Origin of the sequence: Micromonospora citrea, assembly GCF_900090315.1 — a bacterium.
Taxonomy (GTDB): Bacteria; Actinomycetota; Actinomycetes; order Mycobacteriales; family Micromonosporaceae; genus Micromonospora; species Micromonospora citrea.
On record NZ_FMHZ01000002.1, the window covers coordinates 3,025,580 to 3,140,922 of the forward strand.

Annotated in this window: 99 protein-coding genes (1 of these 99 cut by a window edge); 38 read left to right on the plus strand and 61 right to left on the minus strand. The window is 72.1% G+C overall.

Features of this window, described 5'->3' with window-relative positions; all coding sequences use genetic code 11:
• Window positions 1-382: the 5' portion of a TetR/AcrR family transcriptional regulator gene (locus GA0070606_RS13840; RefSeq protein ID WP_091099088.1), read on the minus strand. 194 nt of this gene lie to the left of the window's left edge; 382 of the gene's 576 nt are visible here — the first part of the coding sequence; it begins with the start codon at window positions 380-382; its stop codon lies off the left edge, out of view.
• Between the two features lie 225 nt (window positions 383-607).
• Here GA0070606_RS13840 and GA0070606_RS13845 point away from each other — a divergent pair, with 225 nt between their 5' ends.
• Window positions 608-1,924, plus strand: a complete 1,317-nt coding sequence (locus GA0070606_RS13845; protein ID WP_091099092.1) for a D-arabinono-1,4-lactone oxidase — start codon at window positions 608-610, stop codon at window positions 1,922-1,924.
• Between the two features lie 114 nt (window positions 1,925-2,038).
• Here GA0070606_RS13845 and topA read toward each other — a convergent pair whose 3' ends face one another.
• The 6 genes from topA to GA0070606_RS13875 all read right to left on the minus strand — a co-directional run bounded on the left by topA (window position 2,039) and on the right by GA0070606_RS13875 (window position 10,243).
• Complete coding sequence (topA, locus tag GA0070606_RS13850; protein WP_091099095.1) at window positions 2,039-4,867, minus strand: type I DNA topoisomerase; 2,829 nt, start codon at window positions 4,865-4,867, stop codon at window positions 2,039-2,041.
• 464 nt (window positions 4,868-5,331) lie between these two features.
• The gene (locus GA0070606_RS13855; protein ID WP_176737319.1) at window positions 5,332-6,063 is read right to left on the minus strand and encodes a hypothetical protein; all 732 of its coding nucleotides are present in this window, start codon (window positions 6,061-6,063) and stop codon (window positions 5,332-5,334) included.
• Window positions 6,054-6,596: a hypothetical protein gene (locus tag GA0070606_RS13860; RefSeq protein ID WP_091099098.1), complete on the minus strand. Its 543-nt coding sequence runs from the start codon at window positions 6,594-6,596 to the stop codon at window positions 6,054-6,056. The genes GA0070606_RS13855 and GA0070606_RS13860 overlap by 10 nt, the downstream gene beginning before the upstream one ends.
• Before the next feature lie 112 nt (window positions 6,597-6,708).
• On the minus strand, window positions 6,709-9,063 hold the full coding sequence (locus tag GA0070606_RS13865) for a sodium-translocating pyrophosphatase (RefSeq protein WP_091099102.1): 2,355 nt from the start codon (window positions 9,061-9,063) through the stop codon (window positions 6,709-6,711).
• Window positions 9,064-9,452: 389 nt separating this feature from the next.
• The gene (locus tag GA0070606_RS13870; RefSeq protein ID WP_091099106.1) at window positions 9,453-9,887 is read right to left on the minus strand and encodes an ATP-binding protein; all 435 of its coding nucleotides are present in this window, start codon (window positions 9,885-9,887) and stop codon (window positions 9,453-9,455) included.
• The gene (locus tag GA0070606_RS13875) at window positions 9,887-10,243 is read right to left on the minus strand and encodes an STAS domain-containing protein (RefSeq protein WP_091099109.1); all 357 of its coding nucleotides are present in this window, start codon (window positions 10,241-10,243) and stop codon (window positions 9,887-9,889) included. The genes GA0070606_RS13870 and GA0070606_RS13875 overlap by 1 nt, the downstream gene beginning before the upstream one ends.
• Before the next feature lie 133 nt (window positions 10,244-10,376).
• Between GA0070606_RS13875 and GA0070606_RS13880 the strand changes: the two genes are divergently transcribed.
• The 3 genes from GA0070606_RS13880 (at window position 10,377) to GA0070606_RS13890 (ending at window position 14,133) form a co-directional block, all read left to right on the plus strand.
• Entirely contained in the window at window positions 10,377-12,869 is a 2,493-nt protein-coding gene (locus GA0070606_RS13880) for a DEAD/DEAH box helicase (protein ID WP_425413045.1), read from the plus strand.
• A gap of 88 nt (window positions 12,870-12,957) precedes the next feature.
• Window positions 12,958-13,164 (plus strand): hypothetical protein, encoded by a 207-nt coding sequence (locus GA0070606_RS13885; protein WP_091099113.1) that lies wholly within the window; start codon window positions 12,958-12,960, stop codon window positions 13,162-13,164.
• A gap of 390 nt (window positions 13,165-13,554) precedes the next feature.
• The gene (locus GA0070606_RS13890; protein WP_091099116.1) at window positions 13,555-14,133 is read left to right on the plus strand and encodes an LURP-one-related family protein; all 579 of its coding nucleotides are present in this window, start codon (window positions 13,555-13,557) and stop codon (window positions 14,131-14,133) included.
• 288 nt (window positions 14,134-14,421) lie between these two features.
• Here GA0070606_RS13890 and GA0070606_RS13895 read toward each other — a convergent pair whose 3' ends face one another.
• The 7 genes from GA0070606_RS13895 to ssd form a co-directional block, all read right to left on the minus strand.
• Window positions 14,422-14,826: an Rv3654c family TadE-like protein gene (locus GA0070606_RS13895; protein WP_091099119.1), complete on the minus strand. Its 405-nt coding sequence runs from the start codon at window positions 14,824-14,826 to the stop codon at window positions 14,422-14,424.
• Window positions 14,823-15,191: a TadE family type IV pilus minor pilin gene (locus tag GA0070606_RS13900; protein WP_091099124.1), complete on the minus strand. Its 369-nt coding sequence runs from the start codon at window positions 15,189-15,191 to the stop codon at window positions 14,823-14,825. The genes GA0070606_RS13895 and GA0070606_RS13900 overlap by 4 nt, the downstream gene beginning before the upstream one ends.
• Window positions 15,188-15,316 (minus strand): DUF4244 domain-containing protein, encoded by a 129-nt coding sequence (locus tag GA0070606_RS13905; protein WP_208418639.1) that lies wholly within the window; start codon window positions 15,314-15,316, stop codon window positions 15,188-15,190. The genes GA0070606_RS13900 and GA0070606_RS13905 overlap by 4 nt, the downstream gene beginning before the upstream one ends.
• A gap of 63 nt (window positions 15,317-15,379) precedes the next feature.
• Window positions 15,380-16,174 (minus strand): type II secretion system F family protein, encoded by a 795-nt coding sequence (locus GA0070606_RS13910; protein ID WP_425413046.1) that lies wholly within the window; start codon window positions 16,172-16,174, stop codon window positions 15,380-15,382.
• Window positions 16,174-17,148, minus strand: coding sequence for a hypothetical protein (locus GA0070606_RS13915; protein ID WP_425413047.1), 975 nt, complete (start codon window positions 17,146-17,148; stop codon window positions 16,174-16,176). Before GA0070606_RS13915 ends, GA0070606_RS13910 begins: the two co-directional genes overlap by 1 nt.
• A gap of 479 nt (window positions 17,149-17,627) precedes the next feature.
• Window positions 17,628-18,839: a TadA family conjugal transfer-associated ATPase gene (locus GA0070606_RS13920; RefSeq protein WP_091099133.1), complete on the minus strand. Its 1,212-nt coding sequence runs from the start codon at window positions 18,837-18,839 to the stop codon at window positions 17,628-17,630.
• On the minus strand, window positions 18,836-19,939 hold the full coding sequence (gene ssd / locus GA0070606_RS13925; RefSeq protein WP_091099137.1) for a septum site-determining protein Ssd: 1,104 nt from the start codon (window positions 19,937-19,939) through the stop codon (window positions 18,836-18,838). Before ssd ends, GA0070606_RS13920 begins: the two co-directional genes overlap by 4 nt.
• A 178-nt stretch (window positions 19,940-20,117) precedes the next feature.
• Here ssd and GA0070606_RS13930 point away from each other — a divergent pair, with 178 nt between their 5' ends.
• From GA0070606_RS13930 to GA0070606_RS13950, 5 genes are all read left to right on the plus strand, one after another.
• Window positions 20,118-20,498 (plus strand): VOC family protein, encoded by a 381-nt coding sequence (locus tag GA0070606_RS13930; RefSeq protein WP_091099141.1) that lies wholly within the window; start codon window positions 20,118-20,120, stop codon window positions 20,496-20,498.
• Window positions 20,499-20,586: 88 nt separating this feature from the next.
• Entirely contained in the window at window positions 20,587-21,159 is a 573-nt protein-coding gene (locus tag GA0070606_RS13935) for a TetR/AcrR family transcriptional regulator (RefSeq protein ID WP_091107710.1), read from the plus strand.
• A gap of 74 nt (window positions 21,160-21,233) precedes the next feature.
• A complete protein-coding gene (locus GA0070606_RS13940) occupies window positions 21,234-22,397 on the plus strand; it encodes a Cmx/CmrA family chloramphenicol efflux MFS transporter (RefSeq protein WP_091099145.1) in 1,164 nt (387 codons plus the stop codon).
• A 176-nt stretch (window positions 22,398-22,573) separates the two neighbouring features.
• Window positions 22,574-23,410, plus strand: a complete 837-nt coding sequence (locus GA0070606_RS13945) for an alpha/beta fold hydrolase (RefSeq protein ID WP_218106015.1) — start codon at window positions 22,574-22,576, stop codon at window positions 23,408-23,410.
• A 293-nt stretch (window positions 23,411-23,703) separates the two neighbouring features.
• Complete coding sequence (locus GA0070606_RS13950) at window positions 23,704-23,976, plus strand: hypothetical protein (protein WP_245724681.1); 273 nt, start codon at window positions 23,704-23,706, stop codon at window positions 23,974-23,976.
• Window positions 23,977-24,235: 259 nt separating this feature from the next.
• Here the strand turns inward: GA0070606_RS13950 and GA0070606_RS13955 are convergent, their stop codons facing one another.
• Window positions 24,236-24,742: a hypothetical protein gene (locus tag GA0070606_RS13955; protein ID WP_091099158.1), complete on the minus strand. Its 507-nt coding sequence runs from the start codon at window positions 24,740-24,742 to the stop codon at window positions 24,236-24,238.
• Between the two features lie 1,094 nt (window positions 24,743-25,836).
• On the opposite strand from GA0070606_RS13955, the gene GA0070606_RS13960 reads away from it, so the two are divergent.
• The gene (locus GA0070606_RS13960; RefSeq protein ID WP_245724944.1) at window positions 25,837-26,946 is read left to right on the plus strand and encodes a DNA sulfur modification protein DndB; all 1,110 of its coding nucleotides are present in this window, start codon (window positions 25,837-25,839) and stop codon (window positions 26,944-26,946) included.
• 901 nt (window positions 26,947-27,847) lie between these two features.
• Here the strand turns inward: GA0070606_RS13960 and GA0070606_RS31950 are convergent.
• From GA0070606_RS31950 to GA0070606_RS13990, 7 genes are all read right to left on the minus strand, one after another.
• A complete protein-coding gene (locus GA0070606_RS31950) occupies window positions 27,848-29,134 on the minus strand; it encodes a site-specific DNA-methyltransferase (protein ID WP_141721677.1) in 1,287 nt (428 codons plus the stop codon).
• A 76-nt stretch (window positions 29,135-29,210) separates the two neighbouring features.
• Complete coding sequence (locus tag GA0070606_RS31955) at window positions 29,211-30,308, minus strand: hypothetical protein (RefSeq protein WP_141721679.1); 1,098 nt, start codon at window positions 30,306-30,308, stop codon at window positions 29,211-29,213.
• On the minus strand, window positions 30,301-30,864 hold the full coding sequence (locus GA0070606_RS31960) for a hypothetical protein (protein ID WP_141721681.1): 564 nt from the start codon (window positions 30,862-30,864) through the stop codon (window positions 30,301-30,303). The genes GA0070606_RS31955 and GA0070606_RS31960 overlap by 8 nt, the downstream gene beginning before the upstream one ends.
• Window positions 30,865-30,956: 92 nt before the next feature.
• Window positions 30,957-32,531: a coiled-coil domain-containing protein gene (locus GA0070606_RS31965; protein WP_425413048.1), complete on the minus strand. Its 1,575-nt coding sequence runs from the start codon at window positions 32,529-32,531 to the stop codon at window positions 30,957-30,959.
• A 1,129-nt stretch (window positions 32,532-33,660) separates the two neighbouring features.
• On the minus strand, window positions 33,661-34,905 hold the full coding sequence (locus tag GA0070606_RS13980) for an IS256 family transposase (protein ID WP_091099176.1): 1,245 nt from the start codon (window positions 34,903-34,905) through the stop codon (window positions 33,661-33,663).
• Window positions 34,906-35,229: 324 nt separating this feature from the next.
• A complete protein-coding gene (locus GA0070606_RS13985) occupies window positions 35,230-35,775 on the minus strand; it encodes a GNAT family N-acetyltransferase (RefSeq protein ID WP_091099179.1) in 546 nt (181 codons plus the stop codon).
• A gap of 14 nt (window positions 35,776-35,789) precedes the next feature.
• Window positions 35,790-37,070, minus strand: a complete 1,281-nt coding sequence (locus GA0070606_RS13990) for an NsdA family TPR-like regulatory protein (RefSeq protein WP_245724682.1) — start codon at window positions 37,068-37,070, stop codon at window positions 35,790-35,792.
• Between the two features lie 640 nt (window positions 37,071-37,710).
• Here GA0070606_RS13990 and GA0070606_RS13995 point away from each other — a divergent pair.
• From GA0070606_RS13995 to GA0070606_RS14045, 11 genes are all read left to right on the plus strand, one after another.
• On the plus strand, window positions 37,711-38,019 hold the full coding sequence (locus GA0070606_RS13995; protein ID WP_091099183.1) for a hypothetical protein: 309 nt from the start codon (window positions 37,711-37,713) through the stop codon (window positions 38,017-38,019).
• 19 nt (window positions 38,020-38,038) lie between these two features.
• On the plus strand, window positions 38,039-38,347 hold the full coding sequence (locus GA0070606_RS14000) for a DivIVA domain-containing protein (RefSeq protein WP_245724683.1): 309 nt from the start codon (window positions 38,039-38,041) through the stop codon (window positions 38,345-38,347).
• 37 nt (window positions 38,348-38,384) lie between these two features.
• Window positions 38,385-39,116: a GntR family transcriptional regulator gene (locus GA0070606_RS14005; RefSeq protein ID WP_091099186.1), complete on the plus strand. Its 732-nt coding sequence runs from the start codon at window positions 38,385-38,387 to the stop codon at window positions 39,114-39,116.
• Window positions 39,117-39,220: 104 nt separating this feature from the next.
• Window positions 39,221-39,658 (plus strand): hypothetical protein, encoded by a 438-nt coding sequence (locus GA0070606_RS14010; protein WP_091099190.1) that lies wholly within the window; start codon window positions 39,221-39,223, stop codon window positions 39,656-39,658.
• Between the two features lie 161 nt (window positions 39,659-39,819).
• Window positions 39,820-40,047 carry a hypothetical protein gene (locus tag GA0070606_RS14015; RefSeq protein WP_245724684.1) on the plus strand — a complete coding sequence of 76 codons (228 nt, stop codon included), beginning with the start codon at window positions 39,820-39,822 and terminating at the stop codon, window positions 40,045-40,047.
• Window positions 40,038-41,465, plus strand: a complete 1,428-nt coding sequence (locus GA0070606_RS14020; protein WP_091099193.1) for an FtsK/SpoIIIE domain-containing protein — start codon at window positions 40,038-40,040, stop codon at window positions 41,463-41,465. The genes GA0070606_RS14015 and GA0070606_RS14020 overlap by 10 nt, the downstream gene beginning before the upstream one ends.
• Window positions 41,462-42,169 carry a DUF2637 domain-containing protein gene (locus tag GA0070606_RS14025; protein WP_091099198.1) on the plus strand — a complete coding sequence of 236 codons (708 nt, stop codon included), beginning with the start codon at window positions 41,462-41,464 and terminating at the stop codon, window positions 42,167-42,169. Before GA0070606_RS14020 ends, GA0070606_RS14025 begins: the two co-directional genes overlap by 4 nt.
• Before the next feature lie 65 nt (window positions 42,170-42,234).
• Window positions 42,235-43,947 (plus strand): replication initiator, encoded by a 1,713-nt coding sequence (locus GA0070606_RS14030; RefSeq protein WP_245724685.1) that lies wholly within the window; start codon window positions 42,235-42,237, stop codon window positions 43,945-43,947.
• An 18-nt stretch (window positions 43,948-43,965) separates the two neighbouring features.
• The gene (locus tag GA0070606_RS14035) at window positions 43,966-44,259 is read left to right on the plus strand and encodes a helix-turn-helix domain-containing protein (protein ID WP_245724686.1); all 294 of its coding nucleotides are present in this window, start codon (window positions 43,966-43,968) and stop codon (window positions 44,257-44,259) included.
• Window positions 44,260-44,261: 2 nt separating this feature from the next.
• On the plus strand, window positions 44,262-45,674 hold the full coding sequence (locus tag GA0070606_RS33295; RefSeq protein ID WP_245724687.1) for a tyrosine-type recombinase/integrase: 1,413 nt from the start codon (window positions 44,262-44,264) through the stop codon (window positions 45,672-45,674).
• Window positions 45,675-45,860: 186 nt separating this feature from the next.
• Window positions 45,861-46,667, plus strand: coding sequence for an HAD family hydrolase (locus GA0070606_RS14045; RefSeq protein ID WP_091099210.1), 807 nt, complete (start codon window positions 45,861-45,863; stop codon window positions 46,665-46,667).
• A 219-nt stretch (window positions 46,668-46,886) separates the two neighbouring features.
• Here GA0070606_RS14045 and GA0070606_RS14050 read toward each other — a convergent pair whose 3' ends face one another.
• Window positions 46,887-47,633, minus strand: a complete 747-nt coding sequence (locus GA0070606_RS14050) for a Fic family protein (RefSeq protein ID WP_091099213.1) — start codon at window positions 47,631-47,633, stop codon at window positions 46,887-46,889.
• A 332-nt stretch (window positions 47,634-47,965) separates the two neighbouring features.
• Here GA0070606_RS14050 and acs point away from each other — a divergent pair, with 332 nt between their 5' ends.
• The 5 genes from acs (at window position 47,966) to GA0070606_RS14080 (ending at window position 59,501) form a co-directional block, all read left to right on the plus strand.
• On the plus strand, window positions 47,966-49,930 hold the full coding sequence (gene acs / locus GA0070606_RS14060) for an acetate--CoA ligase (RefSeq protein WP_091099221.1): 1,965 nt from the start codon (window positions 47,966-47,968) through the stop codon (window positions 49,928-49,930).
• Window positions 49,931-50,200: 270 nt separating this feature from the next.
• Complete coding sequence (locus GA0070606_RS14065) at window positions 50,201-52,993, plus strand: immune inhibitor A domain-containing protein (protein ID WP_091099224.1); 2,793 nt, start codon at window positions 50,201-50,203, stop codon at window positions 52,991-52,993.
• Between the two features lie 380 nt (window positions 52,994-53,373).
• Entirely contained in the window at window positions 53,374-55,680 is a 2,307-nt protein-coding gene (locus tag GA0070606_RS14070; RefSeq protein WP_091099227.1) for an immune inhibitor A domain-containing protein, read from the plus strand.
• Window positions 55,681-56,002: 322 nt separating this feature from the next.
• Complete coding sequence (locus GA0070606_RS14075) at window positions 56,003-58,399, plus strand: immune inhibitor A domain-containing protein (RefSeq protein WP_091099231.1); 2,397 nt, start codon at window positions 56,003-56,005, stop codon at window positions 58,397-58,399.
• Window positions 58,400-58,568: 169 nt separating this feature from the next.
• Entirely contained in the window at window positions 58,569-59,501 is a 933-nt protein-coding gene (locus GA0070606_RS14080) for an alpha/beta fold hydrolase (protein WP_091099234.1), read from the plus strand.
• A 1-nt stretch (window position 59,502) separates the two neighbouring features.
• Here the strand turns inward: GA0070606_RS14080 and GA0070606_RS14085 are convergent, their stop codons facing one another.
• Together GA0070606_RS14085 and GA0070606_RS14090 are read right to left on the minus strand one after the other, a co-directional pair.
• A complete protein-coding gene (locus GA0070606_RS14085) occupies window positions 59,503-59,868 on the minus strand; it encodes a hypothetical protein (RefSeq protein WP_091099239.1) in 366 nt (121 codons plus the stop codon).
• Window positions 59,865-62,816 (minus strand): SseB family protein, encoded by a 2,952-nt coding sequence (locus GA0070606_RS14090; RefSeq protein WP_091107716.1) that lies wholly within the window; start codon window positions 62,814-62,816, stop codon window positions 59,865-59,867. The genes GA0070606_RS14085 and GA0070606_RS14090 overlap by 4 nt, the downstream gene beginning before the upstream one ends.
• Before the next feature lie 152 nt (window positions 62,817-62,968).
• Between GA0070606_RS14090 and mycP the strand changes: the two genes are divergently transcribed.
• Window positions 62,969-64,372, plus strand: a complete 1,404-nt coding sequence (gene mycP, locus GA0070606_RS14095; RefSeq protein ID WP_245724688.1) for a type VII secretion-associated serine protease mycosin — start codon at window positions 62,969-62,971, stop codon at window positions 64,370-64,372.
• 124 nt (window positions 64,373-64,496) lie between these two features.
• On the opposite strand, the gene GA0070606_RS14100 is transcribed toward mycP, so the two are convergent.
• Together GA0070606_RS14100 and GA0070606_RS14105 are read right to left on the minus strand one after the other, a co-directional pair.
• A complete protein-coding gene (locus GA0070606_RS14100; RefSeq protein WP_091099242.1) occupies window positions 64,497-64,790 on the minus strand; it encodes a WXG100 family type VII secretion target in 294 nt (97 codons plus the stop codon).
• A gap of 27 nt (window positions 64,791-64,817) precedes the next feature.
• Complete coding sequence (locus GA0070606_RS14105) at window positions 64,818-65,138, minus strand: WXG100 family type VII secretion target (protein WP_091107719.1); 321 nt, start codon at window positions 65,136-65,138, stop codon at window positions 64,818-64,820.
• Window positions 65,139-65,362: 224 nt separating this feature from the next.
• Here GA0070606_RS14105 and eccE point away from each other — a divergent pair, with 224 nt between their 5' ends.
• The 4 genes from eccE to rarD all read left to right on the plus strand — a co-directional run bounded on the left by eccE (window position 65,363) and on the right by rarD (window position 69,321).
• Window positions 65,363-67,282 carry a type VII secretion protein EccE gene (gene eccE, locus GA0070606_RS14110; RefSeq protein ID WP_091099246.1) on the plus strand — a complete coding sequence of 640 codons (1,920 nt, stop codon included), beginning with the start codon at window positions 65,363-65,365 and terminating at the stop codon, window positions 67,280-67,282.
• 160 nt (window positions 67,283-67,442) lie between these two features.
• Window positions 67,443-67,829, plus strand: a complete 387-nt coding sequence (locus GA0070606_RS14115) for a phage holin family protein (protein ID WP_091099249.1) — start codon at window positions 67,443-67,445, stop codon at window positions 67,827-67,829.
• 74 nt (window positions 67,830-67,903) lie between these two features.
• Entirely contained in the window at window positions 67,904-68,404 is a 501-nt protein-coding gene (locus GA0070606_RS14120) for a GNAT family N-acetyltransferase (protein ID WP_091099253.1), read from the plus strand.
• Complete coding sequence (gene rarD, locus GA0070606_RS14125) at window positions 68,401-69,321, plus strand: EamA family transporter RarD (protein WP_091099256.1); 921 nt, start codon at window positions 68,401-68,403, stop codon at window positions 69,319-69,321. Before GA0070606_RS14120 ends, rarD begins: the two co-directional genes overlap by 4 nt.
• A gap of 21 nt (window positions 69,322-69,342) precedes the next feature.
• Here the strand turns inward: rarD and GA0070606_RS14130 are convergent, their stop codons facing one another.
• Complete coding sequence (locus GA0070606_RS14130) at window positions 69,343-70,032, minus strand: anti-sigma factor family protein (RefSeq protein ID WP_091099259.1); 690 nt, start codon at window positions 70,030-70,032, stop codon at window positions 69,343-69,345.
• Window positions 70,029-70,523, minus strand: coding sequence for a sigma-70 family RNA polymerase sigma factor (locus GA0070606_RS14135; protein WP_245724946.1), 495 nt, complete (start codon window positions 70,521-70,523; stop codon window positions 70,029-70,031). Before GA0070606_RS14135 ends, GA0070606_RS14130 begins: the two co-directional genes overlap by 4 nt.
• Window positions 70,524-70,772: 249 nt before the next feature.
• On the opposite strand from GA0070606_RS14135, the gene GA0070606_RS14140 reads away from it, so the two are divergent.
• Window positions 70,773-72,896 carry a PhoX family protein gene (locus GA0070606_RS14140; RefSeq protein WP_091099263.1) on the plus strand — a complete coding sequence of 708 codons (2,124 nt, stop codon included), beginning with the start codon at window positions 70,773-70,775 and terminating at the stop codon, window positions 72,894-72,896.
• A gap of 315 nt (window positions 72,897-73,211) precedes the next feature.
• On the opposite strand, the gene GA0070606_RS14145 is transcribed toward GA0070606_RS14140, so the two are convergent.
• Window positions 73,212-73,994, minus strand: coding sequence for an IclR family transcriptional regulator (locus GA0070606_RS14145; RefSeq protein ID WP_091099267.1), 783 nt, complete (start codon window positions 73,992-73,994; stop codon window positions 73,212-73,214).
• A gap of 153 nt (window positions 73,995-74,147) precedes the next feature.
• Between GA0070606_RS14145 and GA0070606_RS14150 the strand changes: the two genes are divergently transcribed.
• A complete protein-coding gene (locus tag GA0070606_RS14150; protein WP_091099271.1) occupies window positions 74,148-75,329 on the plus strand; it encodes an MFS transporter in 1,182 nt (393 codons plus the stop codon).
• Between the two features lie 7 nt (window positions 75,330-75,336).
• On the opposite strand, the gene GA0070606_RS14155 is transcribed toward GA0070606_RS14150, so the two are convergent.
• The 28 genes from GA0070606_RS14155 to paaA form a co-directional block, all read right to left on the minus strand.
• A complete protein-coding gene (locus tag GA0070606_RS14155; protein WP_091099275.1) occupies window positions 75,337-76,422 on the minus strand; it encodes a polyprenyl synthetase family protein in 1,086 nt (361 codons plus the stop codon).
• A gap of 90 nt (window positions 76,423-76,512) precedes the next feature.
• A complete protein-coding gene (gene nuoN, locus GA0070606_RS14160; RefSeq protein ID WP_091099278.1) occupies window positions 76,513-78,066 on the minus strand; it encodes an NADH-quinone oxidoreductase subunit NuoN in 1,554 nt (517 codons plus the stop codon).
• Between the two features lie 52 nt (window positions 78,067-78,118).
• A complete protein-coding gene (locus tag GA0070606_RS14165; protein WP_091099281.1) occupies window positions 78,119-79,654 on the minus strand; it encodes an NADH-quinone oxidoreductase subunit M in 1,536 nt (511 codons plus the stop codon).
• 64 nt (window positions 79,655-79,718) lie between these two features.
• Entirely contained in the window at window positions 79,719-81,677 is a 1,959-nt protein-coding gene (gene nuoL, locus GA0070606_RS14170) for an NADH-quinone oxidoreductase subunit L (RefSeq protein ID WP_091099284.1), read from the minus strand.
• An 11-nt stretch (window positions 81,678-81,688) separates the two neighbouring features.
• Window positions 81,689-81,988 carry an NADH-quinone oxidoreductase subunit NuoK gene (nuoK, locus tag GA0070606_RS14175; RefSeq protein WP_091099288.1) on the minus strand — a complete coding sequence of 100 codons (300 nt, stop codon included), beginning with the start codon at window positions 81,986-81,988 and terminating at the stop codon, window positions 81,689-81,691.
• A gap of 169 nt (window positions 81,989-82,157) precedes the next feature.
• A complete protein-coding gene (locus GA0070606_RS14180; protein WP_091099293.1) occupies window positions 82,158-82,928 on the minus strand; it encodes an NADH-quinone oxidoreductase subunit J in 771 nt (256 codons plus the stop codon).
• A complete protein-coding gene (gene nuoI / locus GA0070606_RS14185; protein WP_091099297.1) occupies window positions 82,925-83,566 on the minus strand; it encodes an NADH-quinone oxidoreductase subunit NuoI in 642 nt (213 codons plus the stop codon). Before nuoI ends, GA0070606_RS14180 begins: the two co-directional genes overlap by 4 nt.
• A gap of 1 nt (window position 83,567) precedes the next feature.
• Complete coding sequence (gene nuoH / locus GA0070606_RS14190) at window positions 83,568-84,923, minus strand: NADH-quinone oxidoreductase subunit NuoH (RefSeq protein WP_091099300.1); 1,356 nt, start codon at window positions 84,921-84,923, stop codon at window positions 83,568-83,570.
• Window positions 84,920-87,403, minus strand: coding sequence for an NADH-quinone oxidoreductase subunit G (locus GA0070606_RS14195; RefSeq protein ID WP_091099304.1), 2,484 nt, complete (start codon window positions 87,401-87,403; stop codon window positions 84,920-84,922). The genes nuoH and GA0070606_RS14195 overlap by 4 nt, the downstream gene beginning before the upstream one ends.
• Window positions 87,403-88,719, minus strand: a complete 1,317-nt coding sequence (gene nuoF, locus GA0070606_RS14200) for an NADH-quinone oxidoreductase subunit NuoF (protein ID WP_091099308.1) — start codon at window positions 88,717-88,719, stop codon at window positions 87,403-87,405. The genes GA0070606_RS14195 and nuoF overlap by 1 nt, the downstream gene beginning before the upstream one ends.
• A complete protein-coding gene (gene nuoE, locus GA0070606_RS14205) occupies window positions 88,716-89,873 on the minus strand; it encodes an NADH-quinone oxidoreductase subunit NuoE (protein ID WP_091107723.1) in 1,158 nt (385 codons plus the stop codon). The genes nuoF and nuoE overlap by 4 nt, the downstream gene beginning before the upstream one ends.
• A gap of 109 nt (window positions 89,874-89,982) precedes the next feature.
• Window positions 89,983-91,308, minus strand: a complete 1,326-nt coding sequence (locus GA0070606_RS14210; protein WP_091099313.1) for an NADH-quinone oxidoreductase subunit D — start codon at window positions 91,306-91,308, stop codon at window positions 89,983-89,985.
• The gene (locus GA0070606_RS14215) at window positions 91,305-92,042 is read right to left on the minus strand and encodes an NADH-quinone oxidoreductase subunit C (RefSeq protein ID WP_091099316.1); all 738 of its coding nucleotides are present in this window, start codon (window positions 92,040-92,042) and stop codon (window positions 91,305-91,307) included. The genes GA0070606_RS14210 and GA0070606_RS14215 overlap by 4 nt, the downstream gene beginning before the upstream one ends.
• The gene (locus tag GA0070606_RS14220) at window positions 92,039-92,710 is read right to left on the minus strand and encodes a NuoB/complex I 20 kDa subunit family protein (protein WP_091099319.1); all 672 of its coding nucleotides are present in this window, start codon (window positions 92,708-92,710) and stop codon (window positions 92,039-92,041) included. The genes GA0070606_RS14215 and GA0070606_RS14220 overlap by 4 nt, the downstream gene beginning before the upstream one ends.
• Before the next feature lie 14 nt (window positions 92,711-92,724).
• Complete coding sequence (locus tag GA0070606_RS14225) at window positions 92,725-93,090, minus strand: NADH-quinone oxidoreductase subunit A (protein ID WP_091099323.1); 366 nt, start codon at window positions 93,088-93,090, stop codon at window positions 92,725-92,727.
• Between the two features lie 134 nt (window positions 93,091-93,224).
• Window positions 93,225-94,502, minus strand: coding sequence for a geranylgeranyl reductase family protein (locus GA0070606_RS14230; RefSeq protein ID WP_091099328.1), 1,278 nt, complete (start codon window positions 94,500-94,502; stop codon window positions 93,225-93,227).
• Between the two features lie 203 nt (window positions 94,503-94,705).
• Window positions 94,706-94,936 (minus strand): hypothetical protein, encoded by a 231-nt coding sequence (locus GA0070606_RS14235; RefSeq protein WP_091099331.1) that lies wholly within the window; start codon window positions 94,934-94,936, stop codon window positions 94,706-94,708.
• Between the two features lie 97 nt (window positions 94,937-95,033).
• Complete coding sequence (locus GA0070606_RS14240) at window positions 95,034-95,744, minus strand: demethylmenaquinone methyltransferase (RefSeq protein WP_091099334.1); 711 nt, start codon at window positions 95,742-95,744, stop codon at window positions 95,034-95,036.
• 267 nt (window positions 95,745-96,011) lie between these two features.
• Window positions 96,012-97,256 (minus strand): cell wall anchor protein, encoded by a 1,245-nt coding sequence (locus GA0070606_RS14245; protein ID WP_091099338.1) that lies wholly within the window; start codon window positions 97,254-97,256, stop codon window positions 96,012-96,014.
• 193 nt (window positions 97,257-97,449) lie between these two features.
• Window positions 97,450-98,682: an LPXTG cell wall anchor domain-containing protein gene (locus GA0070606_RS14250; RefSeq protein ID WP_091099341.1), complete on the minus strand. Its 1,233-nt coding sequence runs from the start codon at window positions 98,680-98,682 to the stop codon at window positions 97,450-97,452.
• Window positions 98,683-98,929: 247 nt separating this feature from the next.
• Window positions 98,930-100,102 (minus strand): LPXTG cell wall anchor domain-containing protein, encoded by a 1,173-nt coding sequence (locus GA0070606_RS14255; protein ID WP_091099345.1) that lies wholly within the window; start codon window positions 100,100-100,102, stop codon window positions 98,930-98,932.
• 359 nt (window positions 100,103-100,461) lie between these two features.
• A complete protein-coding gene (gene mqnC, locus GA0070606_RS14260; RefSeq protein WP_091099349.1) occupies window positions 100,462-101,652 on the minus strand; it encodes a cyclic dehypoxanthinyl futalosine synthase in 1,191 nt (396 codons plus the stop codon).
• A 78-nt stretch (window positions 101,653-101,730) separates the two neighbouring features.
• Window positions 101,731-102,006 carry a type II toxin-antitoxin system Phd/YefM family antitoxin gene (locus GA0070606_RS14265; RefSeq protein WP_091099352.1) on the minus strand — a complete coding sequence of 92 codons (276 nt, stop codon included), beginning with the start codon at window positions 102,004-102,006 and terminating at the stop codon, window positions 101,731-101,733.
• Between the two features lie 31 nt (window positions 102,007-102,037).
• Window positions 102,038-103,147 (minus strand): 1,2-phenylacetyl-CoA epoxidase subunit PaaE, encoded by a 1,110-nt coding sequence (gene paaE / locus GA0070606_RS14270; protein WP_091099356.1) that lies wholly within the window; start codon window positions 103,145-103,147, stop codon window positions 102,038-102,040.
• Entirely contained in the window at window positions 103,144-103,620 is a 477-nt protein-coding gene (gene paaD, locus GA0070606_RS14275; protein WP_091099359.1) for a 1,2-phenylacetyl-CoA epoxidase subunit PaaD, read from the minus strand. Before paaD ends, paaE begins: the two co-directional genes overlap by 4 nt.
• 10 nt (window positions 103,621-103,630) lie before the next feature.
• Window positions 103,631-104,356, minus strand: coding sequence for a 1,2-phenylacetyl-CoA epoxidase subunit PaaC (gene paaC, locus GA0070606_RS14280; protein ID WP_091099361.1), 726 nt, complete (start codon window positions 104,354-104,356; stop codon window positions 103,631-103,633).
• Between the two features lie 76 nt (window positions 104,357-104,432).
• The gene (gene paaB / locus GA0070606_RS14285) at window positions 104,433-104,753 is read right to left on the minus strand and encodes a 1,2-phenylacetyl-CoA epoxidase subunit PaaB (protein WP_091099364.1); all 321 of its coding nucleotides are present in this window, start codon (window positions 104,751-104,753) and stop codon (window positions 104,433-104,435) included.
• Window positions 104,750-105,817: a 1,2-phenylacetyl-CoA epoxidase subunit PaaA gene (gene paaA, locus GA0070606_RS14290; protein WP_091099367.1), complete on the minus strand. Its 1,068-nt coding sequence runs from the start codon at window positions 105,815-105,817 to the stop codon at window positions 104,750-104,752. Before paaA ends, paaB begins: the two co-directional genes overlap by 4 nt.
• Window positions 105,818-106,179: 362 nt before the next feature.
• Between paaA and GA0070606_RS14295 the strand changes: the two genes are divergently transcribed.
• Both GA0070606_RS14295 and GA0070606_RS14300 read left to right on the plus strand, forming a co-directional pair.
• Window positions 106,180-107,136: a hypothetical protein gene (locus tag GA0070606_RS14295; RefSeq protein WP_091099373.1), complete on the plus strand. Its 957-nt coding sequence runs from the start codon at window positions 106,180-106,182 to the stop codon at window positions 107,134-107,136.
• Between the two features lie 50 nt (window positions 107,137-107,186).
• The gene (locus GA0070606_RS14300) at window positions 107,187-108,083 is read left to right on the plus strand and encodes a hypothetical protein (RefSeq protein WP_425413096.1); all 897 of its coding nucleotides are present in this window, start codon (window positions 107,187-107,189) and stop codon (window positions 108,081-108,083) included.
• A gap of 79 nt (window positions 108,084-108,162) precedes the next feature.
• Here the strand turns inward: GA0070606_RS14300 and GA0070606_RS14305 are convergent, their stop codons facing one another.
• Genes GA0070606_RS14305 through GA0070606_RS14315 form a run of 3 tightly spaced genes read right to left on the minus strand, consistent with a single transcriptional unit; the run spans window position 108,163 to window position 111,027 of the window.
• A complete protein-coding gene (locus GA0070606_RS14305; RefSeq protein ID WP_091099381.1) occupies window positions 108,163-109,014 on the minus strand; it encodes a menaquinone biosynthetic enzyme MqnA/MqnD family protein in 852 nt (283 codons plus the stop codon).
• Between the two features lie 33 nt (window positions 109,015-109,047).
• Window positions 109,048-110,403 (minus strand): MFS transporter, encoded by a 1,356-nt coding sequence (locus GA0070606_RS14310; protein WP_091099384.1) that lies wholly within the window; start codon window positions 110,401-110,403, stop codon window positions 109,048-109,050.
• Between the two features lie 42 nt (window positions 110,404-110,445).
• Window positions 110,446-111,027: an ArsR/SmtB family transcription factor gene (locus GA0070606_RS14315; protein ID WP_091099388.1), complete on the minus strand. Its 582-nt coding sequence runs from the start codon at window positions 111,025-111,027 to the stop codon at window positions 110,446-110,448.
• Window positions 111,028-111,282: 255 nt separating this feature from the next.
• Between GA0070606_RS14315 and GA0070606_RS14320 the strand changes: the two genes are divergently transcribed.
• From GA0070606_RS14320 to GA0070606_RS14330, 3 genes are all read left to right on the plus strand, one after another.
• Window positions 111,283-113,406 carry a HelD family protein gene (locus GA0070606_RS14320; protein WP_091099392.1) on the plus strand — a complete coding sequence of 708 codons (2,124 nt, stop codon included), beginning with the start codon at window positions 111,283-111,285 and terminating at the stop codon, window positions 113,404-113,406.
• Between the two features lie 210 nt (window positions 113,407-113,616).
• Window positions 113,617-114,546 carry an ABC transporter ATP-binding protein gene (locus GA0070606_RS14325; protein ID WP_091099395.1) on the plus strand — a complete coding sequence of 310 codons (930 nt, stop codon included), beginning with the start codon at window positions 113,617-113,619 and terminating at the stop codon, window positions 114,544-114,546.
• Between the two features lie 16 nt (window positions 114,547-114,562).
• Entirely contained in the window at window positions 114,563-115,300 is a 738-nt protein-coding gene (locus tag GA0070606_RS14330) for an ABC transporter permease (RefSeq protein ID WP_091099399.1), read from the plus strand.
• Window positions 115,301-115,343 lie beyond the last annotated feature (43 nt).

A 115,343-nucleotide genomic window follows, 5' to 3' on the forward strand; every position in this document is an offset into this window, starting at 1 on the left:
AGCGCTCGGTGAGCACCCGGGCCAACTGGTCCGCGATCACCCCGTTGTTGTCCCGCTGCTCATCGAGCAGGTGCAGGTCGACCACGTCGCCGAAGTGCAGGGTACGGAAGCCCGGAACGGTGCGGTGCATCGTGATGTACTCGTCGATCCCCGCGTCGACCCCGTCCCACCAGTGGGTCAGGTCGTCGGAGGCGAAACGCTCGTCGAGCCGCTGGAGGTAGGACTCCATCGTGCGCAGGGTGAGCGCCTGCACGATCGCCCGCTTGTCCGGGAAGAACTGGTACACCGACCCGATCGCCACCTCGGCCCGCTCGGCGAGCAGGGTCGTGGTCAGCCCCTCGTACCCCACCTCGTCGACGAGTTCGGCGCAGGCGTCCAGCATCCGCTGGACCCGCGCGACACTTCGACCCTGCACCGGTACGCGGCGCAGCGGCCCGGCTGTGGCGGCTGGTGTGGACACTCGGCGCCACCCCCCTTCGACGGATGAACATATCTGCACGTCACGTGTTCGTGACTACCGGTACAACGAGCAAACCTCGATTGCGGTATTTACCTGCTACAACGTTCCTGATATGAAGTCAGTTCACATTCATGTCGAGGAGTGCGCATGGCCGGCACCGCACCGCCCACCCTGGCAGGCTGGTCCAACTGGGCCGGCAACCAACGCGCCACCGCCACCGCCACCGTGCGCCCCACCTCCCTCGCCGACGTCACCGAGGCCGTACGCGCCGCCGCGGCGGCCGGCGACCGGATCCGGGCGGTGGGCAGCGGCCACTCCTTCACCGGGGTCGCCGTCACCGACGGACGGCGGATGGAACTGACCGCGCTGGACACCGGCGTACGCGTCGACGTCGATCGCCGACTGGTCACCGTACCGGCCGGGATCACCCTGCGCGCACTCAACGACCTGCTCGCCGCGCACGGGCTGGCCCTGCCCAACCTGGGCGACATCGACGCGCAGACCATCGCAGGGGCGATCTCCACCGGCACCCACGGCACCGGCGCCGCGTACGGCTGCCTGTCGACGTTCGTCGAGGCGCTCACCCTCGTCACCGGAACCGGCGAGGTGCTGCGCTGCTCCGCCGACGAGCACCCGGACGTGTTCGCCGCCGCCCGGGTCTCGCTGGGCGCGGTCGGCGTGCTGGCCGAGGTGACCCTGCGCTGCGTGGACGCCTTCGTGCTGCACGCCCACGAGCGGCCCGCGCCGCTGGACGACGTGCTGGCCGACCTGCCGGCGCTGGTCGAGGGGCACGACCACGCCGAGTTCTACTGGTTCCCCTACACCGACCGGGTGCAGGTCAAGACCAACGACCGGGTGCCCGCCGACGACCGGCCGCTGCCCCGCTGGCGCGGCTGGCTGGACGACGAGTTCCTGTCCAACACCCTCTTCGAGGGCGCCTGCCGACTCGGCCGCGCCGTGCCGGCGCTCGCCCCCGGCATCAGCGCCGTCTCCGCCCGGGCCCTCACCGAGCGCCGCTACACCGGCCGCTCGGACCGGGTGTTCTGCACCCCGCGCCGGGTCCGCTTCGTCGAGATGGAGTACGGGCTGCCGCGCGAGGCCCTCGGCGAGGCGCTCGGCGCGCTCCGGAGAATCGTCGACGGCCTGCCGTTCAAGGTGCTCTTCCCGGTCGAGGTGCGGTTCACCGCCGCCGACGACATCTGGCTCTCGCACGGCTACGGGCGCGAGTCGGCGTACGTGGCGATCCACCAGTACGTCGGCATGCCGTACGAGCCGTACCTGCGGGCGTTCGAGCAGGTCGCCGAGGGCCTCGGCGGGCGCCCGCACTGGGGCAAGCTGCACTGGCGCGACGCGGGGTCGCTCGCCGCCGCCTACCCCCGCTGGGCGGACTTCCAGGCCGTCCGCGACCGCCTCGACCCCGACCGCCTCTTCACCAACCCGCACCTGACGCGAATCCTCGGCTGACCCACCCCGAGCCCGACCAAGGTGCCCGGTCGAGACGGATCTTGGTACGAAACGACCCCTCCGCGGGCTCGCTCGCACCAAGATCGCTTGCGGCAGCAGCAGCGGGCGGCGGCGTCAGTCGGCGGGGCTGGTGGCCTTTCGGGGGGCCGCCTTCTTGGCTGGGGCCTTCTTCGCCGTGGTGGCCTTGGCCGTCGCGGTCTTCTTGGCGGCCGTCGACTTGGCCGCCGCTGCCGTCTTCTTCGTCGCCGTCGCCTTCTTGGCGGGCGCCTTCTTCGCTGCGGCCTTCTTCTTCGGCGCCGGCCCCTTCGCCCGCTTCTCGGCGAGCATCTCGGAGGCCTCCTCGATGGTCAGCGCCTCCGGGGTCTGGGCCCGGCGCAGCGAGGCGTTGGTCTCCCCGTCGGTGACGTACGGGCCGAACCGGCCGTCCTTGATGACCAGCGGCTTCTCGGTCAGCGGGTCGACGCCCATCTCCCGCAGCGGCGGCGCGGCGGCCCGGCGCTGGCGCGTCTTCGGGGCAGCCAGCAGGGCCAGCGCCTCGTCCAGCGTGACGGTGAACATCTTCTCTTCGGAGTCGAGCGAGCGGAACTCGTCGCCGCGCTTGACGTACGGGCCGTAGCGGCCGTTGTTCGCGAAGACCTCGACGCCGTCCGGGGCCACACCGACCAGCCGGGGCAGGCTGAGCAGCTTCAGCGCCTCGTCGAAGGTGAGCGAGTCGGGCGACTGCGAGCGCAGCAGGGACGACTTGCGCTCGCCGCTGGCCACGTAGGGGCCGAAGCGGCCCGACTTGAGCAGGATCGGCTCGCCGGTGGCCGGATCGTCGCCGAGCTTGCGCTCGCCCCCGCCGCCGAGGAACAGCTCGTGCACCTTCTCCGGGGTCAACTCGTCCGGCGCCAGGCCCTCGGGGATCGGCGCCCGGTCGCCCTGACCGCCGCCCTCCTCGCCCTCCGCGGCGGGCGCGGGCTGCTCGCCCGGCACCGCCCGCTGCAGGTACGGGCCGTAGCGTCCCACCCGCACGACGACCTCGCGGCCCTCGTCGTCGGTGAACAGCGGGATCGAGTTGACGCTGCGCGCGTCGATGTCGCTGAGGTTCTCGGTGACCAGCTTCTTCAGCCCGCCGGAGCGGGCGATGTCCCGGTCGCCGGCGCCGTTGGCGCTGCCGAAGTAGAACGCGGTGAGGAAGTCGACCGCCGCGTGGTCACCGCCGGCGATCTCGTCCAGCTCGTTCTCCATGCTGGCGGTGAAGTCGTAGTCGATCAGGCGCGGGTAGTGCCGCTCCATCAGCCCGATCACGGCGAACGCCAGGAAGGTCGGGATCATCGCCTGGCCGCGCTTGTTGACGTAGCCGCGGTCCTGGATGGTCTGCATGATCGACGCGTACGTCGAGGGGCGGCCGATGCCCAGCTCCTCGAGGGCCTTGACCAGCGACGCCTCCGTGTAGCGCGACGGCGGCTGGGTGTGGTGGCCCTGCGCGGCCAGCTCGTCGGCGGTGAGCGGCTGGTCCTTGACCAGGTTGGGCAGGCGGCGCTCGGCGTCCTCGGCCTCGGCGTTCTCGTCGTCGCTCGACTCGACGTACGCCCGCAGGAAGCCCGGGTCGGTGATGGTCTTGCCGGTGGCGCCGAAGTCGGCCTCCTCCTGCGCGGAGGAGACGGCGCGGATGCGCACCGAGACGCTGGAGCCGACGGCGTCGGTCATCTGCGAGGCGATGGTGCGCCGCCAGATCAGCTCGTAGAGCTTGAACTCCTCGGCCGACAGCTCCTTGGCCACGTCGCCCGGGGTGCGGAAGTTGTCCCCCGCCGGGCGGATCGCCTCGTGCGCCTCCTGCGCGTTCTTCACCTTGCCGGTGTAGCGGCGCGGCTCCGGCGGCACGCTGCGCTCGCCGTACAGCTCGACGATCTGCCGGCGGGCCGCCGCGATGGCGGTCTCCGACAGGTTCACCGAGTCGGTACGCATGTAGGTGATGTAGCCGTTCTCGTAGAGGCGCTGCGCGGTGCGCATCGTCTGCTGCGACGAGAACCGCAGCTTGCGGGCCGCCTCCTGCTGGAGGGTGGAGGTGATGAACGGCGCGTACGGGCGGCGGCGGTAGGGCTTCTCCTCGACCCGGGTGACGGTGAACGGCCGGCCCTCCAGGCGGGCCGCGAGGCCCCGGGCCCCGCCGGAGTCGAGGTGGACCACCCCGGCGCCGGCCTTGACCCGGCCGGTGGTCGGCTCGAAGTCCTTGCCGGTGGCGATCCGGTCGCCGTTCAGCGCGACCAGGGTGGCGTTGAAGGTGCGCGGCCCCTCGCCGGCGTTCGCCACGGCCAGCGTGGCCAGGATGTCCCAGTATTCCGCCGTGCGGAACGCCATCCGCTGCCGCTCGCGCTCCACCACGATCCGGGTCGCCACGGACTGCACCCGGCCCGCCGAGAGCCTCGGCATGACCTTCTTCCACAGCACCGGGGAGACCTCGTAGCCGTAGAGGCGGTCGAGGATGCGCCGGGCCTCCTGGGCGTCGACCAGGTCGCGGTCGATCTCGCGCGGGTTGGCCACCGCGGCCTGGATCGCCGGCTTGGTGATCTCGTGGAAGACCATCCGCTTGACCGGCACCTTGGGCTTGAGCGTCTCCACCAGGTGCCAGGCGATCGCCTCGCCCTCGCGGTCCTCGTCCGTCGCCAGGAGGATCTCGTCGACCTCCTTGGCCAGCTTCACCAGCTTGCTGATCTGCTGCCTGCGGTCGGCGGAGACCACGTAGAGGGCGTGGAAGCCGTTGTCGACGTCCACCCCGAGCCGGGCCCACGGCTCGCCCTTGTACTTCGCCGGCACGTCGGCGGCGTTGCGCGGCAGGTCCCGGACGTGGCCGAAGCTGGCCTCCACGACGTACCCCGGGCCGAGGTAGCCCGAGATCGTCTTGGCCTTCGCCGGTGACTCGACGATGACCAGACGGGTGGTTCCAGCGTTGCTCGGCACGTCTCTCCCCGACCTCACTCCTGCTCGTGGCCGCGATGCCCGGTTGGGGCCCGCTTTCGACCCGCCGGCCCCCGGCGGTCCGGATGTCCAACGTAACGCGCCGCCCACGTTTCGGGTTTCGCGGGCGGCAAACCGCCCTCGGCGGGGCGGCACCAGCTCTCCGGCGACGCGTGGCGGTGCCGGACGGCGCCACCGTACACCGTGCGTGTGCCGGTAGGCGGAACACTGTGACGATGGCGCACCGTCGGTGGAGGCGCCACCCGGCCGTTTTCCTGCGGATTCCCGCATCCGGCTGTCCCTGATCGGACACCCGCGGCGGCCGGCCGGGGCAGCCGGCTCGGCGGACCACCATCGGATCCGCCCAACTCAGACACCCAAGGCGCGGCCGGCCGCCCTCGACTCCGCCCGGCTCGGGCGCGCCGCCCTCGACTACGCCCGGCTCGGGCGCGCCGCCTTCACCGTGGTCAGGCGGGGCCGGGCCAGGCCTCCGCCGGAGCGGCGGGCGGCGGGTCGCCGACCAGCTCGGCCAGGCGGGCGAGGCGGCGGCGGCCGGCGATCCGGTACGCCGGGCCGCCGTCGCCCGGCCCGAGGAGCGCGCCGGAGAGGCCGACCGCGGCGAGCGCGCCGCCGACCGGTTCCCAGCACTCCTCGTCGGCGGCGCCGAGCCGGAGCAGGAAGCCGGGCGGCTCGGCCACCCCCGCCGCCGCGAGCCAGAGGCGCAGCCGCCGGCCGTTGAGGTGGAACCCGGCGGGCGGGCGCTTGGCGGCGCCGCGCAGCCAGGCCACCGCGAGCGGCTTGAGCGTGCGGGCGTACGAGGTGCGCACCGCGTGCCGCCCGTCGGCGGTCGCCTCCCAGGTGGCCGCCACCCCGCGCGACGCCAGCTCGGCGACCAGCACGTGCACCCGCCACGCGGCGTCCACGACCACCGACAGGCGGGCGGTGCCGCCCATCCTGACGACCTCGCCGGGACCGGCGAGCAGCCCGGCGAGATCGGCGAGGGACGGGTCGGCCGCGTCGGCGGCGAAGAAGGGCAGTTGCCGGGCGGAGTCGTCGGGGTCGGCCGGCGGGGGCGGGGCGGCACGGCGGGGCGCGGGGGCCACCCGGTCCGGCCCGGGGGCCGGGAAGAGCGCGGGGGCCGGGAAGAGCGCGGGCGGCGTCAGCCCGTCGGTCGGCTCACCGGTCCCGCTCAGCGACACTCCGGCACCTCGTCGAAGGCCCGTTTCAACTCCTCGGAGTTGAGTCGGCTGGTGTCCAGCGCGCTGGCGTCGTACTCCTTGTTGAGGGTCTCCACCGCGGCGCGGACGCCGTCGTAGAAGGCGGCGGGCTGGCCGGTGCTCAGCCCGTCGATGGTGTCCCGGGCCCTGCCGTACGCGTCGCGCATCTTGGCCAGGGACGCGCGGAAGCCCTCGGAGACCTCCGCGCCGTGCTCGGCCTCCGGGATGCCGGCCTGCTCGACCTTGCGCCGGGCGGTCTCGCTGGCCTGCTCCGCGCCGCCGAAGAGCCGCACCAGGTTCTCCTTCGCCTGCGCCGGGGTGGTCTGGGCGGTCATCTGCTGGTCGGTGCTGCTGGTCAGCTTGCTGATCTCGGCCCGCCACGGGGTGAGCGCCGAGCAGACCGAGGCGGCCCACGCCTGCGGGCTGGGCCCGCCGCCGCAGCCGGCGGCCACGAGGACGAGCGTGGCCAGGACCACCGTGAGCTTTCCGGCGGCTGTCGCCCGGCACGTGCGCATGCGATGCAGCGTACGGCCTCTGTCGAGCCGGGGCACCGGTCAGGTTTGCCGGGCCCACGGTTCGGTCCCCGGCCGGCCACGCGGGCCGACCGGGGACCGGACGCCGTACGGATCAGGCGTTGACCGTCTCCGGCCGCTGGTCCGGGCTGCCCGCGCCGGTGCCGGCGCCCGAGTCGGACATCGCCACGCCCTTGCGCTTGCTGAACACCACCGCCGCCACGATGATCAGCGTCGCCACCACGGCGATGCCGACCCGCAGGCCGGTGTTCCGCTCGTCGCCGACGCTCCAGGCCACCACGGCCGGCGCGATCAGCAGCGAGACCAGGTTCATCACCTTGATCAGCGGGTTGATCGCCGGGCCGGCGGTGTCCTTGAACGGGTCGCCGACGGTGTCGCCGATGACCGTGGCGGCGTGCGACTCGGAGCCCTTGCCGCCGTACGCGCCGTCCTCGACGAGCTTCTTGGCGTTGTCCCAGGCGCCGCCGGAGTTGGCCAGGAAGACCGCCATCAGCGTGCCGGCCCCGATCGCGCCGGCCAGGTACGCCGCCAGCGCGCCGGGCCCGAGGCCGAAGCCGACCGCGATCGGCGCGAGGATGGCGAGCAGACCGGGGGTCATCAGCTCGCGCTGGGCGTCCCGGGTGCAGATGTCGACGACCTTGCCGTACTCGGGCCGCTGGGTGCGGTCCATGATCCCGGGCAGCTCGCGGAACTGCCGGCGGACCTCCATCACGACCGCGCCGGCCGAGCGGGAGACCGCGTTGATGGCCAGCCCGGAGAAGAGGAAGACCACCGCCGCGCCGATGATCAGGCCGACCAGGTTGCGCGGGTTCGCCACGTTCAGCGAGTTGAGGATCTCGGCGCCGACGTCGCCCACCCCCGCGTCGGAGTACGCGGTGCGCAGCGTGTCGGTGTACGAGCCGAAGAGCGCGGTGGCGGCGAGCACCGCCGTGGCGATCGCGATGCCCTTGGTGATCGCCTTGGTGGTGTTGCCGACCGCGTCCAGCTCGGTCAGCGTCCGGGCGCCGTGCTCGTCGATGTCGCCGGACATCTCCGCCACACCCTGGGCGTTGTCGGAGATCGGGCCGAACGTGTCCATCGCGACGATCACGCCGACGGTGGTGAGCAGGCCGGTGCCGGCCAGCGCCACGGCGAACAGCGAGAGCGTGATGGAGCTGCCGCCGAGCAGGAACGCGCCGAACACGCCGGCCCCGATCAGCAGCGCCGAGTAGACCGCCGACTCCAGACCGACGCTGATGCCGGCGAGGATGACGGTGGCGGGGCCGGTCTGCGAGCTCTTGCCGATGTCCTGCACCGGGCGCCGGTTGGTCTCGGTGAAGTAGCCGGTCAGCGCCTGGATCGCGGCGGCCAGCACGATGCCGATGACGACCGCGCCGATCGCGACCACCCGCGGGTTCTCGTCGACGTCGGTGAGCCCGCCCTCCAGCCCGGCGAACGTGGCCGGCAGGTACGCGTACGTGGCGATCGCGACCAGCACCGCCGAGAGCAGGGCCGAGATGTAGAAGGCCCGGTTGATGGCGGTCAGACCGTTGCGGTCGGAGGCCCGCAGCCGGGTGATGAAGACGCCGATGATCGCGACGAGCACCCCGATGGTGGAGATGATCAGCGGGAAGACCAGGCCCTGCTCGCCGAAGGCGGCGCGGCCGAGGATCAGCGCGGCGACCAGGGTCACGGCGTACGACTCGAACAGGTCGGCGGCCATGCCGGCGCAGTCGCCGACGTTGTCGCCCACGTTGTCGGCGATGGTGGCGGCGTTGCGCGGGTCGTCCTCGGGGATGCCCTGCTCGACCTTGCCGACCAGGTCGGCGCCGACGTCGGCGGCCTTGGTGAAGATGCCGCCGCCGACCCGCATGAACATGGCGAGCAGCGCGGCGCCGAAGCCGAAGCCCTCCAGCACGGTCGGCGCGTCGGCCCGGAAGAACAGCACGACCAGCGCCGCGCCGAAGAGGCCGAGGCCGACGGTGAGGAAGCCGACCACGCCGCCGGTGCGGAACGCGATCCTCATGGCGGCCTCGCGGCCCCCTTCGCGTTCCCGGGCGGCGGCGGCGACCCGCAGGTTGGCCCGGGTGGCCAGCCACATGCCGGCGCCGCCGATGAACGCGCTGAACAGCGCGCCGATGACGAAGAAGGCGGACCGGCCGATCTTCACCGCCGTCTCGCTGCCGTCGGTGTCGTGCACCGGCAGCAGGAAGAGCAGTACCACGGCGACGACGACGAAGATCGCCAGGGTACGGAACTGTCGGAGCAGGTAGGCCGAGGCGCCCTCCTGGACCGCGCCGGAGATCTCCTGCATGTTGGTGGTGCCCTTGCCGGCTGCCAGCACGGCCTTCGTCAGCGCGGCGGCGAAGGCGAGCGCCACCAGCGCGATCACCGCGGCGATGACGACGTACGTGACGTTGTTTCCGGTGAGGGAGATCCCGCCGCCCTCGGCGGCCAAGGTGTCGGACATCTGTGTCCTCCTGTACCGAACGCTCGCGTCGGCCGGTGGAGACGCACCGGCCCGACGCCTGGATGCGGAGCCGCAAGCGCGCGCCACCCCACCCCGGCGGACCAGCGATGAGCACCGTTCCCGATGGTTGCGGGATGCGATCACTTGCTGACAACCCGCGTACTGTAGCCCTCCACAGTGTCGGAGGTCACACCGAGGGGGCACCGTGTCTCGATGATCTTCGTCGCTGTGCTATGAGAAAAAATCTGATATAGGGGTCCGTCCATGACAAGGAGGCCGCGCCCCTGGCGGGACGCGGCCTGACTGCGTACGACGCCCTCACCGGAGGGCGGGGTCGTGCCCCCTCAGCCGGAGAGGGGGCGGTTCGGCCCCGCTCGCGGGGCGGTCGCTCAGCGGCCGACGGGCCAGACCATCCGCACCTCGGTGCCGATGCCCTCGTCGACCGGGCGGACCTGGAGATCCTCGACGAAGCCGGCGAGCAGCGCGAAGCCGACGCCGGTGGTGAGATCGTCCTCGTTGAGCGACTCGTTGGCGAGCTGGTCGGCGTCCAGCGCGGCGAGGCCGAGGCCGGCCTCGATCGGCGCGCGGTCGACGACCCGCACCGCGTACGCCCCGCCGTCGGACATCTCGACGAGCACCGGGTCGGAGACGCCGTACTGCCGGTGCAGGGCGACGGCGCGCGTGCACGCCTCGCCGATGGCCAGCCGCACCTCGTCGAGCAGGTCCTCGCGGACCCCGGCCCGCCGGGCGACCGCCACGCCGACCAGGCGCGCGGTGCGCACGTGCACCGGAGCCGGCGAGAAGGAGAGCCGGACCGTCGCCATCACGCGCCAGCGCCGGCCGGGCCCGCCCCGATCGCCGCGTCGACCGTGGGGTGCAGCGGGAAGACCTGGTCGAGCGCGGTGATCCGGAAGATCTTGAGCAGCGGCTCCTTGTCGCAGACCAGCGCGAACGAACCGCCGGCCGAGCGCAGCCGCTTGAGCGCGCCGACCAGCACGCCCAGGCCGGTGGAGTCGAGGAAGTCCACCCGGCCCAGGTCGACCACGACGTGACGGGCCCCGCCGTCGATCAGTTCGAGGAGCCGTTCGCGCAGTCGGGGGGCGGTGTAGACGTCCACCTCACCGCCGACCTCGAGCACCGTGTGCTCGCCCACGGTGCGGGTCGCCAGCGACAGCTCCATCGGTCCTCCCTCGCAAGAGCCGTAAACTCTCCTGGGCATCTAACCATCCCCGCCGGACACCGGCTCTGCTCACCGGCGGAGGCCCTTTCTTACCCCGGGCCCCGGCTTTCCATCTCCGAACACCAGTGCGAGAGTGCAGGACGTGACCTTCGACGACCTCGGCTCGGCGCACCCGACGCCGCGCCACGACGTCGGGTCGTCGTCCCTTGCCACCGTATCCGCGGGCGCCGGCCCCGGGCGATCCCCGGCCGACCTGCTCGCCCGGCTGCGTGCCCGGGGCGGCGCCGACCCGGTCACCCACGTCGAACGGGTGCCGGCCCGCGCCGGCGAGCCCGCGCCGTGGCCGGACTGGACGCCGGCGGAGCTGCACGCGGCGTTCGCCCGGCGCGGTGTGGTCGCGCCCTGGCGGCACCAGGCCGAGGCCGCCGCGCTGGCGTACGCCGGCCGGCACGTCGTGGTGGCGACCGGCACCGCGTCCGGCAAGTCCCTGGCCTACCAGCTCCCCGCGCTGGCCACCCTGCTCGCCGACCCCCGCGCCACCGTGCTCTACCTGGCCCCGACGAAGGCGCTCGCCGCCGACCAGTTGCGCGCCGTCGCCGCGCTGGAGCTGGAGGGGGTACGCCCCGCCTGCTACGACGGCGACACCCCGCGCGCCGAACGGGAGTGGATCCGGCGGCACTCCCGGTTCGTGCTCACCAACCCGGACATGCTGCACCACGGCATCCTGCCGGGGCACGCCCAGTGGTCCGGGTTCCTGCGCCGGCTCGCGTACGTGGTGATCGACGAGTGCCACACCTACCGCGGGGTCTTCGGCTCGCACGTCGCGCACGTGCTGCGCCGCCTGCGGCGGCAGTGCGCCCGGTTCGGGCGTACCCCCGTCTTCGTGCTGGCCTCGGCGACCTCCGGCGACCCGGCGACGGCGGCCGGGCGGCTCACCGGGCTGCCCGTGGCCGCCGTCACGGAGGACACCTCGCCCCGCGGCGGGGTGACCTTCGCGCTCTGGGAGCCGCCGCTGCTGCCGCCGGACTCGGCCGCCGACCCGGCGGCGGACCTCACCCAGGTCCGCCGGTCGGCCCTGCGGGAGACCGCCGACCTGCTCGCCGACACGGTCGCCGAGGGCGTACGCACGCTGGCGTTCGTGCGGTCCCGGCGCGGCGCCGAGGTGGTCGCGGCCAACGCCCGCCGCGCCCTCGACGAGGCGGTGCCCGGCCTCGGCGACCGGGTGGCCGCCTACCGGGCCGGCTACCTGCGCGAGGAGCGACGCGAGCTGGAAGGCGCCCTGCTGCACGGCGACCTGCTCGGGCTGGCCTCGACCAACGCGCTGGAGCTGGGCGTCGACCTGATCGGGCTCGACGCGGTGCTGATCTGCGGTTATCCGGGCACCCGGGCGTCGCTGTGGCAGCAGGCCGGGCGGGCGGGGCGCTCCGGGCAGGAGGCGCTCGCCGTGCTGGTCGCCCGGGACGACCCACTTGACACCTACCTCGTGCACCACCCGGAGGCGCTGTTCGGGCGGCCCGTCGAGGCCACCGTGCTCGACCCGGCCAACCCGTACGTGCTGGCGCCGCAGCTCGCCTGCGCGGCGGTCGAGGCCCCGCTGACCCCGGCCGACCTGGAACTCTTCGGCGACGGGGCCAAGGAGGCGGTGGACCAGCTCGTGGCGGCGGGGGCGCTGCGACAGCGGCCGACCGGCTGGTACTGGCGGCACCGCGAGCGGCCCGAGGTGGACCTGCGCGGCGAGGGCGGCGCGCCGGTCTGCGTGGTGGAGGCCGCGACCGGGCGGCTGCTCGGCACCGTCGACGGTGGCTCGTCCCACTTCCTGCTCCACCCGGGCGCGGTCTACCTGCACCAGGGCGTCTCGTACGTGGTCGACTCGCTCGACCTGGCCGACGGGTGCGCGCTGGTGCACCCCGAGGAGCCCGACTGGTCCACCCACGCGCGCGACGTCACCGCGCTGTCGGTGGTGTCGGTCCGCTCGTACGTGGACGCGGGGCCGGTCGGCCTCTTCCTCGGCGAGGTCGACGTCACCAGCCAGGTGGTGTCGTACCAGCGGCGGCGCATCGCCACCGGCGAGGTCATCGACACGCGCCCGCTGGACCTGCCGGCCCGCGAGCTGCGCACGGTGGCGGTCTGGTTCACCCTGTCGCCGCAGTCCCTGACCGCCGCCGGCGTCGAGCCGGCCGACGTGCCGGGCGCGCTGCACGCCGCCGAGCACGCCGCCATCGGGCTGCTGCCGCTGACCGCCACCTGCGACCGCTGGGACATCGGCGGGCTCTCCACGGCGCTGCACCCGGACACCGAGGCGCCGACCGTCTTCGTCTACGACGGGCACCCGGGCGGGGCGGGCTTCGCGGAGCGCGCGTACGGGACGGCGGCCGCCTGGCTGCGGGCCACCCGGGCCGCGATCGCCGAGTGCGGCTGCGAGGCGGGCTGCCCGTCCTGCGTGCAGTCGCCCAAGTGCGGCAACGGCAACAACCCGCTGTCGAAGCCGGACGCCGTGAAGGTGCTGGACGTGGTGCTGGCCAACCTGCCCGACGGCGTACCGGCGCCCCGCCGCGCCGACGACAACGTCGCTCGCACGCCCGCCGGGGACGCGCCTGCCGCGGACGGCACGGGAACGCAGGCATAGAACCTCCGCTCGCGGGGCAAGGGTTCATGGGAGCGCTTCCATCGGCGCTCGAGGATCCCTAGCCGTCCTTCCCGCCGAAGGAGGAGTCGTGGCCGACACCATCGCGGAGACCGTCGACCTGCTCTACACGATCGACCAGGAAAACCTCACGCCCGACCAGTTGATCGCCCTCGGCTCCGCGCTCGCCTCCCTGGCTCAGGCGGAGCGGCTGGAGCAGATCAACGAACGGCTGCGCAGCATCCACCAGGTGCTGAACGCCTGGGCGCTGAAGGCAACCGTCGACGGCGGCCGATGACACGCCGGCCGTCGAGGCATCGGGGGTCGGAACGTCGGAACGTCGGAACGTCGGAACGTCGGAGCGTCGGAGCGTCGGAGCGTCGGAGCGTCGGAGCGTCGATCGATCATGCGGTGGCCGCTGAGGCGGCGGGTGGTCACACGGTGGCCGCTGAGGCGGCGGGTGGTCACACGGTGGCCGACCAGGCGGCGGGTGGTCAGTGGTCACGCGGTGGCTCATGAGCGGTAGTCGGTGAGGTGAGGCACTCGCTGCCGCTCTCGACGGATGCCGCCGGGCGGCGTGCCAGCGGCGATGGGCATGGTGTGTCGGTGCCGGGCTGCACGCGACCTGTGGGCGGGCGGATCGGTTGAGCCTGTGCGACACTCCGGCGCACCCCTCGAAGGAGATCTGATGCAGCCCGACAGTTTGCAGGCCCAGCAGCAGTTCCACATCCGGCAACGGCTTCGGATGATGGTCAACCAGTACGAGGTCCACTCCGTGGCACCGGACGGCTCCGAAGGCGGGATGCTGGCGTTCGCCCAGCAGAAGCGGCTCGCCTTCAAGGAGCAGGTGACGATCTACACCGACGACTCGAAGCAGCAGCCGCTCCTCGGCTTCAAGGCGCGCCAGCGCCTCGACATCGGCGCCACGTACGACGTGACCGACCATGCCGGCGACCCGATCGGCCAGTTCCGCAAGGACTTCGCCCAGTCGCTGCTCAGGTCCACCTGGCACGTCGAGCAGGCCGGGCTGCCGCAGATCACCGGCCAGGAACGCAGCCTGCCGGTGGCGCTGCTGCGGCGGTTCGTCGACTCGCTGTCCTGGCTGCCGTACCACTTCGACTTCGTCGCCGACGGTCAGCCCGTCTTCTCGGTGATCAAGCAGTGGGGCCTGCGCGACCGGTACGTCGTCCAGGTACAGCACCCGCAGGTCGACCGCCGGCTGGTGATCGCGATGGCCATCGCCCTCGACGCCCTCCAGGCACGCTGACCCGCCCGGCGCCGGGATACGCCCCTCCGTCGCCCCGCCCCGGTCCCCCGCCCGACCCGGTCCCCCGCCCGACCCGGCCCCCCGCCCGACCCGGCCCCCCGCCCGACCCGGCCCCCCGCCCGACCCGGCCCCCCGCCCGACCCGGCCCCCCGCCCGACCCGGCCCCCCGCCCGACCCGGCCCCCCGCCCGACCCGGCCCCCCGCCCGACCCGGTCAGGATCTGCTTCGCCTCTGGTCCAACCCGGGTCGGGTCTACCCCGACCCGGTCAGGAGCTGTTCCGTCCCTGGTCAGCCCCGCACCGGGCCGGCCCGGGCCGTCGCCGTCGCCACCCGGGCAAGGCCCGGCAGCGGCGTCACCGCCACCTCCGCGGTCACCAGGACGTCGAGGCCGTCGAGCCGGCAGGCGAGCAGCGACCCGCCGTTGGCGGCGGCGATCTCGGCGGCCCGGCGACAGGCCGTCGGCTCGCCCTGGAGTGCCTGGCCGGCACCCGCGAGCGCGCCCAGGTCCGCCACGACCCGGGCCTGCTGGCGAGCGGTCTGCGCGGCGCCGACGGCCGCCCCGAACAGGCCGACCAGGACGAACACCAGCCCGACGGCGAGCAGACAGATCGTCGCCCCACCGCGTTCCCCGGCGGTTGCACCGCGGCTCGTCGCCGGGTTGCGGGGCTGGTCCGCCGACGCCGGGCTGGTCACGGTCCGGCCGCCGGGACGCCGGGCTCCACGGCGGCGACCGCGGTGGCGGCCACGGTGATCCGGGGCAGTCGCGCGCCGAGCGCGCGTACGGGCGCCTGCACGGTCGCCGTGACCCGCTGGCCGTCGACCGTGACCGTGATCTCGGCACCCGCCGGGGCCGCCTTGCCGGCGGCGGTCGCGCCGTCCTCGCCCCGGGAGGCGGCCAGCGCCGCCTCCCGGGCAGCGTGCAGGCAGCCCGCCCTCGTGCCGACGGCGTTCACCGCGGTCAGCCCGGCGAGCAGGAGCAGCAGGAGCGCCGGCAGGCCGGCCGCCAGTTCGGCGGTGAAGGATCCCCGGTCGCGGCCGGCCGGCCGGCGCCGGTTCACTTGAGCGCCCGGTCGATGACGGCCGTCAACGCGGACTGCACGTTGCCGGAGGTCAGCACCTTCAGCAGGATCCCCGCGAAGGCGACCGCGGCGAGGGTGCCGACCGCGTACTCCGCCGTGTTCATCCCGGCGTCCCCGCGCAGGCGGGAGAGGAGTTTGCGCACGTGGCTGTCCTTTCTCGATGGTGATCAGAGCACGTCGCCGAGGACGGCGACGACCACCGGCACCAGGCCGGCGAGAATGAAGGCCGGCAGGAAGCAGAGCCCCAGCGGCAGCACGATGAGCACGCCGGCCCTTCGGGCCGCCGCCTCGGCGGCCGTGGACCGGTCGGCGCGCAGGTCGTCGGCGAGCCGGGTCAGCGCGCCGGCCAGCGCGGCGCCGCTGTTCGAGGAGCGGAGGACGGCCGCCGTGAGCCGCTCCGCCCCCGGCACCGACGCCAGCGGTTCCCACGCCTCGTCGGGGCCGCCGCCGAGTCGCAGCAACCGGCCGACCCGGGCGAGCCGGTCGGCGAGCGGCCCGTCGAGCGCCTCCGCCACGGCCAGGACCGACCTGTCCACCGGCGCTCCCGCCCGCATCGCCGCCGCCAGCAGGTCGGCGGCGAGCGGCAGGTCGGCGGCCTCGCGCAGTCGTCGCCTGCGTACGGCCGGCGGCTCGATCCGGCGCAGCAACCGATCGAGCAGCAGGGCCGCCGGCCCGGCTGCCAGGAGCCCGGGCCAACCGTCGAGGACGACGACCACGGCCAGGCCACCCAGCCCGGCTGCCAGCCGGATCGCGTCCGGACGTCGCCAGGACCGCGCGGCCTCCGGCGTGTCGTCACCGGCCCCGGAACCGGCCTGCCGGTGGGTCGCGCCGGCCGGGCGTACGCCGGGCGGCGCCGCGCCCAGCGCGCGCAGCCGGCGCAGGGGCCGCCGTCCCGCGAGGAACGCCACGACGAGCAGAGCCACCATCGCCAGGCAGGCCGGCACCAGCACCGTGCGAGACATCAGGTCGCCCGCCCCGGGGTCACGCCCAGCCGTTCGGCCCAGAACAGTCCGGCGATCTGGAGGACGATGGCGGCGACTGCGCACGCACCGCCGACCGGGGTGTGCAACAGCACCGCCACCGGATCGACGCCGATGCCGTAGCCGAGCCCGATGCCGCCGAGCGGCAGGGCGGCGAGCAGCAGCGCGGTGGCTCGCGCCCCGGCCGCCTGGGCGTCCGCCGCAGCGAGCCCCCGGTCGGTGGAGCGGGCGTCCGCCTCGATGCGCTCCAGCAGCTCGGCCAGCGGTGCGCCCGTCCGGTCCGCGAGACGTACGGCCGCCCGGGCCAGCCGCTCCAGTCGGTCCGAGCCGTCCCGCCCGTCGCCGGCAGCCGCATCGTCCCGGCCGCTCCCGGTGAGGGGGCCGGGCTGCCCGAGGGTGATTCGCTCGGCGGCGACCGGCACCGGCAGGCCGGCGCGGAGGTCGGCGGCCAGCCCGCAGAGCTGGTCCAACCGGTGCCGCCGCGCCCGGTCCGCACGCCGGCCCGACTGTCGCCGCAGCAGCGCACGGACGGCAAGCGTGCCGTAGCCGCCGAGGGCCACCGCCGCGACCGGCCCGGCCAGCGACAGACCGGCCACGGCACCGACCAGCCCCGCCAGCAGCAGCGTGCGCCTCGGCGACCCGCTCAGCACGCCCGGCCAGCTCCGGCCTCCCCCGTCGGCCGGGACGGCGTCCCGCTTGTGGGGCCGGCGGGCCGCCGTCGGGGCGGGTGTACCGGCGGGGCGTCGCGCGTCCCGGCGGGCCGGGGGTCGGGCCGGTCCCGCCGGCCGGGACGGGCCCGGGTGCCCGCCGGCGGGCCAGGACCAGGCCGGCCGGTCCGCCACGTTGCGCAGCCGCCACTGCGCCACGCCACCCGGATCGCGCCCTGCGGACGTGTCGTGCGTGGCGGCAACCCGAACGACGGCGGGCGGGGCCGCCGGCGCGGCCGCCTCGAACACGACGTCATGTTCCGCCTGCCGCCCGGTCGGCGCCCCGGCAGCGTCGGCGGCAGGTGCCGCGGCGACACCGTCCGCAGGGGCGCCCCGGCCCGGCGGGCTGACCCGGCCCGGCGGAATGGTGCCACCCGGAGGGGTGACCCGGCCCGGAGGGATGGCGCTGCCCGGAGGGGTAGCGCGGTCCGCAGGAATGGCGCGGTCCGCAGGAATGGCGCGGCCCGACGCAGTGGTCGGCGGGGTGACACCGCCCGCAGGATTGACACGGCCCGCAGGAGTGGCGCTGTCCGCACTGGTGGGACGGCGGTCCGGGCCGGACGCCTGCCGCAGTTCGGTGATCCAGTCGACGAGCGGGTCGTCCGCCCCCGCCTTCCGGTACGCCCCGCCGGAGAGCACGCGCCGACGGCCCCGCAGGCCACCCAGCAGATTGACCACGACCACCGCCGAGACGATCGACAGCAGCGCCACCAGTGCGTACGGGGCGCTCACTGTGGCCCCGCCGACCCGGGCCAGGGCTCGCGCAGGACCGGTGGCACCGGCACGCCACGCTCCCCCAGCAGCGTCGCCAGTTCACGGGCGGCCGGACCGAGGCCGCGCCCGCGTGTCCATGCGGGAACGGCGGCGACGAGGCGGTCCGTCCCTTCGGGCAGGAGCAGGCACAGCGACTCCAGCACCCGACCCCGCTCGCCCCGCCGCACCTGAAGCACCACCTGGAGGGCGGCTGCCACTTGGGCGTGGAGCGCGGGGCGGGGCAGCCCGCCGAGCATGCCGAGCGCCTCCAGCCGGGCCGGCACGTCCGACGGGGCGTTGGCGTGCAGGGTGCCGGCGCCGCCGTCGTGGCCGGTGTTGAGGGCGGCGAGCAGGTCGACGACCTCCCCGCCCCGGCACTCGCCGACCACCAGCCGGTCGGGCCGCATGCGCAACGCCTGCCGGACCAGATCGGTAAGCCCCACCGCGCCGGAGCCCTCGACGTTGGCCGTCCTGGCCTGCAGTCCGACGACGTGCGGGTGCCGGGGGTGCAGCTCTGCCGCGTCCTCCACCAGCACGATCCGCTCGGTGGCCGGCACCAGCCCGAGCAGCGTGTTAAGCAGTGTGGTCTTGCCCGAACCGGTACCGCCGGCCACCAGGTACGCCAGCCGGGCCGCCACCACGGCGGAGAGCACCGGTGCCACCGGCCGCGGCACCGTCCCCTGGCGCACCAGCTCGTCGAGGGTGAACGGCCGCTGCCGGAACGTCCGCAGGGACAGATAGGGCCCGTCGGTAGCCACCGGCGGCAGCACGGCGTGCAGCCGCGTGCCGTCGGGCAGCCGCGCGTCCGCGTACGGGGAGCCGTCGTCGAGCCGCCGGCCCGCGCTGGCGGTCAGCCGCTGGGCGAGCCGGCGCACGTCGTCCACCGTGCCGACCGGCACCGCGACCTGGTGCAGGCCCTGCCCGCGATCCACCCAGACCCGGACGCCGTTGACCAGCACGTCGGTGACCTCCGGGTCGGCCAGGAGCGGGGCGAGCGGACCGGCTCCCACGAGGTCGTCGCGCACCCGGTCGGCCATCCGCAGCAGGGCGGTGTCGCCGAGCACGGCGGCGGTGGGCTCCGCGCGTACGGCGGAGACGATCGCGGCGGGGGTGACCGGAGCGGCCGCCGCCGCGATCCGCTGTCGCACCCGCGCGGCGAGGGTGTCGCCCTCGGCGGGCCCGGTCATGCCGCACCCGCCGCGGGCGCGGCCGTCAGATCGGCGACGATGCGCTGGCAGAGGGACGCGAGGGGACCCCGACCGTGGGCAGCCGGCGCCTCGCCCCGCTCCAGCCCCCGGGCCAGCGCCGGTTCCGGGCGCAGTGTGCCGGCGAGCGGAAGCCCCAGGGCGCGGGCCACCTCGGCGGCCCCGAGCCGGCCCGGCGCGGGCCCGCGCACGATCACCGACATCGCGGCGCAGTGCGGCGCGGCGGCCGCCACCACCCGGGCGGCTGCGGCGGTGGCCCGCAGTTCGGCCGGTACGACGACGAACACCTGGTCGGCCGCCTGGAGGGCGGTGACTGCGGCGTCGTCCAACTGCCGGGGCAGGTCCACCACCACGAAGTCCCGGCCGCGCCGGGCGGCGTCGATCGTGGCCGCCATCGCCTGGGCGGGCAGGGCCAGCAGGTCGCCCCGGTCCCAGGAGAGCACCACCAGGTCGCCCCGGCTCGGCAGGGCCCGCACCAGCGCCGGCGCGTCCACCCGGCCGTCGGCGTCCGTCAGCGCCGGCCACCGCAGCCCCTCCAACTGCTCCCAGCCGAGCACGAGATCGAGCCCGCCGCCGAGCGGGTCGGCGTCGACGAGCAGGGTGCGCAGCCGGGCGCGCGCGGCGGTCACCGCGAGCCCACCGGCCAGGATGCTCGCGCCCGCGCCGCCGCGTCCGCCCAGTACGGCGGTGATCCGGGCCCCGCCCCGATCGACGCCGTCCGGGCCGCACTCGGCGAACCGGTCGACCAGCCAAGGCTCGGCCGCCGGCAGGACGGCCACGTGTTCGGCGCCGATCAGCTCGGCGACCTCGAAGCCGGGATCGGGCTGACCGGACCGGCCGACCAGCACCATCCGTGGCCGCTGCGGCAGCCGCGCCCGCAGGCACTGCTGGGCCTGGTCGGCGCCGACCAGCACCAGCGGCGCGGGCAGCCAGCGGGTCCGGGCCGCCGCCGGATCGGCGGCGAGCTCCACCTCGACGCCGCCCGCCGCGGCGAGCCGGAGCAGGTCGTCGAGCAGGTCGCCGTCCGAGGTGACGAGCAGCGGCAGGCGCCGGTGCGGCGGGACGGAGGTACGGGGTGGCATCGCGGCCTCCAGCGGTCGGGCTCCTGGGTTGCTGTCCCGTGACCCTGCCCCTGACCGGTCGCCGACCGCCGTCCCTCGCCGGCCACCTGTGGACAACTTCGGCGCCTGTGGACAACGCCCGCAGAGCGAGTCGATCTGCTATGGCCGCCGGCCGTACGGAATCGATAGCCTGCGTTGCATGCACCGCAGCCGCGTGTACGCCATCCTGATCGACACGCCGCGGGCGGAGGCCGCTCAGGCGGCGGCGTTCTGGTCGGCCGCCCTCGGCGTCCCGGCCGAGCCCGACGCCGAGTATCCGCAGTTCATCGGCCTGCACGAGGCCCTGCCCGGGCTGGTCGCCGCCGTGCAGGTGGTTGACGACGCGCCCCGCTTCCACCTGGACTTCGAAACCGACGACGTCGAGGCGGAGACCGCCCGGCTGCTCGCCCTCGGCGCCACCCGGGTCGCGCGGTGGCAGGAGTGCCGCGTGCTGCGCGTGCCCGGCGGGCACCTGGTCTGTGTCCTGCCGGTGGAGAGCCCGCCGGAGGTCTTCGACGCCCAGGCCAGGACCTGGCCGTGACGGCCAGCAGGCGAGCGGCGCCGGCCGATGGAACACTTGAACCGGGGCGGTTCTGTACCTCATGTTCCAGAACTGCTACGGTACCGGCATGGCGCGACCGAAGGCGTTCGACGAGGACCGGGTGCTCGATGCGGCCATGCGGGCGTTCTGGGCCGCCGGCTACGAGTCGACCTCGACAGACGACCTGTGCGAGGCGACCGGGCTGGGCCGGAGCAGCATCTACAACACCTTCAAGAGCAAGCACGAGCTGTTCGAGAAGACGCTGCTGCGTTACATGACCAGCCGCACCGCCTCGATCGTCGAGTTGCTGGAGAGCGACCTGCCGGCTCGGGAGAAGATTCGGACCCTCCTCTGGCGGGCCGCCGAGACCGAGCCCGGAGATCCGGTCGGCTGCCTGGTGGTCAACTCCACGATCGAGCTGGCGCCGCACGACGCGGGGATCGCCACCCGGCTCGAACGCGACCAGGATCGGCGACTGACGGCCCTCCGCCAGGCGATCGAGGCGGGCCAGCGCCGGCGGGAGATCGACGCGGACAAGGACGCGGCAACCCTCGCCCGCTTCGTCGTCGCCACGATCAGCGGGATGCGCGTCCTCGCCCGCGGCGGCGCCGATCCGGCCAGCCTGCGGGCGATCGCCGACACCGCGCTCGACGCGATCTGACAGTGGCGGCGCCTGCCGCCACCTTTCCGCGCCTTAATTTTGGACCGATCAGTTCATTACGAGGAGGCACCTCGATGCCGCTAGCCGTCTACGTCCTCGGCCTGGCGATATTCGCCCAGGGCACGTCGGAGCTCATGCTCGCCGGCCTGCTTCCCGAGATGGCCGCCGACCTGGGCGTGTCGATCCCGCACACCGGGCTGCTGATCTCCGCGTTCGCCGGCGGCATGCTGGTGGGCGCCCCGGTTCTCGCGGTGGTGACTTTGCGCTGGCCGCGTCGCACCGCCCTGCTGACGTTCCTGGCGATCTTCGCCGCCGCACACGTCGCGGGCGCGCTGACACCGAACTACGCGGTGCTGCTCGCCACCCGGATCGTGGGGGCCTTCGTGTACGCCGGCTTCTGGGCGGTCGCCGTGGTCACCGCCGTCGGCCTCGCCGGACCGACCGCCCGGGGCCGGGCGATCGGAATCGTGGCCGGCGGCCTCACCGTCGCCACGGTCGTCGGCCTCCCCGCCGGCACGGTCGTGGGGCAGCACCTCGGCTGGCGGGCGGCCTTCTGGGCGGTGGCGGTGCTCTCCGCCCTCGCGGCCGTCGGAGTGATCACCACCATCCCCGGTGGACGTCCGCACCCGCAGCGCACTCCCCGGCTCGGCGCCGAGTTTCGCGCCCTGGCCAACCCTCAGGTCTGGCTGCTGTACGCCACGACCGCCCTCGCCACGACCGCGCTGATCGTCTCGTTCAGCTACCTGGCCCCCATGTTGACCGAGACGACCGGCCTGACGCCGGGTTGGGTCCCCGCGGTGCTCGCCCTCTACGGGATCGGCGCGTTCACCGGCATCACCATCGGCAGCCGAACCGCCGACGCGCATCCCGTCCGCACCCTCCAGGCGGGGGTCGGAGGGCTCGTCGCCGTCTCGACGCTGCTCGCCCTGGCCACCGACGTGCCCGCGCTGGCCGTGCCCGCGATCCTCCTGCTCGGCGCGTTCGGCTTCGCCACCAACCCCACCCTGAACAGTCGCGCGTTCGCGCTCGCACCCGAGGCGCCCACGCTCGCCGCCGCGATGAACGTCTCCGCCTTCAACGTCGGCATCACGGCGGGGCCGTGGCTCGGCGGCCTGGCGATCGACGCCGGCTTCGACTATCCCGCGATCGCCTGGATCGGCGCTGCGCTCGGAGTCGCCACGCTCGGCCTGGTGGCCCTCTCCGCCGCCGCCGACATTCGCGTCCGGGCAACTGCCTGACATGATCAGTTGCCGTACCGCGTGGTCAGACGCGCCGGTCGTGCCGGTCGGGCACGATCGAGAGTCGCCACGAGGTACGGCGACCACTGACGATCCACTGTCACCGCCTCGCTGAACCCCCCGATCGGGCATGCGGGGTCAGCGCGGGAGCCGCCCGCCTCAGTACGCTCAGGGCCGTGCTGCCGATACACGTGACGGTCTGGGACGAGCACGAGGCGTGCGGCGACCAGGTGATCCTGGTGCACGGCACCATGACGTGGGGCCTGGCGGCATTCGCGCATCAGCGGCCGCTCGCGGAACACCACCGGATCCTCGTCGTGGACCGGAGGGGCTTCGGCGCCAGCCCCGACGTCGAACAGAGCGACTACGACGTGGACGCCGACGACATCGTCGCGCTGATGGACCGACCGAGCCACCTCGTCGGGCATTCGTACGGCGGAGTGGTCGCCATGCTGGCCGCGATCCGCCGTCCGGAGCGGGTCGGTTCGCTGGCGCTCATCGAGCCGGCCGCGCTCGCCGTCGCGGCCGACCATCCCGTCGTCTCCGCAGCGCTCGAAGCCAACCGGCGGTACGTGGCCGGGTCACGATCCATGTCGGCGGAGGACTACCTCCGCGCGGCATACGACGGGAGCGACGAGCCGATTCCCGAGCCGTTCGAGTTCGCCTTGCGGGCAGCGCAGACAGCCCAGCGGGAGCGGCCCTGCTGGGAAGCCGACGTGCCGGTTGACGCCCTCCGCCCGGCGAAGTACCCGAAGCTGGTGCTCGCCGGCACGTGGGAGACCGCACCGGCGGACTACCGTTCGGCGACCGGGGAGTCACTGCTGGCCACGGCGCGAGTCGTCGCGGAGCGGATCGGCGCCCGCTTCCACCAGGTCGCCGGTGCGGATCACTCACCGCACCGACAACGGCCCGAGGAGGTGAACCCGCTGCTGTCGCACCTGTGGCAGGAGGCGGCGCTGCGGGCACCCGAGGACGGCCGGAGGCCGCCCGCAGGGCGGTCCGCCAGCGTGTGAGCGCCTACCCTGCCTCACAAAGATCACAACACTTGTTGGCCGTTGTCGCTGGTCGCCGCTGACCTGCACCGCTTGTCGGCCGCTGCCGCCCACATTCAGCGCTCGTCGGTCGGCTGGCCGCACGACTGTCAGTCGTCGCGACCGGCCCCGCGAGGTTGTCTGCTGTCGCCGCTCATCCTCCATGGTTGACGGTCGGCTTGTTGGCACGGATGGCTGTACGGTCGCGAGGAGTCGTCGGAGACGACGGGGAGGCGGGGGTGACCCAACCAACTCGCGCAGTCGCATTGACGGCGTTGGCCGACCTGTGGGATCAGGGGTGCCCCATCCCCTCACCCGACGACCGTGAGCGGCTCGTCGATGTCGGACTACGCCGTTGGCACAGTTTCCATCGGCGGCATGCTCGTAACCGTCACCCGTCGCACGAGGACAGGGTTCGCGACCTGGTGCGTGGGCTGGTCCAGGCATTCGAGGCCGATCCGCGCCTGGTCGGCCGGCTGGTCAAGGACTACGAATGCGTCGCGGAGGCGCTCGCCACAGCCGCCACTTCCTCGACGCGGGAGCGTTGATCGATCCTTCCGAACCGCCCAGTTTGCAGGACTTCTCGGCTGGCCTGAACCGTTCGGAACGCCTGCTCACCCGGCGCTGCCGTGCTAACCGATCATGACCGCCGGGACCTCGGCTACTGGCGCATGGCTGGCATGGTGCCGATGAGTGCGTGGTTCTCCGACGGGCACGGCTCACCGTCCCCGGCCATCGGGTCGAGGGCAGATTGCGTGTCGCCGGTGAGCATCGGCGTCGAAGGCGGATGCCGCCATGGTGGCGTGGCTACCACGGCCAGTGCCTAGCCAGGTGGGTCGGATCGTCGCCCGGCGACACTACGAACACCTTCTCGCCGCTGTCATCGAACACCAGCAGCGGCCCCGCCTGCGACGCCAGCGCCACCGCCGTGGCCAACACGGCGCTGCCCGAGGGTTTGCGGAACCCGATGTCGGTCACGGCCTGGTCCAACTCCACCGGCTCGTCACCGTCGGCGCCATCAACGACGCCCAGACTGACCTCGCCCAGGTCCAGGCCGCCGTTCGATACGCACGTGGCTGGATCCGGGCAGCCCGGAAGATCCCAGGTCAGATCATGCCCCGCGATCTGGAACCACGGCACGCCGTGACAGCCGGCCTCCCGGAACGCGGACAGGACCTGCGCCACCGTCGGCAGCTCACAGGCCGCCGGCGGCTCCTCGGGCAGACCAAAGGACGACTCAGCGCCAGCCGCCCACTCAAGCCCGCCGTCCTCGGCCGCCCTACGCAGCGGCATCACCAGCAAGTGCCAACTCACAGCACGCATCGTGTCATTCGACGGCTGTGAACCCTGGAACGCGAACTGTCCCCTCCGGGCCGGCGTCGCCTCCCATCGGCCCAGGCACCAGAATCTATCGATCTTGATCCAGCGTCAACCATCCTGCGACGCGGTTTCGTCACCCATGATGCGAGACCAGGCACACGGCAGCCGGCCGGTCAGCTTGCGTGGACCGCCGTGGCGTCGTCGCTGCCCTTGTTCGCCGCCCGGATTCTGGCGGCCCCTGACAGCTCTGCTGCCTCTTGCTGCCTCCGGCCGAGAATTCGCCCGCGGAGAGCGGCCTACACGGGGATGGAGACGACCTGTGACCTGCGTCGGAGCGCTTCCGCCGGAAAGGGACGACCCCCGTCGGGGGGAAAGTGACCTGACGTAGCGGCGAGTGTGATCAAGTGCCGTACCGCGTGGTCAGACGCATCGGTCGTGCCGCCGAGCATGATCGAGTCGGACCACGCGGTACGGCGTTCGCTGACGATCCGCTGACTCTCGTATGACGGGCGGCACCCGCCGGAAACGGCCGGAGGCGCTCGCAGAACAGTCCGCGGCGCGTTCTTGATCACGGTACTGACACGCGGTTTAGGAATGGAGTAGGGCTGAAACCATCTTCAAACGGCTGACCTGCTGCTACGGACGTCGCCCGAGGCGGCTGAGCCAAGATCCGTCGTTTAATGGTCCGCACTCACGCCGGTCGTCACCGCCAGTTCGAAGATCGTCGACTGCCAAGGTGCCAGGTCAGCGCGCGGTGGTGCCCGTTCGTGACCGCCCCTCCGGATAGTGGTTGTCCCGTCGACTCCCGCAGCCTATCCCAGCATCGATCGGAGCTGGGATACAAAGATCATCAGGGATCCTCGTAGAGCTCCCGCGGCTCCGAGTTGCTGGAACCGCGGGGAGCGAATCCGCTCGGCCAGCCACCCCGCAGTTCGGATTAGCCCGGCTGCGGGGTTGCGGGGGCGATTGCCGTGCGAGTACAGTCGCGGCAGCAGACCACGCAGGAAGGCCGAAACGTGACTTTTGCCGTCTCAGAGGGTGTCCCCATCCGGCTGATGCCGTTCCGCTCGTATGCAGCCGTCGGAGTGATGAGTTGGGGAACACTCCTGACGCTCGTGCCAGACCCCGTCAGAGAAGAGAACGCAACTGCCCTCCGCAGCGATCGGAAGCTACGCGAACATGCGGAGTTGCGGTCCGAGGTGCAGCGCCTGCTAAAGGGAACCGCTAAGGGCAGGAACGTCAAGCCTTACGCCGCATACATCGCAGCCGGGCTCCGAGGCGAACTTGATAAGGCATGGTCATCACCCCCTATCTGCCTCTGGTCCTCTCGATCGCTGGAACCCGTGGACGGTGTCGCTTCGCTACCTCTGGGAGTTCCCATTGTTGCCATCGATGGGGAGACCCAGGTTGCAGCAATGCACGCCATCATGAATGATCCGGCAGCGTTCGACCTGGACGAGGCGGTGATCGGTAGAACGCCGGTTGCTTTCGAGATCTATTGGGACATCACAACCAGCGACGCCCGGCAGATCTTCCATGACCGGAACTTGTTCGGCGTGTCCGTTGCCAAGACTCTTGCGCTCTCGATGGACCAACGCGACTTCGGTACAACCATCGCTCAGCGGGTACTGTCGATCACGGAGGTCTCCGTCGACGGCAAGACGGAGAGTTTCAGCCACTTTGTCAACGCGCGCAAACGCCAACTAGGGCAGAATGATTCAGAGTGGATGACCCTCTCTGCACTCCGCTCTCTCTGTGTCACCGTCCTCCTTGGCAAGCCAGGCATCGAGGCAACTTCGGGCACGATCGAGAAGTCGGACCTTTCCGGGCTTGACCCGCAGGCAGCCTTGAACGAGGTCTCCACCACCGTATCCAACCTGGTGCGGGCATTCTCCAATGACCTCGCAACGCGGTCCGCCTTGACGGCTCCCGCGGTGCTTGCTGGTGTGGGTGCCGCTGCTCATCGGACGACCAGTTGGACAAGAGAAGAGCCGCGACTGACCAGCGAACAACTCCACTCGCTCCTTCGGCAAGTTCGCTGGGAGCGCGAGGAGAAATACTGGGAGGGGGTGGCGGCTAAGCGCACCGCGAGTGGGGGACTCTCGTTCGCCGGCGGCGCCAAGGACTCTGGCCACCGTGTCTGTGATGCCATCATCAATCCAGACTCAGACCTCGGTAAGCGTATCCGCGGCCGGTAATGCCGCGAACGCTCGGGCCTGCGTGCCCGGCGTCGTACGGCTCGCCGCCCCCGGCCACCGGTCGGGGGCGGCCTTGTTTCGTGCTGGCATCCCGCGGCCTGGCTCCCGTCCTTCGGTGGCAAGCCGCGAAGCGGCGCGGCAGCGATCGCCCCGACATCGACGGCGGCTGTCCACTCCGGCGATCGACACGGCCAGGATGCCCACCCAATCCTGAGAGCCCAAATGAGGGTGCTGGTGGCAACGAAGAAACTGAGTCCCTTGGCATAGATCAGCCAAGCTAGGCCCGACGCGCCGGCCGATGCCGGCCGGAGGCCGCCAGCAGGCCGAGCGTGTCGGGCCGCGCCGTGCTTGCGCGGCGCCTTGATCCAAGAGAGAACGTTTCGGCAATGCTGAGACGATTTCCAGGCCTGCCGTCTAGCGCTCACCGAAATCTAAAGCCGTAGGAGCAGCAGGGCTGGTCCCGGGCGGGACTTTGCCGGACGATGTGAGCGCGGCCGAAGGAGACGACAAATGGGACGGCTGGGAACCTAACATGCTTTCGATGTCTGCGACCCGCTGTTCAACGCCGCTCGTGTACGGCCTTCCGCAGGATCGGAACTGTCAAGGTGATACCGGCGAACCTGCCTGTACGCAGCCGTATGAGACCACGACTGAGACCGCCACTAGCTCAACCGCTCAACCCAGCACTTCCGACCTGCCAGCAGTTCCCAGCGCTGCATGTCGCGCAAGCACTGCAGGCTCCACCCACGGCTGACGTCCAATGCCGACAGCTGTCAGACGCACCAACCCGCCCCTTGGGCAGGCGAGGCGCATTGGCTCCCCCGGACCTGGCCCGTCCGCTGCCGCCCTACTGCGGCTGATGGGCACGATCCCTCACCCTTTGGGTCGAAAGCAGGTGGCGTCACGCGGGACGGAGGCAAACCACGCTTTCCCTCGCGTGTCCCAAGTCATCTGTTCGCCGTCGAAGCTCTCTCGCTACACGAATCTCCTCCACCTGCCAGCCAACGAGTTCAGCCAACGCTGCGAGGAGAATATCTGCAGCAATTACCAAACGGCTGTCGCCGGTGCCGTGTACCGAGTTGCCGACAACAAACACAAGGCGTGACTCAGCGTGCACAAGCTTCCGGAGTGACTGAAACACGCGCAGCATGTCGTCAGCGTATCCTGCAATAAGCTGGCGTCGTCCTCGTTCGTAGCGGTCTGACGGCACGGCATTCAGCAGTGGGTCAATGAGCTTCTGAACTTCGTTCGCAACATCAAGTGACCGAAAGGTATATTCGTCCGGAAAGTAGAGACTTGTGTGGCTGCGAACAGTGGCAAGCCGCTGCGATTTCATTGCCTCAACGCTATCGAAACAACCGAGTGCCCAAGCCTCCGTCTTATAGACCTCTGTGTAATCGATGTTATTTGGGTACGGAGGTGAGAATACGATCCAGTCGTAGGCAGGCCCAGCAGCGCACCGATCCGATTCTCGAGCGTCGCCTTCCAACACGGTCACAGAAGACGAAGTCTCGGTCTCGCCGACGGACTTCAGGTCTTCGAGGCATCGGTCGAGTGCCGCCGAAAATGCCTCGATTGGCGAGGCCGGACGACGTTCGGGGGTGTATCTGAGCGCACGACCGTCTCGGCGCAGCCGACCGGACGGCTCCACGGCGGATGCAACACACGTCTGAAGCACTAGTCGGGCATCTCGGTCTTCCACCGAGCGCACCGCTTGGCTGAGCGCCAGCAAAGACCGCCTATGGGATGGCGGATAGTACGACCTGTTGTTCAGCGTTACCGAGGCCGTTGAGATCCTTCGCCTTCCGCCCATCATTGCGGCGTGTTTTTCAAGCACCGAAGGCAATATATTCTCAATAGCCCTAGCGACCTTTGCGCCACCAAGAAGGCCCGCCGCCTTCCCTTCCGCAACGATACGGAGAACGGGATTTCGCTCGATCAACGTGACGTGCGAGTCAAGCTTGCGCTCAATTGCAAGGTTTGTGGCACTAATGGCCGTAGTGCCACTACCGGAGAAGGGGTCGAGTACCCTCAAAGGACCGGACGACTGATCTCCGGAATCCTTAATGAGCCTCTCAAATAAGCCAAAGGAGTAGGCTTCCTTCATTTTAAACCAGCGGTGGAAAGGTTCATCGTTATTCCCCGCCGGCACGACCAGTCGCCCGTAGTCCGAACTACGGTCGAACACGTCCCATTTCCGCTCTAGCGAGCGGTAATGCTCCGCGACTACTTCGGCTGGGTTAGACAAGTTATTCCTCGCGGACTCATGAACCGGCGTTGGACAGAGTAATCATTGCTTTATATCTACGGTAACTCTCGGACGAGGAGAAGAGGTGCCAGCACTTGACTCGCACCTCGAGTCGTTCCGCCAACTCTCGTACATGGTTGAAGCAGTCCTGGCCTGACGGAGCAGATCGCATATCAAAGCAGCAAAGGGCCGCCAAACGCGCACCATTGCCTCTTCGATATTCAGAAGCCTGTAGCACGCCTTTCTCAACCCAATCTTTATTAAATGCGTCAGAAACCGATGTGCCTGATGAGTTTTTCCCCCGGAGGACCTTCAACTCAAGGACGGCGTGCAAGGTTTGCTGGGCCCTATCGTTAAGGGAGGGTTCCTTGATGAGAATGTCGAGCCTGCCCTCAGGTTGAACCTGCTCCGCTTCGATGAAGCATCCGATGAAGTGCCCGCTAAGGCCGCTGCGGATTACGACCGAAACCTTGTCCTCTGCGTTCTTTACCGCCCATCCCCGAGTACTGTCGCCTTCCCAGAGCTTGCCAGCGTTACCCTGGACATCCGGGGTGCATAGCTGCTGTTCGTAAACCCGATCGATGACCTCGAACACGTCGTCAACCGAGACGTGCGTGACGTCAATCCGCACAAGTCTACATTCACCCGGGCTGCCGAGCCCTTTAGGGTAGTACCGAGCTTCGGGTTCTGGCGTACGGGTATCCAGAATCACAGCTGGAGCCTCTCCTACGCCGAGTTCTTCCACCACCATGCTGAAGAGATCAGCGTCATTCTCCGACTGCACCTCGATGGCCGTGCCGCAGTTGGCAACTTTATTCAAGAACCAGAGTCGCCCAGATACAGGGTCTAGGCCATTGTCCAGCATCGGAAAAAACTGGCCCTTGTCGGCGCTCGACACGTCTAGCGGCTCAGGATGCAAAAAGAAGACAGCCGGGCGCCTCGGCGCGTGGTTCAGCTCTCCTCGCACCAGTCGTTTCCTGATAAGGGTGGCTACGCCGCCCAGGAAGCGAATCTCATCGGAGAGGTCAGAGTTCAGCCCGACCCCAAGGAACTGCTGTACCGTGTCCAGCAACGCCTCGGGACTCCATGCGTCGCCTCCCCAACTGTCAATCACTTCTCCCCCTGAGCAACGAGTAGAGATGGCGGACGTACAGGTGAGTGAGCTCGGCTTCCGTGAGTCGGTGATTCTGACCTACAAGTTCCGCGAACTTCTTCGTCACCTGACTCGTCCTTGTGATCTCCTCGCTGTTGTCGAGGTCGACAATCCCCCCAAAATCGATATTCGGATCACTGTAGGTTGCATCTGCTTGCGCAGCAACGGAGAGACCGGGAACGCCCAATCCCGCAAGCGCCAGCACAACTTCCTGTACAAAAGCTAGCTCGCGCCGATATTCGAGATCTCGATCCATTGCATCGACAATACGTCGGCCGAGTACAGCGTTCAGTGAGTAGTCGGCATCTAACGACCAAGAACCGTCGACGGGTACGTGGCGGACATTTCCTGCCAAAAAAACAGCTCGCCCGACCAACTCATCGATCGCCGCCTGCAACTCCGGGCTAATTGGAACGCGCTTCTTCTTTAGCACCTGCCCTTCAACCAAGGGAATGTCCCATATTGGCGCTAAAGCATCGGTGAAGTAGGCGATGGTATGTACAGCCGATACTGGCACCGGCGTTATGCCAGCATTGCGGCACGCGTACAGGATGGCGACAAGCCGAAGATGAGACCGGAGACGTTGAACTTCGGATCCCTTTAGCTGAATCATTGGTCCCGACCCTGGAAGACCCGAACTAGTGCGTTGTTGTATTCATCCCTGAGCTCACGAACGGCGGCGGTAGGATGGGCAATCTCGAAGAGATCAACAACTCTAGAGTCATCCTGTTCGTTGACACCTGCAAGCCGAAGCAGAGTCGGGATCAGCTCACCGTCGACGAGATTGGACGTGATGACTAGGCGGTTACCAGCGTCCGGATCGCCGAACCTCATCAAGACTCGAGCTGCTCTAGGGGCGAACACGGCGTCCAGCGACGATTCTGGAGCATCCACCACTAAAGATCCACGGCCCTCGACACCCGCAACTTTCATCAGGGCCATACGGAACGCGAGATCGATGAACTCCCGCTGACTCTCTGAAACCTCTCCCGCACCTGTTCGCCGCACCAGTAGTCCGGAGTCACTTGCGGACATATCGACGGCAAAGGTGCCGAAGTCGATTGTGTCGCCAGACTGGCCGACTTTCGTCTTGCGGCTCTGCCAAATCAGGTCACAGGTCCCCAGCAGGAAGTCCTTCGCGTAGGCCCTGAAGGTGCTCTTTACATCCTCTCGGAACGAAAAGATTGTCTGCTTCTTCTGTTCGACAAAAGCTCGGAATGTGCGCTGCGCTATCGCCAACTCCTCGCGGCGCACCTCAAGGGCCGCCGATAAGGCGTTGTACTCCTTTCTCCGTTCGTGCACCTGCTGGCTGCCGGCGGGTAGCTGCTTGACGAGGTGGTTAAGCTCAGCACTTCGGTTCGCTATTGCAGATTCCAGCTGGGCCAGCTGGGCGACTGCCGATCGGTAAGCCGCCTCCGCTTCGCTTCGACGTTTGGTTGCCTCTGCGAGCCTGTCCTCCCGTGCACGAAGAGCATGGCCCAGCTCCTCCAGATTCACGTCGGGTGCCGACGAGTTGGCGCGCTCGATCACGGATTCACATACCACGCACTTGTGGTCGTCTATTCTTCGCCAAAGGAGCTCCGCTGCTTCAGATGCATCGTTTCCGCATGCCAGGCAAGTCTGTGAGGCTAGGAGATATCCGAGTATGTAACTAGCACTCTCGCTTTTCGATGGGAAAGCAGCCTGTAGTTCGACAAGTCGGCGGTGCTCAATCTCTCGGTAGACCGCTTCCCGGTCTTCGGCGGCACGCAGAGCCTCAAGCCTCGCGCCCTGGCGCTCCGCCTCGATGTCGAGCAGCATCTCTTGAACGCGCTCGAACTCGGCTTGGTCTCTGTCCTGTTGCTGTCCCAGATCGTTGATCCGGGCCTCCACCTCAGGGCGGCTTAGTGTCGTTTGCTCGGCACGGGATATGGAGGCTTCCTCGCGATGAAGCAAGGCCGATATGTTCCGGACATGGCTGTCAAGGCGAAGCGCCTCCGCCTCCAGATCCGTCCATTTGGACGATTCATCAGGCGGAAGGAATAGCAATCGGAGGAGTTGACGCTGCGCGGTGGCGTCCCAGACCAGTGATCGCCGATCCTCAAAGTAGAACGTCAGGTACCGAAGAACCAGGATCCAGTCGGGGAAACTGGTTAGTCCGGTAGCGTCCAAAAGCGCATCGTGATAGGCGTCCTCGTTCAGCATTCGCGGTTGGCCGTCGACTTGTAGCTCCGTAAGGGCCAGTGTCCTCAGGCTCCGTCCCACGACAAGCGTCGTCTCTCCCACACGGAAGCGGAGGCGGGCTGTAGCACGCGCCGCTGAATCGTTCACACGTGACGCGAAGGCCCGGCGGTCTGAGGCGCTGATTGAGCCCATCTTGAACTGGCGATTACCCAACGCGCCCGGCGTCAGCCCCTGGATGTCATTAGGACCAGTGCACATCCTGTACAAGAGCAGCACAAGAGTGCTTTTCCCGAGTCCGTTCGCACCTAGCACCAGGGTCAACCCTGACTCGAAGTCGACTTCGAGGCCAGGAGTATCTTGGGTACCGGGGTATAGACCGTAGCCTTCGACCTTCAGATGCTCGAAGAGCGGAAAGCGAATCACCGCGGCCTCGGCAGGGCCTTGCGCGTCCGGGCGGATACCTCGATGTCCACTGTGCCCTCCACTGGGGTTGCCATCCGGTTTGAGCACCTTACTGGACGTGTGGCCCGATTGGCTTCGGTCGTTACGGTGGTGTTGTACGGCGGTTTGGCGATCTCAGCTCCTTACGCCGCCTCGCGATCCAACGCCGACCGCTGGTGCGGGCGCTCTGTCCTACCGTCTGCCGTCGACCCGCCCTCATGGGGAGACACCTGTCGTTCTGCGGCGGCCCTTCGGGCTTCCCGCTCTCCGCGCCAGCCGCCGGGCATCCGACGTGACGCCGCCGAGCGGCAGCGGCCGGCGCACGCCCAGGCGGCGGCGTGCGGCCCGCTCAGGCCGCCTTGAGGAGGTACAGAGACTCTGCACGGTCGGCGCTATCTGCACATGTCGGGTCTCAGGACGGACGCTATCCGCACGCCTGATGAAGTCGCTCGACCGCGACGAAGATTTGTTGCTCGGGACCAGGTCGGCTCGGCCGCCACTCAGCGAGAACGGGTCGGACGGCGTCAACGAGCCCGGCGAGGTCTTCCGCAGTGGTTGGCTCGGGCAGTGCGTCGAGCGCGGCGGCCGCCTCCACGGTTGCCTGATGCCGGTGAGCGTTCGTCGGTGTGTCTTGCCAACCGGGCGTGTTCCGCCGGTCACGTCCGCGCTGGTGGTGTAAGAGACGGCCATCGCGGGATCCGGGTTGATGTTATGCGGCGATCGGGGTGGGCTCGTCCTGGTCGGTGTCGTGTCGGTCGGGCTGGGCAGGGATGAGGCGGGCTTTGGCGAGGAGTTCCAAGCCCATGTAGCGGCGGCCTTCGGTCCACTCGTCGGTCTGCTCGGCCAGGACGGCGCCGACGAGGCGGATGATCGCCGGCCGGTTGGGGAAAATCCCGACGACGTCGGTGCGGCGGCGGATCTCCTTGTTCAGCCGTTCCTGCGGGTTGTTCGACCAGATCTGGCGCCAGATCTCGCGGGGGAAGCCGGTGAACGCGAGGAGGTCGTCGCGGGCGGTGTCGAGGTGCTCGGCCGCGGCCGGGAACTTTGCCTCGATGGTGGTCACGACCCGTGTGAACTGGGCGCGGACGGCGTCGGTGTCGGGTTGGTCGAAGATCGTGCGGACGAGTGTGGCGATCCACGGTTGCGCCGACTTCGGGACTTTGGTCAGCAGGTTGCGCAGGTAGTGGGTGCGGCAGCGTTGCCATGACGCGCCGGGCAGGGCGGCTCCGATCGCGGCCACGAGGCCGGCGTGGGCGTCGGAGATGACCAGGCGGACACCGGTGAGGCCGCGGGCGGTCAACGACCGTAGGAAGGCCAGCCAGCCGGCGCCGTCCTCGTCCGAGGCGACGTCGAGGCCGAGGACTTCGCGCCCTCCGTCGGCGTTGACGCCGACGGCGATCAGGGCATGAACGTTGACGGTCCGGCCTGCCTCGCGGACTTTCATCGTCAGCGCGTCGGTCCACACGAACGTGTAATGGCCTGAGTCGAGGGGCCGGTTGCGGAACGCCTCGACCTGCGCGTCCAGGTGGGCGGCCATCTCCGATACCTGCGACTTGGACAGCTGCCGGATCCCGAGCTGCTCGACCAGCTTCTCCACCCGCCGGGTCGACACCCCGAGCAGGTAGGAGGTGGCCACGACCGAGACCAGGGCCTGCTCGGCCCGCCGGCGATGCGTCAGCAACCAGTCGGGGAAGTAGGAGCCCTGGCGCAGCTTCGGGATCGCCAGGTCGATCGTCCCGGCGCGGGTGTCCCACTCCCGAGGCCGGTAGCCATTGCGGGAGTTCACCCGCTCATCGCTGCGCTGCCCGTAACCGGCGCCGCAGATCGCGTCCGCCTCAGCAGACATCAACGCCTGCGCGAACGTTCTGATCATCGCCTGCAACACGTCCGGCGACGCGCCCTCGATCTGCTCGCGCAGCAGGTCAACAGGGTTCACACTCTCTGAAGCGGCCATCGCGTTCTCTCTTCCTTCTCTGACTTGGTCGTCTTGAAGGATCGACGCGATGGCCGTCTCTCATCTACGCAACACGCCCATCACGGGCAAGTCGTACACCACTTCACTGGACGCAACCTGTTCCGCCACTCGTGCACGCGCTCGTACACCTCGGCTGCGGCGGCTCGGATGAGGGCCGCTTGCTGGCGAGGCGTAAGCCTGGTGCGGGTGTAGGGAGGGTCGGCGGGTTCCTGCGGCGGCGTGTCGGCGTCGCGCATGGCGGCGATCGTACCGGCGCCATGATCGGAACTGCTCGCGTGCGTGCTGCGAGACGAAGGCGAGCGGTCAGCCGGCGGTGGTGCTCCACTCCGGGGAGAGGATGGAGTAGAGCAGGGAGTCGCGCCAGGCGCCGTTGGTGTAGACGTGGTCGCGGAGCCGGCCTTCGTATTGCATGCCGAGCCGCTTGGCGACGGCGATCGAGACGGCGTTGTCGGGGCCGATGGCGGCGGTGATGCGGTGGAGTTTGAGTTCTCGGAAGCCGTAGTCAGCGATGGTGCGGGCGGCGTCGGTGGCGTAGCCGTGGCCCCAGTGGTCGGCGCCGATGGCATAGCCGAGCTTGGCGGCCTGGTGGCCGGTGAGTCCTAGCCGCGCGAAGCCGATCATCCGGTCGGAGGTGTCGGCGACGGCTAGGTAGTACTCGTTGCGCGGGGTGAGCTGCGCCCGCGCAACGGCTCCTTCAACCATGGCGACGGTGGCGGCCTGGTCCCGACTGTCGAAGGAGAGCCACTGGGTCACTCGGTCGTCACCGACGATCGCCAAAGCGTCGGCCGCGTCATCGGGTCGCAGTTCGCGGAGGGTGATGACGCGGCCGGGGATGGTGATCGGGTACATGTACTGATGGTGCCTTATCGAGGGAGGGCGTTGGCCGGGGTGTGGGTGAAGTGCTCGATGCCGTCGATGAGGTCGCGGGCGTCGTTGGCACGGCCGGCGCGGGTGATGGCCTGGTGGACGCGGCGAACCGAGTGCATGACGCCGTTGATGCGCTGTTCGGCGGGGAGGTCGAGCACCGGGGCCAGGGCGTCGACCGCGGCGTCGAGTTCGCCGTTGGTAATGCGGGCTATGGCGAGGTTGGTGTGGGAGCCCGCCTGGTCGCCGAAGGCCCATGCGGGGTCGTAGCGGTCGGAGTACGCCTGAACAGCGCGCAGGGCGTAGCGCTCGGTGGTGGCGGCCTCGTCGGGGAGCCAGGCGAGGGCGTCGCTGGCGTAGTAGAGGGTGCGGGGTTGGTTGAAGGTGCAGATGCCGCCCATCTCGTCCATCTCGTCGGGGCGTACGCGCGACCAGGTGTCTTCGGCTTCGGTGATGGCGGCCTTAGCTTGCTCGGCGTTGCCGAGGGCGGCGTAGGCGCGGGCGGCGCTGACGGGTAGCCAGACGGCGGAGGTGCCGCCGGCCTGAGTGGCGTACTCGCGGCCGGCTTCGGCGTAGCGGACTGCCTCAGCGTACCTGCCGGCCCAGTAGGCGACCAGCGATTGGAGTCCGCGCAGCCATGCTTGCAGGCCGGGGTGCCCGGCCTGGTCGGCGCAGAGGACGGCGGTGCGGGCTTGCAGCATGGCGGAGTGCGGGTCGGCCATGTCGTGGGAGACCTTGGCGAGTAGGCCGCTGGTGATGCCGGCGAGGAAGTGCAGGTCGCGCGACTGTGTGGGTTGCTGGCGGCGTTCGAGCAGGGTGAACAGGGTGTCTTGCGTCTCGACCAGGTCCGGGAGGATCTGGCTGACGGGACGCTGTGGGTAGGCCAGGGCGAGGCGCTGCACGTCCTCGGCGAGCTGGTCGATGGCTGCCGGCGAGGTGGCTTCGGCGGCGAGCATGGCGTACTGGCGGGCGCGTTGTGCGGCCATGGCGAGGAGGTTCCTTTCCGGGCCGGCGCCGGTGAGTTCGACAGCGAACTCTGGTCCTGGCGCAGGGGTCAACTGGTGGGGAGCCCAACGGCGCTGCAGCTCGTCGATTGGTCTGCCGAACATGGCCTGCAACGCGCGGCGGGTGGCGGGGGTCGATGAGGTTAGGTCCCGTTCGCCGCGCGCCAGCCGTCCGAGGTGCCGTGCGCTGATCGCCGCGCGCGGGTCCATGCGGGAGAACTCGTCGGCCAGCTCCTCGTACGTGCGGTCGCTCTGCTGGATGAGGTGCTCCAGCACGGTGCGAGGTTCGCGGCGTTCTCGGGCCATCGTCGATGCCTTTCTGATGGGCTGTTCTCCACGCTCGCCGGTGTGAGGTCCTGAACTCAATGCATGTCCTCGTGGTGTCCGCTCGATGTCCGCCAGAGGTGCTGATTCGGTCCTCGATCGGTCTTCGGACTCGGGTGTTGTATCTCCATCATGGACACGTCACCCACCGCGATTGTGCACCTACAAGCCGCTGACGTGTGCGGACCGAACCCGCGTATGTCGGTACGTCAGCACGGCGCCCCGGGTGTGAGAGCGGTCGCCGGTGGCGGCGTCCGGATCCTGCGCTGCATCGACGGCGCCCGCCCACCGTCGGGACCACGTCTGGTGTTCCCGGTGTCGATCGCCTGTCCTGCCTGCGAGGGGCGGGGCTGGAAGATGGCTAGCCCTCGGCGCTCCTTGCGGGTGCCGAGTGATCCGACCCGGTTGCAGCGGCGGGACTGCCCGGACTGCGTCGGCACCGGGAGGCAGCCGCGGCCTGTGGTGGCGGCTGCCGTGGGGATCGCGTCCTGAGCAGGGCACCGGGGCGGGTGCCGGCAGGCCATCGCGGTGTCGGCCCGTGGCCAAAGTCCGCCCGCCTCGGTGCCCATCCACATTCCGAAGGCGGCTGCTGATGGATCCGAAGCCCGGCGATGTGGTCCATGTCGGCGCCAGAGCGTCGGTGCAGTTCGGCGGGGATCGAGCTTTGGTCTTCCGCGTGATCAAGGTCTGCGACAAGCCGACCTACCACGGATGGGTCTGGTTGACCGGCTACGTCCTCGACCGGACCGGCAAGGCGGTGGATCGCCGGGAGATCTACGTGCAGCACGAGGGCCTACGACTGATCGGCCCCACCGCGGCGGCGGACGCGCGACGCATACCGACACCTGCGAACCAACCGGCGCGACAGCGGCCGGCCAGGACGGCGAGAACGACGGTCTGAACGTTGACAGGAGGCTACGGTGACCACCTTCGCCATGGGAGTGTCCCGTGCAGCGTCACGACTGGCACGGCTGCACGCGGATCAGGTGAGGCGCTTCCGATTCCGACGTACCCGGATCGGGCGGCGTGGACTCGACGAAGATCAGGTGTACGCGTTCGTTCGGGCGGTGGTCGACGATCTGACCGCCCGGGAGGCGGCGGAAGCGACCCTCCGCGAAGAGAACGCGCGCCTTAAGCGCGCGCTACGTGACTGGCAGAGCAGCGTTGCGCGCAGTGCTGCCCGGAGCGTCAATGCGGGCCGATGGACAGAACCTGAGCAGCGCAGATAGCCTGTTGACAAGCTGAGTTGTCGTCTGGGGTGAAACGGTGCCGATCGAAGTTGCGCCGCCGAAGTACGTGGTGATCGTCAACGCGGTGCAACAACGCATCCAGGACGGCACCTATCCCCCGGGCTCGATGCTGCCCAGCGAGACGGAACTGATCCGCGAGTTCGGCGCATCACGACCCGTCGTCGTCAGAGCGCTTGATCTGCTGCGGCAGGACGGCTGGATCGACAGCCGGCAGGGCAAGGGCCGCTTCGTCCTCGGTCAGCCCGGTGGCGCCAATCGTCGAGAGCGTGAACGCCGATACGGCGCGCTGGAAGACGACGAGCGGGCCGGCTCCACCCTGCTCCACGCGGGGGAGGTACCTGCTCCGCCTCGGGCCGCAGCAGCCCTGGGCCTGGAGCCGGGCACGCCGGTGGTCGCTCGGCGCCGTCTGATCGCCGTCGACGGCATCGGCCCGGTCGAACTCGGCACCGCCTTCCTGCCCGCCGATCTCGCTACCGGCACGGGCGTTGCCGGCGCGGAAGCTCTCCCGGAAGGGCTGCTTCGGCACGTGGCGGCTCGCAAGCGCGTCCGGTTCGATCACGTCACCGAGCGCATCTCGGCTCGCCTCCCAGAGGACGAGGAAGCGCAGCTCCTGCAGATCGCTGCCGACGATGCCGTGCTCACGGTGCTCCTGGCTGTTTGCGACCGAACCGGAAAGCCGCTGCTAGCTGTTGATCTCCTGCTGCCTGCCCGTCGGCACGATCTCGAAGACGTCTATCCACTCGACTGATCCAGGTAGATACACCACTTGACAAGTCAAGTTGCCGGCACCTACCTTCGATCCCACTTAACAAGTCAACTGGTTGAGTTGGCTAGACGGTTGGAGGTCGTCTGATGGTTCCGATGACGTTGAAGGTTCCGGTCCCGTCCGAGTACGTGTTCCCCGCCGGGGCGCTCTGCCTTGGCGTCTCGCCGCAGATCGACTTTGAGCGGCGGGGTGAGGCGGACAACCAGGCGCGGGACAAGGAGACCGGGGAGCGGGTCTGGGTGGTGCGGGTGATGGACCTGGACCCGGAGGCCGGGAAGTTCGGTCGGTCGACCGAGGTGAAGGTCAAGGTCGTGGCGCCGCAGCAGCCGGTGCCGCCGCCGTCGACGGTGCCGGGCTATCCGCCGGCGGTGGAGTTCGAGGGCCTGACTCTGACCCCGTATGTGGATTCGCAGCGGTGCAAGCCGGGCCGGTCCTCGGGTGACTGCCGTTCCCGAATGGCGTACTCGCTGCGCGCTACCGCGATCCGGCCGGCGTCGACGGTGCCCGGTTCGGCGGCGGCCTGACTGCTGCTGTTGCGCGCGGGGCGGGTCGTTTCCCCGCCAAGAGTCCCGGCCCGTCCCGCGCTCTCCCATCCCTCACGTGTGAAGGAGGGCGTGATGCCCACCGTAGTTCCCCCTGCCCTGAACTGCTCTGAGGGCCGCTGCTCGTCGGGGTGGTGGTCCTGATGTCTCGTACCCGTCTGGTCGGTGTGCGGCACGCCTACCGGGAGGTGGAGGCGGCCGTCCGGTCCGTGTTGCGGTTGCCGCCGGCTTCGGCGCGGGTGTGCGCGATCCGCTGCCCCCGCTGCGAGGAGTGGGTGAAGCCGCGTCGGTTCGACCTGCGGCGCATGTCGTGCCGCTCGTGCATCGCCACCCTGGCCCGCCCGGATCGGGGTGGTGACCTGTGCCTCTGATCAACATCATTCCCGGCGACAAGATCCCGGTGGCGCCGATGAACGTGCGCCTTCCAGCCTGGCGGGTCCCGGGCTGGCTGCTGGCGTTCTGGTGGCTGGCCCGGGGCTTGTTCCGGGTCACGGTCCTGGCGGTCCGGTACTGGTGGCTCGTCGTCCCGACCGTGGCTGTCCTGTGGGGGTGGGGGGAGTACGGCGGTCAGGTCCTGGCCGGCGTCGTCCTTGCGGTCGTCGCCGGTTGCGGGACCTGGTGGCGGTGGCACCCGTCGTCGTGGCTGCGGTTCGGCTGGTACCCGCTCGTCAGCCGCTTTCGGGCTCTGACGGTGTATCGGCGGCGGTGGGCGTCGGTCATGGCGACGTGTGGGCTGGCGACGGCGTTCGCCGGTGACCGGTACGTGCCGCAACTGCTGCGGGTGCGCTGTGACCGGTACGGCGATGAGGTGACCGTCCGGATGCTGCCCGGTCAGATTCCCGACGACTGGGCGCAGTCCGCGGAACGCCTCGCCTACGCCTTCCGCCTCCGCCAAGGGCAGGCACGGTCGACGGACCGACCGGATCAGGTCATGCTGCGGTTCCTCCGCCGTGACCCCCTCGCCGGCACGGTGGCGCCGCTGCCGGTGCCGGCCGTGCCGGACCTGGCCGGGCTGCCGCTCGGGATACGAGAGGACGGGCAGCCCTACGCGCTGCGCCTGGCCGGCTCGCATGTGCTGATCGCCGGGGCGACCGGGTCGGGCAAGGGTCCGGTGCTGTGGTCGCTCATCCGCTCCCTGGCCGGCGGTTCCCGCTCGGGGCTGGTGGAGCTGTGGGCGTTCGACCCCAAGGGCGGTATGGAGTTGGCGGCCGGGGTGCCGCTGTTCGCCCGGTTCTCCTACGACGACCCCGACGGCATGGCCGGCGTGCTGGAAGAGGCCGTCAAGCGGATGCGGCTTCGGGCGGCCCGGCTGCGCGGGGTCGCCCGCCAGCACACGCCGACGCCGGATGAGCCGTTGATCGTCCTGGTGGTCGACGAATTGGCGGCGTTGACGGCGTACATCACCGATCGGAAGGTCCGCGACCGGATCAAGGAAGCCCTCGGCCTGCTCTTGTCCCAGGGGCGGGCGGTCGGGGTGCACGTGGTCGCCGCGCTCCAGGATCCGCGCAAGGACGTGCTGCCGTTCCGGGACCTGTTCCCGACTCGCATCGGCCTGCGACTGACCGAGCCGGAACAGGTGGACATGGTCCTCGGCGACGGTGCCCGCGACCGAGGAGCCCTCTGCGACCGCATCCCTGAGTCCGCCCCCGGGATCGGGTTCGTCGTCCTCGACGGCGTTCGCGAACCGGTCCGGGTCCGGTTCTCCTACCTCACCGACGACGACATCCGCCAACTCGGCCGCACCTACCGGCGACTGGACGAAACCGACGAGCAGGAGGTGACCAAGTGAAGGCCAACGCGAACGCAGACCGGGTGGAGGGCGTGGTCCTGGTCCTCATCGTCCTGACCGTCGGCGGGCTGGCCGGGGCGGCATCGTTCACCCACGTACACGACTGGACCATGGCCAACTCTCCAGCCGGTACGGGGGACTGGTTCGGCTGGGCCAACGCCGCCATCTCCGAACTGCTGCCCCTCGCCGCGCTGCTCACCATCCGGCGACGTCGCCGGACCGGCGGCCCGATCGGGTATCCGATGTTCCTGCTCGTCTGCGCGGTCGCGCTGTCCCTGTCCGCGCAGCTCGCCGTGGCCAAGCCGGGCGTGTCCGGATGGCTGCTGTCAGCCGTGCCCGCGCTGGCGTTCCTCGGCCTGTCCAAGCTCGTCTTCTCCACCGCCCCCGCCGCCCCGGCGGCGGTGGCCGTCGACAAGCCGGCAGACGCCGACGGCTGGGGCGACGTCCCGCCCGGCTACAACCCGGTTGGCGACCGGCCGCCCTTCGATGTCGCCGACGAGGACCGGGCGGTGACCGTCGACGTCGTCGACGAGGGCCAGGCGGTGAACGTCGCCCTAGAGGCCGCCGACGAGCAGCCTCGCCCGGCGGGTCTCCGCCCGGTTCCCGTGGTGCCGGTGGAGCGGCGGCCGGCACTGGTGCCCGTGCCGGCGGCGGCTTTCGCGCCCCGCAACGGCAGCGTCTTCGGCGGGGAGCGTGACCGGTGAGCCAACTCGAACTCGTCCCCACGACTCCCGTTGAGCAGCCCCGGCCGGGGTCGCGGGCGGATCGGATGCGCAAGCCCCTGGCGAAGGACGCGCTCAAGCAGCTCGCCGAAGAGAACGGCGTGTGCGTCCGGCCCCTGGCGCTGCGCCGTACCGACACTGCCACCGGCCTGACCGAGGTAGTGGAGGTGCCCTGCGGGGCGACCCTCGCCGTCAAGTGCAAGCCCTGCGCGGAACGGGGCCGGCGGCTGCGCATCCAACAGATCCGCGAGGGCTGGCACCTCGCCGACGAACCCGCCGTCCGCCCCGACAAGCCCGGTGAAGACGTGCTCGCCCTGGTCCGGGTCCGGGCACACCTGGAGTTCGAACGGGAAGCGCTGCACTACCAGCCGATGACCCCCGACGAGCGGGCCGCGCAGATCGCCGACGTAGACGCCGCGATCGCGGAGCTGGATGAAGCGCTCGCCGAAACCAGCCTGCGCGGGCACCTGACCCCCAAGGAACGCGACGAGCGGCCACGACGCAAGCGGTCGACCCGGCGGCGGCAGGACTCCCCAGACCTGCCACGCCTGCCGGTCGACCCGCGCACGGTCGGCCGCGCCTACTCCGGGAAGGCAGGCAAGACGCACCGGCCGTCGATGCTCGTCACGCTGACGCTCGGCTCGCACGGGCCGGTGCACTCGCACCTTCGGCGCGGCGCCTACGTCGCCCCCTGCGAGTGCGGCCAGCGACACGGCCCGTATGACGACGTGCTTGGCACCCCCGTCGACCCGACCAGCTACGACTACCGGCGCGCAGCCCTGGACTCGATCCACTTCGCGCGGGTCCTCGACCGGTGGTGGCAGAACGTCCGCCGCGCCGCCGGCTGGAACGTCCAGTACGCCGGAGCAGTCGAACTGCAACGACGCCTCGCCCCACACGCGCACTTCGCCATCCGCGGCACCCTGCCCCGCCGGCTGCTCAAACAGATCGCGGCAGCCACCTACCACCAGGTGTGGTGGCCACGGTTCGACGAACTGGTCTACCCGGTCGACAAGCCTCCGGTCTGGGACGTCGACCAGCAGGCGTACGTCGACCCCAAGACGCGCGAGCCGCTGACCACCTGGGGCGAAGCCCTCGACGCCCTAGAGGAACCCGACAGCCGCCCCGCCTACGTCGCCCGGCTCGGCCGGATCGACGCACGCGGCATCGAGCAGGGCAGCAAGGACGCTGAACGGTCGATCCGGTACGTGACCAAGTACGTCACCAAGGATCTGACCGACCAGGCCCGGCCCCGCTCGGACGCGCAGAAGGCGCACTTCGACCGCCTCCACGCGGAGCTGTCCGTCCTGCCGTGCTCGCCGACGTGCGCGAACTGGCTGCTGTACGGAGTCCAGCCGGACGGCGTCAAGGCCGGCTTGACCCCCGGCCGCTGCACCGGGAAGGTCCACCAACGCTCCACCCTCGGCTTCACCGGCCGCCGCGTCCTCGTCTCCCGGCAGTGGTCCGGCAAGACCCTCGCCGACCACCGCGCCGACAACCGGTCCTGGGTCCGCGCCATCCTCGCCGGCGGCATGGCCGACACCCCCGAACACGACCAGACCGCCGACGAGACGGACGGACCGAAGCGCTACCGGTTCGAACTCGCCCGACCCGAAGACCCGGACGTGCCGCCCCTGGAACACCGCCTCCTGCGGGCGATCTCCGCCCGCATCCGCTGGCGTGCAGACCTCGACACCGCCCGGCTACGAACAGCCGCCGCCGTTTCGGCAACCGATCAACCCGCCGCGCTCGCGGCCTGAACCTCTGGGGAGGAAATCTTGTCCATCGTCGTGCCGTTCGCGCCTCGGCAGGCCGGGCCTCGTGCTGGCGACGTCGCCCCCGGCGACTACCCGCCCCGGCCGGTCCGGGCCGTCTACACGGTCAAGGAAGTGGCCGCGCTGCTGTCCCTGTCGGTCAGCTCGGCCTATGCCCTGGTCCGGGCGGGTCAGATCCCGGCCGAGCGGCTGGGGCGGCGCTGGGTGGTGCCGCGTAGCCGTTTCCACGCCTGGCTGGACGGTGCCTCCGGTGAGCTTCCGGCAACGGGTACCGACGCGCCGCGCGGGGGCTGGTGATCGTGGGCTTCGTAAGCAAGACGCCGGCCGGGACGTACCGGGCGAACTGGCGGGACTCGGCCGACCGGCAGAAGGCGAAGACGTTCCGCACCAAGAAGGAGGCGAACGCCTTCCTGGCCGAGGTGGAGGGCGCGCTCAACCGAGGGACGTACGTCGACCCGCACGCGGGACGGATGCGGTTCGGCGAGTTCGTGACGCGCTGGCTCGCCGGGCGGTCGGTGGAGGCGCGGACGGCCGAGCGAACGCAGTCGATGCTGCGGGCTCACCTGCTGCCGCAGTGGGCGGACTGGCCGTTGGCGAAGATCGACTACCTGGCGGTACAGGAGTGGGTCACCAACCTTGGCCGAACTCTGGCGCCGTCGACGACGGCGAAGCACCTCGGGATGCTGTCGATGATCATGCAGACGGCGATCCGGGCGCGCCTGATCGCGGTGAACCCGTGCGAGGGGGTGCGGGTGCCGCGTAACCGGGCGCGGGAGGCTCGCGCCGGCACGATCAGCCGGGAGGCGTTCTTCGGCCGGCTGCTGCCCGCCGTGCCGGCCGAACACCGGGCGATCGTCTGCGCCGCCGCCGGGGCGGGACTGCGCTGGGGCGAGTGCGCGGGCCTGCCATGGGAAGCGGTCGACCTCGATCGGGGGTTGCTGCACGTCGCCCAGGTGGCGGTGGAAACCCACGGCGGGGTGCTGCTGCGGGCGTACCCGAAGACTCGGGCCGGCGTGCGGACGGTGCCGATGCCGCCGTTCCTCGTCGACGAGCTGCGGCGGCGATGCGGGGCCGCGGTGCCGGACGCGCGGGCGTTGGTCTTCGCCGACCGGGACGGCGGGCCGCAGCGGCGGTCGAACTTCCGGCGGCGGGTGTGGCTGCCGTCGCTGGTGCGGGCCGGGCTGCTCGGCCGGGTGGCCGAGGTGGCGCCGGGCCGGTGGGCGGCGTCGTGGCCGGACCGGGACGGCCGAGAGCAGCGGGCGGAGTTCGCCGACGAGGCTGCGGCGGTGGCGCACGTGGCGGCCTCGGCGTTCGGCGGGCTGCGGTTCCACGACCTGCGGCACTCGTACATCACGTGGCTGGTGACGGACGGGGTGCCGGTCAACGTGGTGCGGCGGGTGGTGGGGCACGAGAAGGCGTCAACGACGCTCAATCGTTATACGCACACCCCGGACGACTACGCCGACCGGGTCCGGCTGACGTTCGCTGACGATTCGCTGACTTTCCGCCCGGCACCCCGCCTGACGGACCCGGGAAACACGGCTTTACCTGGGCCGGAAGCCCACTCCGGAAAGGGACGACCCCCGTCGGGGGGAGACGGGGGTCGTCGGGAGGTTCGGCTCCGGGGGGGTCGAGCCGAACCCACTCAGCGGTCACGGGGGGTGCAACCGCCGAGGGTCTGCTGTCGTACGGCATATGAACGCCTGTCGTAACGACAAGTCTGCCTGAGCGGACCTGTATACGTCGAGTGGTGTTGCCTCCACTCCCTGCGAATTAATGTTCGCAGAGTGTGATCGACGTCACGATGAGCGAAGGTGGTGGGGTCGGCCCGCACGTCCAGGGGGCACCGGACCCCGGGCACCCGCCGACCATAGACCATCCGGCTAGACTTTCGCGCCGTGGGCCGAAGTGCCGCTTTTTTCGATCTGGACAAGACCGTCATCGCCAAGTCGAGCGCCCTGGCGTTCGGTCGGCCGTTCTACCGGGACGGTCTGATCACCCGGCGTGACGTGGTCAAGTCGGCGTACGCGCAGCTGATGTTCCGGCTGGGCGGCACCGACGAGCAGACCATGGCCAGGACCCGGGACTATCTCGCCGCGCTCTGCAAGGGCTGGCAGGTCGAGCAGGTCCGCCAGATCGTGGCGGAGACGCTGCACGAGCTGATCAACCCCTACGTGTACGCCGAGGCCGCCGCCCTCATCGAGGAGCACCAGGCGGCCGGGCGGGACGTCGTGCTGGTCTCCGCCTCCGGCGATGAGATGGTCCGGCCGATCGGGGCGCTGCTCGGGGTGACCGACGTGATCGCCACTCGGATGGGCGTGGTGGACGGCCGCTACAGCGGCGAGGTCGAGTTCTACGCGGCCGGCCCGAGCAAGGTCGAGGCGGTCAGCGAGCTGGCCGCCGAGCGCGGGTACGACCTGGCCGACTCGTACGCCTACTCCGACTCGTACAGCGACCGCCCGCTGCTGGAGTGCGTCGGCCACCCCTCGGTGGTCAACCCGGACCGGCAGCTGCGCCGGCTCGCGGTGGAGAACTCCTGGCCGGTGCTGGAGTTCCGGCACCCGATCCCGCTGGGCCGACGGCTGCGCGAGCGCCCGGCCGTCCCGGTCGCGGCGGCGGCGCTGGGGGTGGGCGTGGGCGTCGCCATCGGCATCGCCTGGTACGGCCGCCACCGCCGCACCCGCGTCACCCCCACACCCGCCTGACCGATCGACGCCGAGGTGGGAGCGCCCGCCTCAGCCCTCGACACCGAGGCACAGGATCCCACCTGAGCCATCGACGCCGAGATGGAGCACCCGTCTCAGCCCTCGGCACCGAGGCGCAGGAGCCCGCCTCAGCCGTCGACACCGAGGCGAGAGAGCACTTCGCCTCAGCCGTCGACGCCGAGGCACGGAAGCCGCGCCCGAAGCATGGGCGGGACGGGGTCAGGCGGCGGCGAGGATCTCGTCGCCGATGGTGGTGAGCTGGTCGGCTCCGACCTCCACGGCCGACATGTAGTGCCGCAGCCAGGAGCGCAGCCCGTCGGGGGTGCCGGTGGCGAACGCGCCGGCCGAGCCGACGTACTCGGGCTCGCGCTCGCGGTGGCCGACGTCGACGGCGAGCAGGCCGCGCGGGTCGAGCCCGCTGGACAGCAGCACCAGCCGGGCGGCGCCGCGCGCCACCACCCCGGACGGCCCGGCGAAGGGGCGCAGGTTCAGCAGCTCGCCGTGCACGACGGCGGCCAGCACCAGCGGGGAGACCTTCGTGCCGCCGGCCACGAGCCCGGCCAGGCCGTCCAGCCGCGCGGCGACCACCGGGTCGGCGACGGGCCGGCCCAGCTCGGCCTCGGCCACGACGTCCCGGGCGGCCAGCACGTGCAGCTTCGCCAGCGCCTGCCGGGGCGCCTTCGGCCAGAGCTCGGACAGGCCGGGCAGCGCACCGGCGACCCGCAGCGCGCCCTGGACCACCGGCTCGGTCACGGTCCCGGCGCGGACGGCCTCGCGCTCGTGGGCGTACCCCTCCAGGGCCGCGCTCGCCACCGCGGACCGGAGGCTGACCTCGGCCGCGACCTGGCCGCCGTGGCGGCGCAGGGCGCGGTGCCCCAGCGCCTGGTCGAAGCGCTCGCGGGCCCGCTCGACGGCGGGTGCGATGTCGGCGAGCGCGAGCAGCGGGGCGAGCGGGTCTGCGGTCACCCCGTCACGCTATCGACTGCCCGGCCCGCCCCGCCGACGAGCCGCCCGGAAGCGACCGCCACCACCCCGACGAGCGGCACGGACGTGCCGCACGGCCTGGACGCGGCGGTCGGCGCCACCACCCCGACGAGCGCCCGGGACGCCGCCCGCGGGCCCGCGGCCGACGCCGCCCGGCCGACCTCGACGCCGTCTCCCCCGCCTTCGGAACACCGTCCGGCGCGCGGCGCGGGCCGCTCGGCGCGCGTCGGCCGGACCGGCGCTCCCCGGACTGGCCGCCCCGACTAACCTCGTGCGGGAGACACAGATCACCCCGAGCGACGAGGGAGCACGGCATGAGCGAGGCATTGGCCAATCTGCTGAACGAGACGCGCCAGTTCCCGCCGCCGGCCGAACTCGCCGCGAACGCCAATGTCACCGCCGACGCGTACGCGGAGGCCGACGGGGACCGGTTGGCGTTCTGGGAGCGGCAGGCCGGGCGGCTGACCTGGGCCCGGCAGTGGGACCAGGTGCTCGACTGGTCGAACCCGCCGTTCGCGAAGTGGTTCGTCGGCGGGCAGCTCAACGTGGCGTACAACTGCCTGGACCGGCACGTCGAGGCCGGCCTGGGCGACAAGGTCGCCATCCACTGGGAGGGCGAGCCGGGCGACACCCGCACCATCACGTACGCCGAGCTGCACCGGCTGACCTGCCAGGCGGCGAACGCGCTGACGGACCTGGGCGTCACCGCCGGCGACCGGGTGGCCATCTACCTGCCGATGATCCCCGAGGCGGCGGTCGCGATGCTGGCCTGCGCCCGCATCGGGGCGACGCACAGCGTGGTCTTCGGTGGCTTCTCCGCCGACGCGCTGACCAACCGGATCCAGGACGCCAGCGCCAAGGTCGTGATCACCGCCGACGGCGGCTACCGCCGGGGCAAGCCGTCGGCGCTGAAGCCGACGGTGGACGAGGCGGTGGCCAACTGCCCGTCGATCGAGCACGTGCTGGTGGTGCGCCGCACGGGCGAGGAGGTTGCCTGGTCGGGCAGGGACCGCTGGTGGCACGAGACGGTCGAGACCGCCTCGACGGAGCACGCCGCGCAGCCGTTCGACGCCGAGCACCCGCTGTTCATCCTCTACACCAGCGGCACCACGGCCCGGCCGAAGGGCATCCTGCACACCACCGGCGGCTACCTCACCCAGACGTCGTACACGACGCACGCGGTCTTCGACCTTAAGCCGGAGACGGACGTCTACTGGTGCACGGCCGACATCGGCTGGGTGACCGGGCACTCCTACATCGTCTACGGTCCGCTCTCCAACGGCGCCACCCAGGTAATGTACGAGGGCACCCCGGACACCCCGCACAAGGGCCGGTTCTGGGAGATCGTCGACAAGTACAAGGTCAGCATCCTCTACACCGCCCCGACGCTGATCCGCACGATGATGAAGTGGGGCGAGGACATCCCCGCCGGCTACGACCTGTCCTCGCTGCGGCTGCTCGGCAGCGTCGGCGAGCCGATCAACCCCGAGGCCTGGATGTGGTACAGGCAGCACGTCGGCCGGGGTGAGCTGCCGATCGTCGACACCTGGTGGCAGACCGAGACCGGGTCGATCATGATCTCGCCGCTGCCGGGCGTCACCGAGACGAAGCCGGGCTCGGCGATGACGCCGCTGCCCGGGATCAACGCCGACGTGGTGGACGACCAGGGCCAGTCGGTGCCGAACGGCGGCGGTGGCTACCTGGTGCTGCGCGAGCCGTGGCCGTCGATGCTGCGCACCATCTGGGGCGACGACGACCGGTTCGTCGAGACGTACTGGTCGCGGTTCGAGGGCATGTACTTCGCCGGGGACGGCGCGAAGCGGGACGACGACGGGCACATCTGGCTGCTGGGCCGCGTCGACGACGTGATGCTGGTGTCGGGGCACAACATCTCCACCACCGAGGTGGAGTCGGCCCTGGTCTCGCACCCGTCGGTGGCCGAGGCGGCGGTGGTCGGCGCGACGGACCCGACCACGGGGCAGGCCATCGTGGCGTTCGCCATCCCGCGCGGCAGCATCGACACCGCGGGCGAGGCGGGCGAGAAGCTCATTGCCGACCTGCGCAACCACGTGGCGAGGACGCTCGGCCCGATCGCCAAGCCCCGGCAGATCATGCTGGTGCCGGAGCTGCCGAAGACCCGCTCCGGCAAGATCATGCGCCGGCTGCTGCGGGACGTGGCGGAGAACCGGTCGCTCGGCGACGTCACCACGCTCCAGGACTCCTCGGTGATGGACCTGATCTCGTCCGGGATGGGCGGCGGCAGGTCCGACGAGGACTGACGGCAGGCGTACGCCCCGATGGGTGGCGGCCCCGGACGGGCCGTCACCCATCGTCATTTCTTACGGGTACGTGACGGACCGAGTGCGACGTGTCACATCGGTCGGTCGGAGGAACGCGGAGAAGCTGAACGGACACAGGCAGGCTTCGACCCCTGTCGTCATCCCTGTTTCTGTTCTAGGTTCACGCAGGTCGAGCCGGTTCGATGGACATCACTTCGATGAGCGGGCCGACCGACTCCCTCCCTCCCCATGCCCGAGAAATGGAGCGGCATGAACAAAAATCCGCAATCCGGGTCGCGCCGACGCCTACTCGTCGCGCTACCCGCCATCGCCCTCGCGGCCACGTCACTGACCGTGACCGGCGGCGCGGCGGCGGCGGAGCCGGGCCCCGCCCGCGCCGCCATCGGCGCGGACGAGTACTACATCAACTACGCCGAGCCGGCGGTCCAGCCGGACAGCCACGGCCGCGAGGTCAAGGGCAAGGGCGGTGTGTACGCCCCGGCCGTCGAGGAGGCCCGGGCCTACGACCGGAAGTTCGCCCGCGGCAATCCGGTCACGGCCCGGCAGCTCGCCAGGACCGAGGCCGAGGCGATCAAGACGGGCAAGAGCCCACGGCAGATCAAGCGGGCCCCGGGCACGCAGACGGCCAAGCTGCTGACCCTGCTGGTCGAGTTCAACGAGCAGGCCAACGACGACTTCACCGACGTCATGGTCCCCAGGACGGTCTTCGAGGACCGGAGCTGTGTCCTCGGCACCGTGCAGAACGGGCCCCTGCACAACAACATCCCGAACCCGGCGAACCTGCCGCGCGAGGACAACAACTCGATGTGGGTGCCGGACTTCTCGCCGGCGCACTACGACAAGATGCTCTACACCTCCGAGGGCATCACCGAGCGGGTCCGCCCGGACCTGACGGGGCCGGACGGCAAGCCGGGGATCAGCCTGGCCGGTCGGACCATGCACAACATGTACCTGGAGATGTCCAAGGGCGCGTACACGGTCGACGGGCAGGCCAGCCCGTGGATCAAGGTGCCGCACTCCGAGGGCTGGTACGCGGCCTCGCGCTGCTTCCAGGACGAGAACGGCAACTGGGTCGCCGGGCGCCAGCAGTCGATGAACGGCCACCCGGACAACCCGCAGGGCGCGGGCCGGCTGGCCACCGACGCGATCGACACGCTCGCCAGGATGGACCCGGACTTCCCCTGGGCCGACTACGACATCGAGGACCAGGCCGACCGGGACGGCGACGGCAACCTCTTCGAACCGGACGGCGTGATCGACCACCTGGTGCTGGTGCACGCCGGCCAGGGCAAGTCGCGCGGCGGCGGCGCCGAGGGCACGTACGCCGTCTGGGCGCACTCGTCGTCGATCGCCGGCGGCTACACGATCCCCGGCACCGACCTCCAGGTCTCGAACTACATCGTGCAGCCGGAGGACGCCGGCGTCGGCGTCTTCGCCCACGAGTTCGGCCACGACCTCGGCCTGCCGGACCTCTACGACACCTCCGGCAACGCCGACTCGGACGTGGACTTCTGGGACCTGATGGCCTCGGGTTCGCACTCCGGCGAGATCTTCCAGGCGCTGCCGACGCACATGGGCCTGTGGGACAAGTGGGTGCTCGGCTGGGCCGACCCGCTGACCCTCGCGCCCGGCGCGGACCCGCGCGACGTGCAGCTCGGCCAGACCTCGCGGACCCCGCGCGGCACCCAGGACGGCATCAAGGTCGACCTGCCGAACAAGGTGATCACGCTGGCCACGCCGCACAGCGGCGCGAACATGTGGTACTCGGGCGCCGACCAGGACTGGGCGGACGTGAAGATCGCCCGGCAGGTGGCCGTCCCGGCGGCGGCCGACGCGAAGTTCTGGATGTGGAACAACTTCGTCATCGAGGCGGACTGGGACTACGGTTTCGTCGAGGTCTCGACCGACGGCGGCGCCACCTGGGCCGAGCAGAAGGTCTACGACTCGACGGGGAAGCTGGTCACCACCGACGACGGCTACGCCGACCCGAACGGCCGGATGGTGGACTTCGGCAACAAGAAGTACGGCCTGACCGGTGACACCCACGGCTGGCGGCACGACTACGTCGACCTGTCGGCCTTCGCCGGGCAGACCGTGCAGATCCGGCTCCGCTACGCCACCGACGAGGCGTTCGTGGAGCGCGGCTGGTTCGCCGACGACTTCTCGGTGACCGGCGGCGGCGCCACCACCTGGAGCGACGACGTCGAGGGTGGGGCCGACGGCTGGACCGCGACCGGCGGCACGTTCGTCGACACCACCGGCGCGGGCTGGCGGATCGACGGCGGCACCTCGGTGCAGGCGCACTACTACCTGGCCGAGTGGCGCAACTTCGACGGCTTCGACAAGGGCCTGAAGTACGGCTACGACACGGTCTACTCGCACGAGGCGTGGAAGGTCGACCGGGTCTCCTACAACGCCCCCGGCATGCTGGTCTGGTACCGGGACACGACCCTCGGCGACGTCAACCACACCACCGCGCAGCTCACGGCGCTGCCGAGCTACGGCGCCAAGGGCGGTCTGCTGATCGTGGACTCGCACTTCGACCCGTACCGCCGCACGGGCGAGGCGGCCGTCAAGGACCCGTCGGTGCTGGACAACCTGCCCAGCCGCCCGCAGTCCGCGAACGCGGCCTTCTCGCTGAACCCCACGTACCCCTTCCGGGAGTGTCTGGAGGCGGCGGACGAGCCGTACAGCGAGTACTGCACCGACTTCGGCGCCCAGCCGGCCGTGCCGGGTTTCACCGACGCCAAGGGCTGGTACCCGGGTATCGAGATCCGTGACGGGGCGGCGTACGCCCGGGACAGCGACGCCTCGGTCGTCATCCCGTCGAAGGGCAACGAGCGGTACACCACCCGGGTCACCAACCCGGACGGTACGCCGGCACCGGCCTACTACGGGGTCACCCTGGGCGGCGGCGCGATCGTGCTGGGCACCGGCAACCCCGGTGACCAGGGTGTGGCGTACGGCGTCACCATCACCATCAAGCGGACCGCGAAGGACAACTCGTACGCCACGGTGCACGTCACCCCCGCGCGGAGCTGACCGAGGATCGACTGACGGGACACACGGCGGGGCCCGTTCGGAGCACACTTGCTCCGGGCGGGCCCCGCTCCTGTTGCGGGCGTTCCCGACGCCCACCGATCCCCGTGACGAATTGCGGGCCGCTGGCGCTCCCCGAAGGGGACCTCATAACTCCGGCCACGGAGAGTGATCGTGGCCAAAACGTAACGTGAACCGGAGTTCGTGGGACGCGCCTTTTCGTCGTTGTTTATGCGCATATGTCAGCCACGATGCGCGGGCCCGTCCGCCATCCGGCCCGTGACAATCGCGCATCCCCTCTGTCAGGGTGAGTGGCGCATCACATGACAGTCGCGGCCTCGGCCGCGCCCGTCATGTAACAGATCCACAAAGGAGGAGGACCTTTGAGGAGACGAGTCACAGCCGGTCTGGCCTCGGCCACGGCCGCGCTGCTGGCGGCGGGAGTCGTGTCGGCGCCGGCCTCCGGCGCACCGGCCGCGGACCCGGCCCCCGGTTCCGACAAGGCGAAGCACGGCAGGGACAACCTCCCCGATCCGAAGGCGGATCAGCAGCGGGAGCTCCGGAAGAAGGCCATCGCCGACCTGCTCTCCGGCAAGGCCAAGCTTTCCACGCGCAACGGCTCGAAGGTCATCCAGGTCAAGGACGACCTGTTCGTCGAGTACCAGCAGGCCCCGAAGACCGACCCCATCTTCACGATGCTCGTCGAGTTCGGCGACCAGACCGACCCCCGGACCGGTGGAGCTGCCGGCCCGGTGCACAACCAGATCGCCCAGCCGGACCGTGACTGGGACGGCAGCCCGACCGACGACAACAGCACGCTGTGGCGGTCGGACTTCAACCGGGCGCACTACCAGGACATGATGTTCGGTCCGGGTGAGTCGATGCGGGACTTCTACTTCAAGCAGTCCGGCGGGCGCTACACCGTCAACGGCGACGTCAGCGACTGGGTGAAGGTCCCCTACAACGAGGCCCGGTACGGCAGCAACGCCATCTCCGAGGCCGACGGGTACTGGAACTTCGTCAAGGACAGCGCCACCGCCTGGTACCAGGCCCAGGTCGCGGCCGGCAAGACGCCGGAGCAGATCAAGCAGTACCTGGCCCAGTTCGACATCTGGGACCGGTACGACTTCGACGGCGACGGTGACTTCAACGAGCCCGACGGCTACATCGACCACTTCCAGGCGGTGCACGCCGGCGAGGGCGAGGAGGCCGGCGGCGGCGCCCAGGGCGAGGACGCCATCTGGTCGCACCGCTGGGCGGCGTTCCCGAACCTGGCCGGCAGCGCCGGTCCGGGCGCGAACAAGGCCGGTGGTGTCCAGATCGGCGACACCGGCATCTGGATCCGTGACTACACCACGGAGCCGGAGAACGGCGGTCTGGGCGTGTTCGCCCACGAGTACGGTCACGACCTCGGTCTGCCGGACCTCTACGACACCGCCGGCGGCGACAACGGCGTCGGCTTCTGGAGCCTGATGTCCTCCGGTTCGTGGCTGAGCCGCGGCAAGGACGACATCGGCTCGACCCCGGGTTACATGGACCCGTGGTCGAAGCTCTACCTGGGCTGGCTGAACTACTCGGTCGTCGAGGAGAACAGCGGCACCACCCGGGTCACGCTCGGCCCGGCCGGCGACAGCGACGGGCCGAAGGCCCAGGCCGTCGTCGTCAACCTGCCGGCGCAGACCCAGACCACCAGCTACAACACGCCGTTCGGCGGATCGTACGAGTGGTGGGGCGGCAGCGCGGACGACCTGAACACCACGCTGACCCGTCAGCTCGACCTGACCGGTACGACGTCCGCGTCGATCACCGCGAAGGCCTGGTACGACATCGAGGAGGACTACGACTACCTCTACGCCGAGGTGTCGACCAACGGTGGCGCCACCTGGACCCCGCTGAGCAACTCCTCGATCGACGCCGGTGAGACCGGGGTCGACGGCTCGACCAGCGGCGCCTGGGTGGACCTGGCCTACGACCTGTCCGCGTACGCCGGGCAGACCGTGCAGTTCCGCTACCGCTACCAGACCGACGGCGGCGTGCACCTCGCCGGCGCGTTCCTGGACAACATCTCGCTGGTCAAGGGCGGCGCCGTCGCCTGGACCGACGACGCCGAGACGCTGGCCGCCGAGTGGACCGCCAGGGGCTTCACCCGGATGGGCGGCGCGGTGACCGACACCTACCCCCGCTTCTACATCGCGGAGAACCGGTCCTACGTCGGCTACGACGACACCCTGCGGACCGGCGGGTACAACTACGGGTTCAACAACACCCGGCCGAACTGGGTGGAGCGGTTCTCGAACCACCCGGGCATGCTGGTGTGGTACGTGAACTACGCGTACGGCGACAACAACACCTCGGAGCACCCGGGCTACGGCCTGAACCTCCCGGTGGACGTCCGGCCGAACAAGATCACCGTGGACGGCCAGGGCAACGTCACCAACCGGCGCAACGGATTCGACGCCACGTTCAGCCTGTACGCCAAGCCGGCGCAGACCTTCCACCTCAACGGTGTCCCGGTCACGCTCCCGGCGCTCGCGGCGAACCCGGTGTTCTCGGACAACGGGCCGAACAAGTACTGGACGGCCGGCAACCCGTGGAACTCGGTGAAGGTGGCCGGCTCCGGCACCCGGATCGAAATCCTGCAGCAGGGCACCAACCCGACCGACGACATGGTCGTCAAGGTCAGCAACTGACGATCGGGTTACCCGTGGGGCCGGTGGCGGTGACGTCACCGGCCCCACTTTTCGCGTAACCGATCAGGCCGATCGAAAACCGCCTCTTCCAACCCATCGACGGCCGTAAGCCCTGCTCATGAGGGCTGGTCAACGGCCGATATGTGACGGTGAAAAGCATTCTCAACAAAACTTCGCAACAAATCGACGCACGCATCTTCCCAGGGATCACACGAGTGTCTATGTTCACCATTGGTCCCACCAGTGGGATCGATCTCCACCGGCCCGTACCCCCGTTGGGCCGGTTCCCTCACACCGGAGGTACCACGTGCGCAAAGTCGCAGTGGGTCTGCTCGGGCTTTCGCTGACAGCGACGGGACTGGCGGTCGGCACGTCCGCCAGCGCCGCCCCGCAGCCGAAGTTGCCGACGGCCGCTCCGTCGGTCGCCGAGCCAGCCCATGTCGACCACGACTTGCCGAACCCGCTGGAGAACAAGCGTCGCGCCCTGCGTCAGGAGGGCCTGAGCGACGTCCTCTCCGGCCGGTCCAAGCCGCAGAAGGTCAACGGCAGCACGGTCGTCAAGGTCGGCAAGACCCAGGCCGAGGGGGCTGCCGCCCGCTCGACCCGGGCCAACGCCGCCACCCAGACGGAGGACCAGTACGTCGAGCTCTCCCGGGAGAAGACCGACCGGATCTTCGTCATCCTCGCGGAGTTCGGCAACGAGCGGCACCCGAGCTACCCGGACCAGGACACCGACCCGGACACCCCGGGCCCGACCCGGTTCGACGGGCCGCTGCACAACGAGATCCCGGAGCCCAACCGGGCGGTGGACAACTCGACCGTGTGGCAGGCGGACTACAACGCCGACCACTACCGCAAGCTCTACTTCGGCACCAACCCCGGTGACGAGTCGGTGAAGCAGTACTACGAGGCCCAGTCCTCGGGTCGCTACAGCGTCGACGGCAAGGTCACCGACTGGGTGAAGGTGAAGTACAACGAGGCCCGCTACGGCCGCTCCGGTGGCTACCCGTGCGCCTCCAACGTCTGCACCAACACCTGGGCGCTGGTCCGCGACGCCGCCAACCAGTGGGTCGCCGACCAGAAGGCCGCCGGCCGCACCGACGCCCAGATCGCCGCGGACCTCAAGGCGATGGACGAGTGGGACCGGTACGACCACGACTCGGACGGCAACTTCAACGAGCCGGACGGCTACATCGACCACTTCCAGATCGTCCACTCCGGTGGCGACGAGGCGGACGGTGACCCGTACCAGGGCGAGGACGCCATCTGGAGCCACCGCTGGTACGCCTTCGCGTCCGACCAGGGCTCGACCGGCCCGGCCGGCAACCCGGCCGGCGGCACCCAGATCGGCGACACCGGCATCTGGATCGGCGACTACACCATCCAGCCGGAGAACGGCGGCCGGAGCGTCTTCTACCACGAGTACGGCCACGACCTCGGTCTGCCGGACGACTACAACGTCACCAGTGGTGGGGACAACAACAACGAGCACTGGACCCTGATGGCCCAGAGCCGGCTCGGCGCCAAGAACGACGCCGGCATCGGCGACCGGGGTGGCGACCTCGGCGCGTGGAACAAGCTCCAGCTCGGCTGGCTCGACTACGAGGTGGTCGTCGCGGGGCAGAAGCGGACCATGACCCTCGGCCCGCAGGAGTACAACAGCGACGAGGCGCAGGCCGTCGTCGTGGTGCTCCCGAAGCGTGACTACACGTTCGAGCACGGCGCGCCGTTCGAGGGCAGCAAGCAGTTCTTCTCGGGCAACCGGGACGACCTCAACAGCACGATGACCCGGACCCTGGACTTCACCGGCAAGTCGTCGGCGTCGCTGTCGATGAAGGGCCGCTACAACATCGAGGCCGACTACGACTACCTGTTCTTCGAGGCGTCGCTGGACGGCGGCCAGACCTGGGTGACCCTGCCCGGCACGGCCAACGGCCAGCCGCTCAAGGAGATCTCGGCCGGCCGCTACGCCCTCGACGGCAGCAGCAACGGCCAGTGGGTCGACGTCATCATCCCCATGGACGCGGCGGCGGGCAAGGTCGCGCAGTTCCGGCTGCGCTACCAGACCGACGGCGGCGTCTCCGAGGGCGGCTTCTACGGTGACGCGATCACCGTGACGGCCGACGGGCAGACCGTCGTCTCCGACGGCGCCGAGACCGGCGCCGACGGCTGGACGCTCGCCGGCGGCTTCGAGGTCGCCGAGAAGAGCTACACCAAGGCGTACGACAACTACTACATCGCGGGCACCCGGCAGTACATCTCGTACGACAAGTACCTGAAGACCGGCCCGTACTTCTTCGGCTACTCCAACACCCGCCCGGACTACGTGGACCACTACGCGTACCAGGAGGGTCTGCTGATCTCCTACTGGAACACCCGTTGGGCGGACAACGACACGTTCGCGCACCCGGGTGAGGGTCGCAACCTGATCATCGACGCGCACCCCCGGCCGATCTACAACCTGACCGGTGAGCCCTGGCGGGCCCGCGTCCAGGTCTACGACGCGCCGTTCAGCCTGAAGAAGGCCGACTCGTTCACGCTGCACCTCAACAGCCAGCCGCAGTACATCCGTGGCCAGGCCGCGCAGCCGCTGTTCGACGACACCAAGCAGTACTGGTTCCCGGAGCTGCCGAACCACGGCGTCAAGCTCCCGGCCACCGGCACCAAGATCAAGGTCCTGGAGAAGGACGGCGTCTACACCAGGATCCGCATCTCCTGATCCACCGATCCCGCACCACCAGACGATGCCCGGGCAGGTCACCTGCCCGGGCATCGCCCGTTCCGGCCGGCCGTCGGACACGGGGTCCCCGTGTCCGACGGGCGGTCCCGGCCACGCGGCCGGGTCGGCGGCGGGAGCCGACAGGCGGCGGGGTCCTAGGCTGTCTGCCATGACCGAGCAGCGTGGCGGGCCCGTCGACGAGTCCTGCGTCCTCACCGAGGGGCCGTGGACGCACCGGTTCGTCGGCGCGAACGGCAGCCGGTTCCACGTCGTCGAGTCCGGCACCGGCCCGATGGTGCTCTTCCTGCACGGCTTCCCCGAGCACTGGTGGGCCTGGCACGAGATGCTGCCGGCGATCGCCGACGCCGGGTTCCGGGCCGTCGCCGTCGACCTGCGCGGCTACGGCGCCAGCGACAAGCCGCCCCGGGGATACGACGGCTACACGCTGGCCGCCGACATCGCCGGGCTGATCCGGGCCCTGGGCGAGCGCTCCGCGACCGTGGTGGGCACCGGCATCGGCGGCATGATCGGGTGGACCGTGGCGTCGTTCCACCCGTCGCTGGTCCGCCGGCTGGTGGTGCTCGGCGCACCCCACCCGCTCCGGCTCCGGGCCGCCATCTTCGCCGACCCGCGGGGGCAGTTCGCCGCCTCCACGCCCACCCTGAAGTTCCAGCTGCCCCGCTACGAGCACGTGCTCACCCGGGACGACGCGGCGGCGGTGGAGGACATGCTGCGCCGCTGGGGCGGGCCGCGCTGGGTGCACGGGCCGGACTTCGAGGCGTACGCCCGGCGGTGCCGGGAGGCGATGCGGATCCCGCAGGCGGCGTTCTGCGCGCTGGAGGGCTACCGCTGGGCCTTCCGGTCGGTGCTCCGCCTGCACGGCTACCGCTTCGTCCGGCTGATGCAGAAACCGCTGATCACACCGACCCTCCAACTGCACGGCGCGCTCGACCAGGCGTCCCTGCCGCGCACCGCCCAGGGCTCCGGCCGGTACGTGGTGGCGCCCTACGAGTGGCGGCTGCTCGACGGCGTGGGGCACTTCCCGCACGTGGAGGCCCGCGAGGTGGTGCTCGGCGAGGTCCTGCGCTGGGCCAAGTCCTGACTCAGACCCGCTGCTCGCGCAGGTCGGCGACCTCGGCGGCGGGCGCCCAGCCCTGGTAGACGCCGAAGTCGAAGACCTCCAGCCCCATCGCCCGCGCCACGGGCCAGCGCCCGCCCGTGTACTCGACCCGCAGCCAGCCGTCGTGCTCGCCCAGGACGATGAACGGCTGCCCCTGCCAGGTGCAGGTCGTCCGCACGTACGACAGGTCGTCGACCTCGCCGGCCGGCACCACCCGCACGTACCGGCCGGGGCGTACCTCCTCGAAGCCCTCGCCCGCCTCGGGCTGGTAGAGCCGGACGTCGTCGCCGTCCGGGCTCGCCTGGTATTCCCGACCCCGCCAGCGGGCCACGTAGCCGTCCCGGATCACTGCTCACCGACCTGTCGCCACAGCAGCGCGTCGGTGTCGAGGATGGCGACCACCCGCTCGCTGCCGTCCGCGCCGATCCGCCAGAGCTGCGCGCCGTGCGGCAGCCGGGCGCTGTCCACCTTGAACTCGGCCACCACGTCGCTGCTCTCCCCGGGAGCGAAGCCGTTGCCCCGGAACGGCGGGCGCTCGATGACCCAGCCCTCCATGGCTCGCATGGCGGCCTCGTTCTGCCCGCCGTACGGGATCCGGTAGAGGCTGGGGCGGTGCGCCGGCCAGCGCAGCACGTAGATCTCCTCGGCGTCCCGGGCGAACGGCGACTCCGGGTACCCGAGGCCGAGGGCGTCGTGGAGCTGGGCCGGGGTGTTCAGGTGGGCCAGCTCGTTGGCCCGGTGCACGAAGCCGGAGACCCGGTCGTAGCCCCGCTCCAGGTAGTACGCGAGCTGGCTGGGGGCGACCGCCTTCTGCATCACGATCGGCCGGGCCGGGTCGGGGGCGGCGTAGCGGGGACGACTCACCGGCTCCTCGGCGGGCGGCGACGGCTCGCTCTCGGCCCCGGTGTCGTCACCGAGCCCCACCTCCGCCGCCCAGTTGGCCAGCGCGACGATCTGCTCCCCGGGCAGCTTCGCCCCGACCGGGCTGCCCGGGTTGACCGCGAACGACCACGACTCGTCGGGCCAGCGCCGGATGAGCTGGACGAACCTGACCTCGACGGTCTCGACCGCCGCGTCGGTGTGCTCGGCGAGCCGCTCCGGCGAGGTGTGCACCACGACGAACGTCTCGCCGTCCAGCTCCTGCGTACGCCAGACGAAGCCCGGCTCGCCGGGCCGGCTGCCCGGCGTGGAGTCGGCCGCCACCGGCAGCAGCACGCGGGCCAGCAGCAGCGTGGACAGGAACGTGTCGGTGCTGCCGGCCCCGGCGGCGTCGAGGAGGTTCTCCTCGACCTCGTTGGCCGGCTGAAAGTCGGCCGGCACGGCCTCGGCCCGGGCCGTCGTCCCGCCGGCGCCGGCCGGCCCGTCGTCCGGGTCGCGAGATCCGTCGTCCGTCCCGGCGGGGGCCGGTTCGGCCGTCGGGGCGCCGGTCAGCCCGGACTCCGCGGGCGGGGTGCCCGCCCCGCCGGGCGTCGGCCCGGCCGTGGCCCCGACGTCGCCGGCCGGCCCCTGCGCGGGCCACGGTTCGCCTGCCGCCGGCGCGGGACCGACGTGGGCCGGACCGAGCGGTCCCGGATCGACCACCGCGGCGGATGCCGGGGCGACCGCACCGGCGAGGGCCGGGTCGACGGCGCCCAGGTCGGCGCGGGCCGGGCCGACGGCAGCCGGGTCGGCCGGGTCGGCGGGCCGGGGGACGACCGGATCGGGTGTGGGGCCGTCCGCCCCGGGCGTCGGGTGGGCGGGGCCGGTGGGCTGCGGATCGACAGGTCCGCCGGGCCCGGGCGGGAACGGAGCGTCCGATGCCGGGGCGACGGGCGTCGGACGTCCCGGACCGGACGTGGCGTCGGCCCGGCCGGGCGCCGGGCTCGCGGGGGCGGACGATGCCGACCGGTCGCCCCGGCGGACCGGCTCGAACAGCGACACGGGCTCGTCGGCTGCGCCCCCGGGCGGCCCGGTGATCTCCCTCGACTCGATGACCGTGCCCTCGATCACGATCGGCGTGAACCCGCGCCGGGGCGCGGGCGGCCCCGAGACCGGCTCCGCGGCCGACACCGGCTCCTCCGCCGGCTCGGGCGTGGGCCGGGGACGCGGCAGGGCCTGCGTGGCGTCCCCGTCCGGCTCCGGCCGGCGCGCGGCGTACGTCGGCGCGGGGTCGGGGGCGGGAACCCGTAGTTCCCGGGTGGCGTCCTCGGCGGGCCCGTCGGGTCGCCGCGACGGCAGCACCTGGGTGTTCTCCCCACCCGTCACCGCGAAGGCGCGGGTCGGTTCCCCGTCGGCCGGGGCGACCGGAAACGGTTGGGTCGGCCCCTCCGGCACCGGCTCCGCGAGCGGCCGACGCCGGGGGAACGGCTGGCCGCCGCGCGCGAGGCGGGACGGCGGGACGGCGCGTTCGCCGGAGCGCAGCGCCTCCTGCCGCTGGGCCGACGCGCGGCCGGACGCCGGCTCGAAGAAGGACCGGTGGTTGGGCCGTTCCGCGGGCTCTCCGGCGGGGCGGCCGTTCGGCGGCACGGGCTGCGCGGCCGGCGGGAGCGGCCGGCCCTCCGCGCGGTCGGCGAGCGGCGCGAACCGGGACGGCGCCGGCCGGTCGACGGCCGCGCCCCCGTCGCCCTGGGCGGGCTCGCCGGCCGTCGGGTCGCCGGGCCCCAGGGTCTGCGCGGGCGGGACGCCCGTGCGGAGCGGCTCCGGCGGCGGTCCGGGCCGGGCAGGCGCGGCCCGGCCGGTGCTCGACCCCGCCATCGGGTCGGGCCGGGGCGGGACGCCGAGGCCCGGCGCCGCGCCGGCCCGCCCCGCGCCGTCGAGGGTCGGCCGGATGCCGGGCCCGCCGGGCGTGTCGTGGCCGGTGGCCTGGGCCCGCGCCCGGGCGACCGTCTCGGCCCGTTCCAGCCGGGCCCGCGCGCCCAGGGTGCGGCCGGGCAGCCGGACGTCGCCACGGGAGAGCTGGGCGACGAACCAGGCCGGCAGGTAGCCCTCGATGGGCAGGCCCGGGTTCACCGCCAGCCACCACTCGTGGTTGGGCCAGCCGGCGGCCAGGTCGGCGTACGTGGTGCGGCGGCTGGTGCCCGCGTGCTCCCCGAGACAGGCCCGCATGGCCCCCGCGGAGGTGAACGCCAGCACGTGGGTGCGACCGCCGGTCGTCCAGGTGCCCCAGCCCATCGGCGCGCGCCCGGCGAGCGCCTCGGCGGAGACCGGCAGGAGCAGTTCCGTCCCGGCCAGGATGCGGAAGTAGAGCTGCTGGTCGCTGGCGCGCAGCGCGTCCCGCATCGCCGCCTCCGCGTCGGTGGCCGGCTCCCATTCGGTCACGGCCACCACTCCTCCCGCGAACAGGCCATAGGCATCGCGTACAACCTACAAGGTAGTAACAAGATCACAATGGCTGGCCGGCAGCGGTCCGCGCCGTCGCGCCGGAGGCGCTAACATCCCGTCCCGGAGTCGACACGATACGGAGGCGGTCGATGTCTCGGTCCCCCGCGCGTCCGCCCCTGGCTGCCCTGGCGGCGGCGCTGCTGACCGCAGTCGCCGCCGCCCCGACCACCGCCGCGCCGGCCGCTGTGAGCGCCGTCGCACCGGCCGCTGCGAGCGTCGCGCCGTCGACCCGTCCCGCCACGCCGCCCGCCGCCGCCCGGCCGGCTCCCGCCGGGTCACCCGCCCTCGTCGGCCGGCCGGCGCTCGCCGCGCGAACGCCGCCGGCCGCCCGCCCCGGACCGCTCCCCGCCGGGCGGTCCGCTCCCGCCGCGCGGGCGGCCCCCGGCTGCCCGGCGCCGCTGGCTCCGGTCCGGCCGGTGGCCGCGCCCCCGTGGCCCCAGCAGCGGTACGCCCCGGAGCGGCTGACGCCGCTGGCCACCGGGGCCGGGGTGACCGTGGCGGTGGTCGACTCCGGGGTGGATCGGCGGCACCCGCAGCTGGCCGGCCGGGTGCTCGACGGCACCGACCTGCTCGACGCGGGCGGCGACGGCGGCCGGGACTGCGCCGGCCACGGCACCGGCGTGGCGAGCATCATCGCCGCCCGCCCCCGCGACGGCGTGGCGTTCCAGGGCCTCGCCCCGGGCGCCCGGATCCTGCCCGTACGGGTCAGCGAGCAGCAGGTCGTCGACGGGCGTGGGTCGGGGCGGACGGTCAGCGCCGAGGAGTTCGCCCGGGCCGTCCGCTGGGCCGTCGACCACGACGCCGACGTGCTCAACCTCTCCGTCGTCCTGTACGCGGACGACCCGGCGGTGCGGGCCGCGATCCGCTACGCGGTCGAGCGGGACGTGGTCGTGGTGGCCGCCGCCGGCAACCTGCACGACAGCGGCGACCCCCGGCCGTACCCGGCCGCGTACGACGGGGTGCTCGGGGTGGGTGCGATCGGGGCGGACGGGGCCCGCGCCCCGTTCTCCCAGACCGGCTCGTACGTCGACCTGGTCGCCCCCGGCAGCGACGTGCTGATGGCCGCCCCCGGCCAGGGTCACCACCGGGCCGAGGGGACCAGCTACGCGGCGCCCTTCGTGTCGGCCACGGCCGCGCTGCTGCGGCAGTACCGCCCGGAGCTGACCGCGGCGGAGGTGGCGCGGCGGATCGTGGCCACGGCGGACCCGGCGCCGGGCCGGGGCGGCGGATACGGCGCGGGGGTGCTGAACCCGTACCGGGCGGTCACCGAGACCGGCGGCGGGGCGGCGGAGCGGCCTCGCCCGGCCACCGCCCTCGCCGACGACCCGGCCGATCCGGCGCTGGTGGCGCAGCGGGCCCGCCGGGCGACGGCCCGGGACCGGGCGCTGCTGGTGGCGGGGGTCAGCGGGGCGGTCGTGGCGGCGGCGGCGCTGCTGGCGCTGGTCGTGCCGCGCGGCGCCCGCCGCCGCTGGCAGCCGGCCGGCCCGGCCTGACGCACGGGACGCCGGTCAGCCCGGGCGGGTGCGGCACGCGGGCGGGAAGCCGAGCCCACCGGAGGAGCCGCTACGACGATGGTGGCGTCGACCGGTCAGGGTCGGCGCCACCATCGGGCGGGGCTCACTGGAACAGGTTGACGTTCTTCTTCTCCGTGTCGAGGTAGTCGGCCGCGGAGTCGTCGACCGCGAGCTTGATGTCGCGCAGCATGGCCTGCAGGTCCTGGGAGGCGGAGCGCCAGCGGGTCTGCCGCTGCTCGTACGCCTGCCGGGCCTCGCCGGACCAGCTCGCCACGAGCGGGGCGGCGTCGCGTTCGAGCTGCCCGAGCTGCGAGTCGAGCGTGTTGAGCGCCCGCTGGATGTCCGCGCTGGCCTGCTGCAACGCGGCGAAGTTGACGACCAGCACACCGTGGTCCATCAGATGTCTCCTCCCCCGGTGACCGGGTCAGAGCGGCAGCTGGATGCCGCCGCGGTTGGTGGTGGACACGCGGCTGGCCGCCTCGGCGTCCGAGACGTCGTAATGCTGGCCCGCCGTGCGGATGGCGCCGGCGGTCTCCCGCAGCGCCCGCTGCAACGCCGCCTGATCCTGCGCCCACTGCTGCTTGACCTGCTCGAACGAGCGGCCGCCGGCGCCGCGCCAGGCCTGCTGCAACACCTCGAGCTGGGCCATCAGGCCGCTGAGCATGGACTGCAGGGACTGGTCGACCTGCTCGAACTTCGCAGCGGTCTGCTGCATCACCGGTGCTTCTGCCTGGGTCTGGGACACCCCGGACGTCACCTCGTCTCCTCGGTCGTGGCTGGCCGCCGGCGCGCCCGCTCACCGGGCGCGTCCGCTCGCGCCGCCCGGACGACGAGCACGGCGGGCGCGGGGTCAGCAAAACTCGTCGCTGACGGTAGCCGCCACGTCGCGGTTCTGCTACCCCGTCGCCAACCCCTGTGGACAACCGCTCCCCCGCCCCTGCGGCCCCGCCCTTACGATGGGCGGCGTCGATGTCGCGGCGAGTGACCGGTCGGGGAGGCACGGTGACGGTGACCAGCAGGACGGGCCCGGCCCCGTCGGCCGCGCACCCGGCCCTCGTCGCCACGGGGCCGGTCGCGTCCGCCCCGACCGGCCTCGGCCTCGCGGGGCCGCGCGCCGCCCCGCCGCCACAGTGGATCCCGGCCGCCCGGCGGCGGAAGGTCGGCGTCGGGGCCGGTCAGGTCGTGGCCGCGCAGGTCGCGGTTGCCGCCGTGGTCGCGTCCGCCGGCCGGGGCGTGCTCGCCACGCTGGCCGCCGTGGCGGTGGCCGCGCTGCTGCTGCCGGTGGCGTGGGTGCGGCTGCGGGGGCGCTGGCTCTTCGAGTGGCTGGCCACCGGCCTGGGCTACGCGACCCGCCGCCGCGCGCTGCCGCCGGCCGCCGACCCGGCGGCCCTGCTGGGCCTGGTCGACCCGGGCGCGGTGGTCCGCCCCGCCGAGCTGGCCGGCACGCCGGCCGCCGTGCTCGACGACGCGGCCGGCGTGGTGGCACTGCTGGAGGTCGGCGACCCGACCGACCTGCTCGGCGACGGCCCCCGCGCGCTGCCGGTCCCGGCGTCGCTGCTGTCGGCGGCCGCGCCGGACGGGCCGCCGGTCCGGCTCCAGCTCCTGCTGGCCGGCGCGCCCGCGCCGACCGTCGGCGCGGGCGGGGGCACGGTCGCCACGTCCTACCGGCAGCTCACCGACGGGCGGCTCGCCGGCCTGGAACGGGGCGTCCTCGCGGTGCGGGTGCTGCGCGCCGATGGCTGGACCGGCGAGGAGCTGCGGCGGGCGCTCTCCGGCACGGTACGCCGGATCGTGCGCCGCCTCGGCGCGGTGACCGCCCGCCCGCTGGGCGAGCAGGCCACGCTGCGCGTGCTGGCCGAGCTGGCCCACCACGACGACCACCCGGTGCGGGAGTCCTGGCAGGCGATGCGGGCCGGCGACCTGCTCCAGACCACGTTCCGGCTGCTCCGCTGGCCGGACACCCGCGCCGACGCCGGTCGGCGGCTGGTGTCCCGACTGCTCGCGCTGCCCGCGACGGCGACCACGGTGTCGCTCTGCGCGGGGCCGTGGGCCGGTGCCGACCCCGCGTCGGCGCCGACCGAGCTGGCCGTACGGCTGGCCGCCGCCACCCCGGCGGAGCTCTCGCTCGCGGTCCAGGCCCTGCGCCGCGCGGTGGCCGAGGCGGGCGGGGACGTGCACCGGCTCGACGGCGCGCAGCTCGACGGCCTGGCCGCCACGCTGCCGCTCGCGGCGGCGGGCGCGCCGGGGCCGGGTCCCGCCCCCGACGGGCTGGAACTCACCCTCGGCGAGGCGGGGCTGATGGTCGGCACGAACCGGCACGGCGGCGCGGTGACCGTCCGGCTGTTCCGGCCGGAGGGCACCCGGGTGATGCTCGTCGGCGGGGTACGCGCGGCGCAGCTCGTGGCGCTGCGGGCCATGGCGCTCGGCGCCCGGGTGGTGGTGCAGACGGCCCGCCCCCGCAGTTGGGAGCCCTTCGTGCGGGGTGTCGGCACCCCCGGCGCGATGATCCCGCTGGTGCCGCCCGGCCGGCCGGTGGGCGGCGGACCGGGCTCGGCGCTGTGCCCGCTGCTGGTGGTCGTCGACGCCGGCCCGCCGCCGGCCGACCCGGCGCCGGGCGCCGGGTGGCGGGCCACGCTGCTGGTACGCGACGAGCTGACCCCGGCGGACGCCGACGCGCTGGGCCGCGCGGACCTGGCCGTGCTGCAACCGCTCGACCCGGCCGAGGCCGCCCTGGCCGGCGCCGCGCTGGGCCTCGGCGGTTCGGCGGAGTGGCTGACCCGGATCCGGGACGACATGGTCGCGGTGGTCAACCGGCGGGCGCTGCGCTGGGCGTTGCTCTCGCCCACCCCGATCGAGTCGCAACTGATCGGCCGTCCCTCCCGCCGCTGACCCGCCCTCCTCGCGCCCCGGGGCCGGTCGCAGCGCCCGTCAGCCCGCCGGCGCACCGGGCTCGCCTGCGGCGGGCCGCCGGCGCCCTGGTCGATGCCGTCGCGGCCGGCGGCGCTCTCGCGGCTTCCGCGGGTGGCGGGTCCGTGGCACGATCCCCGCCATGGGTTTCCTCAAAGGGCTGCTGATCCGGCTGGGCAGCACGGCGCTGGCCTTCTGGCTGGCCACGCTGCTCATCCCGGGCATCACGCTGGATTCCGGGTCCGCCGTCGAGGCGGTGACCACGCTGCTGCTCGTCGCGGTGATCTTCGGCGTGGTCAACGCGGTGCTCCAGCCGATCATCAAGACCGTCGGCTGTGGCTTCTACCTGCTGACCCTCGGGCTGATCGCGCTGGTGGTCAACGGGCTGCTGTTCCTGCTCACCAGCTGGATCGCCGACCAGGCGGGGCTGCCCTTCCACGTCGAGGGCTTCTGGCCGGAGGCGGTGCTCGGCGCGCTCCTCGTCGGCATCGTCACCTGGATCCTCGGCGCCGTCCTCGACCGCGACTGACCGCCGCCGGGGCACCGACCAGATCCCGGGAATTGGCTGCTGAGCGGCGCGGGTCGGCGGGCTAGCGTCACCTGGTGACCACCCTGACCCGCGACGACGGCTACCTGCTCAGCACCGACCCGGGCCGGATCGACCTGGACCGGGTGCACCACTGGCTCTCGACGGACGCGTACTGGGCGATCGGGCGCGACCGGGAGACGGTGGCGCGCGCGTTCGCCGCGTCGGTGCCGTTCGGCGTCTACCGCCCCGGCGACGGGCGGCAGGTCGCGGTCGCCCGGGTGGTCACCGACCGGGCCACCTTCGCCTGGCTCTGCGACGTCTACGTCGACCCGGGCGAGCGGGGCCGGGGGCTGGGCACCTGGCTGGCCGGCGCCGTCCGCGACCACCTCGCCGGGCTGGGCGTACGCCGGATCCTGCTGGCCACCCACGACGCCCACGAGGTGTACGCGAAGGTCGGCTTCGCCCCGATGACCGATCCGCACCGCTGGATGCAGCTCGACCAGCGGGACCAGCCGGTGAGCCCGGTCACCAGCAAGGATCAGGACGGCCAGTCGGCCCTTACGGTGGAAGCGTGACGCCACTCCGCCTCGGCTACCTCTACGGGTTCGGCGCGTACCTGCTCTGGGGTTTCTTCCCGCTCTACCTGAAGCTGCTGCGCCCGGCCGGGCCGATGGAGATCCTGGCCCACCGGATCGTCTGGTCGGTGGTGTTCGTCGCCCTGCTGCTGGCCGCGGCGCGCAACGTCGGCTTCCTGCGTGCGTTGCTGCGCCGGCCCCGCGCGCTGGCCGGCATCGGCGCGGCCGCCGCGCTCATCGCGGTCAACTGGGGCACCTACATCTACGGCGTCAACTCCGACCGGGTGGTGGAGACCGCCCTCGGCTACTTCATCAACCCGCTGGTGGTGGTGCTGCTGGGCGTCACGGTGCTGCGCGAGCGGCTGCGCCCCGCGCAGTGGGCGGCACTGGGCGTCGGCGGGCTCGCGGTGGCCGTACTGACCGTCGACTACGGCCGGTTGCCCTATCTGGCGCTGGTGCTGGCGCTCAGCTTCGCCGGGTACGGCCTGGTCAAGAAGCGGCTCGGGCTGCCCGCCGCGGAGGGGCTCTTCGTCGAGTCGGCGGTGCTGGCGCTGCCCGCGCTGGCCTACCTGGGCTGGCTCACCGCCGGCAGCGACGCCACCTTCGGGCACGTCTCGGTCGGGCACACCGCGCTGCTGGTGGCGGCCGGGGCGGCCACCGCGATCCCGCTGCTGCTCTTCGCCGGGGCGGCGAACCGGCTCCCGCTCAGCGGTCTCGGCATGCTCCAGTACCTCGCCCCGATCCTCCAGCTCGGCTGCGGCGTACTGATCTTCCACGAGCCGATGCCGCCGGCCCGGCTGGCCGGGTTCGCCCTGGTCTGGGTCGCGCTGATCGTCTTCACCGTCGACGCGCTCCGCAACTCCCGCCGCGCCCGGGCCCGCGCGGCGGCCGTGGCCACGGAGCCCGCCCCGGCGTAGGGGCTGGCCGACGCGAGGGCGTCAGGGGATCGGATAGGTGAGCAGCGGGGGGCCGTCGGCGCGGTGCAGGGTGAGGCGCACCAGCTCGGCGTCGGTGAACCGGGTCGCGCCGGTGATCCGCAGGTCGTCGCCGGGAGCGGCGAGCCAGGAGGCGACCTGCTCCGTCGCGCCGCCCGGGCCGTGGGCCACCAGCCGGAAGGCGTACGCCTTGGCGTAGCCCGCCCTGGCGTCGTACCCGCAGCGCATGGTCACCTCGGTGCCCCAGTCGGTGCCGGTCAGGGCGATCTCGGCGTGCACCGGCACGGCGCCGGCCACCGGCTCCATGGCGACCATCCGCACGTCGCCGCCGCCCGGGGCCGGCTCGCGGGGCAGCAGCGCGGCGGCGCCGACGCCGACGACCAGGGCCAGCGCGGCGGCGGCGAGGGCGGTGAGGGCGTACCGGCGGCGGTCGACCGACCGCTCGCGGCGCCGGCGCTCGCGGGCGGCGCCGAGCAGCTCGGGCACCCTCGGGTTCTCCGGCGGCGGCAGAAGCTGCTCCAGCCCGGCCGGGTCGAGCCGGCCGAGGAGTCCGGGCAGGACGGCGATCTCGGCGACCGCCTGCCGGCAGGGGGCGCAGCCGGCGAGGTGCCGCTCGTAGGCCGCCCGTTCGGCGGGAGCCAGCGCACCCAGCACGTACGCGCCGTCGTCGTGCGCGAACTCGCACCGGGTCATCCGGTCACCCCCATCTCGGCCAGGACCAACCGTAGTGAGCGCAGGGCGTAGTGCGTCCGGGACTTCACCGTGCCCGGCGGCACGCCCAGCCGGGAGGCCGCCTCCGCAACCGAACGCCCCTGGTAGAAGCACTCCACCAGCACCTCCCGGTGGGTGGGGCTGAGCCGGTTCAGCGCCTCGGCGACGGTCCACGCCTCCACCGCGCGCTCCGCCTCGTCCACGGTCTCCGCGGGCTCGGGCAGCTCGTCGGTGAAGACCTCGCCGACCCGGGCGGAGCGGCGCCGCCAGGCGTCGATGGCCAGGTTGCGGGCGGTGGTGAAGAGCCAGGCCCGGACCGAGCCGCGCGTCGGGTCGAGCGACTCGGGGTGCCGCCAGGCCCGCAGCAGCGTCTCCTGCACCAGGTCCTCGGCCCGCTGCCGGTCGCCGTTGACCAGCCGCAGGGCGTGCGCGTACAGCGCCTCCGCGTGCTCGTCGTGCAGCGCGCGGAGCAGTTGGGCGTCGTGGTCGCTGATGGCGGTGTCCTCGCTCTCGGGCGCGAGTCCGACGGTGCGTTCCCCCGGAGATACGTGCCGCCGCAACGATCGGTTCAGCCGCAGGTCGTCGCGGGATGCGCCGCGGAGGTGTTCACGCCCGGTTCACACCGTCGCCGACGACCGCTCACCGCGTCCTCCTAGCGTCCGGCGGGTACGCACGCCAGCGGCTGTCCGGCGTGCACCGACCCCCTCCAGGAGGCTCCTTCCATGAGCGACCGTCCCCGGCTGCTCCCGTTGCTGGGCGCCACCCGCCACGGCAGCCGCGACGCCATGACCTGTCTCTACCGGTGCGGCAACGCCTGCGACCACCCGGTGCCGAACACCTCCGACAACGCGTACTTCGGCGACGTGGTGGACGCCGAGGTCTCCCGGCGCGGCGTGGTCCGGGCCGGCGCGGTCGGCGCGCTGGTCCTCGGCTTCGGCGGCGCGGTGGCCGGCGCGCTGGCCGCCGCCCCCGCCGCGGCCGCCCCCGCCACCCCCGCCGTCCCCGAGGCCGCCGGCTTCGGCCGCCCGGCCGGCGGCGTCGGCAGCGGCGCCCTGACCTTCAAGGCGGTGCCGCCCAACACCCTGGACAGCCTCGTCGTGCCCAACGGGTACGACCACGCGGTCGTCATCCGCTGGGGCGACCCGGTCGTCCCGGGCGCGCCCGAGTTCGACCTGCACGGCCAGACCGCCGCGGCGCAGGCCAGGCAGTTCGGCTACAACAACGACTTCGTCGGGGTGCTGCCGCTGGACGGGCGCGGCCGGCGGGCGCTGCTCGTGGTGAACCACGAGTACACCAACGAGGACCTGATGTTCCCCGGCTTCACCAGCCAGGACGCGCTGACCGTGGAGCAGCTCCGGGTCGCCATGGCGGCGCACGGCATGTCGGTGGTGGAGCTGGAGCGGGTGGACGGCACCGGGCAGTGGCGGCCGGTCGACAACGGCCGGCGGCCGTACAACCGGCGGGTCACCGCGCTGGCCACCAGGTTCGAGCTGACCGGGCCGGCCGCCGGCTCGGACCACCTGAAGACCGCCGCCGACCCGAAGGGTCGTACGGTCGTCGGCACCCTGAACAACTGCGCCGGCGGCGTGACCCCCTGGGGCACGGTGCTCTCCGGCGAGGAGAACTTCAACCAGTACTTCGTCGGCGGCGACGCGGTGGCCGAGGACGTCAAGCCGAAGCTGGCCCGGTACGGCATCACCACCACCGCCCGCTACCCGAGCGGCAGCCGCAAGTGGGAGCGCGCCGACGAGCGGTTCGACCTGGCGAAGCACCCGAACGAGGCCAACCGGTTCGGCTGGATCGTGGAGATCGACCCGTTCGACCCGGAGAGCCGCCCGCGCAAGCACACCGCCCTGGGCCGGTTCAAGCACGAGGGCGCGAACGTCATCGTCGCGAAGAGCGGGCACGTGGTCGCGTACATGGGTGACGACGAGCGCTTCGACTACCTCTACAAGTTCGTCTCCGACAAGAAGTTCATGAAGGGCAACTCCTGGGTCGCCCGTCGGCACAACCTGACCCTGCTGGAGTCGGGCACCCTCTACGTCGCCGAGCTGAAGCAGAGCAGCGCCGGCGAGATCGACGGCTCCGGCCGGCTCCCCTCCGACGGCGCGTTCGACGGCCGGGGGCGCTGGATCAAGCTGGTCAGCGGCAACCGCTCGTACGTCGACGGGATGACCGCCGCCGACGTGCTCACCTTCACCCGGCTGGCCGGCGACAAGGTCGGGGCGACCAAGATGGACCGCCCCGAGGACGTCGAGCCGAGCCTGCTCACCGGCAAGGTGTACGTGGCACTGACCAACAACACCGACCGGGGCAGGGCCAACAAGCCGGCCGCCGACGAGGCGAACCCGCGCAACACCAACAAGCACGGCCAGGTGCTGGAGCTGGTCGAGGACGGTGGCGACAACTCCGCCGAGACGTTCACCTGGTCGCTGCCGATCGTCTGCGGCGACCCGACCGACCCGTCGACCTACTTCTCCGGGTACGACAAGACGAAGGTCTCCCCGATCTCCTGCCCGGACAACGTCGCGTTCGACGCCACCGGCAACCTCTGGATCTCCACCGACGGCAACGCGCTGGGCAGCAACGACGGCCTCTTCGCGACCGCCGTCGAGGGGCCGGAGCGGGGCCACCTGAAGCAGTTCCTCACCGTCCCGGTGGGCGCGGAGGCCTGCGGGCCGTTCATCACCGGCGACAACCGCTCGGTCTTCGTGGCCGTGCAGCACCCGGGCGAGCTCAACGGGGCGTCGGTGGAGAAGCCGGCCTCCAACTGGCCGGACGGCGACTACGCCAAGCCCGGCGTGGTGGTGACCTGGCGCCTGGACGGCGGGCCGATCGGCAGCTGACCCTCCTCGGGCGGTCCGGCGCTGGACCGCCACCGGGGCCCTCACCCGCCCGGGTGGGGGCCCGGCCGTTCCCGGCGCAGCCCGAGCCGGGTCGTCGTGAGCCCGGCCGGGCCGAGGCTGGGCTGGCCGTGAGCCCGGCCCGGCCAGGGCTGGGCTGGCCGTGAGCCCGGCCCGGCCAAGGCTGGGCTGGCCGTGAGCCCGGCCCGGCCGGGGCTGGGCCCGGGCTGGCCGGGAGGTCCGGCCGGCGCGGGCACGGACGGGTCGAGCCCGGCTGGGCCGGAGCCCGGCCCGGTCAGGGGAGCGGTCCGGCCGGGGTCAGCTCTCGGCGGCCAGGGCGTCGGCGATCGTCCGGGCGGCGGTGAGCAGCTTCGCCCGGACCACCCGGGCGGAGGTCATCATCTCGCTGGCCGGCAGGGCGCAAGCCAGCACGACCCGCCGCTCCATGTCCTTGTCGGGGCTGACCAGCACGGCGGCGCAGGCCACGCCCTGCCGGAACTGGCCCAGCTCCAGCTGCATGCCCCGCCGGTCCCCGGCGGCCATGTCGGACTCGAACGCCTCCGGGCTGGTCAGGGTGGCCGAGGTGAACGGGCGCATGCCGTATTCCCGTAGGTAGCGGAAGCGCTGCTCGGCGGTCAGCGTGGCGAGCAGGGCCTTGCCCAGCGCGGTCGCGTGCGCCCCCTCGTCGAACCCGGGCACCATGTCCTCCAGGTACGGGGAGCGGGGGCCCTCGGCGACGGCCGTGACCGCCACCTGGCCGCCCACGAAGCGGCCCAGGTAGTGGCTGTAGCCCGTGTCCAGGGCGGCCCTGCGCAGGCTCTCGCCGACCGCCGGCGGCCCCCGGAACGCCGTCACCAGCTCGCGGTAGCGGTCGGCCACCTCCAGGCCCACGATGTACGTGCCGTCCTCGCGCCGGATCACGTAGCCCTCGTAGGCCAGGGTGCGGACCAGGTGGTAGGTCGTCGCCACGGTCAGCTCGCACCGACGGGCGATCTGCTTCACGGTCAGCCCCTTGGGGGCACGGCCGACCGACTCGAGCACTCGTAGCGCGCGAGACACGCTCCGGATGAGATCCGAAGGTTCCGCCAAGGGGTCGCGCACAACCACCTCCGCCGCCGGGGACTTACACCATATGAAAAACAGGCCCGGTGTGAAATGCCCGTTCGGATGGAGGATGCCAGATCGGCACGAACAGCGCGTACCCCCGCCGCCACGATACGTGGCCGGAGACGGCTCGCGTAGGTTTGCCGGACCATGACCCACACCGCCCTCCACCCTGCCCCGGACGTCACACCGCCCCGACCCGTACGGGCCGCCTCCGGCGCCGTCGCGGTCACCATCGCGTCCGTCCTGCCGGTCTTCCTGGTCGGCGGGCTCGCCGTGCAGCTGGGCGACGACCTCGGTTTCTCCCCCGCCGGGCTGGGCCTGGCCGTCTCCGTCTACTTCGGGGCCAGCGCGCTGGCCTCGGTGCCCTCGGGGCGGCTCGTGGAGCGGTACGGGCCGGCCGTGGTGGCCCGCTGCGCCGTCCTGCTCTCCGCCGGGGCGATGCTCGCCGTCGCCGCCCTCGCCCGGTCGTACGCCGTGCTGGTCGGGCTGCTGGCGATCGGCGCCGCCGCCAACGCCCTCGGCCAGCTCGCCAGCAACGCCGCGCTGGCCCGGCACGTGCCGGCGCGGCGGCAGGGGCTGTCGTTCGGGGTGAAGCAGGCCGCCATCCCCGTCTCCACCCTGCTGGCCGGCGCGGCGGTGCCGACGGTCGCGCTGACCGCCGGCTGGCGCTGGGCGTTCGTGGCGGCCGCCGCCGTGGCCCTGGCGGCGCTGCCGGCCGTACCCGCGCGGGAGCCCCGCCCGGACCGGACGGCCGCGCCCGCCCGCGCCGACCGCGCCGGCGCGGCGCTACTGGTGGTCGGGGCCGCCGCGATGCTCGCCGCCGCCGCCGCGAACGCCCTGGGCACCTTCGTGGTGGACTCCTCCGTCGGCCGGGGACTGACGCCCGGGCTCGCCGGGCTGATCCTGACCCTCGGCAGCGCGGTCTGCGTCGGCGCGCGCGTCGGCGCGGGCTGGCTGGCGGACCGGCGCCCCACGGGGCACGTGGCCGTCATCGCCGGCATGCTCGTGGTCGGGGCGGCCGGCCTGGGCCTGCTCGCGGCGGCCGGCCCGGCGCCGCTGGTCCTCGGCGTGGTGCTCGGCTTCGGCCTGGGCTGGGCATGGCCGGGGCTGATGACCTTCGCCGTGGTCCGGCTGCACCCGCGGGCCCCGGCCGCCGCCACGTCGATCACCCAGACCGGGGTGTACGCGGGCGGCTGCCTCGGCCCGCTGGGCCTCGGCACGGTGGCCGCCCACGTCGGCTACCCGACGATGTGGCTGACCGCCGCGGCGGCCATGCTGGCGGCCGCCGCCCTCATGCTCATCGGCAGCCGGATGCTCGCCCGCCGCTGACCCGGCGTCAGCTGGTGCGGTCGGCGATGTAGTCGCAGAGGGATTCGAGGGCGCGGCGGGCCGGGCCCGCCGGCAGCGGCGCGAGCTGCTCCCGGGCGTCCTCGGCATAGCTGCGGACGGTCTCCCGGGCCCGCTTGAGCGCCGGACTCTCGCGGAGCAGGCCGAGGGCCTCGGCGTGCAGGTCGTCGTCGGTAAGCGGGCCGGTGGCCAGGATCTCCCGCAGCCGCGCCGACGCGGCGTCGGCGTCGTCCGAGCCGAGCGCGTAGAGCACCGGCAGGGTCGGCACGCCCTCGCGCAGGTCGGTGCCGGGCGTCTTGCCCGACTCCACCGACTCCGAGGCGATGTCGAGCAGGTCGTCGGAGAGCTGGAAGGCCACGCCGATGGTCTCGCCGTAGCCGGCCAGCGCCTCGATGTGCTCGGCGGAGGCGCCGCCGAACATGCCGCCGAAGCGGGCCGACGTCGCGATCAGGGAGCCGGTCTTCCCCGCGATCACGTCGAGGTAGTGGGCCACCGGGTCGTCCCCGGGGCGGGGGCCGACGGTCTCGGCGATCTGGCCGTGCACCAGCCGGGCGAAGGTGCGCGCCTGAAGGCGTACGGCCTCGATGCCCAGGTCGGCCGCGATGTCGGCGGCGCGGGCGAAGAGATAGTCGCCGACGAGGATGGCGACGGAGTTGGTCCACCGGGAGTTGGCGCTCGGGGCGCCCCGGCGCACGGCGGCCTCGTCCATCACGTCGTCGTGGTAGAGCGTCGCCAGGTGGGTGAGCTCCATCACCACGGCGGCGGGCACGACCTGCGCGCTGGTCGGGTCGCCGAACTGCGCGCCCAGCGCCACCAGCAGCGGGCGGAACCGCTTGCCGCCGGCCTCCACGAGGTGCCGGGCGGCCTCGGTGACGAAGGGGTCGGCGCTGGCCACGCTGGCCCGCAGCTCGGTCTCGACGCCCTCCAGGAGGCCCAGCACGGACGCCTCGACGCGGGGGTCGGCGAGATAGAGGCCGAGCGCGCCGAACTGACTCGTGCTCACCCTGGTCCGACGGCCGCCGGACCCGGGGGCACCTGAACGCTCGCCAGCCGGATTCACCACGCCATCAACCATGCCACACCCCTGCGACCAGCCCGGGACGGGGGATACGGCGCGGGGGCCGGCACGCCGTGGCGTACCGGCCCCCGAGGGCGTCAGCGTCCGTCATCTGACAAATTCGGCGGCGCCGGTGGCCAGGTCGAGCAGCGGCGCCGGGGCGACGCCGAGGACCAGGGTGGCGATCACGCCGATCATCAGCGCGGCCGAGGTCAGCCCGCCGGGCACGGCCACGGTGGGGGTCGACTCGCCCGGCTCGGAGAGCCACATCATCACCACGACCCGCAGGTACGGGAAGGCCAGCACCATGCTGGTCAGCACGCCGGCGATCACCAGCCACGCCTGCCCACCGTCGAGCGCCGGCCCGAAGACCGCGAACTTGCTCGTGAAGCCGCTGGTCAGCGGGATGCCGGCGAAGGCGAGCAGGATGAAGGTGAAGACCGCCGCGTAGAACGGCGAGCGCCGCCCCAGCCCGGCCCAGCGGGACAGGTGGGTGGCCTCCCCGTCGGCGTCGCGCACGAGGGTCACCACGGCGAACGCGGCGAGCACCGAGAAGCCGTACGCCACCAGGTAGAACATCGTCCCGGAGACGCCGTCGGCGCTCGGCGCCAGCACGCCGACCAGCAGGTAGCCGGCGTTGGCGATCGAGGAGTATGCCAGGAGCCGCTTGATGTCGGTCTGGGTGACCGCCAGCACCGCGCCGACGAGCATGGTCAGCACCGCCACCGCGCCGAGGACGGGGGTGAAGTCCCACCGGGCCCCGTCGAAGGCGACGTGGAACACCCGCAGCAGGGCGCCGAACGCGGCGACCTTGGTGCAGGCGGCCATGAAGCCGGTGATCGGGGTCGGTGCGCCCTGGTAGACGTCCGGCGTCCAGACGTGGAACGGGGCGGCCGCGGCCTTGAACAGCAGGCCGATGGCGAGCAACGCCATACCGGCGAAGAGCAGCACCGGGCTGGCCGGCGAGTCCGCGACGGCGGCGTGCACGGTGGCGAAGTCGACGCCGGCCTGCCGGCCCGGGATGCCCGCCGTGAAGCCGTAGATCAGGGCCACGCCGAACAGGAAGAAGGCCGAGGCGTACGCGCCGAGCATGAAGTACTTCAGCGCGGCCTCCTGGCTCAGCAGCCGCCGGCGGCGGGCCAGCGCGCAGAGCAGGTAGAGCGGGAGCGAGAAGACCTCGAGCGCGATGAACATGGTCAGCAGGTCGTTCGCCGCCACGAAGATCAGCATGCCGCCGATCGCGAACGTGGTGAGCGGGTAGACCTCGGTGAGGCCGTTGGAGCCCTCGGCCTGCCGCCGGTCGTCGGCCGACTCGGCGGTGATCGCGGCCTGGGCGACGAACGCCCCGCCCCGCTCCACCGAACGCTCGCCGATGAGCAGCAGCGCCATCGCGGCGAGCACCAGGATCGCGCCCTGGAGGAAGAGCGTCGGCCCGTCCACCGCGATCGCCCCGCCGATGGTGATCGACCGCTCGTCGGCGGCCAGCACCACCATGGTCAGTGCGGCGAGCACCGCCAGCAGGGCCAGCGACAGTTGCACCACGTGCCGCAGCCGGCGGGGCACGAACGCCTCCACCAGCACGCCGAGCAGCGCGGCGCCCAGCATGATCAGGGTCGGCGCGAGGGCCGCGTAGTCGATCGACGGCAGTTTCAGCTCGGTCACTGCGCAAACCTTTCGTTCGCGACTGCGGCGCTCGCGAGCTCACGCCTCGCGCTCACTTTGCCGCCTCCTGGACGGTGCCGCCCGAGGTCGGGGCGGGGTCGGTCCGGCCGACGTCCTGCATGGTCGCCTGCACGGCCGGGTTGATCACGTCGGTGACCGGCTTCGGATAGAAGCCGAGCAGCACGATCAGCGCGATCAGCGGGGCGACCACGACCTTCTCGCGCAGGTTGAGGTCGCGCTTCATGCCGTCGATCTGGGTCAGCGCCGGGTTGAGCGTGCCCTGCGTGGTGCGCTGCACCATCCACAGCACGTACGCGGCGGCCAGGATGATGCCCAGCGTCGCGATCACCGCGACCGGCTTGTTCACCGTGAACGTGCCGATCAGCACCAGGAACTCGGAGACGAACGGCGCGGTGCCGGGCAGCGCGAGCGAGGCCAGACCGGCGAAGAAGAGCACACCCGCCAGCAGGGGCACCAGCTTGCCGGCGCCGCCGAAGTCGCTGATCAGCGCCGAGCCGCGCCGGGCGATGAGCATGCCCACCACCAGGAAGAGCAGGCCAGTGGCGAGGCCGTGGTTGACCATGTAGAGCACCGCGCCGGTGCCGGCCTGGGTGGTGAAGGCGAAGATGCCGACACCGATGAAGCCGAAGTGCGCGATCGACGTGTAGGAGACCAGCCGCTTGAGGTCGTTCTGGCCGACGGCCAGCAGCGCGGCGTAGATGATGCCGATCAGGCCCAGCGCCAGCGCCCACGGGGCGAACCACTTGGCGGCGTCCGGGAACAGCGGCAGGCAGTAGCGCAGGATGCCGAACGTGCCGACCTTGTCGAGCACGCCGACGAGCAGCGCCGCCGCGCCGGCCGGGGCCGCGCCACCGGCGTCCGGCAGCCAGGTGTGGAACGGGAAGAACGGCGCCTTGATCGCGAACGCGAGGAAGAAGCCGAGGAACAGCCAGCGCTCCGTGCCCGTGGAGATGTCCACCTGGGACAGCGCCTGCCAGTCGAAGGTCTTCCCGCCGACCACCCAGAGGCCGATCACCGCGGCGAGCATGAACAGGCCGCCGACCAGCGAGTAGAGGAAGAACTTCACGGCCGCGTACTGCCGCTGGTGGCCGCCGTAGCTGCCGATGATGAAGTACATCGGCACCAGCATGACCTCGAAGAACACGTAGAACAGGAAGACGTCGGCGGCGGCGAAGACGCCGATCATCGTGCACTCGAGGACGAGCAGCAGCGCGAAGTAGACCGGCACCGACCGCTTCGACGACTCGGCGTCGTGCCACGACGCCAGGATCACCAGCGGCACCAGCACCGCGATCAGCATCAGCATGACCAGCGCGATGCCGTCGGCGGCGAAGGTGAAGTTGACGCCCCAGTTCGGGATCCACGCGTACGACTCGCGGAACTGGAAGCGGTCACCGCCGACCTTGAAGGCCACCCACATGACCACCGACAGCGCCAGCACCAGCAGCGACCAGCCGAGCGCCACCTGCTTGGCCAGCTCCGGCCGGCTGCGCGGCAGGCAGGCCACCACCAGGGCGCCGACCAGCGGTGCCACGGTGAGCACCGAGAGGAACGGGAAGTCGGACATTATGCGGCCTTACCTCCGTCGTCACTGCGCGGTCCGCCGTAGACGGCCGCCTGGAAGAGGTCGATCACGCCAGCCACCCCGCCTCGACGGCCAGGAAGGCCGCCACCACCAGCAGCGCGCCGGTCAGGATCGAGGTGGCGTACGACCGGACGAAGCCGGTCTGCAGCCGCCGGAGCCGGCCCGAGCCGCCGCCGACCGCAGCCGCGAGGCCGTTCACCAGCCCGTCCACGCCCCGGTTGTCGAGGTAGACCAGCGCCCGGGTGAGGAAGATGCCCGGCTTCTCGAAGACCGCCTCGTTGAACGCGTCCGTGTAGAGGTTGCGTCGGGCGGCGGTGACCAGCACCCCGGCCGGCTGCGGCTCGGTGGCCGTGCCGCCCCGGAACAGGAACCAGGCCAGGCCCGCGCCGACGACGGTGACCAGCAGCGAGAGCACGGTGATCACGGTGTGCGAGAGCACCGCGTGGTGCCCCTCCTCCTGACCGCCGAGCCCGGCGGTGGCCTCCAGCCAGTCCGGCACGGAGGTGGCGAGCAGGAAGCCCGCCCCGACCGAGCCCGCGGCCAGCAGGACGAGCGGGATCGTCATCAGCTTCGGTGACTCGTGCGGGTGCTCGATGTCCTCCGTCCAGCGCTTCGGCCCGTGGAAGGTGAGCACGAAGAGCCGGGTCATGTAGAACGCGGTGAGCCCGGCGCCGAGCAGCGCGGCCATGCCGAAGAGCCACGCCGTCCAGTCGTCCCGCTCGAACGCGGCCACGATGATCGGCTCCTTGGAGAAGAAGCCGGAGAACGGGAACATGCCGATGATGGCCAGCCAGCCCATCATGAACGTGATCCAGGTGACCTTCATGTACTTCGAGAGCCCGCCGAAGCGGCGGATGTCGACCTGGTCGTTCATGCCGTGCATGACCGAGCCGGCGCCGAGGAACATGTTGGCCTTGAAGAAGCCGTGCGCCAGCAGGTGCACGATCGCCAGCGCGTACGCGGCGCCGCCCAGGCCCACGCCGAGGAACATGTAGCCGATCTGGCTCACCGTCGACCAGGCCAGCACCCGCTTGATGTCGTCCTTGGCCGCGCCGATGACGCAGCCGATCAGCAGGGTCAGCGCGCCGACGCTCACCACCACGAGCTGGAGGGTGGAGTTGGCCGAGAAGATCGGGTTCGACCGGGCGATCAGGTAGACGCCCGCCGTGACCATGGTGGCGGCGTGGATGAGCGCCGACACCGGGGTCGGGCCCTCCATCGCGTCCGGCAGCCACGCCTGGAGCGGGAACTGGCCGGACTTGCCGGTCGCGCCGAGCAGCAGCAGCAGGCCGAGCACCAGGACCGTGGTCGCGGTCAGCGAGCCGACGCCGTTGAACACCTCGTCGTACTGGGTGGTGCCGAGGGTGGCGAACATGATGAAGATGCCGATCGCCAGGCCGGCGTCGCCGACCCGGTTCATCAGGAACGCCTTCTTGCCGGCGGTGGCGGCGCTGGGCCGCTCGTACCAGAAGGAGATCAGCAGGTACGACGCCAGACCGACGCCCTCCCAGCCGAAGTAGAGCATCACGTAGTTGTTGCCGAGCACCAGCAGCAGCATGGCGGCGACGAACAGGTTGAAGTACCCGAAGAACCGCCGGCGCCCCGCGTCGTGCGCCATGTACTCGACCGCGTAGAGGTGGATCAGGAAGCCCACCCCGGTGATCAGCAGCACGAAGACGGCGGCCAGCGGGTCGAAGAGCAGACCGAAGTCCACCCGCAGGTCGCCGACCGTGATGAAGTCCCAGAGGCTCAGCTCGACCGACTTGTTCTCCAGGCCGCGCAGCTGGAAGAAGTAGGTCAGGCCCAGCACGAACGCGGCGCCGATGGCGGCCACCCCGAGCCAGTGCCCCCAGCGGTCCGCCCGCCGGCCGAGCAGCAGCAGGATCGCCGCGCTGACCAGCGGAATCGCCACCAGCAGCCAGACGCTGCCCAGCAGCCCGTCCGCCGTCGCGTAGGCGACGGTGCCCGCGGGCTCAGCCGGGGCGTTCGTCAGAATCGTTCCCACCGCAGGACCCCTCAGTACTTCAGCAGGTTGGCGTCGTCGACGCTCGCGGAGCGCCGGGTCCGGAAGATCGCCATGATGATGGCGAGCCCGACCACGACCTCGGCCGCCGCCACCACCATCACGAAGAACGCCATGATCTGGCCGTTGAGGTCACCGTTGATCCGGCTGAAGGTGACCAGCGTCAGGTTGGCCGCGTTGAGCATCAGCTCGACGCACATGAACAGCACGAGCGCGTTGCGCCGGACGAGCACGCCGACCGCGCCGATGGTGAACAGCACCGCGGCCAGCACCAGGTAGTAGTCGGGTGTCATCGCTGCGCCAACCTTTCGTTCGCGACTGCGGGGCTCGCAAGCTCACTCCTCGCGCTCACCGGTGCCAGCCTTTCGTTCGCGACTGCGGGGCTCGCAAGCTCACTCCTCGCGCTCACCGGTGCCAGCCTTTCGTTCGCGACTGCGGGGCTCGCAAGCTCACTCCTCGCGCTCACCGGTCCGTCCCCTTCAGGGTGGTCTCCCGGTCGGTGAGCTCGCGCACCGGCAGGATGCCCGAGGTGCTCCCCTCGGTCAGCCGGCCGTCGGGCAGGCGGGCCGGGGTGGCCACCGAGGAGGAGGTCGCGTAGACACCCGGGCCGGGCTTCGGGCCCGGGTAGTTGCCCGGGGCGAAGCGGGCCCGCATCGTCGCCGGCTGGTCCATCCGGTCCTGCTTGCGCCGCTCGATGTGCGCCAGCACCATCGCCCCGATCGCGGCGGTGATGAGCAGCGCCGAGGTGAGCTCGAAGGCGAAGACGTACTTGGTGAACAGCAGCCGGGCGATGCCCTGCACGTTGCCCTCGGCGTTGGCCTGCTCCAGGCCGACCGCCGTGGTGCCGTTCAGCGCACGCCAGAGCCCGCCGCCGACGAGGCCGGCGAAGCCGAGCCCGAGCACCACCGCGGCGACCCGCTGGCCGCGGAGCGTCTCGATCAACGAGTCGGACGCGTCGCGCCCGACCAGCATCAGCACGAACAGGAACAGCATCATGATCGCGCCGGTGTAGACGATGATCTGCGCCATGCCGATGAACGGCCCCGCCTGGAGCACGTAGAACACGCCCAGGCAGAGCATGGTCAGCACCAGCCAGAGCGCCGAGTGCACGGCGTTGCGCGCCGCGACCATCCCGATCGCCCCGATCAGCGCCAGCGGGGCCAGGATCCAGAAGGTGACCTGCTCCCCACCGGAGACCCCGCCCGCCGCGGCGAGCACCGTCTGCGTGGTCATGCTCCGTCCCCCTTGCCGGCCGCGGCCCGCTGGGCGTGCTGCTCGGCCCCGGGGAAGGTCACGCCGGGGTGCTCCTCCACCTGGTACCGGCCCGGGTTGTTGGCCGAGTGCTCGGCGCCGGCCGAGGTGCCCGGGTTGGTCAGCGCGCCGACGTAGTAGTCCTTCTCGCTGTCGCCCAGCCGCATCGGGTGCGGCGGCTGCTCCATGCCCGGCAGCAGCGGCGCGAGCAGCTGCTCCTTCGTGAAGATCAGGTCCTGCCGGCTGTCCCGGGCCAGCTCGTACTCGTTGCTCATGGTCAGCGAACGGGTCGGGCAGGCCTCGATGCAGAGCCCGCAGAAGATGCACCGGGCGTAGTTGATCTGGTAGATGCTGGCGTACCGCTCACCCGGCGAGAAGCGCTGCTCGTCGGTGTTGTCGCCACCCTCGACGTAGATCGCGTCCGCCGGGCAGGCCCAGGCGCACAGCTCGCACCCGATGCACTTCTCCAGCCCGTCCGGGTGCCGGTTCAGGATGTGCCGCCCGTGGTAGCGCGGCGCCGAGACCGGCGGCTTGAACGGGTAGTCGGTGGTGACGACCTTCCTGAACATGTGCGAGAAGGTGACACCGAAGCCCTTGAACGTTCCGGTGATCGCGCCCACGTCACACCTCCCTGGAGTCCGAGCCGGCGGCGACGTTGGCCGGCTCCCGCTCGGCGACCACGCGCCTGGTGCGCGGGCTCGGTGGTACCTGCAGGTCCATCGGGGGCAGCGGGAAGCTGCCGTGCGGCCGGTCGTTGACCTGCTCCTGGACCGTCGACTTCGGCTGCGGCTTGCGGCTCGGCCACAGCAGCGTGGCCAGCAGCAGGATGCCGGCCGGGATGCCGACCGCGATCAGCTTGCTGCGCGAGTCCCAGTCCTCGATCGAGCGCAGGCCGGCGAGGACCAGGATCCAGACCAGGTTGATCGGGAGCAGCACCTTCCAGCCGAAGCGCATGAACTGGTCGTAGCGCAGCCGGGGCAGCGTGCCCCGCAGCCAGACGAAGACGAAGACCAGCATGACGACCTTGGCGAAGAACCAGAGCATCGGCCACCAGCCGGAGTTGGCGCCGGCCCAGAAGGTGGTGATCGGCGCCGGGGCCCGCCAGCCGCCCAGGAAGAGCGTCGTCGTGACGGCGGACATGGTGACCATCGCGACGTACTCGCTGAGCATGTAGAGCGCGAACTTCAGCGAGCTGTACTCCGTCATGTAGCCCGCGACCAGTTCGGACTCCGCCTCGGGCAGGTCGAACGGCGCGCGGTTGGTCTCGCCGACGGTGGCGATGAAGAAGATGATGAAGCTCGGCAGCAGCAGGATCGCGTACCAGCCGGGGGCCGGGACGTCGAGGCCCGCGATGCTGAGCCGGGTGCCGTCCCCCTGGGCGGCGACGATTCCGCTGGTCGACATCGTGCCGGCGGTCATGAAGACCGCCACGACGCTCAGGCCCATGGCGACCTCGTACGAGATCATCTGGGCGCTGGAGCGCAGGCCGCCGAGGAGCGGGTAGGTCGAGCCGGAGGCCCAGCCGCCGAGCACGATGCCGTAGATGCCCATCGAGGAGCAGGCCAGCAGGACCAGCACCGCCACCGGCACGTCGGTGACCTGCAGCGGCGTCCAGTGGCCGAAGATGCTCACCATCGGGCCGAACGGCACCACCGCCAGCGAGGTGACCGCGCAGATCACCGAGATGGTCGGCGCGAAGAAGAAGACGACCTTGTCGGCCGCCTTCGGCAGGATGTCCTCCTTGAAGGCCATCTTCAGGCCGTCGGCGAGGGTCTGCAGCAGGCCGAACGGGCCGGCCTGGTTGGGGCCGGGCCGCACCGCCATGCGGCCCACGACCCGACGCTCGAACCAGACGCCGAGCAGCGTGGCGACCAGGCCGAAGGCGAAGGCGAAGACGATCTTGATGAGGACCAGCCACCACGGGTCCCGGCCGAAGTCGGCCAGCGTCGGGTCCTGGGCCAGGTAGACCGCGTTCACTGGTGTACACCCCCTGCGTTGAGGAGCGGGCCCGGGCGGTCGGCCGAGTCGGCGGCCACCGCGGCGGCGGAGATCCGCACGATCGCTCCGGACGTCGCGCCGAGGCTGCGCCGCACGGTCGAGCCGGGCGAGTTGGTCGGCAGCCAGACGACGCCGTCCGGCATCTCGGTGATCGCCGCCGGCAGGGTCAGCGCCCCCCGGTCGGTGCCCACCGTCACCGCGTCGCCGTCGGCGACGCCGAGCGCCTCGGCGGTGCCCTTGCCCAGCCGGACCACGGGCGGGCGGGCGGTGCCCGCGAGGTGCTCGTCGCCGTCGGTCAGGCTGCCCAGGTCGATCAGCTGGTGCCAGGTGGCGAGGACCGCCTCGCCGGCGCGCGGCTGCGGCACCGTGGCCGGCTCCACCGCCGGGGCGGCCGGCCGGTCGGTGCGGGTGCGCGGCAGCGCGCCCAGCTCGCGGCGGACGCTGAGCACGTCGCCGGTGCCGAGCGGCACGTCGAGCTGCGCGGCGAGCGCGTCCAGCACCCGGCCGTCCGTCATCGCGGCGGTGTTCAGCACCGCCTCGAAGGTGCGCAGGCGGCCCTCCCAGTCGAGGAAGCTGCCGGCCTTCTCGGCCACCGGGGCGACCGGGAAGACCACGTCGGCCCGGCGGGCCACCGCGCTCATCCGCTGCTCCAGGCTGACCAGGAACGGCACCGCGTCCAGCGCCGACTCGGCCAGCCGGGGGTCGGCCAGGTCGGCCGGGTCGACCCCGGCCACCACCAGCGCGCCGAGCTGGCCGCCGGCGGCGGCGGCGAGGATGCCGTCGGTGTCCCGGCCGGCCTGGCTCGGGATGACCCCGGCCGCGACGTCCCACGCCTCGCCGAGCTCGGCGCGGGCGGCGGGCTCGGTGACCAGGCGGCCGCCGGGCAGCAGGTTGGGCAGGCAGCCCGCGTCGACCGCGCCGCGGTCACCCGCGCGCCGCGGCACCCAGGCCAGCTTCGCGCCGGTACGCCGGGCGACGTCCGCGGCGGCGGAGAGGCCGCCCGGCACGCTCGCCAGCCGCTCGCCGACGAACAGGATCGCGCCCTCGGCGCTGAGCGCGTCGGCGACCGTGGCGTGCTCGGCGAGCACCGTCGCCTCCTCGCCCGGCACCACCCGGGCCAGCTTGGCGCCGAGCTTCTCCAGGCCGCGGGTGGCGAACGGCGCGATGGCGTACACCGTCAGCTTCTTCTTCAGGTACGCCTTGCGCAGCCGCAGGAAGAGGATCGGGCACTCCTCCTCCGGCTCCAGCCCGACCAGCACCACGGCCGGGGCCTTCTCGACGTCGGCGTACGTGACGTCGGTGACCCCGGCGACGGAACTGGCCAGGAAGTCGGCCTCCTCGCGGGAGACCGGCCGGGCCCGGAAGTCGATGTCGTTGGTGTTCAGCGCGACCCGGGCGAACTTCGCGTACGCGTAGGCGTCCTCGACGGTCAGCCGGCCGCCGGTCAGCACCGCCGTGCCCCGCCCGCCGTCACGCGCCGCGCGCAGCCCCTCGGCCGCCACGGTCAGCGCCTCGCTCCACGACGCCTCGCGCAGCTCGCCGGTGCGCTCGTCGCGGACCAGCGGGGTGGTGAGCCGGTCGAAGGCGCGGGTGTACTGGAAGCCCCACCGCCCCTTGTCGCAGTTCCACTCCTCGTTCACCGCCGGGTCGTCGCCGGCCAGCCGCCGCAGCACCTTGCCCCGCCGCCAGTCCGTGCGCTGGGCGCACCCGGCGGAGCAGTGCTCGCACACGCTCGGGGTGGAGACCAGGTCGAACGGGCGGGCGCGGAAGCGGTACTGGGTGCCGGTCAGCGCGCCGACCGGGCAGATCTGCACCGTGTTGCCGGAGAAGTACGAGTTGAACGGGACGTCGCCCGCGTCGCCCTCCTCGCCGTACGCGTCGTCCCGGTAGATGTTGATCTCCTCGGCGGACGACCGGTTCATCAGGTCGATGAACTTGTCGCCGGCGATCTCCTCGGAGAACCGGGTGCAGCGCTGGCAGAGCACGCACCGCTCGCGGTCGAGCAGCACCTGGGTGCTGATCGGCAGCGGCTTCGGGTACTCCCGCTTGTGCTCGTGGAACCGCGAGTCGGCGCGGCCGGTGGACATCGCCTGGTTCTGCAGCGGGCACTCGCCGCCCTTGTCGCACATCGGGCAGTCGAGCGGGTGGTTGAGCAGCAGCAGCTCCATGACCCCCTCCTGCGCCTTCTTGGCGACCGGAGAGGTGAGCTGGGTGCGCACCACCATGCCGTCGGCGACGGTCTGGGTGCAGGAGGCGACGGGCTTGCGCTGCCCCTCCACCTCGACCAGGCACTGCCGGCACGCGCCGGCCGGGGCCAGCAGCGGGTGGTCGCAGAACCGGGGGATCTCGGTGCCCATCTGCTCGGCGACCCGGATCAGCAGCGCCCCCTTCGGGGCGGTGACCTCGACGCCGTCGATGGTGAGCGTGACGGTCTCGGTCTGCTTCGCTACGTCGGTCATCAGTGCGCCCCTACCAGGGTCTTCTCCGACAGCTTCGGAGCGGTACGTCCCTCGATGTAGTCGAGGTAGTCCTGCTTGAAGTACTTCAGCGACGAGGTCACCGAGCTGGTCGCGCCGTCGCCCAGACCGCAGAACGAGCGGCCGAGGATGTTGTCGCAGGTGTCGAGCAGGGTGTCCAGGTCCTCGTGGGTGCCCTGGCCGGCGAGGATCCGCCGGTACACCCGGACCATCCAGTAGTTGCCCTCGCGGCACGGGGTGCACTTGCCGCACGACTCGTGGTGGTAGAACTCCAGCCACCGGTAGGTCGCGTAGACCGGGCAGTCCTGGTCGGAGAAGATCTGGGTGGCCGTGGTGCCGAGGATCGAGCCGGCCGCCGCCACCCCCTCGAAGTCCAGCGGCACGTCCAGGTGCTCGGCGGTGAGCAGCGGCGTCGACGAGCCGCCCGGCGTCCAGAACCTGAGGTTGTGGCCGGGCTGCATGCCGCCCGCCAGCTCGATCAGCTCCCGCAGGGTGATGCCCATGGAGCACTCGTACTGGCCGGGGTTGGCGATCCGGCCGGAGAGCGAGTAGATCATCGGGCCGGAGGACTTCTCCGTGCCCATCGTCTTCCACCAGTCCGCGCCGCCCAGCACGATGTACGGCACGCTGGCGATGGTGCCGACGTTGTTGACGACGGTCGGGCTCGCGTACAGGCCGTGGGTCGCCGGGAACGGCGGGCGCAGCCGGGGCTGGCCCCGGAAGCCCTCCAGCGAGTCCAGCAGCGCCGTCTCCTCGCCGCAGATGTACGCCCCGGCGCCCGAGTGCACCACCAGGTCCAGGTCGAACCCGCTGCCCTGGATGTTGCGGCCGAGGTAGCCGCGGGCGTACGCCTCCTGCACGGCGTTGCGCAGCCGGCGGGCGGCGTGCACCGCCTCGCCCCGGATGTAGATGTAGGCGCGGCTGGCCCGGATCGCGTACGACGCGATGATCACCCCCTCGACGAGCGAGTGCGGGTCGTGCGTCATCAGCGGGAGGTCCTTGCAGGTGCCCGGCTCGCCCTCGTCGGCGTTGACCACGAGGTAGTGCGGCTTGCCGTCGCCCTGCGGGATGAACCCCCACTTGAGACCGGTCGGGAAGCCGGCGCCGCCGCGACCGCGCAGCCCGGAGTCCTTGATCAGCTGGATCAGGTCGTCCGGGTGGGCCTTGAGCGCCTTGCGCAGGGCCGCGTAGCCGTCGAGCTTCTCGTAGGTGCCGATCCGCCAGGCGTCCGGCGACAGCCAGCGCTTGGTGAGTACCGGCGTCAGCTTGGCCAGGGTCTCCGGCCGGGGAGTGGTCACTTCTGGACCCCCGTCTCGCTCGCCCGGGTGGAGCCCGCGCCACCGGCGCCGGCCCCCGCCTCGGCTTCCTTGAGGTTGCGCTCCTGCGCCCCGGCCTCGTCGCCGGCGGGCTTGCCGTCGCCGGCCGGCGCGTTGGCCGCGGCGCCGGCGGCCTCCGCCGCCTGCGCGTCGCGGGGAGCCGGCGGCGTGGTGTCCGCCGGAACCCTGGTGCCCGGCGCGTCGGGCACGGCGGTCGCCGCGTCGGGCTGCCGGGTCTCGGCGGCCCGCACCTCGGGCGACTTGTCGTCCGGCGCCTTCACGTCCCGGGTGGTGCTGCCGGCCGCCTGAGCCGGGGCGGCCGGCTCGCCGACGCCCGCGCTGCCGGGCGTACCCGTGGCGGGCCCGGCGCCGTTGCCGCTCGCCGGGGCGGGAGCCGGCTTCGCGGCGGCCTCGCTCCGGGCCTTCGCCTCGGCGGCGGCTTTGTCGGCCTCGGCCTTGCTCCGGATCGGGGTGTTCGGGTCGAAGCCCGGCACCGAGATGCCGTGCTCCTGCGCCAGCCGCAGGCCGCGCAGGGTGGGCTCCCCCGGCCCGCCGTCGGCGACCGCGCCCTCGCGCTCGTCGGCGAAGCCGGCGAGCTGCACCGCCATCTCCTTGAGCGTGCAGAGCCGGGCGCCCCGGGTCGGCATCGGCCGGCCGCCGGCGCGCAGCTCGTCGACCACGCCCCGCGCGGTCTGCGGGTCCACGTTGTCGAAGAAGTCGTAGTTGACGGTCATCACGGGCCCGTAGTCGCAGGCCGCCAGGCACTCCGCGTGCTCCAGGGTGATCCTGCCGTCGGCGGTGGTCTCGTCGTGCCCGACGCCGAGGTGCTCGGCGAGGGTGTCGTAGACCTCCTGGCCGCCGAGCACGTTGCACATCGTGTTGGTGCAGACGCTCACCAGGTAGTCGCCGGTCGGCCGGCGCTTGTACATGGTGTAGAAGGTGGCGACCGCACCGACCTGGGCCTTGTTCAGGCCCAGCACCTCGGCGCAGAACTCCACGCCGGCCGGCGAGACGTAGCCCTCCTCGGCCTGCACCAGGTGCAGCAGCGGCAGCAGCGCCGAGCGGGACCGGTCGGCCGGGTAGCGGGCGATGATCTCCCGTGCCCGTTCGCGGGTCTCGTCAGTGAAAACACTCATCAGCGTCGCCTTCCGTTCGCGACCGGGCACGCCTCTGCCCGCGACTGCGGGGCTCGCTCCGCTCTCTCCTCGCGCGGGCGACTGGGGCTCGCAAGCTCACTCCTCGCGCTCACCTGTCACACCCGCCCATGACGGGGTCCAGCGAGGCGCCGCCGGCGATCACGTCGGCGATCAGGCCGCCCTCGGCCATCGCCGGGAGGGCCTGGAGGTTGACGAAGCTCGGCTCCCGGTAGTGCACCCGGTACGGCCGGGTGCCACCGTCGGAGACCGCGTGCACGCCCAGCTCGCCCCGGGGCGACTCGATGCCGACGTAGACCTGGCCCGGCGGCACCCGGAAGCCCTCGGTGACGAGCTTGAAGTGGTGGATCAGCGACTCCATCGACTGACCCATGATCTTGGCGACGTGCTCCAGCGAGTTGCCCATGCCGTCGACGCCGATGGCGAGCTGCGCCGGCCAGGCGATCTTCTTGTCGGCCACCATCACGGGGCCCGGCCGGAGCCGGTCCAGCGCCTGCTCGACGAGCTTGAGCGACTCGCGGATCTCGGCGAGCCGGACCAGGTAGCGGCCCCACACGTCGCCGTCGGTGTGCGTCGGGACGTCGAACTCGTACGTCTCGTAGCCGCAGTACGGCATCGTCTTGCGCAGGTCCCAGGCCAGGCCGGCGGAGCGCAGCACCGGGCCGGTCACGCCGAGCGCGACGCATCCGGTGACGTCGAGCACCGCCACGTTCTTCGTCCGCTCGAGCCAGATCGGCTGACCGGAGAGGAGGCTCTCGTACTCCTTGAGCTTCTTCGGCATCAGCTTCAGGAACTCGCGGATCTTGACGACCGCCTCGTCCGGCACGTCCTGCGCCACGCCGCCCGGCCGGACGTACGCGTGGTTCATCCGCAGGCCGGTGATGATCTCGAAGATCTCCAGGATGTGCTCACGCTCGCGGAAGCCGTAGAGCATCATGTTGATCGCGCCCAGCTCCATGGCGGTGGTCGCCACCCAGACCAGGTGCGAGGAGATCCGGTTGAGCTCCATCATCAGCACCCGGATGACGGTGGCCCGCTCGGTGATCTGCTCCTCGATGCCCAGCAGCTTCTCCACCGCCAGCGCGTACGCCGTCTCGTTGAACAGCGGGGAGAGGTAGTCCATCCGGGTCACGAAGGTGCTGCCCTGGACCCAGTTGCGGTATTCGAGGTTCTTCTCGATGCCGGTGTGCAGGTAGCCGACGACCGAGCGGGCCTCGCGGACCGTCTCGCCCTCCAGCTCCAGGATCAGCCGGAGCACGCCGTGCGTCGACGGGTGCTGCGGGCCCATGTTGACGACGATCCGCTCGTCGTTGATCGGGTCGGCGCCCGACACGACGCTGTCCCAGTCGCCACCGGTGACGGTGAAGACCCTGCCCTCGGTGGTGTCGCGCTCGGTGGCGTAGTTCGACGTGGTCACTGGTACGACCTCCGCTGGTCCGGCGGTGGAATTTCAGCGCCCTTGTACTCGACGGGGACGCCGCCGAGCGGGTAGTCCTTGCGCTGCGGGTGCCCCTCCCAGTCGTCCGGCATGAGGATCCGGGTCAGGTTGGGGTGGCCGTCGAAGACGACGCCGAACATGTCGTACGCCTCGCGCTCCTGCCAGTCCGCCGTCGGATAGACCGAGGTGACGCTCGGCAGGTGCGGGTCCTCGGCGGGGACCGCGGCCTCCAGCCGCACCCGGCGGCGGTAGGTCATCGAGGTGAGCTGGTAGACGACGTGCAGCCGGCGGGAGTCGGCGCCGAGGTAGTCCACCCCGGACACCGAGGAGCACAGCTCGAAGCGGAGCGCCAGGTCGTCGCGCATCACCTGGCAGACCTCGGCGATCCGCTCCGGGCGCACGTGCAGGGTCAGCTCGCCCCGGTCGACCACGACCTTCTCGATGGCGTCGGCGAAGGCCGGGTACGCCTCCTCCAGCGCGTCGCGCACCTCGTCGAAGTACCCGCCGTACGGCCGGGGGGCGTCCTCGACGGTGCGGCGCGGACGGACCAGGCCGCCGAAGCCGGACACGTCGCCGGAGCCCTGGTTGCCGAACATGCCCCGGCCGGCCGGGCTGGCCGGCGGGTACTCGGCCGGTGCGGTGCTGCTGGCGCCGGCCGGCGTGACCGGTACCGGCACGCCGCCGTCGTTCGGCTTGTCGTTAGGTGCGGTCACTTGACGCCCCCGTGCAGGTGGTTCTGGGCCTTCATCCAGTTCTCGATCCGCAGCTGCTCCTCGCGCCCCTCGCGGACCGCCTTGGTCCACTCGGCCCGCCGGGCCTTGTCGCTGCGGTACGACGACGGCATCGAGCCGTACGGGACGACCGGGACGTCACCGCGGGCCTGACGCGCCTCGAGCATCTTGCGGCCGTTCGGGCCGAGCGGCTCGTGCATGATCTTCTCGCGCAGCTTGAGGACCGCGTCGATGAGCATCTCGGGCCGGGGCGGGCAGCCGGGCAGGTACATGTCGACCGGGACGATGTGGTCGACGCCCTGCACGATGGCGTAGTTGTTGAACATGCCGCCGCTGCTGGCGCAGACGCCCATCGAGATCACCCAGCGGGGCTCCGCCATCTGGTCGTAGATCTGGCGCAGCACCGGGGCCATCTTCTGGCTCACCCGGCCGGCCACGATCATCAGGTCGGCCTGCCGGGGCGACGCCCGGAAGACCTCCATGCCCCAGCGGCCCATGTCGTAGTGCGGGCCACCGGCGGCCATCATCTCGATGGCGCAGCAGGCCAGGCCGAAGGTGGCCCCCCAGACCGACGTCTTCCGCGACCAGTTGACCAGCTTCTCCACCGAGGTGAGCAGGACACCGGCGGGGAGCTTCTCCTCGATACCCATCTGAGGTTCCTCCCTCAGTCCCAGTCCAGGCCGCCGCGCCGCCACACGTAGGCGTACGCGACGAAGACCGCGACGATGAACAGGACCATCTCCACGAAGCCGAAGATCGGCAGGGCGTCGAACGAGACCGCCCAGGGGTAGAGGAAGATGATCTCGATGTCGAAGACGATGAAGAGCATCGCCGTCAGGTAGAACTTGATCGGGAACCGGCCGCCGCCGACCGGCTGCGGGCTGGGCTCGATGCCGCACTCGTACGCCTCGAGCTTGGCCTTGTTGTAACGCCGGGGACCGGCGAAGCGGGCGGCGCCCACGGAGAACAGCGCGAACCCCGCGGCGAGGGCGAACAGCCCGATGATCGGTGCGTAAGGCGAGAGCGACATCGTTTTCTCCTGCTCGTCCTTCCCTGCCCCTGGTCCTTGACAAAAATCACACTATTCACGTCCCTCGCGACGGTTGTCGGCGGGGGTCGATCCCTGCCCGCGCCAGCGGTCGTCACCGGCCGCCGGCGCGGCCGTCACACGGCCGGCGCCGCCTTCGTCATCGCGTTGATGACCCGGTCCATCGCGTCCCCGCCACGGGGGTCGGTCAGGTTGGCCAGCAGCTTGAGCACGAAGCGCATCAGCATCGGGTGCGGCATGCCGTGCTTCGTCGCCATCCGCATGATCTCCGGGCGGCCGATGAGCTTCACGAAGATGCCGCCGAGCCGGTAGTAGCCGCCGAAGCGGGCCTTCAGCTCCATCGGGTAGGCCGTCAGGGCGCGCTCGCGTTCGGCGCCGGCCGGGCGGGCGAGCGCCTGCACGGCGATCTCCGCGGCCAGCTCGCCGGACTCCATCGCGTACGCGATGCCCTCGCCGTTGAACGGGTTGACCATGCCGCCGGAGTCGCCGACCAGCATCACGCCCCGCGTGTAGTGCGGCACCCGGTTGAAGCCCATCGGCAGCGCGGCGCCGAGGATCGGCCCCTCCGCGTTCGCCTCGTCGGTCATGCCCCAGTCCGTCGGGGTGTTCGCCAGCCAGTCGGTGAGCAGCCGGCGGTAGTTGGTCTTGCCGAACGCGGACGAGGAGTTGAGCACGCCGAGGCCGACGTTGACCCGGCCGTCGCCCAGCCCGAAGATCCAGCCGTACCCGGGCAGCAGGTTGTCGCCGCTGTCCTTGCTGCGCAGCTCCAGCCAGGACTCGAGGTAGTTGTCGTCGTGCTTGGCGGGCGAGCGGTAGTAGCGCCGAACGGCGACGCCGATGGGCCGGTCCTCCCGCTTGACCAGCCCGAGGGCGAGCGGGAAGCGGCCGGAGACCCCGTCGGCCGCGACCACCAGCGGCGCGTGGAAGGTGGCGGGCTCCTTCTCCGGGCCGACCTCGGCCTCGACGCCGACCACCCGGCCGTCCGGGTCGAGCACCGGGCCGGTGACGTTCACGCTGGTGCGCAGCTTGGCGCCGGCGGCGACGGCCCGCTGGGCGAGCAGGTCGTCGAAGTCCAGCCGGGTGCGCACCAGGCCGTAGTTGGGGAAGCTCGCCAGGTCGGGCCAGTCCAGCTCCAGCCGGACGCCGCCGCCGATCACCCGCAGGCCCTTGTTGTGCAACCAGCCGGCCTCGGGCGAGGTGTCCACGCCCATCCGGACCAGCTGCCGGACCGCACGCGGGGTCAGCCCGTCGCCGCAGACCTTCTCCCTGGGGAACTCGGTCTTCTCCAGCAGCAGCACCCGTACGCCGTGCCGAGCCAGGTGGTACGCGGTAGCCGACCCACCGGGACCGGCGCCCACGACGATCACGTCGGCGTCATGCTCCACCGCGGTCATCTCGCGCCTCCTCCCGCATGCTCGTGAAATGCTTCACAAGCCAGACGGTGGGAGTCTATGACCGGTGTCATATCCGCGCCGGATCAGGGGTACCTAACTTGACGGAAACCTGTCCGGCGGGGCCGGGACCTGGCATCCGTCGAGGTCGGACGCGGTGTCCCCGACGGGTCGGGGCCGGGCCCGGCGAGGGAGGCGACGGGGCGTCAGTGCCCGGCGGAGGTGGCCGCGCCCAGGCCGGCGTCGAGCCGGATCGTCTCGGGCAGGTGGTCGCGGAGCGCGCCGCCGGCGGCGCGGTCCAGCGCGGCCAGCACCTCGGCCACCACCTGACGGACATCGGCGGGATCCGCGCCGGCCAGCTCCCTGAGCTGGGCGATGAGTTCGGCGGCGTCGTCGTCGGTGGCCTCCGCCCCGGCCGCCTGGTCTGGTCCCGTCATGGGGCGAGCCTACGGGGCAAAGTGGACCTAAAACGGATATTCCCCGAAAAGGATGAGAGCAGGATCGTGCCGGCGGCGAGCGCGTCGACGCCGCCGGTCAGTCGCGGACCGCCCGGTGCAGCGCCGCCAGGCCGCCGGTGAGGTTCCGCCAGGCCACCGAGCCCCAGCCCGCCGCCTGGATGCGCTGCGCCAGCGCGGCCTGGTCCGGCCAGGCCCGGATCGACTCGATGAGATAGACGTACGCGTCGGGGTTGCTGGACACCACCCGCGCCGCCGTAGGCAGCCACCGCATCAGGTGCGACAGGTAGGCGGTGCGGAAGAAGGGGTTGGTCGGGTGGCTCAGCTCGCAGATGACCAGCCGGCCCCCGGGCCGGGTGACCCGGGCGAACTCCCGCAGCGCCGCCTCGGTGTCGACCACGTTGCGCAGCGCGAACGAGATGGTCACCGCGTCGAAGACGCCGTCGGCGAAGGGCAGCCGCAGCGCGTCCCCGGCCAGCAGCGGCACCGCCGGGCGGGTGCGCTTGCCGGCGTACAGCATGCCCAGCGACAGGTCGGCGCCGACCGCGTACGCCCCGGAGCGGGCCAGTTCCTCGGTGGAGACGCCGGTGCCCGCGCCCACGTCCAGCACCCGCTCGCCGGGCAGCAGCCCGAGCGCCTCCCGGGTGGCCCGGCGCCACGCCCGGTCCCGGCCGGCCGTCATCACCGTGTTGGTCAGATCGTAGCGAGCGGCCACGCCGTCGAACATCGCGGCGACCTCGTGCGGCTGCTTGTCCAGGCCGGCGCGCTGGCCCTGCGGGGTACGGCTCACCCCTCCACTCTGCCAGCCCGACTCCGGCCGGCGGCCGGCGGGGCGGCGTGGCCCCGGCCGGTCGACGGGTCGGCGCGGCCCCGCCGGGCCCCCGCCGGTCGACGCGGCCCCGCCGGTCGACGCGCGACCCCGGGCGGCCGACGCCCGCAGCCCCGCAGGTCGACGCCCGCGGCCCCGGGCGGCCGGCGCGGCCCGGGCGGCCGGCGCAGCCCCGGGCACGCGACGGGGGCGGGATGGTCGCCCACCCCGCCCCCGTCGGCGAGCGCGTCAGTCGGTCGACTTCTCGTCGCCGGGGGCGACCACGACGATGTCGCGCCGCCGGGAGACCAGCAGCAGCGCGCCGCCGGCCAGCAGCACGGCCGCGCCGATGCCGCCGATCAGGCCGGCCTGCACGCCGGTCACCGGCAGGCCGCCGCCGCCCGTGCCGCCGCCCGGGGTCGTGGTCGGGGTCGGCTGCCCGGTCGGCCCGCCGCTCGGGGTCGGAGTCGGCTGGCCGCTCGGGGTCGGAGTCGGGGTCGGCTGCGCCGACAGGTCTACGAACGCCTCGAAGGTCGCGTGGTTGTCCATCGGGTCGGCCTCGGTGAAGGCCTTCCGCTGCGCGGGCCCGGCGGCCCGCGCCTTCCCCTCCGGCTCGCCCTCGGCGGCGTCCAGCCCGTACGCGAAGAGGTCGCCCTCCCGCAGCACCGGCTCGGTCACGTCGTCGTCGGCCTTCACCGTGACACCGGCCGTGTAGTACTGGCCCCGGCGGACGGTCACGCCGGCGTCCTCGCACAGCGCCCGCGCCCGGCCGAGGAACTCGTCCGCGGCACAGCCCTCCGGCAGGGTCACGAAGCTCAGACCCTTCGGCAGCATGAGGCCGTAGAAGAGACCGGTGGCCGGCCGGCTGCCGTCGTTGTAGACGGCCCAGTCCAGCGGGACGGTCTCGCCCCGGCGCACCGGCCGCAGGTCGGGCTCGTCGGTCACCGCTCCGTCGACCACGACGTTGGCCTGGACGTCCTGCACCCAGGCGGTGAGGTCGTAGCCCGGCTTCGTCACCGTGACCGGCACTTCGATCTTCTCGTTGTTGTCCGGGTCCGGGTCGGCGGTGGCCGCACGGACGGTCACCGTCAACGTGCCGCCGTCACCCTTGCCGCCGGTGCTGAACAGCGGGATGCCGAAGTCCTCGCTGGTGCCGCCGCGCAGGTCGCCGAGGCGGCAGGTGAAGGTCCTGCCGGCCACCTCGCAGCCCTCCGGCACGACGTAGCCGACCCGCTTGGCCTTGAGGCCGCTGGTGTCCACCTCGACCGTGACGCCCCTGGCGTCGACGCCGTCGCTGAGGTTCTGGACGGTGAACTTGAACGGCTTGGCCCTGGCCGCCTGCACGCCCTTGGCGAGGTGGTAGCTGGTCGGGGTCAGCGCGAGGTCCGCCTGGTCGGCGGCGTACGCCGGCACGGCGGCGGTGGTCAGGCCGCCCGCCGCGAGGAGCGCCACGGCGCCGGCGCGGGCCAGGGCCGAGCGGTGGAACAGGGTCATCGGTCCCCCGGGGGTTAGGGAAGAAACGGATGGTTGCGGAACCGAGCGGACCGTATCGAAGGTCGACGCGGCGACGCCAGCACGGCGATCATCTTTCATCCGTCCGTCCGACCCGAACGGACGGAGGGGCGGGACGGTCGCCCGTCCCGCCCCTCCGGCGGAGTCCTGTGCACGCCCCACCCGGGGCCGCCCGTCAGGCCGTCGGCTTCTCGTCGCCCGGGGTCACCAGGACGACCCGGCGCCGCCGCGCCGACAGGAACATCGCCGCGCCCGCGACCAGCACCGCGCCGCCGATGCCGACGACCAGGCCGGTCTGCGCGCCGGTTACCGGCAGCGGCCCTCCGTCCTCGTCGCCACCGTCCTGGCCGCCGCCACCGGTCCCGGCGGCGGCCACCACGACGGCGAAGTCGTCGCGGTTGTCGGTCGGGTCGACGTCCCCGGCCTGCGCCGCGCGGGAGCCGGCCGGTCGGTGCAGGAACGACGGCAGGGACGAGCGCTTGCGGGCCAGGTTCGCCTCGGTCGCCGCGAGCTCACCGCGGGCGCGCAGCGAGACCTCGCCGCCGGTCAGGCTGACCGGCGCCTTGACACCGGCGGCGACCTCCACCGGGAAGGCGCCGAGCACGCCCTCGCCCGGGGCCAGTTGGAGCAGGCCGGCCCGGCAGTCGGCCGACCGCAGGTCGGCGGCGTACTCGCACTCCTTGACCTGGATGCCGTCGTCGAAGGTCACGCCCTTGGGCAGGGCGATCTTCAGGTCGAGGCCGTCGGCGATCCGGTCGCCCTGGTTCTCGATGAACGCGAGGACGGTGGTCGCGTCGCCGGGGTTCAGCGCCTCGGTGGGCGGGTTCTCCTTCAGCACGTCGTCGAAGGCGAGCTGCCGGGTGACGTCCGGCACCACGACGCCGAGGTCGACGCCGCTCTCCTTGCTGATCTCGATCTGGACGGTCGCGGAGTTGTTGTCCGCCGTGGTGTCGTCCGGGGACTCCACGGTGAGCGTGACCGGGGCGGTGTACGGCTCGTCCACGTCGGGGACGCGCTTGATCATGACGATCGGCAGCTCGAGGGTCTCCCCCGGCCCGGGGATCTGCTCCTCGGGCACGACACAGGTCCACAGCACCGGCTTCGCCGCGCCCTCGCCGGAGCAGCCCTCGGCGGCCGGGAGGAAGGCCACCTCGCCGTAGTGGTCCACCTTCGAGGTGTCGGCCTTCACGACGAGCGCGGACGGCGTGCCGGGGCCGTTGTTCGTCACCTTGGCGTACGCCGTCTTGATCCGGGTGCCCTCCGCCACCTTGGTGCCGACGACGGCGGTGACGGTGAGGTCGGCGGCGCTGCCGGCGGCGTGGGCCGGCGTGCCGACGGCGGTGAACGCGCCGGAGGCGAGCAGCGCGACGGCGCCCAGGCGCGCCAGCGGTCGGTGGTGCATGGTCATCTCGGTTTCCCCACGTCAGGTGTGGCTGTCGAGCCGGTCCGCACATCAGCGACCGGCGATGCCACCCACTGTCCCGAACACGATCCTGTGCGCGACCGAAGCCGAGCGTCCCTCCGGAATGCCCGATCGACCGACCCCGTGCCGCGACCGGCGGGTGGACGGACAGCGGGGGCGGGATGGTCACCCATCCCGCCCTCGCTGCCGTGCGTTATGTGGACGACCCTCGCGGGTCGATGGAGGACGACCCTCAGGCCGTCGGCTTCTCGTCGCCCGGGGTCACCAGGACCACCCGGCGCCGACGCGCGATCACGAACATCGCCGCGCCCGCGACGAGGACCGCGCCGCCGATGCCGCCGATGAGGCCGGTCTGCGGACCGGTCAGCGGCAGGCCGGGCTCCTCGCCGCCGCCGCCCGCGCCGCCCTTGGCGGTCACGACGACAGCGTACGCGTCGGTGTTGTCGGTGGCGTCCACCTCGGTGGTCGCCACGGGCTCGGCGTTGGCCGGGAGCGCGCTCTTGCCCGCGGCGCGGGCGGTGGTCGCCTGGCTGCCGAGCGCCTCGACGGTGACCTGACCACCGGTGAGGCTGCCGGCCTTGACGTCCTTGCCGACCGTGAGCAGGTGGTAGAACCGGCCGCCCGCGATCAGGTCGTCGCCGTCCTTGTCCTGCGACACCGGGATCAGGTCGGCGTCGCGGTAGGTGCAGACGAGCGAGGTCTTGCCGGAGTTGTACTCGCAGCCCTCCTCGGCCTCGGCGAAGGTCACGCCCTTGGGCAGCTTCACACTGATCTTCAGCCCGGTGGCGGTGGCGTCACCCTGGTTGAAGGCCGAGTAGATGAGCTGGGCGGTGTCCCCGGCGCGCAGGTCACCGACGACCTTGATCTTGTCGCCCTCGACCTTGACGGCCTTGGTCACGTCGCCGGCGACCACGGTCAGGTCCGGGCCGGTGCCCTCGACCTTGACCTTGACGGTCACCTCGTTGTTGGACTCGTTCGGGTCGCTGCCCTCGTGCAGGATGATCGCGCTGATCTGGCCCGCGTCGCCCGTCGCGCCGCTCTTGCGGGTCAGCGGGAAGCCCCAGTCGATGTCGGCGCCGGCGGGCAGGACGTCGCCCTCGATGCCGCAGAGGATCAGGCCGTCCTCGCGGGGGTTGCAGCCGCTCTCGTTGATGTCGACCTTGCTGGTGTCCAGCTTGCTGATGTCGAGACCGACCAGGATGCCCTTGGCGTCCACCTTGCTCTTGTTGAGCAGGGAGACGGTCGAGGTCTTGCCGGGCGCGCCCACCGCGATGGTGGTGCCGGTCGCCTCGATCGCCAGGTCCGCCGAGGTGTCGGCCAGGGCCGGGGCGGCGAAGAGGCCCGCGGTCAGGATCCCGGCGGCGCCGGCGCCGGCGAACGCCAGCGCACGGTTACGGAAGATCATTGGGAAGTTCCCCCCGTGGGGTGCAGGAACATTACGGGCCGGGACGTTAGCGGCCCGCGATCACACCCGCCACCCCCGCGTTGAGCAGTGCGGCTAAGAATCGCTTAAGGAATGCCCGGATTGATATGCCTTGCTGCCCCTCGCCGCCGGTCCCACGGGCCGGAACGGTAACCGAATCGAGATCAACGGCCGGCGAGCCTCACCCGATCGGCCGAGCGGCGCGACCACCGATGGTCACGCGTTGCGCACCCGCCGTTCACCGGCTGCCCCCACCGCCGCCCCCGTCGGGCGCACCCTGGACGGCGACGCCCCACCGTCGGGCGACGGTGGGGCGTCGGGGCAGGGGCGCGCGGCGCTCCTCAGCGGGCGTCGACCAGCGGCAGGGTCTTTCCGGCGCCGCCGCCGGGCAGCGCGATCGAGGAGAAGTGCGACACGACCCGCTCGTCGGTCGGGTCGTCGGCCGGCGTCCGGTGCACCGCGAGTCGGTTGTAGAGGGTGTCCCGCTGGGCGGGGATCCGGTCCGCCGCGCGGATCATGCCGATCAGCTCGTGCAGGTTGGAGCGGTGCCGCGCCCCGGCGGAGGAGATGACGTTCTCCTCCAGCATGATCGAGCCGAGGTCGTCGACGCCCATGTGCAGGGCGAGCTGACCGACGTCCTTGCCGGTGGTCAGCCAGGACGCCTGGAGGTGCGGCACGGTCTCGAAGAAGAGCCGGGCCACCGCGACCAGCCGCAGATACTCCAGGGTGGTCGCCTGGGTGCGGCCCTTGAGGTGGTTGTTCTCCGGCTGGTACGTCCACGGGATGAAGGCCCGGAAGCCGCGCGTGCGGTCCTGCACGTCGCGGATCATCCGCAGGTGCTCGATCCGCTCGGCGGCGGTCTCGCCGGTGCCCATCATCATCGTCGCGGTCGACTCGACGCCCTGGCGGTGCGCCAGCTCCATGACCTCCAGCCAGCGCTCGCCCGACTCCTTCAGCGGCGCGATGGCCTTGCGTGGGCGGGCCGGCAGCATCTCCGCGCCGGCGCCGGCGATCGAGTCCAGCCCGGCCGCCTTGATCCGGGCGATGGCCTCGTCCAGGCTGACGCCGGAGACCTTGGCCATGTGCAGGATCTCGCTCGGCCCGATCGAGTGGATGGCGAGCTGCGGGTAGGCCTTCTTGACCGAGGAGAAGAGCTCCTCGTAGTACTCCACGCCGTAGTCCGGGTGGTGCCCGCCCTGGAGCATCACCTGCGTGGCGCCCAGCTCGACGGCCTCGCCGCAGCGGCGCAGGATCTCCTCCGTCGGGTGGGTCCAGCCCTCCTTGTGCTTCGGCGCCCGGTAGAACGCGCAGAACTTGCAGGCCGTCACGCAGACGTTGGTGTAGTTGATGTTGCGGTCGATCAGGTAGGTGACGATGTTGTCCGGATAGCGCCGCCGGCGCACCGCGTCGGCGGCCTCGCCCAGCGCGTGGAAGGGCGCCTCGGTGTAGAGCAGCAGGGCCTCCTCGGGCGTGATCCGCCCGCCGTCCGCGCCGCGCTGCAGGATGTCGTCGATCTCCCGGCTCACCGTCACGCCTCCGAGCGTACGTCGCCCCGGCCGGCCCGACCGCCTCGGCCCGGCGAGCTGCGGCTCACCCCACAGCCGCAGCGGTCAGCCCAGTCCGGGGCTGGCGACCGGCAGGCCGACGGCCTTCGCAGCGTCGAGCAGCCGACGAATCGGTGGCGTCGGCAGCGGCGCGGCAGCGGTCGGGGCGGTGGCGCGCCCCTCAGCGACCAGCCGCGCCAGCAGCGCGTCACCGACCACGATCGGGACGAGTCGGGCGATCGGCTCGCCCCGGTCGGTCACCTCGACCGTCTCGCCCGCCCGCACCCGGGCAAGCACCCTGCTGGTGTGCTGGTTCAGCTCCCGGATGGCGATCTGCTCCACGGGACGAGTGGAGAACGAACCGTCCTACGGGTCACGCGTCGTAGTCGACCGTGAGGCGGTCGGTGGTGGGGCTGGACTGGCAGGTGAGGACGTACCCGGCGGCCACCTCGTCCGGCTCCAGGGCGTAGTTGCGGGCCATGGTGACCGCGCCGTCGACCACCTTCGCCTTGCACGTCGAGCAGACCCCGCCCTTGCAGGCGTACGGCAGCTCGCCGCGCACCCTGAGCGCCGCGTCCAGCACCCGCTCCTCGCGGCCCATCGTGAAGCTCGACGACCGGCCGTCCAGCACGATGGTCACCTCGGCGCCGGCCCCCGGCTCGTCGGCCGGACGCCGCGGCGGGGCGGGCGCCTCGTCGACGTGGAACAGCTCCGTGTGCACCGCCGACTCCGGCACGCCGCGCCCGGTGAGCACCTCCCGGGCGTCCACCACCATGCCGTACGGGCCGCAGAGGAACCACTCCTCGACGGCGTCGCCGGGGACGACGGTGTCCAGCAGCCGGCCCAGCCGCTCGGCGTCGATCCGGCCGGAGAGCAGCGGCGACTCGCCCTGCTCACGGGAGAGCACGTGCACCAGGTGCAGCCGGGTCGGCCACCGGTCCTTCAGGTCGGCCAGCTCCTCGGCGAACATCACGGTGTTCGCCGTGCGGTTGCCGTACACCAGCGTGAAGGTGCTGGCCGGCTCGACGGCGAGCGCCGTCGCGACCAGCGCGAGCACCGGGGTGATCCCCGAGCCGGCGACCACCGCGCCGTAGTGGCGGGCCCGGTCCGGCGCGAAGGCCGTGGTGAAGTGCCCGAGCGGCGGCAGCACCTCGACCGTGTCGCCGCCGCGCAGCGCGCCGCAGGCGAAGGCGGAGAACGCGCCGCCGGGGATCTCCCGCACGCCGATCCGCAGCCGGCCGTGCCGGGCCAGGTCGTCGGGCGTGGAGCAGATGGAGTACGACCGCCGCACGTCCTCCCCCGCGTCGGTGCTCCGCCGGACGGTCAGGTGCTGGCCGGCGGAGAACGCGAAGGTCTCCCGCAGCTCCGGCGGCACCGCGAAGGTGACCGCCACGGCGTCGTCGGTGAGCCGATCGACGGCGGCTACGGGAAGCGGGTGGAAGACGGGCCGGCGACGGACCGGGCGGGTGATCGTGACAGTCACAGCGCCTTCAGGTGGTCGAAGGGTTCACGGCAGGAACGGCAGCGCCAGAGCGCCTTGCACGCGGTGGAGCCGAAGCGGCTCACCTGCTCGGTCTCGGGCGAGCCGCAGCGCGGGCAGCGTACGGCGAGGGTCAACGGCACCACGCCGCCCGCGCGGGCGGGGGCCGGTGGGGCGATCCCGGCGGCGGCGAGCTTGGCCCGGCCGGCGTCGGAGATCCAGTCGGTGCTCCAGGCCGGGCTGTAGACGGTGCGCACCTCGGCGTCGGGGTGGCCGGCGGCGGCCAGCGCCCGACGGATGTCGGCGCGGATCACGTCCATCGCCGGGCAGCCGGTGTAGGTGGGGGTGATGGTCACGACGACCCGGCCGGTCGCCGGGTCCTCGTCGACCGCCCGCAGGATGCCGAGGTCGTCGATGGTGACGACCCGGATCTCCGGATCCACCACCGCCGCCACGGCCGCCCTGGGGTCGCTCACCGGTGCCTCCTCACCAGCGTGCCCCGGGGTGGGCGCGGTGCAGCACCTGCATCTCGGCGAGCAGGTAGGACAGGTGCTCGGTGTGCACGCCGTCGCGCCCGCCGGTTGGCGCCCAGCCCGACTCGGGCCGGGTCAGCGTGGCTTCGTCGAGCACGGCGGAGACGGTGGCGTCGAAGTCGGCCCGCAGGGTGGCCGGGTCGACCGGCGCCGCCGGGTCGGGGGCGAACAGCTCGTGGGCGTACGGCCAGACCTGGTCGACCGCCGCCTGCATGCGCCGGTGCGACTCCTCGGTGCCGTCGCCGAGCCGCCGCACCCACAGCGAGGCGTGGTCGAGGTGGTAGGCGGACTCCTTGCGGGCCTTCGCCCCGATGGCGGCCAGCCGCTCGTCGGCGCAGCCGGCCAGCGCGGCGTAGAGGGGGAGCTGGTAGGCCGCGAGGAAGAGCAGCTTCGCCATGGTGACCGCGAAGTCGCCGTTGGGCAGCTCCACCAGGAGGCAGTTGCGGAACTCGCGGTCGTCGCGGAGGAACGCCAGCGCGTCCTCGTCCCGGCCGGCGCCCTCCAGCTCGCCCGCGTACGACAGCAGCAGCCGGGCCGCGCCGAGCTGGTCGAGGGCGATGTTGGCCAGGGCGATGTCCTCCTCCATCTCCGGCGCGCGGGTGGTCCACTCGGCGAGCCGCTGCGCCGCGATCAGCGCGTCGTCGCCGAGGGCGAGGGTGAAGTCGAAGGGACCGTTCACGCCGCCACCTCGGTCCGCTCGGCGGCGGCGCGACGCGCCCCGGTGCTGAGCCGGACGGTTCGCTCGCTGCGCTCGCTCACAGGTGGGCCACCCCGTCCGGCACCTCGTAGAAGGTGGGGTGGCGGTAGACCTTGTCGGCGGCCGGGTCGAAGAAGGCGTCCTTCTCGTCGGGGCTGGACGCGGTGATCGCGCCGGCCGGCACCACCCAGATGGAGACGCCCTCCTGACGGCGGGTGTAGAGGTCCCGGGCGTTGCGCAGGGCCAGTTCGGCGTCGGGGGCGTGCAGGCTGCCGACGTGGGTGTGCGACAACCCGCGCCGGGCCCGCACGAAGACCTCCCACAGCGGCGAGGGACGCCCCGCGCCGTGCTGCCCGGTCCGCTCGCTGTGCTCGCTCACGCGGCCACCTTCTCCTTCTTCTCCACCCGCTTGGCGGCGTACGCCGCGGCTGCCTCACGCACCCAGGCGCCGTCGGCGTGGGCGCGGCGACGGTGCTCCATCCGCTGCCGGTTGCACGGCCCGTCGCCGGAGATCACCCGCATCAGCTCGTCGTAGTCCGGCTGGGTGAAGTCGTACGACTGCCGCTCCTCGTTCCAGCGCAGGCCCGGATCCGGGATGGTCAGGCCGAGGATCTCGGCCTGCTGCACGCACATGTCCACGAAGCGCTGGCGCAGCTCGTCGTTGGAGAACCGCTTGATCTTCCAGGCCATGGACTGCGCCGAGTGGGTCGAGTCGGTGTCGGGCGGGCCGAACATCGCCAGCGACGGGTACCACCAGCGGTCGACGGCGTCCTGCGCCATCGCCTTCTGCGCCTCGGTGCCGTGCGCCAGCGTGTGCAGGATCTCGTAGCCCTGCCGCTGGTGGAACGACTCCTCCTTGCAGACCCGGATCATCGCCCGCGCGTACGGCCCGTAGGAGCAGCGGCAGAGCGGCACCTGGTTGACGATGGCGGCGCCGTCGACCAGCCAGCCGATCGCGCCGACGTCGGCCCAGGTCAGCGTGGGGTAGTTGAAGATCGAGCTGTACTTCTGCCGGCCGCTGAGCAGCAGCTCGACCAGCTCGTCCCGGCTGATGCCGAGCGTCTCGGCGGCGGCGTAGAGGTAGAGGCCGTGGCCCGCCTCGTCCTGGACCTTGGCCAGCAGGATCGCCTTGCGCTTGAGCGAGGGGGCCCGGCTGATCCAGTTGCCCTCCGGCTGCATGCCGATGATCTCGGAGTGCGCGTGCTGGGCGATCTGCCGGATCAGCGTCCTGCGGTACGCCTCGGGCATCCAGTCGCGCGGCTCGATCTTCTGGTCGGCGTCGATGACCTCGGCGAAGTATGCCGCGAGGTCCTCGTCGGGGCCGGGGGCGCCGGCGCGCCGCCCCCGCTCGGCGGCCTCCCGCAGTGCCGCCTCCGCCGCCTCGACCTCGCCGAGCAGGCCACCGCCGGGTGCGTCCTCGGCGGAGAAGTCGTTGCCATACATGGGCCCAAGTGTTACAGCTCGCAACTCGCCGCACCAGAGGGGTGTAACAGGTTTCCGAAGACGGTTCCGGACGGACGGCGCGCCGGCACGAGTCGTTCAAACTATGACTTCGGTCACCAGGCGAAGATGAATACTCCCAATAAACACATAGCGGCCCGATATCCCGCCTTCATGGCAAGTTGCCAGGTGTCGGGTCATGTCGAGCCGCCGATCCGCACGTAGACTTCCCCCGGCACACCGATCGGCTGCCGACTATCCGCCCCCAGGAACACCCGGAGGCCGCCCCCGGCCCCGGCCAGCCGCCGATCCGTCCGGACAACAAGCCGGTCCCCCCGGCCCTGACATCTGGAGCTCACCCACTCATGCGATCCCGCGTGACCCTGGTGCTCGCCGTCGTGGCGGTCCTCCTCGGTGGTGGCCTGCTCGTTCCCGCCGCGTACGCCCGACTCTCCGGCGACGACGCCGGGAGCGGTGGAAGCGGCGGCGGAAGCGTCGCGGCGCCCGCGCCGACCCCGCCACCGCCCCCGACCCTGGCCGCCGGCCCGGTCTCGGTGAACTTCAAGGGCGAGTTCTTCTCGTGGGCGCTGATGGACCGGCAGACCGGCCAGATCTCCGGCTCGAAGAACATGGCCTCGACGAGTTCGACCGAGTCGATGATCAAGGCGTGGTTCGCCGCGGACTACCTCCACCAGCTCGGCGACAAGCCGCTGCCGACCGAGCGGAGGAAGCAGATCACCACCGCCATCCGGGACAGCAACGACGACGCCGCCAACGCCCTCTACACGGCGGTCGGCCGGAGCGCCACGATCAAGCGAATGATCAGCACCTGTGAGCTCACCGACACCAAGCCGGGCAACGTGCCCGGCTACGTCGGCTGGTGGAGCTTCACCCGGATGTCCCCACGCGACGCCGTCCGGCTCGGCGACTGCATCGCCGACGGCACGGCCGCCGGCGACAAGTGGACCAAGCTCCTGCTCGACGAGATGAGCAAGGTCAGGGGCAGCACGGCCGCCAAGGACCAGAAGGCCCGCTCGGGCGGCGGCCGCTGGGGGATCATCGACGGCCTGCCGGAGTCGATCCTCGGCCAGGGCCCGGTCAGCATCAAGAACGGCTGGACCCCGCTGAACTACGACGGCAACTGGCACGTCAACTGCCTCGCGGTGACCGAGCGGTGGAGCCTCGCCGTGATGCTGCGCTACCCGCAGCGCAGCGGGCTGGACTACGGCGCGCAGGTCTGCGCGTCGGTCGCCAGCCAGCTCGTGACCCCGCAGCCCGGCGCCGCCCTCAAGGTGCCGCAGCAGCCGGTCGGTAAGCTCTGATGGCGGCGCGACGCCGCGACGAGCGGGGCGGCGACGCCTCCCCCGTCAAGATGATCGCCGTCGCGGTGGTCCTGATCGGCCTGGTGCTCGTGTCCCTGCGGCTGCTGCCCGGCTCGCCGTTCGAGTCCACCGCCGCCGCCAAGTGGGGCGAGCCCGCCACCTCCACCGAGCGCGGCGCGAGCGCACCGGGCGACAGGAGTTCCCGGCCGTCGCCGTCGCCGTCGCCCAGCCCGGAGCCGGAGCCGCTGCCGTTCGTCGCGAAGGACCTCGACCTGGACATCGCGGGCTGGTACTCGTGGAGCGTGCTCGACCGCCGGACCGGCGAGATCATCGGCTCGGACAACATGGACGAGACCAGCACCACCGCCTCGCTGATCAAGGCGTGGATCGTCGCCGACTACCTGCGCCGGGCCGACGAGAAGGGCCAGACGCCCAGCGACGCCAAGCTCGCCGACGCCACACTGATCATCCGCGACAGCGACAACACCCGGGCCCAGCAGTTCTACAACGCCATCGGCGGCTCCGCCTCGATCAAGCGGCTGATCTCGCGCTGCGAACTGACCGACAGCAGCGTCGCCAGCGACGGCGGCTGGAGCCGCACGAAGCTCTCCCCCCGGGACACCGCCCGGATGGGAGCCTGCATCGCCGACGGCCGGGCCGCCGGCCCGAAGTGGACCAAGTGGCTGATCGGCGAGATGCGGCTGGTGCGCGGCGCGGGTGACTTCGGCATCCGCAAGGCGTTCCCGGCCGCGGAGCGCAAGACCATCGCCATCAAGAACGGCTGGATCGACCGCACCAGGGAGCAGGAGATGCACATCAACTGCCTCGCCATCGGCGACACCTGGACGATGGGCGTGATGGTCCGCTACCCGATCGGCAAGGGCTACGAGTACGGCATGAAGAACTGCCAGAAGATCACCGAAGCCCTTCTCCGCGACCCCGTCTGACGCCCCGCCGCCGGCCGGCCCCGCCCGCTGGTCGAGCCGCTCACCGCAGCGGTCGGCGGCCCCGCACGACGGTCGCGGGTCAGCCCGCGAAGAAGTCGGGGCCGGTCTCGGGCAGGGCCGGGGCGGCGCCGAGGGCGGCGGCGCGGCGCGCGAACTCGCGCAGCCCGGCCACCTGACGGTCGCCGAGCGAGAAGTCCAGCGCCCGGAAGTACGACGCCAGGGTCTCCGCGTCGAACGGCTCCCAGCGCGCGCCCGCCTCGGCGACCTGGTCCAGCTCCGACAGGCAGAGGTCCCGGGAGCGCAGGAACGCCTCGTGCACCTCCTTGACCAGGCCCGGGTGGGCGGCGGCGAAGTCGCGGCGTACCGCCCAGACGGCGAAGACCATCGGCAGGCCGGTCCACTCCCGCCACGCTTGCCCGAGGTCGGTGACCTCCAGCCCGCGCTTCGGCGCCTCGTGGAGCGCGCGCAGCGCCACGTCGCCGATCAGCACCCCGGCGTCTGCCTCCAGCAGCATCTGGGTGAGGTCCGGTGGGCAGCGGAAGTACTCGGGGTTGACCCCGTACCGCTCGCCGAGCAGGAGTTGGGCCAGCAGGACGCCGGTCCGCGAGGTCGAGCCCAGCGCCACCTTCGCGTGGTCGAGCTCGGTCAGCGGGCGGGTGGAGACGATGTTGACCGACAGCACCGGGCCGTCGCTGCCGACCGCCAGGTCGGGCAGGAGCAGCAGCTCGTCGGCGTGCCGCAGGTATTCCACCTGGGAGATCGGGCCGATGTCCAGGTCGCCGGCGACCAGCGCGGCGCTCAGCCGGTCCGGCGAGTCCTTGTGCAGGTCGACGTCGATCAGGGCGCCGGAGCGCATCAGCCCCCAGTAGATCGGCAGGCAGTTCAGGAACTGGATGTGCCCGACCCGGGGGCGCGCGACGTGCTCAGCCATGCCCCGACCGTATCCCCGTGCCCCGTGCGGGGCTCAGCGGGCCGTCGTCGGAGTGGCCAACCCCGCATCCGCCGACGCGGCGCCGGAGCCCGGGCCGTCCGACGCGCCACCCGAGGCCGGGACGCCCGAACCGGCGTCGGAGGCCGGGGCCCCCGACGCGGCACCGGGAGCCGGGGGCTGGGGGACGGCGCGGGCCGCGCGGCGCAGCGGCAGCGAGACGGCGGCCACCGCCAGCAGCCCGGCCAGTCCGCAGCCGGCGACCAGCGGCCGGGGCTCGGCCGCCTCCAGCAGGAGGCCGCCGGCCAGGAAGCCGACCATCGCGGCGCCCTGGATCCCCGCGCCGAAGACGGCGAAGGCGCGGCCCCGCGCCGCCTCCGGCACCCGGCGGGCCAGCAGCACGTTGTTGAAGACGTTGGTGCCGCCGTTGAAGACGCCGCCGACCAGCCAGATCGGCACGAGCGGCAGGGCCGTCGGCACGGCCGCCGAGGCGAGCACCATCAGGCAGCAGGCGCCGAGCATCGCCAGGCTGGCCCGGACCATCGTGCCGTCGCGGTGGAGCCGCCGGGCCACCGGCGCGAAGAGCCACGCGCCGGCCAGGACGCCGAGGGTCCAGGCACCGGTCACCAACCCGTACACCGTGGTCGAGCTGCCCAGCGTCTCCCGGATGAAGAACACCTCGATCACGTTGATCGCCCCGACGGCGCCGAACACCCCGGCGACGCTGGCCACCATCGCGAGCAGCAGCGGGTCGTGTCGCAGCCGCCAGGCCGGCGGCGCGGCGGCGGCACCGACCGCCACCGCCGGCGCGGACCGGCGGCCCCCTCTGCGGGTACGGATCAGCAGCCCGGCCGCCACCAGCGCGAGATAGGTGCCGGCGGCCACGAGCAGCGGCGGTCGGGTGCCGAACCCGCCCACCAGCAGCCCGGCCAGCGCCGGGCCGGCGAGCGTGCCCAGCGTGCCGGCCGACTGGTTGAGCGCGCTCGCGCGGGGCAGGTCCTCGGCGCGCACCATCGCCGGCACCAGCGCCGAGAGCACGGGCTGGGTGACGGCGAGCCCGGTGGCGAGCAGCCCCACCAGCACGATCACCAGTCCCGGGTGCCCGGCGTGGGCGAGCGCGAGGCAGACGCCGGTCTGAGCCAGCCCCGCCGCCACGAGCAGGACGCGGCTGTCCACCCGATCCGCGAGCCGGCCGGTCAGCGGCGCGAGCGCCACCAGCGGCAGGGTGGCCGCGAGCAGCAGACCCGAGACGGCGAGCCCTCCGGCCCCGGCGGACTGCAACGCCAGCGTGAGCGTGCTGGCGGCGAGGAAGTCGCCGAAGGTGGAGACGCCGCGGGCGGCGGTCGCGAGCCAGACGTCCGGCCAGCGCGACGGACCAGATGTGAAGGACATACTTCGAAAATAATCCTTCACATCTGGCGAGGCAATCCCTCCTCAATCCAGCGGCAGCGCCTTGTAGTTGACCGAGACCGTGCGCGCCAAGGGCGGCGGGTCCGCCCGCGACCGCTTGCGGTACGGCTCCAGCAGGCGGTCCACCGCCTCGTTCAGCTCGCGCAACTCATCCGCCGTGAGCAGCAGCTGCGAGTCGGCGAGCCGGCTCGCCTCGTACCACTCGGCCGGCTCGTCGGGCGCGCGCCGCAACCATTCCCGGCTGCGCTCCAGGTCGCGGGCGAGCCACGCCTCCACCAGCGCGCGCTCGGCCGCCACGACCTCCGGCGTGGCGGCGCGGCCGGCCTCGACGGTCCAGCTCGGGCTGACCGTCCGCCAGACCCGCTCCCGCGCGTCCCCGCGGGTCGGCGCCGGCTCCACCAGGCCGGCCTTCGCCAGCTCACGCAGGTGGTAGCTGGTGGCGCTCGGGGAGAGACCGACGATCTCCGCGCACTCCGTGGCGGTCGCGCCGGCCTCGATCGAGCTGAGGTGTTCCGTGATCGCGAGTCGGGCCGGGTGGGCCAGCGCCCGCATCACCTGCGGATCGCTGATCGTCACCCGGGGTCGCTCGGCACGCGGCTCCGTCATCCCCCCATGATCCCGGCCACCCGGTCGTCGGCGACCACCGACCACCGGCAGCGGTCCGGTCCGGGTCGCCGGGGCCGGGACGATCCCCGCGCGAGGCGGGTAAATCGGTGGAGCGTGGCCCTGGCGACGCGTAGGCTGACAGGCCGCTGACGGCCGGGGTGAGGTGTGCACCGCACCGGACGTCCCGCGCCGGGGCCGGCCATCCGCCCTCCGGACACGCGAGCGATCAGCAGATGACCTCGATGGGGATTCAGCGTGACCGCAGTCGACCTCGACATCGACCTCGCCGCCGAACGCGAGCACCTCGCCACCTCCCGGGCCGCCCTGGCCCGGATGCGGGAACGCGCCGAGGCCCTCTTCGCCACCGGCGACCAGGTGGCCGGCGACGCGTACGCGGCCGAGACGCTCGGGCGCACCCTGGCCCGCCGGGTCGCCGAACTCGCCGACGACCCGACCACGCCGCTCTTCTTCGGCCGCCTCGACTTCGGCCCGGCCACCGGCGACGACGGCGCGGGCGCCGGACACCGCGACCACGCCGGTCGGCGCTACCACGTCGGGCGGCGGCACGTCACCGACGAGCGGGGCGAACCCCTGGTGCTGGACTGGCGGGCCCCGGTCTCCCGGTCGTTCTACCGGGCCAGCGCCCGCGACCCGCAGGGCGTGGCGGTGCGGCGCCGCTTCGGGTTCAGCAACGGGGTGCTGACCAGCTTCGAGGACGAGCGCCTCGACCGGGGCGAGGAGCTCGGCACGGCCAGCCGGATCCTGACCGCCGAGATCGAGCGGCCCCGCGTCGGGCCGATGCGCGACATCGTCGCCACGATCCAGCCCGAGCAGGACGAGCTGGTCCGGGCCGACCTCGGCGACTCGATCTGCGTGCAGGGCGCCCCTGGCACCGGCAAGACGGCGGTCGGCCTGCACCGCGCCGCGTACCTGCTCTACCTGCACCGGGAGCGGCTGCGCCGCGCGGGTGTGCTGATCGTCGGGCCGAACCGGGCCTTCCTGTCGTACATCGCGGCGGTGCTGCCGGCGCTCGGCGAGGTCGAGGTGGAACAGGCCACGGTGGAGGACCTCGTCGGCCGGGTGCCGGTCCGGGCGGTCGACGACCCGTCGGTCGCGGCCGTCAAGCACGACGCCCGGATGGCGGAGGTGCTGCGCCGGGCCGTCGACGCGCACATCGGCGAGCCGACCGAGCCGATCATGGTCTCGGACGGCTCGTACCGCTGGCGGATCGGGCTGGACCCGCTGCACCGGGTGGTCGAGGAGACCCGCCGGGAGCGGCTGCCGTACGCCACCGGGCGGGAACGGGTCCGCGCCCGGGTCGTGGCCCTGCTCCAGCGGCAGGCCGAGGCGCGGCGCGCCGAGTCGCCGGGCGACGCCTGGCTGCGCCGGATGGGCCGGTGCGCCCCGGTCGCCGCGTTCCTCGACGCGGTCTGGCCGGCGCTCACGCCGGAAGGGCTGGTGCACCGGCTGCTCACCGACGCCGACCTGCTGGCCGGCGCCGCCGAGGGGCTGCTGACCGCCGACGAGCAGGCGCTGCTGCGCGGCGGCCCGGCCCCGGCGCCGGCCGGCGGCACGGGGGACGCCCCCCGCCCGGCGCGCCGCCCCGCCGCGACCGGGACGAGGCTCGGCCGCACGCCGAAGGCCACGAGGTGGACGGCGGCCGACGCCGTGCTGATCGACGAGGCCGCCGGGCTGGTCGAGCGGCCGACCGGCTTCGGTCACGTCGTCGTCGACGAAGCGCAGGACCTCTCCCCCATGCAGTGCCGGGCGATCGCCCGGCGCAGCGAGCACGGGTCGATCACCCTCCTCGGCGACCTGGCCCAGGGCACCGCCCCGTGGGCCGCCGCCGACTGGCGGGAGTCCCTGCGCCACCTGGGCAAGCCGGACGCCGTCGTGGTCCCGCTGACCGTCGGGTTCCGGGTGCCCGCCGCCGTGGTCGCCTTCGCCAACCGGCTGCTGCCGGCGCTCGCCGTCGACGTGCCGCCGGCGGAGTCGCTGCGCCGCGACGGCGCGTTCGACGTGCGTACCGTCGACGACCTGACCGCCGCGACGGTCGCCGAGGCGCGCGCGGCGCTGGCGTTCGACGGCTCGGTCGCGGTGATCGCCGCCGACGGGTCGGTCGACGGGCTGCGGGCCGCGCTCGCCGCCGGCGGCGTCGAGACCGCGACCGTCGACGACCCGGCCGCCGCGGCGCGCGTCACCGTGGTGCCCGCGACGCTGGTCAAGGGCCTGGAGTACGACCATGTCATCGTCGTCGAACCGGCGGCGATCGTGGCGGCCGAGCCGCGCGGCCTGCACCGGCTGTACGTGGTGCTGACCCGGGCCGTCTCCCGCCTCACCGTGCTGCACACCGCGCCGCTGCCCGCCCCGCTGCGCTGACGCGTCTCCCGGGCGGGCGCCGCGCTCACGCGGTTTTCCGGGCGTGGGCCGCGCTGACGCGTCTCCCCGCTGGGCGCCGCGCTGACGCGTCTCCCGGACGGGCGCCGCGCTGGTGCGGATTCCGGCCGGCGCTGCCGGCACCGCCGGCCGGGCCGGGCTGGTTGCGCCGGTGCGGTAGACCGGAGCCGTGACGATCGGACGGAGCAGCACGTGATCCTCACCCGCGCCGAGCAGGCCAGCCGACGGTACGGCGACGTGCTCGCTCTCGACCGGGTCGACCTGGAGGTCCGCGCCGGCGAACTGGTCGGCCTGCTCGGCCCGAACGGCGCCGGCAAGAGCACCCTGCTCAACCTGCTCGTCGGGCTGCGCCGGCCCACCGCCGGCCGGGTCGAGCTGTTCGGCGGCGACCCCCGCGACCCGACCAGCCGGCGGCGGATCGGGGTCACGCCGCAGGAGACCGGCCTGCCCGGCACGCTGCGGGTCGGCGAGGTGGTCGACTTCGTCTCCGCGCACTACCCCGACCCGGTTCCCCCGGCCGAGCTGCTCGACCGGTTCGGCCTGAGCGAGCTGGTCCGCCGGCAGACCGGTGGCCTCTCCGGCGGGCAGCGACGGCGGCTCGCGGTGGCGCTCGCCTTCGTCGGCCGACCCCGGCTGGTGCTGCTCGACGAGCCCACCACCGGCCTGGACGTGGAGGCCCGGCACACGCTCTGGGAGGCGATCCGGGCGTTCCACGACGACGGCGGCACCGTGCTGCTGAGCAGCCACTACCTGGAGGAGGTCGAGGCGCTCGCCCGCCGGGTGGTGGTCATCGGGCGCGGCCGGGTGCTCGCCGACGACACCGTCGACGCGGTCCGCGGCATCGTCGGCGTGCGCCGGGTCAGCCTGGTCGCCGGCGACCTTCCCGCGCTGCCGGGCGTCGTCCGCACCGAGCGGGTCGACGGCCGCACCCACCTGCTCACCACCGACGCCGACCAGCTCGTGCGCGACCTGGTCACGACCGGAGTGGCGTTCTCCGACCTGGAGGTCCGGCCCACCTCGCTTGAGGAGGCGTTCCTCGCCATCACCACGACCGACGCGGTGTCGGGACCCGGAGCCGGCCGACCGACGACCGCCGTGGCCGGTCCGCCCGCCACCGCCTGAGGGGACGATTCTTCCGATGCGGTTAGCCCTGGTCCACGCCCGTTACCAGCTCCTCGAGACCGTCCGGATCCCGGTCGCCGTCTTCGGCAGCGCGTTCTTCCCCGCTGCGGCGATGCTCTTCTTCGTGGTGCCGTTCGCCGGCAAGGACCCGGTCGCCGCCACCTTCGCGACCGCCGCCATGGTCACCTTCTCCGTGATGAGCGCGAACATCTTCCAGTACGGCGTCGGGGTGGCCGAGGACCGCGACCAGCCCTGGAGCCCGTACACCCGAACCCTGCCGGCCGGGCCGGCCCCACGGTTCGCCGGCCGGGTGCTCGCGGGGCTGGCGCTCACCTACCTCTCGCTGGTCCCGGTGGTGGTGATCGGGGCGACGCTGACCGAGGCCCGGGTCACCGCACCGGCGTTCCTGCTGGCTCTGCTCACCGTCGCCGTGGTCTCGGTGCCCTTCACCCTGATGGGGCTGGCGATCGGATACTCGCTGCCGAGCAAGGCGGCGATCGTGGTGGCGCAGGTCGTCTTCTTCCCACTCGCCTTCGGCGGCGGGCTGCTCTCCGCCCCCGACCAGGCTCCCGGCTTCATCGAGGCCGTCGCGCCCTACCTGCCGACCCGCGGCGCGGTGGAGCTGATGTGGGCCGCCGTCGGCGACTATCCGCTCAACCCGCTGTCGATGGCCATGCTCGGGGTCTGGGTGGTGCTGCTGGCGGCGCTGGCCGCGTGGGCGTACCGGCGCGACGAGGGCCGACGGTTCAGCTGAGGATTCGTCCGATCCGCCCCGATAGGGCACGGTTCGGTGCCAC

What these genes read in the sequence shown, in the direction of transcription:
- GA0070606_RS13845 (WP_091099092.1), top strand. Translation starts at nt 608, where the DNA reads ATGGCCGGCACCGCACCGCCCACCCTGGCAGGCTGGTCCAACTGGGCC.
- GA0070606_RS13860 (WP_091099098.1), bottom strand. Translation starts at nt 6,596, where the DNA reads ATGCGCACGTGCCGGGCGACAGCCGCCGGAAAGCTCACGGTGGTCCTG.
- GA0070606_RS13865 (WP_091099102.1), bottom strand. Translation starts at nt 9,063, where the DNA reads ATGTCCGACACCTTGGCCGCCGAGGGCGGCGGGATCTCCCTCACCGGA.
- GA0070606_RS13870 (WP_091099106.1), bottom strand. Translation starts at nt 9,887, where the DNA reads ATGGCGACGGTCCGGCTCTCCTTCTCGCCGGCTCCGGTGCACGTGCGC.
- GA0070606_RS13875 (WP_091099109.1), bottom strand. Translation starts at nt 10,243, where the DNA reads ATGGAGCTGTCGCTGGCGACCCGCACCGTGGGCGAGCACACGGTGCTC.
- GA0070606_RS13890 (WP_091099116.1), top strand. Translation starts at nt 13,555, where the DNA reads ATGCAGCCCGACAGTTTGCAGGCCCAGCAGCAGTTCCACATCCGGCAA.
- GA0070606_RS13905 (WP_208418639.1), bottom strand. Translation starts at nt 15,316, where the DNA reads ATGAACACGGCGGAGTACGCGGTCGGCACCCTCGCCGCGGTCGCCTTC.
- GA0070606_RS13910 (WP_425413046.1), bottom strand. Translation starts at nt 16,174, where the DNA reads ATGTCTCGCACGGTGCTGGTGCCGGCCTGCCTGGCGATGGTGGCTCTG.
- GA0070606_RS13920 (WP_091099133.1), bottom strand. Translation starts at nt 18,839, where the DNA reads ATGACCGGGCCCGCCGAGGGCGACACCCTCGCCGCGCGGGTGCGACAG.
- ssd (WP_091099137.1), bottom strand. Translation starts at nt 19,939, where the DNA reads ATGCCACCCCGTACCTCCGTCCCGCCGCACCGGCGCCTGCCGCTGCTC.
- GA0070606_RS13930 (WP_091099141.1), top strand. Translation starts at nt 20,118, where the DNA reads ATGCACCGCAGCCGCGTGTACGCCATCCTGATCGACACGCCGCGGGCG.
- GA0070606_RS13935 (WP_091107710.1), top strand. Translation starts at nt 20,587, where the DNA reads ATGGCGCGACCGAAGGCGTTCGACGAGGACCGGGTGCTCGATGCGGCC.
- GA0070606_RS13940 (WP_091099145.1), top strand. Translation starts at nt 21,234, where the DNA reads ATGCCGCTAGCCGTCTACGTCCTCGGCCTGGCGATATTCGCCCAGGGC.
- GA0070606_RS13960 (WP_245724944.1), top strand. Translation starts at nt 25,837, where the DNA reads ATGAGTTGGGGAACACTCCTGACGCTCGTGCCAGACCCCGTCAGAGAA.
- GA0070606_RS31965 (WP_425413048.1), bottom strand. Translation starts at nt 32,531, where the DNA reads ATGCTGAACGAGGACGCCTATCACGATGCGCTTTTGGACGCTACCGGA.
- GA0070606_RS13980 (WP_091099176.1), bottom strand. Translation starts at nt 34,905, where the DNA reads ATGGCCGCTTCAGAGAGTGTGAACCCTGTTGACCTGCTGCGCGAGCAG.
- GA0070606_RS13985 (WP_091099179.1), bottom strand. Translation starts at nt 35,775, where the DNA reads ATGTACCCGATCACCATCCCCGGCCGCGTCATCACCCTCCGCGAACTG.
- GA0070606_RS13995 (WP_091099183.1), top strand. Translation starts at nt 37,711, where the DNA reads ATGGATCCGAAGCCCGGCGATGTGGTCCATGTCGGCGCCAGAGCGTCG.
- GA0070606_RS14010 (WP_091099190.1), top strand. Translation starts at nt 39,221, where the DNA reads ATGGTTCCGATGACGTTGAAGGTTCCGGTCCCGTCCGAGTACGTGTTC.
- GA0070606_RS14015 (WP_245724684.1), top strand. Translation starts at nt 39,820, where the DNA reads ATGTCTCGTACCCGTCTGGTCGGTGTGCGGCACGCCTACCGGGAGGTG.
- GA0070606_RS14030 (WP_245724685.1), top strand. Translation starts at nt 42,235, where the DNA reads ATGCGCAAGCCCCTGGCGAAGGACGCGCTCAAGCAGCTCGCCGAAGAG.
- acs (WP_091099221.1), top strand. Translation starts at nt 47,966, where the DNA reads ATGAGCGAGGCATTGGCCAATCTGCTGAACGAGACGCGCCAGTTCCCG.
- GA0070606_RS14065 (WP_091099224.1), top strand. Translation starts at nt 50,201, where the DNA reads ATGAACAAAAATCCGCAATCCGGGTCGCGCCGACGCCTACTCGTCGCG.
- GA0070606_RS14080 (WP_091099234.1), top strand. Translation starts at nt 58,569, where the DNA reads ATGACCGAGCAGCGTGGCGGGCCCGTCGACGAGTCCTGCGTCCTCACC.
- mycP (WP_245724688.1), top strand. Translation starts at nt 62,969, where the DNA reads ATGTCTCGGTCCCCCGCGCGTCCGCCCCTGGCTGCCCTGGCGGCGGCG.
- GA0070606_RS14100 (WP_091099242.1), bottom strand. Translation starts at nt 64,790, where the DNA reads ATGGACCACGGTGTGCTGGTCGTCAACTTCGCCGCGTTGCAGCAGGCC.
- eccE (WP_091099246.1), top strand. Translation starts at nt 65,363, where the DNA reads ATGTCGCGGCGAGTGACCGGTCGGGGAGGCACGGTGACGGTGACCAGC.
- GA0070606_RS14115 (WP_091099249.1), top strand. Translation starts at nt 67,443, where the DNA reads ATGGGTTTCCTCAAAGGGCTGCTGATCCGGCTGGGCAGCACGGCGCTG.
- GA0070606_RS14130 (WP_091099259.1), bottom strand. Translation starts at nt 70,032, where the DNA reads ATGACCCGGTGCGAGTTCGCGCACGACGACGGCGCGTACGTGCTGGGT.
- GA0070606_RS14140 (WP_091099263.1), top strand. Translation starts at nt 70,773, where the DNA reads ATGAGCGACCGTCCCCGGCTGCTCCCGTTGCTGGGCGCCACCCGCCAC.
- GA0070606_RS14150 (WP_091099271.1), top strand. Translation starts at nt 74,148, where the DNA reads ATGACCCACACCGCCCTCCACCCTGCCCCGGACGTCACACCGCCCCGA.
- GA0070606_RS14155 (WP_091099275.1), bottom strand. Translation starts at nt 76,422, where the DNA reads ATGGTTGATGGCGTGGTGAATCCGGCTGGCGAGCGTTCAGGTGCCCCC.
- GA0070606_RS14165 (WP_091099281.1), bottom strand. Translation starts at nt 79,654, where the DNA reads ATGTCCGACTTCCCGTTCCTCTCGGTGCTCACCGTGGCACCGCTGGTC.
- nuoK (WP_091099288.1), bottom strand. Translation starts at nt 81,988, where the DNA reads ATGACACCCGACTACTACCTGGTGCTGGCCGCGGTGCTGTTCACCATC.
- GA0070606_RS14180 (WP_091099293.1), bottom strand. Translation starts at nt 82,928, where the DNA reads ATGACCACGCAGACGGTGCTCGCCGCGGCGGGCGGGGTCTCCGGTGGG.
- GA0070606_RS14195 (WP_091099304.1), bottom strand. Translation starts at nt 87,403, where the DNA reads ATGACCGACGTAGCGAAGCAGACCGAGACCGTCACGCTCACCATCGAC.
- nuoE (WP_091107723.1), bottom strand. Translation starts at nt 89,873, where the DNA reads ATGAGTGTTTTCACTGACGAGACCCGCGAACGGGCACGGGAGATCATC.
- GA0070606_RS14220 (WP_091099319.1), bottom strand. Translation starts at nt 92,710, where the DNA reads ATGGGTATCGAGGAGAAGCTCCCCGCCGGTGTCCTGCTCACCTCGGTG.
- GA0070606_RS14225 (WP_091099323.1), bottom strand. Translation starts at nt 93,090, where the DNA reads ATGTCGCTCTCGCCTTACGCACCGATCATCGGGCTGTTCGCCCTCGCC.
- GA0070606_RS14230 (WP_091099328.1), bottom strand. Translation starts at nt 94,502, where the DNA reads ATGACCGCGGTGGAGCATGACGCCGACGTGATCGTCGTGGGCGCCGGT.
- GA0070606_RS14235 (WP_091099331.1), bottom strand. Translation starts at nt 94,936, where the DNA reads ATGACGGGACCAGACCAGGCGGCCGGGGCGGAGGCCACCGACGACGAC.
- GA0070606_RS14245 (WP_091099338.1), bottom strand. Translation starts at nt 97,256, where the DNA reads ATGACCCTGTTCCACCGCTCGGCCCTGGCCCGCGCCGGCGCCGTGGCG.
- GA0070606_RS14250 (WP_091099341.1), bottom strand. Translation starts at nt 98,682, where the DNA reads ATGACCATGCACCACCGACCGCTGGCGCGCCTGGGCGCCGTCGCGCTG.
- GA0070606_RS14255 (WP_091099345.1), bottom strand. Translation starts at nt 100,102, where the DNA reads ATGATCTTCCGTAACCGTGCGCTGGCGTTCGCCGGCGCCGGCGCCGCC.
- paaA (WP_091099367.1), bottom strand. Translation starts at nt 105,817, where the DNA reads ATGTATGGCAACGACTTCTCCGCCGAGGACGCACCCGGCGGTGGCCTG.
- GA0070606_RS14295 (WP_091099373.1), top strand. Translation starts at nt 106,180, where the DNA reads ATGCGATCCCGCGTGACCCTGGTGCTCGCCGTCGTGGCGGTCCTCCTC.
- GA0070606_RS14300 (WP_425413096.1), top strand. Translation starts at nt 107,187, where the DNA reads ATGATCGCCGTCGCGGTGGTCCTGATCGGCCTGGTGCTCGTGTCCCTG.
- GA0070606_RS14305 (WP_091099381.1), bottom strand. Translation starts at nt 109,014, where the DNA reads ATGGCTGAGCACGTCGCGCGCCCCCGGGTCGGGCACATCCAGTTCCTG.
- GA0070606_RS14310 (WP_091099384.1), bottom strand. Translation starts at nt 110,403, where the DNA reads ATGTCCTTCACATCTGGTCCGTCGCGCTGGCCGGACGTCTGGCTCGCG.
- GA0070606_RS14315 (WP_091099388.1), bottom strand. Translation starts at nt 111,027, where the DNA reads ATGACGGAGCCGCGTGCCGAGCGACCCCGGGTGACGATCAGCGATCCG.
- GA0070606_RS14330 (WP_091099399.1), top strand. Translation starts at nt 114,563, where the DNA reads ATGCGGTTAGCCCTGGTCCACGCCCGTTACCAGCTCCTCGAGACCGTC.